We start from the raw sequence: 92,230 nt of genomic DNA, 5'->3' as shown, positions 1-92,230 counted from the left end.
TCTCCGCTTATTTCTGCTTATTTTGATTCTTTTTATGGAATAGGCGGAATTTTTCCGCTTATTTGATCCAAAACAATGATTTTTATCAAATTTAGAGCTGTTAAGCGGAATTTCTCCGCTTATTTCTGCTTATTTTGATTCTTTTTATGGAATAGGCGGAATTTTTCCGCTTATTTGATCCAAAACAATGATTTTTATCAAATTTAGTGGTGTTAAGCGGAATTTCTCCGCTTATTTCTGCTTATTTTGGTTCTTTTTATGGAATAGGCGGATAATTTCCGCTTATTTGATCCAAAACAATGATTTTTATCAAATCTAGAGCTGTTAAGCGGAATTTCTCCGCTTATTCCTCCTCATACATACATGAAAATCAACAGGAATTATTAACAGTGCCTTTACAAGGATAACTTATAAATGTTCATCACATCTTGATGATTTAATTTAGCAAAATTACCAAATTCACCATTCACCATTGCTTTATCTGCCATTTGTACAAGGCCACTTTCCTCAATATCATAATCCGCTAGTCTTTTTGGTGCGCCAATTCCAATCCAAAATTCGCGCAGCTTCTCGATGCCTTCTAAAGCTGTTTCTTCATCCGTTTTTCCAGTTGGATCAACACCAAACACTCTTACTGCAAGCTGTTTAAATCGTTCTGGCTTGACATGAAGATTGTGCTTCATCCAATTTGGGAACAAAATAGCTAGTCCACCGCCATGCGGGATGTCGTATACGGCTGAAACCGCATGCTCAATATTATGGGTCGCCCAATCTCCTCGATAGCCCATATTTAGGATGCCATTTAATGCCATTGTTCCTGCATAGAGAATCGTTGCACGATGTTCATAATTTTCAAGATCACTTAAAAGCTTTGGTGCAGTTTCCATAATGGTTACTAATAGAGATTCACACATTCGATCTTGAAAATCAGTCTGCTTTGCTAAATGGAAATAATGCTCAAGCACATGGGACATCATATCGACAATGCCATAAACGGTTTGATCTCTTGGAACAGAGATTGTATGTACAGGGTCTAAAATAGAGAATTTCGGAAAAACAGTTGGGCTTCCCCAGCCATATTTTTCATTTGTTTCCCAGTTTGTGATCACCGATCCTGAATTCATCTCAGAACCAGTCGCCGCCAACGTTAAAACCGTACCAAATGGCAATGCTTCGGTTGCAAATGATTTTTTGACTACTAAATCCCAAGCATCCCCGTCATATTTCGCTCCTGCAGCAATTGCCTTTGTACAGTCAATTACACTGCCGCCACCAACAGCTAATAGGAAATCCACACCGTTTTCCTTACAAATTTCAACACCCTTTCTCACAGTTGAAATTCGAGGATTTGGTTCAACGCCTGCAAGTTCAAAGATTTCTATATCCATTTGCTTCAATTGGCCAATGACATTCTCATACAAACCATTTCGCTTAATGCTCCCACCGCCATATACGAGTAAAACTTTGTTCCCGTATTGTGGGATTTCATTTTGTAATTGCTCTAACTGACCTTTTCCAAAAATTAATTTCGTTGGATTCCAAAATGTAAAGTTTTGCAAACGACATCTCTCCTTTTCATTATGAACGTCTATTTACGTTATTATAGCAGAGCTACCATATAAATCCTGTCAAAACGACTATTAAATAGAAAAATAGAGCCTATTATCTTTGAAAATAGACTCTACTCATTCTACTTATTCGGATGATCAATCACCTTGACCTCGTTCTGACCTGCAATAATAATTGTATCTGTCATATCAATAAATAAACCTGTTTCTACTACACCAAGCATTTGCTTTAATTCATGATGAAGCTTTTTCGGATCAGCAATCGTGTGAAAATGGCAATCCAAAATATAGTTGCCATTATTTGAAATAAAAATACTGTCCTCTCGTTCTCGTAATACAGGTTTTGCACCTAGTGCTTCGATTTTTTTCGCAGTAACCTCCCATCCGAATGGCAGAACCTCAACTGGTAAAGGAAATTCCCCTAATTGTGAGACCATTTTTGACTCATCTGCGACGATAATGAGCTTTTTCGAGTGGGCATCAACCATCTTCTCACGTACAAGTGAGCCACCTCCACCTTTTGTAAGATTAAAGTCTGGATCAATTTCATCGGCTCCATCAATAGCAATATCAAGGGTCTGAACCTCTGAAAAATCAGTTAGCGGAATCTTAAATTCCTTTGCCCAGCCTTCTGTTCTTAAAGAGGAAGGAATCCCTTTCACATTTAACCCTTCCTCGACTAGCTCCCCAAGCTTCTTTAGTGTCCAATAGACAGTTGATCCTGAACCTAGTCCAATAATCATCCCATCCTTTATGTATTCAACCGCTTTCTCCCCAGCCGCTTTTTTAAATAGATTCACTTGTTCACTCAAAAAAAACACCTCTTTCATTATTTCAAAGAAAAGCACAAACACCCTGTTCAGCCTTATATAGAGCAAAAAAGATGGCTGACTAGAAGAATTGCGCTAGATCATTCTTTCACTCAAACGTTATGTTTATAAAAAGACTCCGCATTTACGGAGTCTTTTTATAAAAGGTTTAGCTTAAGTATCCGACTACCTCTTCTAAAGCTTCTTCACAATCATCACCTACTGCACTAACTGTTACATGATCACCGTTCTTTAACTGTAATGTAATCAATCCAAGGAAGCTTTTTAAGTTAATGTCATGAAGCGTACCATTCACATTCTTTTTTAAGTAAATTTCTGAGTTGTACTTTTGTGTTGCTTTACTTACTTCAATAATCGTAACATTCTCAGAAATGTTTACTACAATCTGTTTACTGCTACACTTTTCCATTCCTTTTCCTCCTTTATTAGTCAGTTTAAGGGGCCATCCTTATTCTTTTTCTTTCAGATGCACTCTATCCTTTACTTCCTTATTTACAAGATAAGTTGGGTAATAACCAGAAAGGACATCGGCTACATTTTGTGCAGTTTTCCTTTTCAGTTCCACTTCTGCTTCAACTGAATAAAAAGCAGAATGCGGATTGATTAACACATTATCCATCTTCAATAATGGATTATTCAGGTCAATTGGTTCTACCTCTAATACATCAAGTCCTGCACCAGCAATTTTTTCTTCTTGAAGTGCCTGAATAAGTGCTTTTTCATCAATAATTGGGCCACGTGCTGTATTAATGATAAAGGCTTCCTTCTTCATTTTATTAAACTGTTCATGACTGATCATACCCTCAGTATGCTTATTCAGCGGAACATGAACAGATAGATAATCTGATCTTTCACAAAGCTCATCCAAGCTGACTAATTCCACGTTTTTTTCCTTTGCAACTTCTTCAGATACAAATGGATCATATGCAATGACATTTAAACCAAAGGCTTTTGCCTTCGTTGCCACTGTTTGTGGAATATTGCCAAAACCAACAAGACCTAGTGTACGTCCTCTCAATCTAAATACCGGAACAGCCACTTTGAAATCCCATGTCCCACTTTTTACTGCGTTATTCATTTTCGTAATTTTACGCACACTTGATAGCAAAAGGGCCATCGCATGATCAGACACTTCATCTAGACAATAATCTGTTACATTCCCAACAATGATGCCCTTTTCTGTTGCGGCTTCAACATCAATTGTATTAAAGCCAACTCCATAGCGGGAAATGACTTTACAATTATTTAAATTCTCGATTACCCGGCGAGTAAACGGAGCATATTGGCTAATGAGAGCATCTGCATCCTTGCATTTCTCAATGACATCATCTTCAGTCTTACACTGTTCAAATGTTAATTCAATTCCAAGCTTGTCCAATACTTCTTTCTCTGGGGCAAATGTATCATACTCATAATCTGTTACAATGACTTTAAATTGACTCATCTGTATCAACTCCTATTCTGTGATTTAATTACCACTCTGCTATCGAACCATCCTTATGGCGCCAAACAGGATTTTTCCAATTATGTCCTTCTTCTGCTTGTTTTCGAACAAACTCTTCATTAATAGAAATGCCTAAGCCTGGCTTTTTCAGCATATCGACATAGCCATCTTTGTATTCAAACACTTTCTGGTCATTTAAATAGTCTAATAAGTCACTGCCTTGATTATAGTGAATGCCTAAGCTTTGCTCTTGAATAAAGGCATTATGTGAAGTCGCATCTACTTGCAGGCATGAAGCTAATGCAATAGGACCTAACGGACAATGGGGAGCCACTGCCACATCATAGGCTTCTGCCATTGCAAAAATCTTTTTACACTCTGTAATGCCACCTGCATGTGATAAATCAGGCTGGATAATATCAACATAGCCGTCCTCAAGGACTTTTTTGAAATCCCATTTAGAAAACATTCTCTCCCCAGTAGCGATAGGAATATTTGTTACCCTTGCTATTTCACGAAGGGCTTCATTATTTTCGGGTAAGACAGGCTCTTCAATAAACATCGGTCTGAACTGCTCTAGCTCCTTCGCCAATATTTTCGCCATTGGCTTATGTACACGTCCATGGAAATCAATCCCAATTCCAACATAATCCCCCACTGCCTCACGAACAGCTGCAATTCTTGCAACAGCTTCATCAATCTTTTGATAGGAATCAATATATTGCAGCTCTTCTGTTCCATTCATTTTCACAGCAGTAAATCCTGCAGCAACCGCCTCTTTCGCTGCTTTCCCAACATCACTTGGTCTGTCTCCACCAATCCATGAATAGACGCGAATCGAATCTCGGCATGCGCCGCCCATTAATTCTGAGATAGGTGCATTGTAATACTTCCCTTTAATATCCCATAGCGCTTGGTCAATCCCAGCAATTGCACTCATTAAGATCGGACCACCCCGGTAAAAACCAGCTCGGTACATCGCCTGCCAATGGTCTTCTATTCGTAAAGGATCTTTGCCAACTAGATAGTCACTAAACTCCTCAACAGCAGCCTTTACAGTTGCTGCCCGTCCTTCTACAACAGGCTCTCCCCAGCCAATAATCCCTTCATCTGTTTCTATTTTTAAAAACAACCATCTTGGCGGGACTATGAATGTCTCAAGTTTTGTAATTTTCATGCTTCACCCTCCGATGTAATCGATTCTTCTATCCTCTTGCCTTCTGAATTTTCGCAATGAATGCTTTCGCCGTTTCCGTTAATGCTTCGTACCGTTCTTCAGCAATCGCCTGCTTGTCCATTAATGAACCGCCAGCTCCAACAGCTACTGCCCCATTTTTAATAAAAGTCTCTACATTATTTAAATCCACACCGCCAGTTGGCATCATTGGAATATGTCCTAATGGTCCTTGTAAATCCTTCAAATAATTCTCTCCAAGTGCAGAACCAGGGAACACTTTTAATAAGTCAGCACCAGCTGAATACGCTTGAACGATCTCAGTTGGTGTCATTACACCCGGAATCGAAATACGGCCATATCGATTGGTCACTTGAATCGTCTCAACATCAAAGCTTGGGGAGAAGATGAAATCTGCACCTGCATCAATCGCTGCTTTTGCAGAATACGCATCCAGTACAGTCCCAGCTCCGACTAAAACTTTATCCTTAAATGATGCCTTAAGGTCATTAATCATCGCTAATGCCCCAGGTGTATCCACCGTTATTTCTAAAGCTCCAACGCCGCCTTCAACAAGCGCCTCGGCAATCGAATGGATTTGCGCTTGCTTCGGCCTACGAATGACAGCTACAAGTCCTGATTCCTTTAAACGAATTAAATCTTCCCATTTTTTCATTTTAGATACTCCCCTTAGAATTTATCGCAATTTATCGGGCTTAAAAATCCGATGCATTCTTATCTTTTTACGTCCCTCGTGTTACTGTCCGGCGACATAAATCGTTCCACACTTTCAAAAGTGGGTAATCCTTCAATATCTCCACTCATGCCAACGACCATCGCACCAATTGCATTTGCACGTCGAACGACCTGTTCCATTGGCTCTTTACGCAAAATGCCACTTATAATCCCAGCAGCAAATCCATCTCCAGCACCTACTGGATCAACCACTCGCTGAACGGGGAAGCCCTCCACATAGCCATTCTCATTCTTCGTGTGATAATAAGCACCCTTCTCACCAAGCTTGATAATAATTGTTTTATCCTCATTGCCCATCAATGCTTCTGCAACTTCTTCCACATCAGTCAGTCCAGTCATAAATTGACCTTCATCAAGGCCTGGCAAAATCACATCGGCGTAAGCAGCAATTTCATTAAATACCTTTTTCGCCTTTTCGATCGACCATAGCTTCAAGCGGAGATTCGGATCAAACACAATCTTCATCTGATTTTTTTTCGCAATCGCAATCGCCTTCATAACCGCTTCATAGCATGAGTCACTTAAGGCAGGAGTGATTCCAGAAATATGAAGAATTTTTGCTTTCGAAATATACTCTTCCTTTAAATCGGCTGCTTCCATTAAACTCGCTGCTGAATTTTTCCGGTAATAATACACATTCATATCCTCAGGGGACAACTGTTCTTTAAAAATCAACCCTGTCGGTGCCTGATCTGTAAAAAGACAGGAAGATGTATCTACACCTTCCCCACGAACATATTTTTGAATGTATCGACCGAATGGATCATCGCCTAGTTTGCTAAACCACCCAACCGAGTGGCCTAGCCTAGTTAATCCAATAGCTACATTTGATTCAGCTCCCCCAATTCGCTTCGGGAACTGGTGTACATATTCAAGTGGGAGCATTTGTTCTGGTTGAAATAAAACCATCGTTTCGCCAAACGTAAATACATCATACATATTCATAATTAACAACCTCTTTATCTGTTTATAATCACTTTAACTAATTAAAGAAACATCAATGACAGCTGTGGAATAAATGTTACAAATAATAATGTAATCAGCATTGCAACTAAGAAAGGCAATACTGCTTTTGATAAAGTTTCCATTCGAACGCCAGAAATCCCTGATGCTACAAATAGGTTTACCCCTACTGGCGGCGTAAAGAATCCAATGGCCAAGTTAATGACCATTAATAATCCAAAATGAACAGGGTCATAGCCAATTTGAATGGCGATCGGCAATAGAATTGGTGTTAAAATAATAATTGCTGCAAGTGTATCCATGAACATCCCAACAATTAATAAAAGAACAGTAATAAGTAAAATAATTACAATTGGGTTCGTAGAAACGGATAATAAAGCATTGGCAATTTGAGTTGGTATTTGCTCAATTGTTAATAGACGACCAAATGCATTGGCAGTTCCAACAATAATCAAGACCGTTGCAGTTGTTAGTGCAGAATCTGTAATCACTTTCGGTAAATCTTTTATCTTAAGTTCACGATATAATACCATTGCAGCAAAAAGGCCATAAACAACAGCGACAACAGCAGCTTCTGTTGGTGTGAAAATACCGCCATAAATTCCGCCCAAAATAATAATTGGAATTAATAAAGCCCATTTTGCATCCCAAGTTGCTTTCAGAATTCGCTTAATGGATGTCGGCTCATCCAAGCCTTTATATCCTTTTTTCTTCGAGTAAATATAAGCCCATATAATCATTGCTAGTCCAACTAGAATTCCAGGAACAATCCCAGAAATAAATAAATCACCGATTGACACATTTCCAGTTACCCCGTAGATTACCATTGGAATACTTGGTGGAATAATAACCCCAATCGATCCAGCCGCTGCTACAACGGCTGCAGCAAACTTCTTATCATAGCCTTGACGAACCATTGCTGGGATCATAATTCCTCCAATAGCAGCTACTGTTGCAGGACCTGATCCAGAAATGGCAGCAAAGAACATACAGGTAATAATTGTTGCGATCGCAAATCCGCCCGTTTTATTTCCGACCATTGCATTGGCTACTTTAAATAATCGTTCAGAGATTCCACCCTTCCCCATAATTTCACCTGCAAGGATGAAGAATGGGACAGCCATTAGTGGAAAGGAGTCAACAGATGTGACTAATTCTTTTGCTAGAAACTCAACAGGAATCGTTCCCGAAACCATAATAGTAATTAATGTAGCCAATCCAATCGAAATACCGATTGGTACACTTAAAAATAATAAAACCGCAAAACTACCGAACAAGACAGCAGTTGTCATTTCGTCCCCTCCTTTTTAGGATTCCCCTAAATATTGTTCTGCCTCTGTGCCTTCTTTATAATCTCCCTTACCGAGCAGGGCTTTTATTAATTGCACTAAATTTTGAATTAATCTAATAAGCGTTAATCCCATGCCAATCGGTGTTGCCATATAAACCAATCCCATTGGAATTTGATTAGCTGGTGACTTTTGCCCGAAATTCAATAATTGATTTGCAATATCAAAACCATAACGGATGACAAAAAGTGCAAATGCAACAAAGAAAAGATTAGCAATAATAGTAATAACAAGTCTTCCTTTTTCTTTCAGAAGCAATAGAACTACATCTACTTTAATATGTCTCTGCTTTTTGACACCGTAACTAATCCCGATATACACAAGCCAGATAAAACAGTATCGCGCCAGTTCTTCTGACCATGAAAGTGAATTATCAAATTGTCTCATGACTACTTGTAAGAAAATAACAGCAACCATCACACTAGAAAAAACGACTAATAGGACTTCTTCAATATGTCGATCAAACCATCGAATGATTTTCATTTTGATCTCCTTCTTCAAAAAAATTTTTAAAGAAAAAAGACTTTGAGGACTACTCCTCCCCAAAGTCTTTTCTTATTGTTTACTTAGAAGCTTCTTCGATTGCATCGTAAACTTCTTGCACTTTTTCTTTACCGATTTTCTCAGCATATTTATCAAGTACTGGTTGAACAAGATCAATCATTTCTTGACGTGCTTCAGGTGTTACTTCTGTAAAAGTCATACCTGCTTCTTCAAGATCAGCTAAGTTTTGGTTATTTGCTTCACGGTTTAATTCACGCTCATACTTACCTGATTCAAGTGCAGCTTCTTTCACGATTGTTTGTTGCTCTTCAGTTAATCCATCATAGAAAGATTTGCTCATTAAGAAAACAAATGGGCTATAAATATGGTGTGTATTTGATACGTGATCTTGAACTTCATAGAACTTTTGCAAGTAAATTGTTGCATACGGATTTTCTTGTCCATCAACTGTCCCTTGCTGCATAGCAGTAAATAATTCAGCAAGTGCCATTGGTGTTGGGTTAGCTCCTAATGCACGGAATGCTTCTAAATGAAGTTCATTTTCCATTGTACGTAATTTTAACCCTTTGAAATCTGCTGCTGTTGCAATTGCACGCTTGCTGTTTGTTACATCACGGAATCCATTTTCCCAATAAGCAAGTCCAACAAGATTTTGACTTTCTAATTGATCAAGGAACTTTTGACCAACTTCACCATCTAATACTTTATCTGCCACCTCTTCACTAGGGAAAAGGAATGGGAAGTCAAAAATACTGAATTCAGGAACAAAGTTTGCTAATGGTGCAGTAGAAGGAATAACAACTTCTTGTGAACCAATTTGTAGTGCTTCAGTCATTGTACGGTCATCACCAAGCTGTCCGCTATGGTATGTTTCAACTTTAATTTGACCATTTGTTTTTTCTTCAACAATTTCTTTGAACTTTAATAAACCTTTGTATTGTGGATGTGCATCATTTAGACCGATTCCAGCGCGGATTGTTTTTACTTCCCCTTCTCCGCCCTTTTCTTTCTCACCAGAACCTTCATTATCTCCACCACATGCAGCTAGAATAAGAACTAGGAAAGCAATTAGTATTACGGATAAACGTTTTTTCATTCCAAAATCCCCCTTGAATTTTTATTTTTTTACTATTTCGTGTCCACCAAACTCATTACGCAGTGCCGCAACTACTTTTCCTGTAAACGTATCATCTTCCAATGATCGATATCTCATCAAAAGTGATAAAGTAATGACTGGAGCTGGAACTTGCAAATCTAATGCCGTTTCAACTGTCCATTTTCCTTCACCAGAAGAATTCATGATCCCTTTTATTCCTTCTAGCTTTGGATCCTTCGAAAAGGCATTCTCAGTTAATTCCATTAACCAAGAGCGAATAACAGAACCATGATTCCATACTTTCGCTACCCCTTCAAAGTCATAGTCAAATTCACTTTTCGTAAGAATATCGAATCCTTCTGCAATTGATTGCATCATCCCATATTCAATTCCATTGTGAATCATTTTCAAAAAGTGACCACTACCTAATTTACCAGAATAAAAGTATCCATTTTCAACTGAAGTATCTTTAATAATTGGTTCGATTGTTTTAAAGACTTCTGGATCCCCGCCAATCATCGTACAGATTCCATGTCTTGCACCATCTACTCCACCACTTGTACCACAATCAAAGAAATAAATTCCTTTTTCCAATAATTCATTTCCTAGGCGAATTGTATCTTTATAATTCGAATTTCCGCCTTCGATAATAATATCACCTTTATCCAACATTGGTACTAAGGTAGAGATAACGCTTTCAGTAATGTCACCAGCTGGCACCATTAACCAAATAATACGTGGGGTTTCTAGCTGTTGAACAACCTCTTCTAATGAATAGGCTGCAATTGCTCCTTCAGTAGAAATTTTCTCTATTTGAGCAGCATTTACATCATTGGCAACTACTTCATGCCCATGATCAATGAGGTTGAGTGCTAAGTTGTAGCCCATTTTCCCGAGGCCAATCATTGCTAACTTCATAATTATGTAACCCCTTTCAAACAATTTTGTGAAATTTTATTTCTTCTAATGTCATATTAGTATAAAATTATTTTTATTTCAAGAAAAATTTTTCAATAAAGCGCAAGCATTCAGAAAAATTTTTTTCATCACTTATTTTTGGTTAGAATAAAAATGATGAAATCGTTCTATTTTGATGTTAACTTTAACTTGAAGAATTGATTTTAAGGAGAAAAACAAATGAATGATTCTCAAGCACCACAATGTTTTACTCGAATTCGGGCAATATACTCACGTCTAAGTGAAAAAGAACAATCTGTCGCAAACCTTATTTTAAACCACCCTGAAAAGATTATTCACTCAACCATCAGTGAACTGGCAGAAGATCTTGGAATTGCAGATGCTACCGTATTCCGTTTTTGTAAGCGCATTGGGTTCAAAGGCTATCAAGCAATGAAAATTGCGATTGCATCGGAAATTTCATCGCCTATAAAGGACATTTACGAGGCAATCACCGTTGAGGATGATGAAAAGACGATTGCAACAAAAATTTTTAAATCAAATATTCGAACATTAGAGGACACACTTCAAGTGATTGACATGAACCAATTTAAATCAGCGGTAAGTGCTTTTGTATCAGCTGGAAAAATTTGTTTCTACGGGCTTGGAGGATCAGGTTCTATTGCCATGGACGCACACCACAAATTCATTCGAAGTGGAATGAATACAAATTGCTATACCGATTCACATCTGCAGATTATGAGTGCTTCACAGCTTACGGAGAACGATGTGGCGGTCGGCATTTCCCATTCGGGCAGGAGCAGAGATATAATCGAAGCTCTAGAAGTAGCCAAATCCAATGGGGCTACTACTATTGGAATTACTCATTATGCCACAACCCCGCTTAGCAAAATAGCTGATATTACTTTATTTACTGTATCTGAAGAAACAGAATTCCGCTCGGAGGCACTTGCTTCTCGACTAGCCCAGCTAAGTATTATTGATGCCTTGCATGTAAATGTGAATGTGAAGCTGAACAGTCAAATGAAAGATTCAATTCAAAAAATAAGAAATGTCATTAAAACAAAGCGAATGTAAATGATCTTCTATTTGAACCATGAGAGTCACATGTTCATCTAATTTCGTCATGCAAAAACATTCCTGAATAAGCTTCTAAATTGTATGGGAGGTATAGTTATGGACAAATCGATTGTCATTGGCCTTGATATTGGTACGACTAGTGTAAAGGCTGTAGCTTTTAATGTATCCGGAATCGTTTTAGCCGAACATGAAGTGGCGTACCCACTTCTTACCCCATTTCCAAGCTGGGCTGAACAAGATCCATTAGAAATAGAAAAGGCAGCAATTAACGTAATTCGCTGGTTAACTGAATGCAGCAACATTCAGTCAGATCGTATTTACGCGATTGGTTTATCTAGTGCGATGCATTCACTCATCTGTATGAACAGCAAGGGAGAGCCATTATCCCCATCCATTACATGGGCAGACGGGCGAGCAGCCGCAGAAGCTGCAAAATTAAAAGAACGTGAGCCTTCTATTTATGAAGCAACTGGAACACCCATTCATCCAATGTCTCCTTTAGTGAAACTAATGTGGATGAAGGAAAATAAATATGAACCTTATTTACAGGCAGATTCATTTGTTTCAATCAAGGAATTTCTCCTTTACCGCTGGTTTGGAGTAAAATATGTTGATTACTCTATTGCATCTGCTACAGGGTTGTTTGATGTTCATACACTTACTTGGAGTGAGAAAGCACTCCAAATAGCCGGTATAACTGAGGAAAAGCTCTTCCAGCCTGTCCCACCAACGACTGTACTAGAAGGATTAGATCAAGAGATTGCCAATCAAATGGGGATTACAATGAATCTTCCATTTGTGATTGGTGCTAGTGATGGCCCATTAGCAAACCTAGGAATTGGTGCGATTGATCCAGGAGAAGTAGCCATCACGATTGGAACGAGCGGGGCGATTAGACAATTAATTTCCACTCCCAAAATAGATGAGCAGCAGCAAACATTTTGCTACCGCTTTACTGATCAATTATCCCTTGTTGGTGGGCCAACAAATAATGGCGGCATCGTTCTACAATGGCTGAAAGATACATTCGGCAGCAATGAAGACTTTGACTCATTCATCGCATTAGCTGCAAAAGTACAGCCTGGTGCAGAAGAACTATTATTCCTTCCCTATTTAAATGGAGAAAGAGCACCGATGTGGAATTCAAAGGTTCGTGGGAATATTTTTGGTCTTTCTTTACGCCATAAAAAAGAACATATCGTTCGTGCTGGATTAGAAGGAGTCATCTATAGTATTTATCATGTCGGCCAAACATTAGAGAGACTTGCTGGACCACCTAAGAAAATTCTTGCAAGTGGTGGATTTGCCCGTTCTCCACTTTGGCTACAAATCCTAGCTGATATGTTCAATCAAGAAGTACAAGTACCTGTTAGTCATCAAAGTTCCTCATGGGGAGCTGCTTGGCTTGCTTTATATGGAATAGGCGTCACACAAGATCTCTCGATGATTAAAGAGCATATTCCGATGAAGGGACAATACATGCCAATAAAGGAAAACCATGAGATCTACATGGAAATGTTTGCTTTATACAAAGAACTTTCAGAAACGATCAATCGAATTCGATAGCTTAACAGAGGGAAATGAAAGGGGAAGCAGAATGAATAATCTTTTTAATGTGACAGATAAAATTATTTTAATTACTGGATCAACAAGAGGGATTGGATTAAGCTTAGCCAAGGGCTTTTTGAAAGCCGGAGCAAAAGTCATTATTAATGGACGTAATCATGATGCGACAGAGAAGGTAGCTGCAGAGCTTGGAGAAAAAGCATATGGCTATACATTTGATGTAAGCGACAAGGCAGCTGTCATTGAAAATGTAAAAGTCATCGAGGAAACCGTAGGGCCAATTGATGTCCTCATTAATAATGCTGGCATCCAGCGCCGTGCACCATTAGAAGAGTTAACAAATGAGGATTGGAATACAGTCATCAATGTGAACTTAAATTCTGCTTTCTATATGTCCCAAGCTGTTTTTACATATATGAAAAATAGACAAAAAGGAAAGATCATCAATATTACGTCTTTAAATGCAGAGAAGGCTCGCCCAAACATCGGAAATTACTGTTCAGCCAAGGGAGGATTAAAAATGCTCACAAAATCGATGGCTACTGAATGGGGGAAATACAACATTCAAACAAACGCGATTGGTCCTGGCTATTTCTTAACTGATTTAACAGAGCCGCTATCAAACGATCCTGCATTTGATCAATGGGTAAAAAGCGAAGTGCCGCTACAACGCTGGGGCAATCCCGAAGAATTGATCGGCACGGCGATTTATCTTGCATCAGCTGCGTCTAATTATGTGAATGGGCATACGGTATACGTTGACGGAGGCTGGCAAGCATCACTGTAAGATTGGATGTTTTTGCTCTTTTAATTGGATCGTTCACTAATATACGGACCAGTTCGCTTTTATATCAGCAAGTTTGCTAATATACTAATAGGTTCACTAATATATCGGTATCTTTCTCTACTATACGGACAGCTTCACCAATTAAAAATCCTTGCACATCGATTGTGCAAGGATTTTTTCTATTAACCTAATACTTTTTTAATACGCTCAATTGCCCAATCTAAGTCTTCTTCGCTAATAACTAAAGGTGGAGCAAAGCGAATAACTGTGTCATGTGTTTCTTTACATAATAAGCCTTCTTCTTTTAATGCTTCACAATATTTACGTGCAGGCTCAGTCAGTTCAACACCGATAAATAATCCACGTCCGCGAACCTCTTTAATAATTGGATTCGTGATTTCCTTTAATTTTGCCTTAAAGTAGTCACCAAGCTGAAGGGAACGTTCTGCAAGCTTTTCTTCAACAAGGACATCCATTGAGGCAATTGATACTGCGCAAGCCATCGGATTCCCACCAAATGTTGAACCGTGCGAACCAGGGTTGAAAACACCTAATACTTCATTATTCGCAACAACACAAGAAATTGGGAATACGCCCCCGCCTAATGCCTTGCCGAGAATGTACATATCAGGATCGACATCTTCCCATTCACAAGCAAACATTTTTCCAGAACGAGCAAGTCCTGCTTGAATTTCATCAGCAATGAATAACACATTATTCTCTTTACACGTTTCATATGCTTTCTTTAAGAAGCCTTCAGGTGGGATGACAATTCCGGCTTCTCCTTGAATCGGTTCAATCAAGAATGCTGCTGTATTTTCAGTGATTGCATTTTTCAATGCATCTAGATCACCGTAAGGGATTAATTTGATTCCTGGTAGCATTGGGCCAAATCCACGCTTGTACTCTTCCTCAGAAGAAAGGGAAACAGCTGTCATTGTCCGGCCATGGAAGTTTCCGATACAAGCTATGATTTCTGCTTGATTATCAGCCACTCCTTTTACATCATATGCCCAGCGTCGTGCTGCTTTTATTGCTGTTTCAACTGCCTCAGCACCTGTATTCATTGGAAGAGCCATTTCTTTATTCGTTAGCTTACAGATCATTTCATACCATGGGCCTAGCTGATCGTTATGGAAAGCACGTGAAGTTAATGTCACACGATCTGCTTGTTCCTTTAATGCGGCAATAATTTTCGGATGACGATGCCCTTGATTCACAGCAGAATAGGCACTTAACATATCCATATATTTATTTCCTTCTGGATCTTCCACCCATACACCCTCAGCCTTAGAAATAACGATTGGCAGTGGATGATAATTGTTTGCACCGTATTTTTCAGTTTGATCAATAATTACATTTGATTTTGTCATAATATGCTAATCCCCCATTTCCAATTTATACATTCTCATTGTAACTCATAGAATAAAAAAGAGTCATTTTTATTGCATAAAAAAATTCCTCTGCTTATTTTAAACAGAGGAATTGTTTTTACTCATTATGCTTGTGACTGATTAATCCATTCTTGAAGCTTATCTTTCAATGTATTAAAGCCTTGTGAAGAGTCTGTATCTACTTTAATCGGCGCAGCTTGACGCTTGCTCTTTGGTTTTTTTGCCTTTGCTTCAACAACTGGTGCTTCTTCTGTCGCACGGATTGATAAACCAATTTTTCCAGCTCCTTCGTCAATTGAAAGAACCTTCACGTTTACTTCGTCGCCCACTTTTAAAAATTCATTAATATCTTTTACAAAACCATGAGTAACCTCAGAAATATGAACAAGTCCTTGTGTATTTTCATCTAATGCTACAAACGCACCATATGGTTGAACACCCGTGACCTTTCCTGTAATTACACTTCCAACTTCGATTTTCTCAGACATGAAAACACTCCTAATGACATATTATTTTTCTCTTTTATTCGCAATTAAAAATTATACTATATAATTGACTTTTTATCAAAAATTATTAAATGTACGGTTGTTCTCTATTTTGTACGCAACTTATTGTAATTATGAATAAATTTTCTTTACAACATACGTATAAAATAATGAATGATGGCAATCCTTATCTTATAAAGCTTTCTAGTATTCCCCCTTTTTGAAGTGGACAACCTTTTGGTTGTCCCTTTTTTTTTATTGTAATTCTCCTTTTTTCTGAACATAATAAGAGGAAAAGTAAAAGTAGGGAATCTAGATGAGCCATCATACATTAACAATTAATGAGAATGAAATTTATTACGAATCATATATACAGGACCAAACAAGACAAACGATCATCTTACTGCATGGCTTCCTCTCTTCTACCTTTAGCTACAGACACTTGATCCCTCTTTTAAAAGATGAATTCAATGTGATCTCAATTGACCTGCCACCATTTGGCAGAAGCGGCACCTCTCATCGCTATGTTTACTCTTACATCAATCATGCCAACACCGTTATTCAGCTCTGTGAGCGGCTTCAATTAAAAAAAGTAACGTTAATTGGACATTCCATGGGCGGACAAATTGCCCTTAATATTGCATATTTGAAACCTGAACTTGTTGATGGCTGTGTGTTGCTTTGCAGTTCCGCCTACCTCCAAAAGTCCAATCGCTCACTGATTGCATCAAGCTATCTTCCTTTTTTTCATTTGTTTGTTAGGCGACATCTTGAGAAAACAGGAGGGGTTGAGAAAAATTTAAGAAATGTCGTTTATGATCATTCAAAAATCACCGCTGAAATGGAGAAAGGTTATTTAGAACCTTTTTTAGAGAATGGGATTTTCCATGCATTAAAACGTATGATTCGTGACCGTGAAGGCGACTTGCCGATTGAGAAATTGCATCAAATAAAAACGCCTTGCCTATTAATATGGGGCGAATATGATAAAGTTGTTCCATTATCAATTGGAAAACGGCTGCAAAAGGATTTAAAGAATGCGAAGCTAATTATTTTAAATGATACAGGTCATCTTGTGCCAGAAGAGCGTCCACATGAAGTGCTAACTCATATAAGGGCTTTTATCTCACATTGAGCGTTTTTACTGAGGTTTATATAGAAAAATCACCAGCATCTGGTGACTGTTTCTATAATCGGCAAGATCCGCTATTTTTAATTGTTAGTAGCTTAACTGCCGTATTCTTACAATTTTCCAATGGGATCATCTGCTCGAAGGAAAATTCATAAATGGCTTGAATTTTTCTACCAAGCATATTTTTATCCTCTGTATCATGAACAGCTTGTATTACATCGGCAATTTCTGTTTCGTATTGGCCAGCCCCTATTTGGAACGGGTCCCATTCATCTAAAACACTTATAAGCTGACGATTCATTTCTTGGATTTGCATGTAATCACCTTTTATTTTTACTTTTTGTTTCCATCCTTTATTATAGAAGGTGAGAATTGAATTGAAAAGGTGGGCTCTCTATGAAAAGGTATGATTTTGATCAAAGGATTAATCGGGAACATACTTCCTCTGTTAAGTGGGGATTAACAAAGAAAATCTTCGGAGTGAGTGATGTACTGCCAATGTGGGTTGCTGATATGGATTTTCTGCCGCCAACAGAGGTAACGGAAGCGCTTCAAGCTAGACTTGAACACGGCATCTACGGGTATACTTATATCTCCTCTTCCACAACCAACACTGTCAAGCAATGGATGAAACAAAGAAACAAGTGGGAAATCGATGAATCATGGGTGCTTTACAGTCCTGGCGTCGTTCCATCTATCGCGATTGCAATTGAAGCTTTCACTTCACCAGGCGATACAGTGATGCTGCAATCACCTGTCTACACCCCATTTTTTGAAATGATTGAAAAGAATGACAGAAAAGTCATGAACGCCCCACTACACTTAAAGAATGATCGATATGAAATTGATTTTGAAGCATTTGAGCGTCAATTACAAAAAGGTGTCCAGCTATTTCTTTTATGCAATCCTCATAACCCTAGTGGAAGAGTATGGACAAAAGAGGAATTAGAAAAAATCGGAGAGCTTTGCGCACAATATAACTGCCTTATTTTATCAGATGAAATTCATTCAGATTTAATTTTAAAGCCTCATGAACATACACCAATTGCCTCCTTAGACGAGAAGTATAGAGACATTACGATTACTTGTATCGCACCAACAAAAACCTTTAACCTAGCAGGATTACAAGCTTCATCTGTTATTATTCCGAATAAAAAGCTCCGACAAGCTTTCGAAAGTGTACAAGCGAAGCAAGGATTTTTCTCCTTATCGACCTTTGGCATCATTGGTATGGAGGCCGCCTATCGATACGGAGAAACTTGGCTAGAGGAATTTCTTGCCTATATCCAAGAAAATATCGAAACCGTAAAATCATACATTCATGAATCGATACCAGGCATTTCTGTTATTGAGCCTGAAGCTGGCTATTTAATATGGTTAGATTGCCGCAACCTTCAATTCAGTGATGAAGAGATCAAAGATCGTCTATTAAAGAAAGGAAAAGTAGCACTTGAGCCTGGACCAAAATACGGACCGGGTGGAGAAGGCTTTGTCCGCATGAATATCGGCTGTCCAAAGGACACTGTCCTAGAAGGATTAGCAAGACTTAGACAAGCATTCGAATAAAAATAGCCGACTAGGTTTCCATCTTCCTATAATAACAGGAAAACGGCACTAGTCGGCCTTATTTTTTATTTGTTGGCTGTGGATGCATCCAAAGCGAATCATTGAAACAAGTATGAATTATTTCTGATCATCCTGTGCCTTCTTTTGTCCCTTTTCATCTTTATCCTTAGAAATGGAACCACAGGCAATGCGTGCACCTGAATTACCTGCTGGCTGTGTCATACCGTCATCCATTGCTTCATGAATAATAATCGATGTTCCCTCTTTCGTAAACAAAGAGTTTTTATTTTCTTTTAATGTCACCTGTGGGGCCATAAACTCCGCATCTACCTTGCCATCATCTTCTACAATCAAATTCGGCAAATCCCCTGCATGTGCACCTTCTGGATGAAGCAACCCATGCTCCTTATCATCCGGATTAAAATGATTGCCCGCTGATTGAAAGTCTGGCGGTTCACACGCACCCTTTTCATGAAAATGGATCGCATGCTCCCCCGGTGGCAGCCCCTTTAAATCCATACTTACTTTTATTCCAGCTGCCTGTTCCTCCAATTTCACCTTCCCTAACGAATCACCCACTGCATTAAACATCTCAACATCCACATTCCTTATATTTTCTTCCGCGCATCCTGCTAGTAAAAAAATCGGAATCAATAGCCAAGCCTTTTTCATGATCTTAAATCCTCCATCAAACGATTTGTCCATAGTTTCTCCAAGATTTACAGATGGTAAACAAATAAGAGTTCTCGGTTTATGATCATATGACTTTGACATAAAAAATCGGGATAGCGTTCAAGGAGGCAATGATAAATATACTTAAGTTGCTTGTTCAAAAATGGGAATGTTTTATGGGGAAATTTGCTGTAAGTTTATTGAAGATATCTCATTGAGGGGGCCTATGAGACATCAGGTGCTTTAATTCTTACCGAGATGTCTCAGAGAAGAGTCCAATGAATTAAATTCCGCTTTTATCCAAAGAAACTGCCTGCCTATTAACTGTTCTCTCCTTTTTTTAAGCTCTTTTCTAATTCCTTTGCCTTTGCTTCTTCTTTTTTAGAAATTTTAATGAAAAATTTAAAGGTAAAAAAAGCAGCTAGGGCAAAAATAGCTAATGCAATGCCAGCTGGGATATATTCAGTCTTATCTTCAGGAAAGTATAAAAACAAAGAAAGTACAGTCCATTCTAACATGTAATCCGACCTTTCAATTAAACAATAGTTAATAGCTTATTATACCAGCATCAATCTTATCAGCCAACTCATCCGCCTTTTATTTGTTTTTAACAAAAAATACGTCATAATAAGAAACAAGTGCAATCATAGGTAGGAGGAGAATTCATGGAAGAGATTAAAGTTGGAGATAAGGTAAGAGCGCATTATAAATCAGGGACATATATTGGTGAAGTGACAGACATTCGCCCTCAGCATTATTTAGTGAGAGTTTTGGCTGTTGTTAAGCATCCGATGCAAGGAGATTTACATAGTCCAAAGGATGGGGATGCCCTGTTTTTCCATGAACGCAAAGCATTAGCATATCGTGAACAAACGAATGTTCCATTGAAAATGGTTAAGCACTTCGAAGAGGACATTCCTGACTATACGGATTCTTTGAAACTAGCGTTGAAAAATATGAAGCAGGAGCTTGAAGGAATTTCTTCTCCTTGGGCTGAACAAAGCTTAAAAAATATTGCTTCACTGGAAAAGGATTATTTTAAGTAATCGTATAAAAGCCAAATCGTCTGCTAGCGATTTGGCTTTTATGCGAATTTATTCAACAGCTTGGAAAAATCTATGCGATCACCAATTGTTGTTGGCTCATGCTTCTCTAAGTATCGTTTATCTTTTTCTACTAATCTAAAAATATTATATGTCGTCATTGCATCATCCAAAGCTCGATGATGTTTGCCTGTTCCTTCTTTCCCATACTCCTGTACAGCCTTCCATAAACCTGTCTGATTCTGATCACCAAAGAAGCGCTTGTATTCCATAGAGAGATCTACTTCCTTTCCACTAAACGGAAACACCAAGTCCGCTTTTTGACAATTAGTACGCAATACCCTCATATCCATATTTCCCCATGTAATAATCGTACAAGATTGATTATCACTTAGCTCCTTCAACTTTTTGACGAGTTCGAGAAAGGAAATTCCTTGATCCACCTGTTCCTGAGTTATATGTAGAAATGATTTACAGCGTTCGGACAGTTTCGGAAAGCGTATCGGTGAAATATAAGAAGAATATTGATCAATTATGCGATCATTTATAACAGCAACGACCCCAACCTCAATAATCTCAGGATAAAATCCTTTGAACCCCCTACCCTTATCAGGCATTGTAAATTCAAAATCAATGAATAGATAGCGGCGCTCGTCCTCCATTTTATCACCTACCTTCTGTACAGATTTAGCGTACAATATTTTGTTTATTATAACATGAAAATTTCTAACTTTTCTGTGTAATTTTCTAATTAAACAAATTTCCTTCCTTACATACCACAATAATGAATGACAAAGTTGTCTAATGAAATTATGAATAAAACCATTATTCTTTAATACTATTAAAATAGGTATACAAAAAATACTCAGAACGCATGAATGATCGCGTACAAACTGGATGAACTGCCCCTTTCGACAAAGAATATAGGACATGCTTGATGCATTCTCTTAAGAGAAGTACTGAAATTTGATAGGCACTTCTATTTATTATTGAATGCTGTACATGCTGCTCATATGTCCCTTGTGAGTCTAGCGCGATTACACTGATCTCCAGTACATAAAAAATAGCAAAGGACAGATTTCTACATGATTATTGGTTTGTCGATTATTTTAGCTCTTGTATTCTTTCTGCCATTCATGATTAAAAATGTCGAGCATAATTTAGAAGCCTTTTTATTTCTAATGGGTATTGCTGCTGCAACGATTAGCCATGCCATGGATGATGATTTAATGATAAAGGCACTAACGGATCCAATTCATATTACATTAGCTGTACTCCTTGCAGGATTTCTTGTTAGATGGTGTCAGCATTCGATTGAAAAGGGCATTCTAGGAATGAGCAGAGCTGTTCCTTTTCGATTATTTTCAGCACTCGTTGTCATAATACTTGGACTTATCTCCAGTATAATTACAGCAATTATTGCTGCAATTTTGCTTGTTGTTGTTGTTAGTGTCTTGCGTCTTAATCGGAAAGCTGAAATTCGCCTCGTTGTATTGGCCTGTTTCTCTATCGGTCTTGGTGCAGCATTAACACCTATAGGCGAACCACTAGCAACGATTACGATAAGTAAATTGGATGAGGATTTCTTTTATTTAATTAGCCTAATTGGCACGGAGATCATCCCAGCTGTGATTATTTTTGGTATTTTAGCTGCCATTTTAGTTAGTCCAAAACAAGTGAATAACAATCTGAATACTGGATTACAGAAGGAAAGCTACAAGGAAATTATTACTCGTTCACTGAAAATATATATTTTCATTATGGGACTAACTTTACTCGGTGCAGGTTTTGAACCATTTATTGAGAAATACTTGTTAGAACTAAGCCCGCTTAGCTTATATTGGATTAATATGATTTCTGCCGTATTGGATAATGCAACACTTGCTGCAGCTGAAGTCAGTCCAATGATGGATGCACCAACCATTCAAGCAATTTTGCTCGGTCTTATTATTAGTGGTGGCATGCTTATTCCAGGTAATATTCCGAATATCATTGCCGCTGGAAAACTCAAAATATCTAGTAGAGAATGGGCAAAATTTGGACTGCCTGTTGGATTCATTACAATGATTATCTATTTTTTAGTAATTATCAGTTTCGGGTGAAAAAAATCCTCCTAAAATAATGATTAAAATCCCTTATATCAACAAAAATAGACCTTCAAATTTCCATACAATTTGAAGGTCATTTTGCATTTTTAATGTTTGCGATAGTTAACGGAAGCCTCTAACCGTTCGTCCTCTTTTTATCGATTCGATTGAATTCTAACATATTCCCTTGCCCCAAATACTTTAACACGCTTGCTTTTAAAATTGTCCATACTTTCTAAGCTATCCATTTCCGAAACATTTTGTAGTGTTTGCATATTTACATTTAGCGGGATTATTTCAGCCACTTCTTCTACTCCAGGAATAAAGAATTCACGCTTTCCTTTTTGATCGATTATCCAAGCACTAGAAAATAAGAATGTAAAAATGAAGATGGATGCAGTAATTTTCTTTTTCATCACACACCTCCTAAGATTAGTGTGTGAATTTTATTCATCATTTATACAATTCCGCCTCGAAGGTATAATTTTATTTTCGATAAAATTTTTTCTCGATAATTTGACCTATTTCTACATATTTAATAAGCAGGTGCAAATCCTTTAGCTATAAATATGCAGTACATGCACAGACCATTATTTTAGGTTATAATTTACTGTGGAGTATTAATACGGATAAGCATAATGTATAGATTATACTTAGGGGAGGCTTCTTCCGTACATGAAATTAAGGGGGGTCATGATTTGTCACTGCTTCATTTGGCAATAATTTCACCATTTTTATTTGCCATTATCATACCAATTTTGTACAAGCTCTTTAGGCAAGTACATACGGGTTGGTTTGTCTTGCCATTGCCAATCCTATTGTTCAGTTATTTTATTTCTTTTATCTCCTCGACTTCTAATCAGGAGATAATAACTGAATCTGTCCCATGGATCCCTGCTCTTGGTGTTGATTTCATCGCCAAAGTAGATGGGTTAGGCCTATTATTTGCCTTGTTAATAACAGGCATCGGTTCATTAGTCGTATTATATTCGATCTACTATCTATCCAAGGATAAAGAAAAGTTAAATACATTTTATGTATATTTATTACTTTTCATGGGTGCAATGCTTGGCGTTGTCTTATCAGATAACTTAATCGTATTGTATACATTCTGGGAATTTACAAGCTTCTCATCCTTTTTATTAATTGGGTATTGGTATGATCGAGAGAAATCACGGTATGGTGCACAGAAATCAATGCTGATTACCGTATTAGGCGGATTATCTATGCTTGGTGGGATTATCCTTCTCTATATTATGACTGGTACGTTCAATATTTCAGAAATCATTGAACAGGCAGCGGCTATTTCCGTTGACCCATTATTCATTCCAGCACTCATCTGTATTTTATTAGGTGCTTTTACAAAGTCAGCACAATTTCCTTTTCACATCTGGCTTCCAGATGCGATGGAAGCGCCTACACCTGTTAGCGCATACTTGCACTCCGCTACAATGGTTAAGGCTGGGATTTATTTAGTTGCTCGAATGACACCCGTTTTTGCAAGTGAAGGATTATGGGTTTGGCTTATTGCTGGTTTTGGGATAGTCACTTTATTCTGGGGCTCATTTAATGCAGTGAAGCAGACAGACTTAAAGGCTATTCTTGCCTTTTCAACGATTAGTCAGCTTGGGATGATTATGTCGCTCTTAGGACTCGGAGCTGCCGCACTTCACTATGATGACATTGAAAGTAGTTTTTTCGGGGCAGCAACAACAGCAGCTGTCTTCCACTTATTTAACCATGCCACATTTAAAGGAAGTCTCTTCATGGTTGCCGGAATTGTCGATCATGAAACAGGGACAAGGGATATTCGAAAGCTCGGCGGTTTAATGAATTTCATGCCGATTACCTTTACTTTGGCGATCATCGGCACATTCTCAATGGCTGGTTTGCCGCCATTTAATGGATTCCTAAGTAAGGAAATGTTCTTTACGGGAATGGTTCGTGTATTAGAATTAAATATTTTCAACTTTGAAACATGGGGAATGCTCTTCCCTGTCATTGCCTGGATCGCAAGTGTATTCACATTCCTATATAGCATGATCCTTGTTTTCAAAACGTTTACTGGCAAATACAAACCAGAACAATTAGAGAAGAAGCCACATGAAGCACCAATTGGGATGTTAATTTCACCCATTATTCTAGCTTCACTTGTAATTATTATTGGGTTCTTCCCAAATATTCTATCGAATACGATTATTTCACCTGCTTTAGAGTCTATTCTGCCAAATAATACGATTGATGTTCATATTAGCTTTTGGCATGGGCCAACGCCTGAATTATTCATGACAATTGGTGTAATTGCCCTAGGTATTTTACTTTTCCTTACCTTGCCAAAATGGAGAAAAGTATATGATCTTTTCCCAACGAAATTAACATTAAATCGTTTGTATGATGGCGGCTTAGCATTTACACAAAAGGCTGCTAACAAAATAACAAAAACATATATGAATGGATCGATCCGTTCTTATCTCGTCTATATTTTTGCCTTTTTCATTGTGATTCTTGGAACAACACTTGCTGTAAAAAATGCGTTCAAATTGGATACAAGCAATGTTTCATCGATTGGCTTTTATGAAATCTTGCTCGCCTTAGCGATCATGATTGGCTCCATTAGCATTTTATTTGTCAAATCAAGAATGACAGCGATTATCCTGCTTGGTTCAGTTGGTTACACGGTTTCATTGTTCTATGTACTTTTCCGGGCTCCGGATCTAGCGCTAACGCAGCTTGTCATTGAAACGATTTCTGTTGCGTTATTCCTTTTGTGCTTCTATCACCTGCCGAAGGAATTGAACAAAGAGAGAATGTCATTCAAACTGACAAATGCGATCATTTCTATTGGTGTTGGTGCAATGGTGACATTAATTGCTCTTTCTGCACACAGCAATAAATTATTCGATTCCATTGCTGAATATTATATTGAAAACACATACACAGAAGCAGCTGGTAAAAACATGGTCAACGTCATTCTTGTTGATTTCCGTGGATTTGATACATTGTTTGAAATTACCGTTCTCACGATCGCTGCATTAGGAATTTTTGCAATGATAAAATTGCGGATGGGGGGAGGAAAGAAAAATGAAAACAAATGATCTCATCCTACAAACAACAACAAAAGTCGTCTTGTTCATCATTATTCTTTTCTCCGTTTATATCTTTTTTGCAGGTCATTATACACCGGGAGGCGGCTTTGTCGGTGGATTGCTTACATCAGGGGCCATAATTTTGCTCACTTTGGCCTTTGATATGAAGACAGTGAAACAAATATTGCCATTTAATTATATTTATATGGCAGCAACAGGCTTACTGTTTGCAGGTGGCACAGCAGCAGGATCTTTATTATTTAATGTGCCATTCCTTACTCATGCTTTCGGAGATGTAAATATTCCCATATTAGGTGAGACTGCCCTTCATACGGCTACATTATTTGATCTTGGGGTTTTCTTAGTTGTTGTTGGTGTAACAATGACCATTATTCAAACGATTGGGGTGGATGAATAATGGAAATCGTAATGGCTATTGTGATCGGTGTATTATTCATGTCAGCCACTTATTTAATGCTTTCAAAAAGTTTATTGAGGATCATTATTGGAACAGGGTTATTAAGTCATGGTGCTCATCTTCTAATATTGACAATGGGTGGCTTGAAGAGAGGGACGGTCCCGCTCCTTGGTGAAGAAGCAAGTGCATACACAGACCCTATTCCACAAGCCTTAATATTGACTGCAATTGTTATTAGCTTTGGTGTCACAGCTTTCTTCTTAGTACTAGCCTACCGGGCATTTAAAGAACTTGGCACGGATAATACTGAAAGATTGAGAGGAAATGAAGGAAATGATTAACTTTTTGATATTGCCGTTGCTGATCCCATTTCTTACAGCCATCCTTTTAATCTTCTGTTCAAAAAACGTTGTCTTACAGCGGTGGGTGGCTGGAATTTCGGCCTTTATAAATGTGGCTGTTGCGTTTCTACTTGTACAGAAAGTAAGAAATAATGGAATCCAAACATTAAATCTTTCAAGCTGGGAAGCACCTTTCGGAATTACACTTGTATCAGATATGCTTTCTGCTTTACTTGTACTAACAACAACCATCATTGCTTTTGCATGTGTAATTTATTCCTTCAAATCCATTGGAATCGAGCGGGAGAAGTATTTTTATTATCCTGCATTGAATTTCATGATTGTAGGGGTGATTGGCGCATTCTCAACAGGTGATATTTTCAACCTGTTTGTATTCTTTGAAGTATTACTTATGTCCTCCTATGTATTGCTTGTGCTTGGTGGGACGAAAATTCAATTGCGTGAAACAATTAAGTATATATTAGTCAATGTCATTTCATCTGCCTTATTTGTTATTGCCGTTGCTTATTTATATTCAGTTGTTGGCACATTGAATATGGCCCATATTTCAGTACGGTTAAGTGAACTTGGCCAATCTGGAATTATTACTGTTATTGCTGTCCTGTTTCTAATCATTTTTGGATTGAAAGGCGGTATTTTCCCGTTATACTTCTGGCTACCTGGTTCGTACTATGCTCCACCAGCACCAGTGATGGCTTTATTCGGCGCATTGCTGACAAAGGTCGGAGTATATGCCATTATGAGGACATACACATTGTTTTTCATCCATGATACAGGATACACACACCAGCTTCTAATGATTCTTTCGATTATTACCATTATCGTTGGGGTGGTTGGTGCAATTGCTTTCTCTGATATTAAAAAAATTATTATTTACAATATTATTGTTGCTATTGGGGTTATCCTTTTTGGAGTATCAGTAATGACACCTGATTCCCTAGCTGGTTCAATCTTCTACTTGATCCACGATATGATTATTAAATCAGGATTGTTCTTATTAATTGGCATTATCATTGCCATTACAGGAACTAGTCATTTGCGAAAGTTTAGCGGATTGATCAAACGCTATCCTGGACTTGGGTGGACGTTCTTTATCGCTGCACTCGTTCTTGCGGGAATTCCTCCATTTAGCGGATTTGTGGGGAAAGTCCTTATTGTTAAGGGAGGATTCGAATCTGAACATTATTGGGGTGGAGCCATCATCTTAGGCTCAAGCCTTCTTGTGCTCTTTTCAGTGATGAAAATCTTTATTAATGGATTTTGGGGAACTCCACAAAATTTCGCTGGCGAAAGCAAAGTACCCGTTAGAAAGCTATTAATTGCACCCATTATTCTTGTAACGATATCCGTCTTATATGGAGCTGGTTCCGAATTTATCTTCCCTTATATCTTACAGGCTGCAGAAACACTTGCTAATCCAAGTATTTATATCGATGCAGTCTTAAAGGAGTGGTGAGTATGGCATTTCAAATCTTATTAAATGTGTTTCTCGGTTTTTTATGGATGTTTTTCACACTGTCATACGAGCCAGTTGCTTTTATAAAAGGGTATTTACTAGGGATGCTCATTCTCTTTTCATTTAGAAGATTTTTCGGCACACGATTTTATCTTGGGAGAGTCATTGCGATCATTTCTCTCTTGCTCCTTTTTATAAAAGAGTTGATTCTATCAAATTTAAGCGTTCTAAAGCTTGTATTAAAGCCAAAGCTCGATATTAAACCCGGCATCTTTGCACTGCCAACTGTGTTAGAAAAGGATTGGGAGATTACCATTCTTGCCAACTTGATTACATTAACACCAGGAACACTTGTCGTAGATTTATCAGATGATAATAAAATTCTTTATATCCATACCATTGATATGGATGATGCACAGGAAGCGATAGATTCCATTAAAAATACATTCGAAAAAGCGATCATGGAGGTGAGCCGATAATGATTCTATTAGCAGTTAAGATTGCTATCCTATGCATGTCGGTCGCCATTCTCGGTTTATTATATCGAGTGCTTAAAGGGCCTTCAGTCCCTGATCGAATTGTTGCGTTAGATGCGATTGGAATTAATCTTGTAGCTATTGTAGCGCTTACAGCCATTTTCTTAAATACGAGTGCGTTTCTAGAGGTTATTTTGCTCATAGGGATTCTTTCTTTCATTGGGACAGTAGCCTTCTCCAAATATTTGGAAAAAGGGGTTGTTCTTGAACGTGATCGAGATTATTAGAATTCTTATCGTCCTATTCATCCTTATTGGCGGATTCCTCAGCCTTGTTGCTGCATTCGGCGTCCTTCGTCTACCTGACGTATATACAAGGAATCATGCCGCATCAAAAGCTGCAACATTAGGTGTCCTATCTGTTTTACTCGGTACCTTCCTCTATTTTTATGTGGAAGAAGGCCATTTTAACTCTCGTGTCATTCTCGGTATTGTCTTTATCTTTGTTACCTCACCAGTAGCTGGTCACTTGATTAGTCGTGCAGCATACAACTCAGGTGTCAAGCTTTGGAGCAATAGTGTACAGGATGACTTGAAGAGAAAGAAAAGCAAGCAGAAATAAACAGAAAGGACTGATCACGATGGATCAGTCCTTTTCTTTATTTCCTCTTAATTACCGCCATCGTACATCTTGACACACAAATCAGCTTATCTTGTTCATCAACAAGCTTAATATCCCATACCATCGTTGTTCTTCCTTGATGAAGCACTGTACCTATTGCAGTCACCACTCCATCTTTCTTCGCCCTTATATGATTCGCATTAATTTCTAAGCCTACTACGACTTCAGTCGCTTGATCAACTAGCTCAAATGCACCGATACTAGCGACCGTTTCTGCTAATGCAACAGATGCCCCTCCATGAAGCAAGCCAAAGGGCTGCCTTGTCCGTTCATCAACAGGCATTGTTGCAACAACCTTTCCCTTCTCAAGCGTAATAATTTCAATCCCCAGTGCTTGGATAAGCGTATTTTCAATATTCATGTTCAAGCATAAATCCCCTTTTCTATTGTATTTCCTTTAACTATAACAGAATATTCTTTATAATTTGAAGAGAAAAGTGTTAAAAATACAAAACGAACGTACTTATCGATTGAGAGGAGCTATATCGTTGGATATCCGACTTGCAAAAGAAAAAGATATAAAACAATTAATTCAAATGAGATGGGATTTTACAATCGAGTATGATAAATCTGGAAAAATCGAGAAAACTTCATTTGCTGCTTTTGAAAAGGAATGCCAATCCTTTTTATTGAATGCAATGAATAATGGGCAATGGTTTATATGGGTTGCAGAGAAGAATGGAGAAATAATAGCTAATATCTATATCGAATTAATTCAAAAGGTTCCACGTCCTGGGAGAACGACCTATCCATTTGCTTATATGACAAATGTATATACCGTTAAACCATACAGGAATAAGGGAATCGGAAGTAAGTTGCTCGCAACAATTAATGAGTGGGCAAAAGAAGAGAAGTATGAATTTATTATTGTTTGGCCAAGCGAGGATAGCGTTCCATATTATCAGAGAAATGGATATGTACATAGTACAGAGCCTCTGGAATATTTCCCCTCTTAATTTTAGAAATAGCAATAAGAAAGAAACGACCCGCTTAACCGAGTCGTTATAGCTTACTCATCGAATTGTATTTATTAAGCTTCATGATCCATTTTTTTCACTACATAGTTCTTAAAAAACAGGGTATCCAAAACCATAGCCATATGGCGGGAATGGTCCGTAGAATGGCCCTGGTCCATAGAACGGTCTTGGTGGTCCGTAAAATGGACGGGGTCTTGCAATTGCCGCACCAGCAAAGCCACCTATTAAGCCCCCAAATAACCCACCGACTAAAGGACCAGCAAAAAAGAATCGTGAATCCCCTGGATATGGACTCCTTCTCATATTGTACATACGGGTAACCTCCTAATTTTTATGCCTACACTATTTCATATGCAAATTTAACGAATATGGAGTGGGCGTTTGTCCTTTGCGTTAAGAGGTTATTTACGGACGAATCTATTCTTATGTAGAAGACAGGCTTCTCCTAATCTTGTGGAGGAGAAATACAACACCGAAGGCACTAGAGCTAAATAATTTCTAACGATAAAATTCATAATAAAAAACCCCTTTGATCAATGTCAAAGGGGTGAAAATTTAACTTAATTTAATGCAGCTGCATTATCAAATGCTAGTTCGACTGTTACATAGTCGTAACCAAGATCTCTTGCTACTGCTTCATATGTAATGCTTCCGTTCACTACATTCACACCAAGCTTTAATGCAGGGTTTTCATCAATTGCACGCTTAACCCCTTTGTTTGCAATTTGTAATGCATAAGGGATTGTTACATTTGTTAAAGCAATCGTTGATGTTCTTGGCACTGCACCAGGCATGTTTGCAACAGCATAGTGTACAACTCCATGCTTTTCATATGTTGGATTATCATGTGTAGTAATATGATCAACCGTTTCAAAAATACCACCTTGGTCAACTGCAACATCAATAACAACTGATCCTGGGGACATCGTCTTAACCATTTCTTCAGATACAAGCTTTGGTGCCTTTGCTCCAGGAATAAGCACTGCCCCAACAACAAGATCACTATCTTTTACCGCTTCAGCAATATTAAATGGATTCGACATTAATGTTTGAATGCTATTTCCAAATATATCATCAAGCTGGCGAAGACGCTCAGGGCTTAAGTCAATAATTGTCACTTGAGCACCTAATCCAATAGCCATTTTTGCTGCATTAATTCCGACTACTCCACCGCCAACAATCGTTACTTTTCCGCGAGAAACGCCAGGAACACCAGCAAGCAGAATGCCTTTTCCACCATTTGTTTTTTGTAGGAACTGTGCACCAATTTGAGTTGCCATACGTCCCGCAACTTCACTCATAGGTGTTAATAAAGGCAATGTGCGGTTGACTTCAACTGTTTCATAAGCAATCGCGATAACGCCTTTCTCGATTAGTGCCTTCGCTAATTCTGGCTCAGCAGCTAAGTGTAGGTATGTAAATAATATTAGCCCTTCTCGGAAATATGTATATTCAGATGCTAATGGCTCTTTCACCTTCATAACCATTTCTGCTGCCCATGCATCTTTTGCAGAAGTAACAATTTCTGCTCCCACTTCTTTATAGTCTTCATTTGTGAAACCGCTTCCAAGACCTGCATTTGTTTCAACTAAAACCTGATGACCAGCTTTTACTAAAGTATAGACACTAGCAGGTGTTGCTGCCACACGATTCTCATTGTTTTTTATTTCCTTAGGTACTCCGATAATCATTGCTATTCCCCTTTCCTACTCACCATTTTTATATCAAAAACTAACTTAAGTATAATAAGTAGATTTGAAATAATCAACTTAATTTCCCCTTTATAAAAAATAGCAAAATAGATTGACAATCCTTACAGGCAAACGATTCATTTTTTGCACCCTTTCCTTAGAGCTTGTCTATAATATACAGAAGTTATTTATGATCACAAGGGGGGATAATCATTGGATATAAAGGAACTATTTAGCTTAAAAAACAAAACAGCGATCATAACTGGGGGAGGCAAAGGCCTCGGTGCGCAAATGGCCATCGCACTTGCTGAAGCAGGAGCAAATATTGTCGTGTGCTCTAGAAATCTTGAAGCATGCGAAACTTTTTGTAAGCAGCTAAACGAAAATGGGGTAAAGGCAATGGCCATACGATGTGATGTAACGAATCAAGAGGATATTCAACAAGTCATTGATAAAACTGTTCAGCAATTTGGCACAATCGATATCCTTATCAATAATAGTGGAACCTCTTGGATTGCTCCTACATTGGACTTGCCAGAAGATAAATGGGATAAGGTAATGAACGTAAATCTAAAAGGCATGTTCTTATTTTCACAGGCTGCTGGAAAAATCATGGCAAAGCAAGGCAGCGGAAAGATCATTAATATTTCTTCAGTAACAGGTATAAAAGGCACAAATCCAGCATTTTTAGACGCCATTGCCTATAACACTAGCAAAGGTGCTGTTAATTCATTAACAAAAGATCTTGCAATTAAGCTTGCTGCACACCATATACAAGTAAATGCAATCGCTCCTGGCTTCTTTCCTAGTAAAATAACAACAGCCTTCGAGCGCACGAATCAGATCATCTTGAGTAGAATTCCTGCTGGCCGCTTTGGAACGGATGACGACCTAAAAGGCGCAGCCCTATTCCTTGCCTCAAGAGCATCTGACTATATGACAGGACAAGTACTCATTATTGATGGTGGATTAATTTCATCGATTTAATTTAGAAAGGAGAGTGTACAATATGATGACAAATCACACAGAAGGAATTCTGAATGTAGTTAAAAATTTAGGTACGAAAGTAGAATACGAATTAAATGAATCGATTTTAGGATTGATGAATCAACCTAGAGTCCTGAGATCTGTAAATAACCAATCACAAATTTTCGCTTCCACAATTAAGAGACTACAGCAAACAGTTGAATCCCTATCCATTCCCTTCAATTTCCCAACAAAAAACGATGTCACTAATACAACGAAACGATTTATCCAGGCAGAAGAAAAACTTGATTTATTAGAAGAACGAGTCATCCATTTAAATCATTCGATTGATGATTTAAAAGACACAATAACGGCCTCTTCATATAGAACTGGAGAAAATTAAAATGAATAAATGGACTGGCTTTCTAAAGGCAATTACTACTACCGAGGATCCTATGGTTGGAATGACACCTCGTAATCCAGTATGGAAGAAAAACAAGGCAACCTTATGGCATTATCCTCCAAAGGAAAAGAAATACAATATCCCGATCTTTATGATTTATTCACTCATTAATCAGCCATTTATTCTTGATCTCGGTCCAAAATATAGCCTAATTGAAGCATTAACCAATAGTGGCTATGATGTATACCTTCTAGACTTTGGAATTCCAAGCTATGAAGACAAAGATCTAACGATGGATGATTATATCCTACGTTATATAAAAAAAGGGGTACAAAGAGCTTTGCTCCATTCTAAAGCAGAGGAAATCTCACTCCTTGGCTTTTGTATGGGGGGCACCTTTGCAGCTATCTACGCATCCATTGCAGAAGAGCCAATAAAGAATCTCATCCTTTCCGTTGCACCTGTTGACTTTTCTACATTCTCTGTATTGGAGAATGGAATCGATCTCCTCCGGGAAGGTGAAATCCATCTTGAACCATTACTTGATGCATGGGGCCTCATACCCGCTCGCTCGATGAAGAGCGGAATTCGTCTAGTATCTGCTCCCATTTACTATTCTCATTATTTATCATTATTAAGTCATGCAGACGATGAGGAAAAAAACTTGAAATGGCGACGCTACAACCATTGGGCGAAGAGCCATATTCCATTCCCTGCGGCAACCTTGAAGCAAATGATGAATGACCTCGGAAAAGATAATAAACTAATCAAAGGGCAATTAATCATTGGAAACAAACAAGCAAAACTGGATAATATTCATGCCAATTTACTAGCTGTAGGTGCTACCTATGATCGTCTAGTCCCTAAGGAACAAATCCTTCCTATAACCGATCATGTTTCAAGCATTGATAAAACCTTCCATATGCTTAAAGGTGGGCATGGCAGCCTAGCAAAAGACGGCAAGGCTCCTAGCTATCTTACTAATTGGCTTTCCATCCGCTCCAATCCGATTTTATAGAATGACGATAATGGTTGACTTTTCTTTCCCCTACTGAAATTACATGGATCAGATGGGGAAAGCATTTTTTTTGAGAAAGGAGAGAATCGGGATGTTTTACTTATACAATCCAATGATGCCCATTACAACAAATATCACTATTCATAGTTATCTCGGATTTGCAACCATCGTATTTAAAGACTTCTTCCATTTTGAATAAGAAAAGCGGAGGCGACTGTTTTGACCCGACAAGCACAAGACGAGCTGGATAGAAGGTTGCCCTTTAACCTTCTAGCCAGATTGGCTTGTGACCTCGAGGGGCAAGGAGCCGGAGCTAGACAATAGAAAAGCGGAGGCGACTGTTCTGACCCGACAAGCACTGACTGAATTAGCTATACACTCAGAACTTTGTTGGAAATTCACTTTCTTTGCCGAATCAAAACTTCTTTTGTCAGACAGGAAGGAATCCTTAATTCCAGGGAGAATCCAATCATTAAATAAGCTAGCTAAGGGTGTTATACACTCTTAGCTTTTAATTAAGGAGGATTCAGGATGAATACAAGTGCAGTAGCCAAGTTACTAGGCGTTTCATCAAGCACAATCCAACGTTGGGTGAAGCTGCTGGAGCTCCATATGGAACGGAATGAGCTTGGACATTATTCATTTACAGATGAGGATATCCAATTGCTTAAAGAAGTAAAAGAACAACTAAACACAGGGGTCCTGCTACAGGATGTAACGGTAGAAAAGAGAAAAATCCGCAAAGGAGCAGCAAAGATAGCTGCGAATGATCAGCTCACAGCCAGACTAATGGAAAAAATAAATCATATTGAACTAAGATTAAATCAGAAGGCTGATGACGTTGTATCCTATCAGCTTTTACAGCATCGGAGGGAAATTGAAGAGATTCAACAAGAAATCAAAAACTTACACGCCCATATAAACCAACTAGAAGAGGGACAGAAAGGATTGAATCAAAACATCCCTACAGAGAACTTACATTTTATTGATCAAGAAACACCAAAAAAGAAAATGAAAAGAAAAAATCTCATTGCTTCCTTATTCAGTTTTTAAGCATTTCTACACATACTGAAGTACTTCTCGAACCCTACTAAAAAAAAGCAGCTCCTATGAAAAGTAGCTGCTCATCTATTTATAAAATCATTGCGGCCAGCCATCCAAATAGGATGAGTGGAATATTGTAATGTATAAATGTTGGGACACATGTATCCCAAATATGATTATGCTGGCCGTCCACATTGAGACCTGCTGTTGGCCCTAACGTACTATCAGAAGCTGGAGAACCTGCATCGCCAAGTGCGGCTGCCGTTCCTACAAGTGAAATGGTTGCAAGTGGGCTAAAGCCAAGCTCAAGGCATAGTGGAACAAATATCGTTGCAATGATTGGAATCGTTGAAAAGGAAGAACCAATTCCCATCGTAACTAAAAGGCCAACAACAAGCATAAGGAATGCGGCAAGTGCTTTATTTCCACCAATAATTAATGCCGCTTGCTCCACAAGTGCTTCTACATCACCTGTTTCCTTTAATACATCTGAGAAACCGAAAGCTGCCAGCATTACGAACCCGATGAATGCCATCATTTTCATCCCATCTGTCAAAAGCTGATCTGCTTCTTTCCATTTTACAGTGCCACTTGCATAAATAACGAAGATCCCTGCTATTGCACCAAAAATCATTGAATCCAGCTTAATTTGAACGATAAGTGCAGCTACAATGGCAATGAATGCAAAGAGTACACCAACTTTCGTGTATTGACCCTTTTCCATTTCAATACGCTCATTTCGCTGATAGCTTCTCTTTTTTCGATAAGAAATAAAAATCGCAATAGCTAACCCAACGACAAGCCCAGCTGTTGGAATCAGCATAGCCCTTGGAATATCACTCGCATCAACAACTAATCCACTACTTGTCATATTATCTGCTAGAATCCCGTGGAATATTTTACCGAAGCCAACTGGAAGTAAAATATATGGAGCAGTTAAGCCAAATGTGAGAACGGAAGCAATCAATCGCCTGTCCATTTCGAGCTCATTCATGACGATAAGCAGCGGTGGAATGAGAATGGGAATAAATGCGATATGAATGGGAATCAGATTTTGTGAGAAACAAGCCATAATTAGAATAAATAGGATAATTAGTGCTTTAGAGAGTGTCTTCCCCTTCGATTCTCCATTTTTTGCAACCTTATTTAGAATCCATTCAACAAGTAAATTAGGTAGCCCAGTTTTGGAAATAGCAATGGCAAATCCACCTAATAAAGCGTAACTTAATGCCACTTCCGCACTGCCTCCCAGCCCATTAGAAAAAACCTCGATTGTTCGATTCATCCCTAATCCGCCAGTTAAGCCGCCTACCATCGCACCAACAATCAATGAAATGACAACATTAACACGAAGAAGACTTAATATAAGCATAATGAGAACTGCTAATAAAACTGCATTCATGATGGATATCCTCTCTTTCCTTTTCCTTTATCTCGCTAAATTGGTAGAGAACTAAAATATGAATATAAAACTATCATAAATTACATTCCTCTGTCAATTCATTTTTAGTAAAAAAATATCTTAAGAGGATTTAGATTGCTAGCACTCCTATTTTTGTACAGAACAATAGCGCAGGCGCCTAAGGCCTCGCCGTACAAACTGGATAACTGCCCCTTTCGATAAAGGAAACACGGTGAGCGTGAGCGAAACGATGTTGACGCAATCGTTGCGGAGCAGTACTGAAGCTTGATAGGCGATAGGCGCTGGAGCTGGTCGTAGACTAAAACTACTCATAATGTTATACACAACGTGCGATTTTATAGTACGATAGACAGTAAAAAAGCTCCAGAACATGTCTGGAGCTTCTCTATTATTTCGATTCTAGTTCAAATCTTTCAACAAGGAGGGCAAGTGTACGAACCATTACACCTGTTGCACCTGAAGGGCCAAGGTCGTGTTCCTTGCGTGTAGTAGATGTCCCTGCGATATCCAAGTGTACCCAAGGAGTATCTTCGGCAAATTCACCAACAAAGGCCCCACCCATAATTGCATGGCCTTCGCGTCCTGGAGAATTATTTAAATCAGCAATTTTGCTGTTTCTCACTCGTTGTTTGTCTTTTTCAAATAATGGAAGACGCCAGATTGGTTCACCAGCCTCATAAGATGCCTCAAGGACTTGTTCCCAAAGCGCTTCATTATTCGTTAATGCCCCTGTTGTTTCCATGCCAAGTGCAACGATTACACCGCCAGTTAATGTGGCAACATCCACTAAGTAGTTCGCGCCATGATGCTTTGCATATGTAACTGCATCCGCGAGCACAAGACGACCCTCTGCATCTGTATTCAATACTTCAATTGTTTTGCCGCTCATTGACGTAATGACATCATCTGGTTTAAATGCATTTCCACTAATCATATTATCAGTTGATGGAATAACAGCAACGACATTTTGTTCAGGTCTTAATTCACCGATCACCTCCATTGCCCCTAGAACAGCTGCTGCTCCGCCCATATCTGATTTCATGCCAACAAGGCCGTCTTTTGTTTTAATCGAATAGCCGCCAGTATCAAAGGTAATTCCTTTACCTACTAGACCAATGACATCTTTCCATTCATCTTTGCCTTGATATTTCAGCACAATCATTTTGGGAGGTTCAGTTGACCCTTGGTTGACTGCAAGCAAAGCACCCATGCCAAGCTTGAGCATGTCCTCTTTTTCAAGAACTTCCACTTCAAAATCATATTTTGCGGCTAGTTCCTTCGCATAATTAGCCATATCTGTAGCTGTCAGCATGTTTCCTGGCAGATTCACAAGTGTACGAGCTGCGTTTGTTCCTTTTCCGTGTGTATAGCCAACTGTTAATGATGCTTTAATTTCTTCTCCATCCTCAGCACTACTATATACAGTCATGCTTTCAATTGCTTTGATCGGCTCATTTCTCTTTTGCTTATAGCCATCAAATCGATAGGTAGATAAAGTAAATGCTTCACTAATCGCATGTGCCACATCAAGTGCATCCATATCTTCTTGAAGGAATGAATCAAGAAAGATCCCTGCTTCCGTTAACTTTGCAGCAATCGCTACTTTGAAAGTTTTTCCTAATGCTTCACGCAACCCTTCAAAGCTGTAATCCTTTTCACGGCCAAGACCAACAACCAATAATCTTTTTGCACCAATTCGACTAAATGTATGTACTTTTGAGACTGCCTTTTTCTTAGCAGAGATATCTCCACTTTTCACAAGCTCTGTCAATTGTCCTTCAAACTGCTTATCCAAATCTGCAAGAACACCTTCAAATTTATTCGGCTTATCAAATAAGCCAATTACAAGACATTCATGTTCAGTCGCATAATTCATTTCACTTTTTACTGTAAACATCGCTTCACCCCCGTTAATATTGTTTTCATTATATCTGAAATTGTTCACTATTTCGACTATCCAATCATTTTCATCAGCATGAATCATGATTTTTTTTATAAAAACAATTGCACTCTCACAAAATGTTGATTATCATCTTAACAATAGGTCTTTTTCAGCACTTATTATGAATAAGTCATTTACGCAATTTGCTCCACCACGGGTGTATTGCGATCTATAATAAAGGTGGTTTCTGAATGGAATTATTTATGAATTTCCCCCTATGGTCGGCATTATTTGCCATCTTCTTTGCCCAATTTGTTAAAGTGCCCATTTACTTTATTGCCTCTCGGAAACTTGATTGGTCACTCATTACAAGTACAGGAGGCATGCCAAGCTCCCATTCAGCCGCTGTCACCGCTCTATCAACAGGTGTTGCATTGGAAACTGGTCTAAATTCACCTATTTTTGCCGTATCCGCTATTTTTGCAATTATTACGATGTTTGATGCGACTGGCGTGCGCAGACAGGCTGGCGAACAAGCGATTGTCCTCAATCAGTTAGTATCAGAATTTAATCGATTTGTTGAGGAAGCAAAGCATTGGCAGAAAAAGCCTGAACAAGAAAAACGCAGGGAATTAAAGGAATTGCTTGGCCATAAGCCAATTGAAGTCTTCTTCGGTGGATTAACAGGTGTTCTTTTAACACTTGTACTTCATTACTTTTTACACTAGTTAAGAACAATTTATACTACTTCATAAAAGAAACAGGCAATTTCTCATAAAGAAATTGCCTGTTTTCCTATCATCTATTTTTCTTCTGACTTTGTATATTGCTGACGAAATACTTGCATCGATTCATTTTCATTCAATGTATGAAGATCTTCTTCTGTCAGTGATCCATCCCCTATTTCAACGATGTACACATCAAGTGTCTTTTTCCCCCATTTATTGTATACATCTTCAACCGTCTCATAATATAGATCCACCTTATTCCCTTTAATTGCCCCACCTTTATCCGCTACAACGCCATACCCATAACCGGGAATAAATAAGATGGTGCCAATAGGAAATACATTCAAGTCTGCTGCGACAGTCGAATATAAATCTCTTTTCACCTTTACACCAGAATATGTAATGCCAAATCCAGGGTGGTTAGGATGTTTACCTGTTGATTCATAATAGGCTGTATAACCTGTTGCGACTACTTTCTTTGCTGGATACTTCGTCCAATCAATGGCTTCCTCCAATGTTGGGGGCTCTCCAGAAACAGCTTTGCTTGAAGATATTTGCAAATCACCGCTAACTAGCCTTTTAAGAAATTTAAAAGCAACTCCTACCTTCTTAAATGTATGCTTTTGTTCTGTATGTTCATCCGCTCCTGCTACATCATTCACAAAATAAGGGACTAGTGTTCTTGCCTCTACACCAGAAATTGATTGAAAGGTCGTTAAAATTGCAGCAATAAATAAAGTTAACATGATTATTCGCCTTGTCCAGCTTTTTATTCTACTCATATATTATTTCACTCCTCCCAAGAATATTCATTTCCCAACTTTCAAAGAAATATTCATGAGAGAAATAAAAAGAAAGATAAAATCAGCCAAAAACCCTTTATTTCCAACAGTTCAGCACTATTTAAAGAATTTTTAAAAAATACATATAAAAAGACCCTGCATTATGCAGAGCCCTCTCATTAAAACATTTGATATCCCTTTTTCCGAAGAACTTTCATCGTTACACCAGCAATAATTGCACCAGCTAAACCGCTTGATAGAATAAGTACATCAGCAGTTGCCAACTGAGATAATTCATTTCCTAAACTTATAAATGAATCCTTCGTATTTGTAAAATATTCAATAAACCGAACTTTATCAATGATAAATAAGGCAATAATTGGATAAACAATAGCCATAATCCATGACATTCTTAAAAGCATATTTAAAATAAAACCGATTCCAAAAAATAATACTAAAAAAAGCAGCATTGAAATAGGCAATACGAAAATTGTCATTTCCATCTTTTTTTGTTCCTCCCTTTACACATCCTTATTTAGTTTACTGAATGTATAAAAGGGAGTCAATAAGAAAGGTACAAGTGCCTAAGGTCTCTCCGTACAAACTAAGAAGGCGTCTCCTCCTTGCGATAAAGGAAACACCATAGCGAACACAAACCGATGTTGACGCAATTGCTGCAGCGGGGACTGGAAGTTAAGATAGGCGTTAGGTGCCCGTCTATAAGAAGAACGCTTATACTTGTGCGAAGTGCGCTTCTTGGCTACCGATTTTCACTGAGGTTCCTTGTTACGGGCGACATGAACGCTTCTTAGCTACCGATTTTCACTGAAATTTCTTGTTGCGGGTGACATAAGCACTTCTTGGCTACCGTTTTTTTCTATTGATCCTTACGCTGAGGAAGTCTGTCTTATGGAGCTAAACCATTTATTATTGAATAAAAAACTCCGCTGACTTAGCGGAGTTTAACTGAGGTTATTCCTTTTTCTTGCCTGTTCCACTGCAGCAGGAACAGGTTTCTGAACCACCAAGTAATAACTGAAAATATCCTTTTCCTGAACAGTACGTACATCCATTAAATTCATATTTCTTTGTTGTCATTTTAGCCCTCTCCTTTTGTAACTGAATTTTCTGATAATATATCAAGAATTGTTTAAAAAGAAAAGGCTGAAATTCGGTGAAAAAGTAGGACTGGAAACGCATACAATCACTTCTTCCTTTTATTATCTCCCTCGTTCTCATACTTTCAGAAAAATCAATAAATATTAAAGCGCATTTCCACTTCTCAAGCGTGGAGCGATGAGTTTTATCCGAGGATCAACAGAATGATTGATGAGCATTCGAATGATATAACAAGTTTTATTCTTGTAATGATTCATAAAAATTGAAAAAATGATAATGTTGGTGCCTGCTATATTGGCTTAGATTTTGGGTTTCTAGCAGCTTTGGATAATTTATTGGCTACTTCTCTGATTTTATCGGTCAATAGTAAAAGACTGCCCGCTTTTCGGACAGTCAGTTTTCAAACTAAAATTATAAGATGTTGAATTTACCTTTTTTCATAACAAGTGATGGCCCACCAATCATATATAAGGCACGGTTATCAATCATTTTCTTCATAAATGATGCCTTTGAACCAACCATTTTCTTGCCGAAAGCGACCCCAATTGCATCATCTTCACCAAGTGAACATACTGTTCCTTTAATATCTGGCTTGAATTGCTCTAGTTCATTCTTTCCACGAACTAATGCAGCAAGATTTCTAGCACATGTTTCTCCTTGCTGCATCGCAATTTGAGCAGTAGGTGGGTATGGACGATTTATTTCTTCATTAATCATTAATGAAGAATCCCCAATAATGAATACATTTTCATGTCCTGGTGCTCTCAAGTCTAATTGAACTTTCACACGACCACGCATCGCTTCAAATCCTGATTTCTCAATGATTGAATTTCCACGAATCCCTGCTGCCCATACGACTGTTCCTGCTTTAATTTCTTCTGTTTCATCTTCACCTTTACCGACGATGATTCCTTCAGGTGTTGCTTCTTTAATCGCCGTACCAATACGGAACTCAACACCTTTTTTCTCCAAATGAGCCACTGCATAATTGACAAGCTCTGGATCAAATCCTGGTAATACCATTGGTGCAGCCTCTACACAAATAATTCTTACCTTCTCATAATCCACATCATATTCCTTACATAACTCTGGAATTCGATTGCCTAACTCACCAAGGAATTCAATGCCTGTAAATCCAGCACCACCAACAACAATCGTTAAACGCTCATCTTTTTTCTCAATTTCTGTATTGTATGTTGCGAATTGATATTCAATATGCTCACGAATTTGGCGAGCGGAATTAACATTCACAATTGAAAAGGCATGTTCCTTTAAGCCTTTAATTCCAAATGTTTCTGATTCTCCACCTAGTGCGATGACTAAGTAGTCGTATTCAAGTTCTCCATTTTCAAGGATTACCTTTTTCTCTTCTGTCTTTATTTCTACAGCTGTATCTTGAACAAACTGAACTTTATTCGTATCGATTACGTTTTTCACATCATATCTAACTCGATCATGATGTAAGGTACCTGCTGATGCTTCATGTAACCAAGTCGTTTCATAATGGTAGCTATTCTTATTGACTAATACGATTTCTGCTTCATTCACTCCGACTGCCTTTTGTAATCGAGTGGCTGTCATTAATCCACCATAGCCTGCACCTAAAATAACGATTTTTACCTTTCTCAATGTGTATCTTCCACCTTTTTGTATATTTTCTATCGTATTTTGTAACCGCTGTCTTTTTAAAGGCTGTTTTCACTTAGATAAAGTTAGTAAAGGTTGATTTCGCCAAAGGATGCTGCAATCAACCGATCCAGTTGGTAAACCCTATTTATTTAAACAGTTAGTTTAAGCACAACAATCTTTTAGAAAAGAGCCTTTTTAAAATAAGAGTTTGTGATTCTATTCACTAAAGTTGTCAAAAAAAAGTTGGTAATTTGTCACAAAATCTTAACATTATATTTATATTATATATTATTCGTTTTACTACTGTTTTTCAACCAAAAAATCATAAAAAGCTTAATATTGGATTTCAGTTTAGCAAAATTCCTCTTTATTTACTAACATTTACTATATGTTTAGATTATTTAACCTTTTCGCAATATTTTTTCCAAAGAGTGAGCTTTAGATTATTTTATGTTATTATATATGATGGTAGTTGCACAAATATTTTGGGGGGATACGGTGTGAAAGAAGATCAAAAAGTATATGATATAACGATTATTGGCGGAGGACCAATTGGCTTATTCACTGCTTTCTATGGCGGCATGAGACAAGCCTCAGTCAAAATTATTGAGAGCTTGCCACAGCTTGGCGGTCAATTATCGGCCCTTTATCCTGAAAAATACATATATGATGTTGCAGGTTTTCCTAAAGTGCGGGCACAAGAATTAATCGATAATTTAAAAGAGCAAATGGCAAAATTTGAGCCAGCCACTGCGCTTGAACAATCTGTTGAAAAGTTGGAAAAGCAAGAGGATGGCATCTTTAAATTAACGACGAATAAAGAAATTCATTACACAAAATCAGTCATCATTACTGCTGGAAATGGCGCATTCCAACCACGCCGCCTAGAGCTGGATAGTGCTGCTCAATATGAAGGCAAGAACCTTCACTACTTTATTGATGATTTAAATCATTTTGCAGGTAAAAAAGTAGTCGTATTCGGCGGGGGAGACTCTGCAGTGGATTGGGCTTTAATGCTTGAACCGATTGCAGAACAAGTAACCATTATTCACAGACGTGATAAATTCCGTGCGCATGAGCATAGTGTGGAGAATCTGAATAATTCAAAAGTAGATATTAAAACACCATATGTACCTGTTGAATTAATCGGTGATGACAATGGCATTAGCCAGGTAGTACTTGAAGGCGTAACTGACAAGGAAAAAGTTACATTAGATGTAGATGCAGTTATCTGTAACTATGGATTCGTTTCTTCCCTTGGCCCAATTAAAGAGTGGGGCTTAGAAATTGAGAAGAATTCCATCGTTGTTAATTCGAAAATGGAAACAAATATTGCCGGCATTTATGCAGCAGGAGATATTTGCACATATGATGGCAAAGTGAAGCTTATTGCTTGTGGTTTTGGTGAAGCACCAACGGCAGTGAACAATGCAAAGGCTTACATTGATCCAAAAGCAAAAATCCAGCCGATGCACAGCTCTTCGATGTTTAATTAATAAAAAAGGGAATCCAATGTTTGGTAGTTCGGTTGTGAAGTTAATACCAAGCTAAATCATATTGCTGAGTAAACGCAATGGCTTTACATCTAGCAAAAGAAAAATAAGCGGAGATTTTCCGCTTAATCAAAGAAAAATCACCCATTATTGGACCTTTTGAGTAAATAGGCGGAATTTTTCCGCTTATTTACTCTTTTTTCATTAAAAATTTTGAAATAAGCGGATTTTTCCCGTCTATTTATCAGTTCTGCTGCTCAAGCCACCCCCTTTTTTAGAATCCACTTAATCGTGATAAGGGAACAGTAATTGTCCATTTGTTGCTATTTTCAACAGTAAAAACTAACAAAAAAAAGCAAGCGAGAATATTTGCTGACTCGCTTGCTGAAATATTTGTTTTTTATTTTTCTACCTTTGCATCGAAGCACTTATCTTGATGTTCGGTTCCTTTTCCATGTTTAACCAATTAACATTCCTCAGGTGTTCCTGTTGCTGTTGCTGTACGGAAAGATGAACCACATCCACATGAGGCAATCGCATTTGGATTATCAATGGTGAAGCCTCCACCCATTAATGATTGTTTATAATCGATTTTCGTTCCTTGCAGAATCGGAGCATCCTCCTTGTTAACAAGAATTTGAATGCCATATTGTTCAAGCTTCGTATCCATTTCCTCTATTTCATGAGCAAATCCCATGCCATAGGATAGCCCACTGCAGCCTCCACCTTTTACGGAAACACGTAAAAAGGCATTCTCTTCCTCACTCGACTTCATCATTTCCTTAATTTGCAGAGATGCAGCTTCTGTTAATATAACTACTTCATTCATCTTCTTATCCTCCTTCCCTTTTTCTGAAAAGCATTTATCCAAATTGATAATTTCACCTTACTAATAGTATATACACTAACACGCCAGTCCTCAACTAATCTGAATGCATCATTTTTCACTAAGTCCATATTGGTTTTTAGTGCTTTTATCATGAAATAGAGTATAATATTAGTAATAATGATTAGATATTCCTATAAAGGAAAATACACCATTATACCTAAGGAGGCGATCTCTATGACACAAATTGACCCCATCTATGATAAGCAGTGTACATGTAAAATATGTAATAATGCTTTCACTACAAAAAAGCTCCGTTCTAAATTTATCAAAGTAAAGAGCTATGATACTGATTTTTGTCCGATCTACTCTTCAGAGGAGCTAAACCCAATTTTATACAATGTAAATGTCTGCCCTCATTGTGGATTTTCTTCTACAGATGATTGTGCTCCGTATTTTCCACCTGGAGCAATAGATGAAATTCAAGAAAAAGTATGCGCACAGTGGGCTTTACATGATTATGGAGAAAAACGAACCATTCAAGATGCGATTAAAACATATAAATTAGCTGTTTACTGTTGTTTATTGAAGAAGGAAAAGCATATTATTGTTGCTGGTTTCTATGTGAGACTTGCTTGGTTATATCGAATCTTAGAAAATGTTGAACAAGAACAGCGTTTTATGAATCTGGCTATGAATGACTATTTAAATTCCTATATGGCAGATGATTTTAAAGGTACACAAATGTCAGAAGTAAAGATTCTTTATTTAATCGGAGAACTTGCAAGAAGAACACATAAAAGAGACCAAGCTGTTAAGTACTTCTCAAAAGTGATTGAACAGCAAAACCGTTCAGTGGAATCAGGCATTATCGATATGGCCAGGGAGCGCTGGCATGACATTCGCGCCGATAAGCACACCGAAAATGTCACAACCACTTGAGAACATAAACTCCCCCACTCCTTAAGGCCATGCTAGTGGAGGAATACATGTTGAAGCAGCTATCAAAAAAAGACTACACTTTTCTATCCGGTGTAGTCTTTTATCATTTTAAAACATTGGATTTTCTTCTAAAAATTGATAAATATTTTCTACTAGTTCTTCAGGTGTTTCCCCTGTAACTGCTTCTCCGTTCACAAGTGCGAAATGCGTGCCTGCACATTTCCCGCAATAACCGAGGCAGCCATATTCAATTACATCCAAATCATAATCCTTTTCGAGTATTTCAAACGCTTTTTGAGATCCACTCGCAAGATTACTAAAACAAAATTCAATAATTGGCTTTATCACTTGATCACCTCATACTCTTTAATGCTACCTTTTTTTATGTTCCACCGCAATCAATTTTGTTTAGTAAAAACTGCTTACTTTTACTATTTACAGCTTAATTTGTCAAGTTTCATCTGCTAACTGTTGTAGTTTTGACACAATTTCGTTATAATTTCTATGGAATCAAGCTGTTTGATAATTTTTATTTTAATAAATACTTTTAACTTTATACGAAATAATGACTACTTTAGAGCTGACTAAAAGGGGAATTCAAAATGAAAAATCTAGTTATCCTTGGAGGGGGATATGGCGGTATGAGGGTGCTTGCCCGTCTATTGCCAAATCAACTACCAGAAGATGTATCGATTACTTTAATTGACCGAACGCCTTACCATTGTTTAAAAACAGAATATTATGCATTAGCTGCAGGCACAATTTCTGATCAACATGTGAGAGTTGCTTTTCCAGAACACCCAAGATTAACCGTCAAATATGGTGAAATTACTTGTGTAGACATTGAGAAAAAACAAGTACGCTTACATGGAGAAACACCCATTTCATATGATGATTTAATCATTGGTCTCGGATGTGAGGATAAATTCCATAACGTCCCTGGTGCTGATGTTTATACGTATAGCATCCAAACAATTGAAAAATCACGTGCAACGTATCAAGCGTTAAATAATTTAATTCCAGGCTCTGTTGTAGCCATTGTTGGAGCGGGGCTAAGTGGAGTTGAAATTGCCTCTGAGCTTCACGAAAGCCGGCCTGATTTAAACATTAAATTATTTGATCGAGGCAGCCATATTCTCTCTGCATTCCCAGAAAGACTCAGCACATATGTGGAACAATGGTTTGATAGCCATGAAGTGGATATTGTCAGCCATTCGAATATTACACGAGTGGAAGAAAATATTCTTTATAATCATGATGAACCGATTCCTTGTGATGCCATCGTTTGGACAGCTGGCATTCAACCTAATAAAATTGTACGTGACATGGATGTAGAAAAGGACACACAGGGTAGAGTGATACTTACAATGCATCACAACCTTCCAACGGATGAGCATGTCTATGTAGTTGGCGACTGTGCAAGCCTGCCTCAAGCACCAAGTGCCCAGCTTGCAGAAGGACAAGCTGAACAAATTGTACAGATCCTTTTGAAACGCTGGAAGGGTGAATCTTTACCTGAAGAAATGCCAACCATCAAACTAAAAGGGGTACTCGGCTCGCTTGGCAAGAAACATGGCTTCGGTGTAGTTGCCGAAAGACCAATCACTGGCCGTGTAGCTCGTATGATTAAATCAGGAATTTTATGGATGTATAAAAATCATCGTGGCTAAATATCATCCCACTCCATTTATTACAAAAGTACTGCCATTTAGGAGACTGCTTAAAAGAAACACATTTTGAAAACAATGGAAGTTTCCATCCATATACACTCCACAAAAGAAGCTAACATCCTCTATGAAGTAGGTCGTTAGCTTCTTTTTCTGCATAAAAAGACTTTTACAGCGCCCTCCTAACTTGGTTATAGGTACCTTCACTGATTATTCTTGATAATCACTTAATTTTTTATTATAATTACAACCACGACGTTATAGTTTGGGGGTGTTTCTTTTGGGACAGAGAAATTAAAAATAGGTGAATTAGCTGAGAAAACAAAGCTTACTAAGCGTACGATTGATTATTATACAAAGCTTGGATTATTAAAAGCTGAACGTTCCTCTTCAAACTATCGTTATTACGACGACTCTTCCATAGATCGAATTCACTTCATTGAGAAGAGAAAGCAAGAAGGGGTCTCTCTAGAACATATTAAGCATGAAATCATTGAAAAATATTCAGAAGAGATCGATGTTCTTGACTTAAGGCTAAAAATGCAAACTTTAGAAAAAGAGGTAACTGAAGCTCTCGCTCACTTGGAAAGAACAGATCAAAAGAAATTCGAACGAATAAAAAAGGAAATTTCCCATGAAAGCCTTACTTTAATTCAAACATTGCTATTACTGCTTAATTAAACAATTTCCACCAAATAGAATGTTCATTTCTAGCATGTCTGATTTCACTCTGGGCAAAATGAGAAGTGACTAGCAAACACATATAATTAAAATATTGGGAGGTGTATGCCTTACTTGTAAGGCTACCTATTGACGACGATAAATTTAATTTTGATTATCCTATTAATCGCATTAACAGCCTTTTTCGTGGCAACTGAATTTGCCATAGTTAAAGTGCGAAGTTCTAGAATTGATCAACTCATTTTAGAAGGAAAAAAAGGGGCCCTTTCTGCCAAAAAGGTTGTCACACATTTAGATGAATACTTGTCTGCCTGCCAGCTAGGGATCACAGTTACAGCATTAGGTCTTGGTTGGTTAGGGGAGCCGACCGTAGAAAAGCTTCTCCACCCCCTTTTTATTAGATTAGACCTAAATGAATCTATTACACATCTCTTATCCTTTGGAATTGCATTTGCTTTAGTTACATTCTTGCATGTTGTCGTAGGGGAACTAGCGCCAAAGACGGTTGCGATTCAAAAGGCTGAAGCAGTTACTCTTGCATGTGCCGTACCGATCATCTGGTTTTATAAAATAATGTACCCCTTTATTTGGGTTTTAAATGGATCAGCACGTATTCTAGTTGGTCTTTTCGGTTTAAAACCAGCATCCGAACATGAAGTCGCTCACTCCGAAGAAGAACTGCGGATATTATTGTCCGAAAGTTATAAGAGTGGGGAAATTAACATGAATGAATTAAAGTATATGAATAATATCTTCGAATTTGATGAAAGAATTGCGAAGGAAATTATGGTACCACGAACAGAAATGGTCACTATTTCAATGGACGATACATATACAGAAATTCTCCATATCATTACTTCGGAAAATTATACCCGCTACCCAGTAGTCGATGGGGACAAGGACAATGTACGTGGTTTTATTAATGTAAAGGAATTTTTAACAGCCTATCTCAAAATTGAGCAAAAAGATGAAGCTTCATTAAAATTAGAGGCATTCATTAATCCAGTGATTCGTGTAATTGAAACGATTCCCATCCACGATTTATTAGTTAAAATGCAAAAGGAACGGGTTCATATTGCTATACTAATGGATGAATATGGCGGTACTTCAGGGTTAGTAACTGTTGAAGATATACTGGAAGAAATCGTTGGTGAAATTAGAGATGAATTTGATATAGATGAAGTGCCTGATATACGTAAACTTAATGACAATCACTATATATTAAATTCAAGATTACTAATTGAAGATGTGAACAATTTATTAGGAATTGATTTGCCACATGAAGATATTGACACACTTGGTGGCTGGTTCTTAAGTCAAAATATTGAAGCTGACATTAATTCAGAGATTGACTTTGGTGGGTATACATTCAAAATTAATAATATCGATGGACATCAAATTCATTATATTGAAGTAGAAAAAATCTAATCTCGGTCATTTTATAAAAGAAAAGAGAGCTTGTGTTCATTCTGATTAGTTCCATAAGCTCTCTTTTTTCCTATTTATTTATGCTTGATAACCGTATTTCTCCATTTCCGCATAAATGGTTTTAAGCCTTGGATTGCCTTCTCCTACGATTTGATCTTCAATTAAAACAACTGGATAAAACATGTCTTCATCAATCACTCTTTGAGCAAATTTCCTCTTTTCCTCATCTACTGGTGGATGATGAATATCAACATATGTTACCTTAAATGGCTGTGTTCCATATTTTCTGTCTAAAGCCGCTTGCAGCCATTCATATGTTTCTTTTGAAGAAGGTAGATTCACACAGCTTGGGCATAATTGCTCGGCTCCATAGACAGTTAATTCGATTTCATGCATTCCATTCATTCCTCCCCTGATTAAAAAGTATCCTTCCTTCTATTTTACAATATAATAAGAGTAGAAATCTCAGGAAATTGCTCATTTAAGTGGAAATCCGTTTGTTTAAATAGATTTTTGCACTGAGAATGATTATAATAATTAATAAGAAAGGGGTAGATACAAATGGCAGAACAAACATCCTTGATGAATCAAGTTCAAGAAGTATTAGATAAATTACGTCCATTCCTTCTACGTGACGGAGGAGACTGTGAATTAGTGGATGTGGAAGATGGGATCGTTAAGCTTCGTCTTCTAGGTGCTTGCGGCACATGCCCTAGCTCAACCATCACATTAAAAGCAGGAATCGAACGTGCACTGTTAGAAGAAGTACCTGGTATCACAGAGGTTGAACAAGTATTTTAATGAACAAATGCGGAGGTGCCTAAGGTCTCGCCGTACAGACTGGAAGGACTGCGACTGAGATAAAGGAAACACGGTGAGCGATAGCGAACCGATGTTGACGCAATCGTTGTGGAGCAGTACTGAAGTTTGATAGGCGATAGGCGCTGGAGCTGGACGTAAAACAATCGATTTATATTTTATACACAACGCGCGATTATATATTTAGTAGACATTAAAAAAGCGATGTTCCGACATCGCTTTTTTTTATGTTCATCTGTTAGGCAATTCCACTTTCAGATACAGAATATACAACACTTCCATTTTGATCGATAGTCAAGCATTTGCACGCCATATTTGGCAATTGTCGAGCCAGTCCTTCAGCTACCATTCTCCCCATTCCCTTTTCTGCTAAACAAAGAACAGTCGGTCCAGCCCCACTTAATGCTACACCAAAGGCACCTAGCTTAGGAGCCAATTCTTCAATATCAGTCAAATGAGGCACCATTGCTTTTCGATACGGGTGATGATAACGGTCTGCCTTCATCATTTTGCCTGCCAATTCATAGTTTCCTTTTAACAATGCGGCAATTAAAACATTGCCAACTGCACCAGCTTGAACTGCCTCACTATACACAAGACTGTCTGGCAGCACTCCTCTCGAATCTTTTGTTAATAATTCCTCATTTGGAACGACAGCAACGAGGTCAAATGTCAGATCGTGAAAGGCTTCCATTCTTACCTCCCCATCTAATTGACAGCCTATAACTAAACCACCGAATAGACTTGCACCTACATTATCAGGATGTCCTTCAAATTTTGTTGCTAGTTCTAGTTTTTCCTCTCTAGTTAGGTGAAGCTGACAAAAGGAATCAGCCAATTCGATCCCTGCAATAATAGCAGCTGCACTTGAGCCAAGTCCTCTTGCAAGTGGAATATCTGTTTTTACTCTTATACGGCAAGGAGGCAGCTCCCTTTGATAATTTCTTGCTGTATGAAGTGCGATTTGTATGAGAAAATTTCTTTCATCCTTTGGAAACATCTCCAATTCGCTAGAAAGAGGAACAACCTCCCACTTTTCAGCTTTCTCCGCTTCTACCGTTAAATACAGATTTACGGCTAACCCGATCGAATCAAAGCCTGGACCTAGATTGGCTGAACTGCCAGGTACTTTAATGATGAGCATCTCCCCATCATTCATATAGGAACAACTCCCTTAATATATGCAGCAACTGCCTGTTCATCATTTGGCAAGATAACAGGTGTAATCGGACTTGCTTCCATCGCTATTAGGGGATCCTTCAAGCCACTTCCAGTTAAAATCGCAACCACTCTTGATTGATGGGGAATCTCTCCATTACGAAGCTGCTTATAAATACCTGCAAGAGACGCACAAGAAGCAGGTTCAGCAAAAATCCCTTCTGTTGAAGCTAACTTTCTATACATATGCAGAATTTGTTCATCACTCACCTCATCCACTGCCCCATTCGATTCCCTTACTGCATCTATTGCTAGCTGCCAGCTTGCTGGGTTGCCAATACGAATCGCTGTTGCGACGGTCTCAGGCTGTTCAAAAATTCGATTATGCACGATAGCTGCAGCACCTTCTGCCTCAAATCCATGCATTCGTGGCAAGCCGGTTTTCTTTTTCAGATGATATTCCTTAAACCCCTTCCAATAGGCACTAATATTCCCTGCATTCCCAACTGGTAGGGCAAGAATATCTGGCGCATTCCCTAATGCATCACAAATCTCAAAGGCAGCCGTTTTTTGCCCTTCTAATCGATAAGGATTTACTGAATTCACTAGAGTAATAGATTCTGTTTCGCTAATTTTTCGAACGAGAGCCAAAGCATCATCAAAGTTCCCCTCAATAGAAATAATTTCTGCTCCATACATAGCTGCCTGTGCAAGCTTCCCCATCGAAATTTTCCCATCTGGAATGACGACGATGCACTTCAAGCCCGCTCTTGCAGCATAGGCAGCAGCAGCAGCAGATGTATTCCCTGTAGATGCACATATAATCGTATCACTGCCGTTCTCTTTTGCCTTTGCGACAGCCATCACCATGCCTCGATCTTTAAATGAGCCGGTTGGATTGGCTCCTTCTACTTTTACATAAAGATCCACCCCCCATTCATCAGAAAGCTTATTTAGACGAATCAACGGTGTATTTCCCTCATTCAATGTAATCAATGGTGTGTGATCATTAATTGGCAAATACTCTTTATACTCATTCAATAGCCCTAACCATCTCATCTATTGGCACTCCCTTCTACCCGATAGGAGCTTTCGATTGATTGAACGGCCTGCAAATCTCTTACTTTCACTAAACTATCCTCGTAATTTTGCAAGGAGGCTTGATGTGTCACTAGTACAACTTCGGCAAGCCCTTTATCTTTCAATGGCAGCTGGAGGATTTTTTCAAAACTAATATGCTGCTCAGAAAAGATCGATGTAATCTCTGCAAATACACCTACTTCATCCTTCACATGCAAGCGAAGAAAATACTTTGAAAACATTTCACTTGGTTCCTTAATTTGCTTTTTGAATTGCGGAGTGACAGCGCTTTTTCCGGTAACACCTAGCCTCATATTTTTCATTACCCCAACAAGATCGGACACTACCGCTGTTGCTGTTGGCATACTTCCAGCACCTGGTCCATAGAACATCGTTTCTCCCACCGCTTCTCCGTACACATAGACAGCATTAAATTCATCTTGTACTGATGCAAGAGGATGTGTCTCCGCCATTAATGTTGGCTGTACACTAATTTCAACCTTTTCCCCTTCACGGTGAGCCATCCCAATGAGTTTCATTATATAGCCAAGCTGCTTCCCATACGTAAGATCACTTTTTGTCACACCTGTAATACCCTTGACTAACACATCATCCAAATCAATTTTCATTGAAAAACCAAGTGTTGAAAGGATTGTCATCTTTCTAGCCGCATCTAGTCCTTCAACATCTGCTGTCGGATCTGCTTCTGCATAGCCAAGTGACTGTGCTTCCTTCAAGACTTCCTCATAATCACTGCCATACTTCGTCATTTTTGTGAGAATAAAATTAGTTGTTCCATTTACAATCCCCATCATTTTCGTAATTCGATCAGAGGCAAGTCCATCGACAAGACTTCGTAAAATAGGAATTCCCCCTGCTACACTAGCCTCATAAAAAAGATCACAGCTATTTTCTGAGGCAATCGTCAAAAGCTCCGCCCCGTGTAAGGCCATTAAATCTTTGTTTGCGGTAACGATATTTTTCCTATTAAGTAATGCTTGTTTTAAATATATTTTTGTTTCCTCAATTCCACCCATCACTTCAATAATGATATCAATATCCGGATCATCTAGTATCTCAGCAGGATTAGTAGTGAGTAAAGTACGCTCGACATGAACCAGCCGCTCTTTATTTAAGTCCTTTACAAGAATACGTTTGATTTTGACAGGACAACCAATTTGGTGAATGAGCTTATCCTGATGGTTTTCAATAATTTTTACAACACCCGATCCAACCGTTCCTAAGCCTAATAACCCAATTGAAATTTCCTCCATATATTTATCCCCCTTACTGTTCACTCTATATGTACATTTGTTTTTATATAGTAGACATTATAGAACTAATCAATTATTTTTACAAGGATTTTTCTAATAATTCAAATTTTAAACAGGATTAGCACTTGGTCATTATTTAACCTCCAGAAGAAAAGTTGGCTGGAATTCCCCATCTAGCACAGCTTGACTTATTCTTTTGTATTGTATTGGAGTTCAATAATTGAAAAATCAAAAGCCTGTAGGGAATGAACTCCGCCCCACAGGCTTTGTATCTTATTATTTCTTTAACCAGTCTACTAAAGGGATATTCATTTTTAAAACGGGGACTTCAGCAAAGTCAAAAAACCTTCCTAGAAAACGCTCATGATCATCTGATTGCTGTAAAAATTTATTTAGTCTTTCTTCAAGAAGAATTTTCTCTTGTTCTGATTGCGTTCCATAGTATGTTTCAATACAAGTAAAATAGTGTAGGGGAAAAAGGATACGCGCATAATACAGACGCCAAGAAAAAGACGATAATGGCGTAACACTTTGATAGTCAGCTAAGAACTTCTTTAAATCTGGCTCGTATGTCTTGATATTATGGAAATATTTCTCCCTTGTCCACTCAGCCAAATCTCTAGATGAATGATCGAATACCCAATCAAAAGGATTTTTAATATAGTAAGAATTTCCCCATGTATGATCTGTAAATCGAATATGACTGATCGTCCCGCTATCCATCATGGTAGGATCATCATCAAGTTCTGCATCTACTAAATATTGAATCGCATTTTCGGCTATTCCCATATAATATGGAAAGGACTCCAGAAACATTCGTTCAAATTCATTATCAGGCTGTGTAAACAACAGTTCATTCCAAACCTTCTCCATTTGATCCAGCCGCGCTTCCCATAATTGCTTCCATTGGCCAATCCGGCTTAGCTTATTCACAGAAAAGGCGACTGATCTTCCCCGATAATGAAATTTTGCTAGCTTTCTCCCAAATCGGCTGATTTTACGATTTTGGACGTACTCATTTTTTAATACACAATATTTTCGGTTTTCCCATTCGCTCATTTGCTGTCCGTCCTTCGTTTTGAGAAAGGTACTGCTATATTTTTCCCCATTTCTCGCTAAATGATCGGCAAGCATTTCTAATTCAAGCAGTTCATCTTCAGCAAATCCATCGACTGGTACGAATAAGTAAATTTGCCCTTGTGTCCGACAAGCATGATAAGGGCCCACACGAAGTTCCTCATCCATTTGGATTCCATATTGTTTTTCAAGGAGATTATTCAGCATGATCACACCTCTTTGTTTTTGGCTGTTTTCACAAACACTGTTGCTATTTTACACTTCATTGGTAAAGGTTGATTTCCGCGTACGTGTGCTCCCTTTCCGCGGGGTAGTCCGCTTGAGCCTCCTCGTCGCTCACGCTCCTGCTTAGGTCTCAGCTGTCCTACGCATCCCGCAGGACATTGAATAAACATCCTGAATGACACCGCACGAAGGAAATGTGATAGCATTTTCGAGGAGTGTCGCACCTTCCGCTCCAATCAACCGACCTATTTGGTAAACCCAATCATCCAAATATTTGATATAAAACAACAAGCTTTTCGAAAAGAGCCTTGTTTTTCCAGAGCTTTAGAACATATATATGAAGGAATCTTGCAAAACTTGTTTTTTTCCTTCGCTTGATTAATTAAGAATAGCTAGGATAAGATAAAGGGTAGATATTTCCAACTATCAGACATGGCATAAATTCTTGCCTGTCGGTATATATTTAAGGAAAAATAACAAGAAATAGGTGGAGCCGATGAACGAAGAAAAATCAGTTGATAAAATTGAACAAACTGCACGAAAATGGCTGCATGAACGAGGGGTTAAAATTCAAGATATTGCCGATTTAGTGTTCTTTCTGCAAGAAAAATACCATCCAGATTTACAAATGGACGTATGCATTGAGAATGTGGAACGTGTACTGTCTAAACGGGAGGTACAAAATGCTGTTTTAACAGGCATTCAGCTTGATAGACTTGCAGAAGAAAAGAAGCTCCAAGAGCCACTGCAAGGTGTAATCGAAAGTGATGAAGGCCTTTATGGAGTCGATGAAGTTTTAGCGTTATCGATTGTAAATGTATATGGTTCCATTGGGTTAACAAACTTCGGTTATATTGATAAATTGAAGCCTGGCATCTTGCATGACTTAAATGATAAGAATTCAGGTAAATGCCATACTTTCTTAGATGACATTGTTGGAGCAATTGCAGCCGCTGCTTCTAGCCGCCTAGCACACCGGGCAAGTGGAGCAAAATAGATAAGCGCAAGCCCGAGGTTATTGTCGTACAAATTTTGAAGGAACCTAACTAAGATATAGGAAACATATCAAGAGGCACAGGAGCTAGATAGTTTACTGTCCTCTTTCATATTTTTTTGAAAACAAAAAACCGCTTAGATTTTTATGCTCTGCTCCTTTTAATTAAATGAGGTGGAGACAGCCAAATCAAAGCGGTTTTACCTTTTTAGTGACTTAATTATATTATCCAATCCTTTAGTGTATGAACAACATATGTAGGTTTTTTTTCGTAGCCTGCAAGCAATTGCTCTGTTGTCACACCTGTGTGGACGAGGAGAGTATCCACTCCTGCATTCATTCCGGCTAATATATCTGTATCGTAATTATCCCCAACCATCAGCGTTTCGGATTTTTTCGTGCCCAGTACTTGCAGTGCTTGTTCCATGATGATTGGTTCAGGCTTCCCGATAAAAAGTGGCTTCGTTTGTGTCGATACTGCAATAACAGAAGTTAATGAACCATTCCCAGGCAATAGACCTCGTTCTGTCGGTATTGCGATGTCCCCGTTTGTTGAGATGAAAATAGCTCCATTGCGAACAGCTAAGCATGCTGATGCGAGCTTTTCATAGGTGATCGATCGATCAATGCCAACAACTACAAAATCAGCCTCTTCTTCCGCGATGCGAAATCCCTTATTTACTAGCGCTTCACGAATCCCTTCTTCACCAATTACAAATACGGAAGCATCCTTTTTTAAATCATATAGGTAATTAGCTGTTGCTAAACTCGTTGTAAAAACTTGCTCCGCTACTGCTGGAATCGAAAATGAACGAAGCTTTTCAGCCACTTGAGCTGGTGTTCTTGATGAGTTATTTGTGACAAATAAATAAGGCAAATCCTTCTTAATTAGATGATTGACAAAATCGGCTGCTTCTTTAATGAGCTCGTTTCCTCGATACATCGTTCCATCAAGGTCAATTAAATATCCTTTGTAATTCTTCATTCCTATCACCTCTATGCAAACTTTACTTATAATTAATGAAAGAGCGAGCATATTTTTATTAAAGGCTGTTTACTTAAAGATAGTTGTTTTTAAATCAAATGTTAGAATGAATGTTTTACCAAATAGGTCGGTTGATTGGAGTGGAAGGTGCGAGACTCCTGCGGGATGCGTTGGACAGATGAGACCCCGCAGGAGCGAAAGCGACGAGGAGGCTCATCGCCAACCCCGCGGAAAGGGAGCAACCTGGAGCGGAAATCAACCTTTACCAACTATATCTTAATATACAACATTGTTTGCGAAAACAGCCTTCTCAAAAAATAAAAAGGCCGGAGCGAATCCGACCTACTCTTATTTTTTCTAGTTGCGAAATGCTGAAACTGGTCCTAACTCATTTAACAAGTATTCCCTTACTCTTGAAGGAAAATGCTTGATTACAGGAAGATGTTTCGTAAACATAACTGCTACTTCTTCATGATTGATGTCTAAATACGATTGAACTAACATCTTTCGGTATTTAATGATTTGTTTACAGCTGACACTTAGTTCATCATGAATCACTTTTTCATCATCCAAAATATCAACAATATCTTCATAGCTTCCAGGATCCCTCATGATGAATCCATCAATCATTGCATTTCCAACATCGAGGATGGCTTCAATAATCATATGTGTAGCCCGCTCCATTGCTGTTCTTTCAATGATAGATTCCCAATTATTCACTTGCTCGAATAAAGAAATTTGCTCTTCTAAATAGATAAGCGTTTTTTCGATCTTTTCTCTGTCAACAAAATACATGATTCTCACCCTTCTGCAATTAAGATGATTTAAGCCCCTTCTCTAAAGCCCGCGGCCGAGAGTAGAAATACCCTTGTGCTAAATCAACCTTATTTCTTGAAAGAACTAATGCTTCATCTTTATTTTCAATGCCTTCAGCAACTACTAAAGAACCAGCCTCTCTTGCAATTAATAGCAGTCCCTGAAGCATCGACTCTTTCACAGAGTTTTTATCAATATCCTGAATAACCGAACGATCAATTTTTATAATATCCGGCATAATTTCACTAATGGAATGTAAGCTTGCATATCCAGCCCCTGTATCATCTACCGCAATCTTGAATCCCCATGTTCGCAATACCTTTATATTATATAAAAGGTTGTCCATTCCCTCGATCGAATCCCGTTCTGTTACTTCAAGGGTAAGCTGACTAGGAAGAATGTTTTTATGTTTTGCGAGCATTTTCTTTATATCCCTAACGAACCGTTCATTTCCAATTGTAAGCGGGGTGAAATTAATAAAAATATCTTGCCTGCATCCTGTTGCTTTAATTTGTTCGATTATTTTTTCGAAAACAATCATTTCCAAATCGTAGAGCAGTCCCGTTTGTTTAGCAACAGAGAATAACTGTAAAGGACTTTCTAATCCCGTTCCTTTTGGTCCGCGCGTCAGCATTTCCCATGCCTTTACTTCTCCTGTGGCTACATTAATAATTGGCTGTGCAAGCATTCGAATATCCTTTTTAGCAATAATTTTATTTAATGCGTACAGCATTTCATTAAATTCAGATTGCACACGCTTTTCTGCCATTGCCAATGCTTGCTGATGAGCTTTCATAATCGCTTCTTGAATAGAGTAATGCTTCTTTTCAATAAACATGTATCCCATATCAAAAACTGGGCTTGCCGCAGGCATCTCTGTATAAAGGTTTTTTTCTGCTTCACGCAAAATTTTCTTCATTTTTTTATCAATTTCTGTGACACAATATTGACTATGATCAATTGATAATAATAATGTAAGTCCATCACTGGAATAATCATGAAGAGCAATAACTTCCTCTGAATCTATTTCTTGTTTAACGACCTCTTGAAAGACTTTCTTAAGACAGGCAATAAATTTTGTATATCCCTGCTGGCCAAGCTGGTCAGGAAGTTCACGTAAATTTTTTATATTAAAAACGACAATTGCTACTTCATTTCCACTATTAAAAGCTTTCCATACCCCTTTTGTAATCGGGTCACGAACAAGAAACTGAGGTGGAAAAAATCGCATCTTTTGTAATGGCAGAAAGAGTTTCATCCATTTGCCAAAACTTGATCGTATCTTGCGTTGATGGACCATTTGCTTCATTCCTCTCAGGTGCGACTAACTTCATGTCCATATTTTATCACATTTCCAGCTAAAATTTCCCTTAGTAGAATGAAATATGGAAATAATATTTATACAAAGTGAGAAAAATACATAATTCTGTTAAGATAGAAAGTAAGCATTTTATAATTGCGGCAAAAGGAGAACAAACTATGACCGAACGTTTCTTTTTATATGACGACCTTGTAGATACAAGAACTCGATTTGTTAGCTTTGTATGTGAAAACCAGCGTTTTGATTTAGCCATCATTCAATCTGACCGATACTATGGGAAACAAATCGTACTCGATATTCAAAGCAATCGCTTTGCCATTATCGGAGAAGATGATTTAAATGAAGAAGGGTATTTAGAATATGCCTTTAACCTTTCTGAAGAAGATGCAGAGGAATTACGCTCCTTTCTCATGGAGCTTGTTTAATAATCCTTTTAACACAAATACTAAGGGAGAGCCTTTTCTTATGAGGGTTCTCCTTTTTTCATTTAAAAGAAACAGAAAGGGGATTAAAATGGCAAGGAAGGATGAAGAAGTATACGCAGATTTTTCAAATGTTATCGCACAGAGGAATAATCTAACTGCTGAGGAATTGCCTGAAGGCGCCTACGGTTCCCCCTTTAATAATGAAGAACCTGTAGAAAATAAAAGTACCCCTTGGCGTGCTGGCCAACGAAAATATAGTGCCTTTACTTTCACAAATAAAGACTTGCATGAAGGGTTGCCGAGGCAAATGGATGGGGCTCACCCTCCTCATGATGACCCGGAAGAAAGCACACAATCCCCTTATTAGGATTTGCACAAACAGACGACAAAAAGGGCAATCAGTATTTTTCTGATCGCCCTTTTGTTACTTGCCTATTTTCTTTGCTACAAAATAGGCACAGCCAAAATTACAGTACTCATATAAATATTCTGTTAATGTACTGATTTTCGTATCAAATGTTGCTTTCTGATTTTGATCATCGAAAAACCCTCTTAATCTTAGCTGGCCATAGCCCCAGTCTCCGACAATATAATCATATCTCGTCAAAATTTCACTATACCTACCACGAAAAGCTTCTTCATTAAATCCATCACGTTTTTCTTCAATGATCTCATAGCAAATATTGTTAATACAAATCAAGATTCTCACCCTCTACTCCAACCGCTAACTTTAATTAAAGGCTGTTCTTTCGCAAACATTGTTGCTAATTTAGATAAAGTTGGTAAAGGTTGATTTCCGCGTACGTGTGCTCCCTTTCCGCGGGGTGGGCGCTGAGCCTCCTCGGCGCACTTGCGCCTGCGGGGTCTCAGCTGTCCCACGCATCCCGCAGGAGTCTCGCACCTTCCGCTCCAATCAACCGACCTAGTTGGTCGAACATACTTTCACATTTGATTCAAAATCAACAACTTTTAGAAATGACCCTAATTAAATTATAACTGATTCTCCATCAATTACTAAGAGAAAAAAATAAATGCTTGGTCATTCTATAAATGAGGAGGTGTTTCAAATAAATAAATCATTCATTATTTTTAGTATTTGTGGACTCGCAGCTTTAACTGCCTGTCAAAATAATAGCAATACGGCACATGATCAATTGTATGAGGAAAGTGGGCAAACGATTAATGTCAATGACCAGCGTGCAGATATATACAATCGAAACAATGGTTCGACTAATAAAAGTGAAGATTTCGGTTATGTACGTCATCAAAGAAGTCCAATCGCTGGTGAAAATGTTTCTTATAATCACTATGCTGCCATTGATCGAGAAAAAATTGCAGATATCATCGGAAAATACTGCACAGAAGTCCCACATGTGGACGATGTTTCTACACTCGTGACCGACCGAGAAGTGATCATTATTTATGCAACAGATACTGATAATGACAAACAAACAGCAGACCAAGTGAAGAAAATGGCACAATCGGTTGTCCCAAGCTGGTATCACATTTATGTAAGCGACAACACCGCTTTACGAAAAAATGTCGAAAGCTTCGCTACATTAGATGCTGACAGCCGAAACGCACATTTCGCAATCGACAAACTGATTAATGAAATCAAGCAACCCTCTTCACAAGGAAAATAAATCTTTAGAAAAAGAGTTCAGCTTATCTCGCTGAACTCCTTTTGAGTTTTTTAATTGAATCTTACGTATAAGTAAGTTATGCCTCTTGTGCTTCCTTCTCACCTAATGCTTGTTTTCTTTGTGCCGCAGCATTTACTTGTTCGTCTGCATGGTAAGAAGAGCGTACAAGCGGCCCAGCTTCACAATGATTAAAGCCCTTGCTTAATGCAATTTCCTTTAATTCCTTAAATTCATCTGGGTGATAATATTTTTCTACCTTTAAATGATTTTTAGATGGCTGCAAATATTGACCAATTGTCATAATGTCCACATGGTTTGCTCGTAATGCATCCATCGTCTCAATAATTTCTTCCTTTGTTTCACCAATTCCAATCATCAAGCTTGATTTAGTTGGAATATTTGGCTGCAGCTCTTTTGCCCGACGTAATAATTCTAATGAACGATGATATTTTGCACGTGCACGCACTCTTGGAGTTAATCGTTCAACCGTTTCGATATTATGGTTTAAAATATCTGGACGGGCATCCATTAGCATCTTCAAATTCTCAAGTACTCCACCCATATCTGAAGGCAACACTTCAATGCTTGTGAAAGGGCTCTTCCTTCTAATCGCTCGAACCGTTTCAGCAAAAACAGCTGCACCGCCATCTTTTAAATCGTCCCTCGCTACCGCAGTCACAACCGCATGCTTTAAATTCATAAGGGCAACAGAATCAGCTACTCTTTCCGGTTCCTGTAAATCCAATTCAGTAGGCAAGCCCGTTTTCACCGCACAAAAGCGGCAAGCCCTTGTACATGTATCACCAAGAATCATGAAAGTCGCTGTACGTCTCTCTGCCCAGCATTCATGAATATTCGGACACTTCGCTTCCTCACATACTGTATTTAACCCTTTTTCCCGCATCATTTTCTTTAAGCCAGTGTAATTATCATTTGTATTTAACTTTATTTTAAGCCAATCTGGTTTACGTAAATATTCTTCCTTTTTACTCAAAATATCCACACCTCATCCAAAACTTTTTAATCCATCACTGATGTCACTTTATCATATGGAAATTATAAGAACAAGTCGAAGAGAAGAGATTTCCAATAATTGATGGAGTTGAAAACTTTGAAATCTCACAAACTAAATAGCAAGACAAACTTAGAAGGGAGGATTTTTGTGCGATTCATTTTTCCCGTTATTTTAACCATGTTTTTTTCATTCATTTGTTATTCTACTGGACAGGCTGCTGAAACAAACGAAACATCGATTTATGATCAGCGAATGGAATTATACAAAAGAGTTGAACTCGTTACAAATATCCCCTGGTATTATCTTGCGGGAATCGATCAATATGAACGAAATGTCAGGCAGTCAAGAAGGGATTTGCCAAAAGCAGAAGGAATCACAGGGATCTATTTCAAGCCGGAAATATGGGCTGGTCCTTTAAATCCTGATTATCAAGATGAAAACCCATTATCGATACGATTTTTCAATGGAATGGGTATGGATGGAAATGGAGATGGACTTGCTTCATCTACTAGTGATGAAGATGTCCTGTTTGCTTTTGCCAACTATTTGCTTTCCTATGGGACCGAACATGATCATATTAAGATGGGGTTATGGGATTATTATAAAAGGGATAAAACAGTCGGAATCATTGTCGGAAAGGCACAAATTTATAAACATTTCGGGCGGCTAAACCTTGATGACCACGCATTCCCTGTTCCTCTAAGAAGCAATTACAGTTATAAAAATACTTGGGGAGCAGCTAGGGGCTGGGGTGGCAGAAGAATACATGAAGGAACCGATATTTTTGCGGATTATGGTGTGCCTGTCCGATCTACAGCTTACGGGATTATCGAAATGAAAGGCTGGAATCGGTTTGGTGGCTGGCGTATCGGCATTCGTGATATTAATAATAACTATCATTACTTTGCCCATTTAAGCGGTTTTGCGAAAGATTTAAAGCTTGGCCAAATTGTCGAGCCTGGCATGCTCATTGGTGGTGTCGGCAGCTCCGGATACGGCCCCCCAGGCACATCAGGGAAATTCCCTCCACATCTCCACTATGGCATCTATAAAGACAATGGCTATACTGAATGGTCCTTTGACCCTTATCCGCATTTAAGGTTATGGGAAAGGCAGGAGCGTCAAAAAAAGTAAAATATACATGAAGTAGCAAGCCACACTTTTTGATCTAAATCCATATTAAAAGGGCTTCCACAAAAGGAAGCCCTTCATCTTATTTATTTTGCCTTTTTTGACTTCGCTACAGCATTTACAATACTCGCAGCAAGCCCACCCCAAATAATTAGCATCCCAACGACCATCATTGTAATTGCTCCACCAGACATTATTGAGATACCTCCTTGTTTTCTGGAATTTCAAGCGTTTGCGACTTATTCCATTTAATCGCCATAAAGACAAATCCTAATATAATCGCAAGTACTGCTACTCCCCATCCCATATACAATAGGAAACTTGTAGGGTAGCCCTCATAGTTCTCTTTAATATTTGTAACGATATTTTGAACCATCATATACCCTAAAACTACTGGTGTAATAATTCCTAAACAGATTTTCCACCAGCTACCTAGACGAATATCAGACATGCTGTTTGCATGGCTTTGAAGATTTTTTAGTTCTCTTAATACCCATGCAACGATAATTACTTCAACTAGACCAGCAAGTGCAACTCCGAAATTATTTATGAAGTAATCTGCCGCATCAAGGAAGTAAAGTCCGCCATTTGTTGAAAATAAGATAGAAACAATTGCAGCTAATCCACCACCAAATAGAACAGCTTTTGTACGTGATAGCTTAAATTTATCCTCTATTCCAGCAACAAATGTCTCGACTATAGAAATTAATGATGATAGCCCAGCTAAAACTAAACAGATAAAGAATATAGATCCGAATATGCCATTTAATGCTGGCATTTCACTAATAATTTGCGGGAATACGACAAATGCTAAACCTACACCACCAGCAACAACTTCACTTACTGGAACTCCAGCTTGAGAAGCCATGAATCCTAGTGCTGCAAATACGCCGATTCCAGCCAGTAATTCTACACCAGAGTTGGCAAATCCAGTGATAAATGCATTATTTGTGATATCAGTCTTTTTTGGTAAATAACTTGCATAAGTAACCATAATGGCAAATGCAATAGATAAACTAAAGAAAATTTGCCCATAGGCTGCTACCCAAACTTTAGGGTTCGCAATTTGGCCCCAGTCTGGTTTAAAGAATGCCTCTAAACCTGCTGCAGCTCCTTCAAGAGTAACAGAACGAACAACAATAATTAAGAATAAGATTAGAAGTGCAGGAATAAAGATTTTATTTGCAATTTCAATTCCTTTTTTAATCCCTTTAAATAAAATACCTAAAGTGATAATCCAAACAACGACTAAAGGAATAAATACCCCTGGTACGATGCCTCCAACATCTCCTGGATTATCTGCTAATTTCAAAAAGCTTCCAAATAAGAAACCTTCTGGGTCATCTCCCCATTTAAGACTAAATGAGAAACCGGCAAATCTAATTGCCCATGCAATGATAACTGCATAATAAGTAGCGATTACGAATGAAATCGCAACTTGCCACCAGCCTAACCATTCATACTTTTTATTCATCCTTGCGTAAGACAATGGTGCTGATCCACGATATTTTTGACCGATCGTAAATTCCAAAATTAAGAGTGGGATACCAGCTGTTAATAAGGCAAATAAATATGGAAGAAAGAATGCACCTCCACCATTTTCATAAGCGACTGCTGGGAATCTCCAAATATTCCCCAGGCCAACAGCTGAACCTATTGCAGCTAGCACAAACCCTGCTCTCGTTCCCCATTGAGGACGATTCTCCATTTCTTTTCAACCCCCTAATCATTTTTATTTCCGCTCGAAAGAATCGGAAGCTTTTGTATTTTCAGATTATTCGATATAATCTACAGCTAGTATAATGTTTTTTGATTAATCTGTCAAAACAATATTTTCTGAAAAATAGTCATATTTTCATGTTGGGGAATTTCTCGAAGATATTATATTACTATCACTTAACCTCATAGAAGCATCTTTTACGTGACATATGAATCAAATGGTGCAATAGGAGATTCGAAGGATAAAAAGAGGATATGAACTAGTCATAACTGCATTTCCTGTAAATACTTTATTATGAGAAAGGAGCTTCCATATGGAAAGCTCCTTCTTGCGTTTCTACACTTCTTTCGTTCGACGGCTTGTAATTATAACAAATAGAATCAATAGAACCACAATGGTTAGCAAAGCTAAAGTCGTACTCCCGGTGAATCCAATAACTAGAAACCCGAAGCAAGCAATTAACGCTGAAATAACCGCATACGGCAGCTGAGTCATTACATGATCAATCAAATTACAACCTGCACCTGTAGCAGAAAGAATTGTTGTATCTGATATCGGTGAACAATGATCACCAAATACCGCACCAGCCAATACAGCAGCTAGAGCTGGCAATAGCAGACTTATATCTGTTGCAGCAGCAATATCTCCTGCAATTGGCAGTAGAATGCCGAATGATCCCCATGAAGTACCTGTACTAAATGCCATCACACAGGCGATAACAAACAGGATCAAAGGGAGAAAAGAATGATTTAAATTAATTATCTCTACAACACCAGCCAAATATTTGCCTGTTTCCAAACGCCCAATTAGATCGGCAATTGTCCAAGCAAATAATAGAATATACACAGCTGGGAGCATTGATTTCGTGCCAGCCCATACCCCTTTTTTGAAAACTGATTTGTCTACACTTTTATATACAAGGACTTGACGGATAAAAAATCCAATAGTTACAGCTAATCCTAATAACCCGCCAATAATCAATGATGTATTCACATCGGTATTTTCAAAAACAGCTAGCAGCGATACATTTCCTTCAGAGCCCACAATACCAGTCCAAAACATGGTGCCGACAACTCCGACAATCAGAGCAATAATCGGCCAAACAAGATCACCGACAGACCCTTTCTTGCTTGTTGGCAAATCTTCTTGTAATTTATCAACGGCTGGCTTATTCGGATCAGAAACAAGCCCTTCTTTTACTGCACGCCTCTCATGGATCTTCATTGGACCAATTTCGATATTTCTTAGTGCCACAATGAATACCATCGCCAATGTAGCCCACACATACAAATTCATTGGGACGATTTGTATAAAGGCTGAGAATGCAGAGTACTCCGTTATATTATGTGTCGCCAAGATCGTTCCAATTAAAGCAATAATCGATGCCCCCCAGCTGGACACTGGTGAAACAACACATATCGGTGCAGACGTTGAATCAATTAAATAGGCAAGCTTTGCCCTTGAAACCTTTTGACGGTCTGTGATGGGCCGAGAGATTTGTCCAACGGCAAGTGCATTAAAATAATCATCAATAAAAATAATAATTCCGAGAAATATAGTTACAATTTGTGCGCCTACTCGTGATTTCACTCGTGTAATCGCCCATTCACCAAATGCACGGCTCCCACCAGAAATAGTAATAAATGATGTAATGATGCCAAGTATGATTAAGAATAACAGGATATATATATTCGAAGTATTCAAACTGCCCTCTGATACAAAGATGCCTTTCACCGCATCATAAATGATGCTGACAGTTCCTGTTAGGCTGAAATTTGCTAGTAATAGTGATGCTGATACGATACCCACACCTAGTGATAACAAAACCCTTCTTGTTAATACCACCATGATGATTGCTAAAAATGGGGGGATCAGCGAAAAAATGGTATTTTCCATTCCTATTCCTCCTCTGTATTATTATCGGAAAGCTAGAAAAGCTTATCCCTTTATTTAGAGGGGATTGGATAATGATAGAAAAATGCACAAAAAAAGAGTAACGATAGAGATTATCCATCATTACTCTTTAATAAGCAATAAGATTCTCCATCACGACCTGTAGCTCCCCAGTATGAAGGTTGATTCAAACATTCCTTCATAATGACAGTGTTACTCTTATTCAAAGTAACCCCAGCAAATCAATCGCTGACACAATTCATTCACTTCGGCAAAGCTCCCTTTAGGCTGTGATCTACGTTGTCATCCTCACACAGCTTACTCTTGAACTCTGCACCTCTACCCCATCGGATATGATAAGGTTATTTAATTATCTATTACTATAGCAGAATAACAGAATGCAGACAATGGTTATTTTTAGATGAACGGGATATATAATGAAGAAGGTGAAAGAAATTATTTACTACTGTGCAGAGATGACTAATAGGGAGATAATCGAAGGCAAGCGGGGGACAGGAGGACATGGCATATATGCATACATGGTCCAACCATCAATCAAAGGAAAATCCTCCTGATTGATGGTTACTTCTTAATCATTGGCTGTTTCCGCAAACATTGTTGCCTTATTAAGATAAAGTTGGTAAAGGTTGATTTCCGCATACGTATGCTCCAATCAACCGACTTATTTCGTCAAACATTTAATTCAAAAGCAACAATCTTTCAGAAAAGAGCTTAATCATTAAAAGCCGTAACACAGCTTGTAATAACTACATTTAGCTCATTCTTCATATCCAATTTATATGGATTTACTTGTTCGCCATTTTCCTCCACTATTCGGATAACAGGACGATCACCAAGACCTGTATTTTGATGAGTGACAATTCCTTTCCTGCCATCACTTATTTCAACAGTAATTCCAACTGGATAAATAGCAACAGCTAATCGGAAGGCCTCAACAATTTCCTTTTCAAACAAAGTACCAGATCCTGCATAAAGAATCTCTAATCCTTCATGAGGCAGCATCGCTTTTCGATAGACTCGATTCGATGTAACCGCATCGAAGACATCGGCTACAGCAATGATTTTACCGAAATAATGAATGTCTTTTCCCATTAATCCTCTTGGATAGCCAGAACCATTAATCCGTTCATGATGCTGGTATGCACAATGAGCAACAATTAATGAAATGGTTTGTACCTTTCGCAATAATTGGAACCCTGCTTCCGCATGTTCTTTAATCGCAATAAATTCATCCTCCGATAATCTGCCAGGCTTTAATAAAACATCTAAAGGGACCTTGAGCTTGCCAATATCATGGAAAATTGCACCTAAACCAAGTGTTTCTAGCTCCTTTGGTGAAAGCTTCAACTCCATTCCTATCGCTAAGGAGTACATTGTCACATTTAATGAATGAGAAAATATATAATTGTCATAGACAAAAGCATCTGAGAGCAAGTTTAATAACTCTTTATTCCCATCAAGCTCTGTCATTAGAAAACGGATTAATTCTGATAAACGCCTTGAAGCTTTTTCAACAACAAATGAATTCGATAATTGAATATCCTTCTGAATTTCCTGAAACGTTTGGTTGATTGTATAGATTGCTTTTTTACGAACAGGATCGGAAAGTGTGCTTTTGTATTCAATATCTTCTGTTTGCTTATCTTTTATAAATATGTAGGTGATTCCTAATGTTTCCAGCCTCTGAATCATCTCTGCTTTTAGTTCTACACCTTCACTTAATAATACACTGCCTTTTTCGTTGTATATCGATTTGGCAAGGATCGCACCAGCCTCTACCGATGTGGTTGTCACTAGTCTCATAACGTACTCCTATAATTGTTCCTCAGTATTTTCCTTATATGTATATAATACCAAATCACGAATGAATTCACCCGAATTTTGTCGAATTTTTAAAAATTAATCGTGACAGGCAGATGAATATCGGTTCTTACAGGCAGTAACAAGCTGAGTTATTTCATTAATAAAACAAGTCAAGCCCCCAAAAAGTAGAGGTGCTTTTTAGAGGCTTGACTTCGTCATGGAGAAATTATCTCCAACTAAAACGCTATATATAGTTAAACCATTTTAAGTAGCGCTTCTTTTCCAATCATCCCTTTATGAATACCTAATGATTCCGCTTCATACGTAACCGATTCCAGCGGTGCATCGAGCAGCTGTTCAATTGTTTTTACACCAACAGCTCTGCCTGCAATTACTTTGCGATCCTTCAGCTTTTCATTCAATAACGCAACATCAAGCGCTCCACACATTATATATCCCTTGTCATTCGAAACAACAAGCAAATTTGTTTTTGGCAAGACAACCGAGACACACAGGAATGTATGGCCCTTTATATCAATCGGTGCTAATTCAACCATTAATCTTACACTCCTTTCCTTCCCACTATAAACTATGCACGCAGGTGGAAAAGCGTGTAGAATGAGCAAGCCATTCCTAAAACTGTTTTAAATGATTAGTGAACGTTTCATATGTAGTTATGTAACAGTTGATTTTAAATGAGTTGTTATTTCCTATTTTGAGTATGCTGTATACAAAATTGTAATACTTTCTGTAATTAACAGGACATACGTTCCGCTATTTGCAAAGATTATTATGCCTTTACACTTTTATCGGACATACGTTCCGTTATTTAGCTAATAAGGTGTTATTTCCACCTAATTATCAGCAAATAACGTACTCAGTGTCCGTAAACTCTTCAAAATGGCCTGATTTATGATAATAACGTTCCCACAGTCCGCACAAAAAGTTGAAAGTAAAAAAAAGAAACGCCTGGATTTTCACATAGAATCCAGGCATTTTTATTTACGATTCTATTGCCTTTTTGCTGTAATGTACATGATCTGAACGACTAAAGGCTCTTTACTGACTTTCTTGGCACACTTATATTTCTTCAACGACTATCTAGCCAAAATAACAGAGAAGACGAACTTTACAAGTTCGCCTTCTCTGTAGCAAAGAAAATCTGAATCGGCATAACCGATTCAGATTACTTGTTTGTATGATGTTACCCGATGCTGCCTTCCATTTCGAACTTAATCAAACGGTTCATTTCAACCGCGTATTCCATTGGAAGTTCTTTTGTGAATGGCTCGATGAAGCCCATTACGATCATTTCTGTTGCTTCTTGCTCAGAAATTCCGCGGCTCATGAGGTAGAATAGTTGTTCTTCAGATACTTTAGATACTTTTGCTTCATGCTCTAATGAAATATTGTCATTCATAATTTCATTATAAGGGATTGTATCTGAAGTGGATTGGTTATCCATGATTAATGTATCACATTCGATGTTTGCACGAGCGCCATCCGCTTTACGTCCGAATTGAACAATTCCACGGTAAGATACTTTTCCGCCATGCTTAGAGATCGATTTAGATACGATTGTTGAAGACGTGTTTGGTGCAAGGTGAATCATTTTTGCTCCTGCATCCTGGTGCTGCCCTTTACCAGCAATCGCAATGGAAAGGGTCATTCCGCGCGCGCCTTCTCCTTTTAAAATAACAGCTGGATACTTCATCGTTAATTTTGAACCGATATTGCCGTCAATCCATTCCATTGTTGCGTTTTCTTCACAAACGGCACGCTTTGTCACTAGGTTATACACGTTGTTTGCCCAGTTTTGGATCGTCGTATAGCGGCAATAAGCATCCTTTTTAATGATGATTTCCACAACTGCACTGTGAAGAGAGTTTGTTGTGTAAACTGGTGCTGTACATCCTTCAACATAGTGAACATGTGCACCTTCGTCAACAATGATTAATGTACGCTCGAATTGCCCCATGTTCTCAGAGTTGATACGGAAGTATGCTTGTAACGGTGTTTCCACTTTAATTCCTTTTGGAACATAAATGAATGAGCCACCAGACCAAACAGCAGAGTTTAATGCAGAAAATTTATTATCCGTCGGTGGAATCACCTTTGCCCAATGCTCACGGAAAAGATCTTCATTTTCACGGAGTGCTGAGTCTGTATCTTTAAAGATAATTCCTTGTGCTTCAAGATCTTCCTGCATATTATGATAAACAACCTCTGACTCATATTGAGCTGAAACCCCAGCTAAATACTTTTGTTCTGCTTCAGGAATTCCAAGCTTGTCAAATGTTTGTTTAATTTCTTCAGGTACTTCATCCCATGATTTTTCCGTCTTCTCAGATGGTTTTACATAATACGTAATCTCATCGAAATTTAATGACGCTAAATCTCCACCCCATTGCGGCATTGGCATGTTGTAGAAATGCTCTAATGATTTTAAACGGAAGTCAAGCATCCACTGTGGCTCTTGCTTCATTTTCGAAATTTCTTCTACAATTTCTTTCGTCAAACCGCGTTTTGATCGGAAAATGGAAACGTCTTTATCGGCGAAACCATATTTATAATCGCCAATCTCAGGCATCTTTTTTGCCATCGTCGTGTTCCTCCTTTAATCCTTTTTCCATAGCCTTCCATGCTAAGGTCGCACATTTAATTCTTGCCGGGAACTTGGCAACACCTTGCAATGCCTCAATATCCCCAAGGTCGATATCATCTTCATACTCTTTTCCCTGCATAATGAGAGAGAAAACCTCTGATAGCTTTAGTGCATCCTCAAGCGTTCTCCCTTTAATTGCTTGGGTCATCATAGAAGCAGAAGACATGGAAATTGAACAGCCTTCCCCTTCGAATTTCGCATCTACTACATTGTTGTCTTCAAGCTTTAATGTCAATTGAATGCGATCCCCGCAAGTAGGGTTATTCATATTGATCGTTAAACTATCATTTTCTAAAACCCCTTTGTTACGAGGGTTTTTATAATGGTCCATAATCACTTGTCGATAGAGCGTATCTAGATTATTAAAAGACATCGCTGAAATACTCCTTTGTTGTGAGAAGCCCACTCACAAGCTTATCAATATCCTCTTCTGTATTGTACAGATAGAAGCTAGCTCGTGCAGTTGCAGATTGCTTCAGCCATTTCATTAACGGTTGAGCACAATGATGACCTGCACGTACGGCAATACCTTCTGCATCCAATACAGTTGCCACATCATGTGGATGGACATCATTTAAATTAAATGTGACTAGACCAGTTCGCTTAGAAGCTTCCTTTGGTCCAAAAATCGTGATTCCTTCAAGGGCAGACATCTTATCCAAAGCATAAGCAGCAAGCTTATGTTCATGAGCTTCAATATTGTCTAAGCCAACCTCTTCAAGAAAATCAATGGCAGCGCCTAATCCGATTGCACCAGCAATAATTGGTGTGCCTCCTTCAAACTTCCAAGGAAGCTCCTTCCACGTAGATTCATATAATCCGACGAAATCAATCATTTCTCCGCCAAATTCAATCGGCTCCATATTTTCTAAAAATTGCTTCTTGCCATATAATACGCCAATCCCTGTCGGCCCGCACATCTTATGACCAGAAAAAGCAAAGAAATCACAGTCCAAATCTTGTACATCTATTTTCAAGTGCGGTGTGCTTTGTGCCCCATCAACAACCATAATTGCTCCATGGTCATGCGCAATTTTCGCAATCTCTTTAATAGGGTTTACCACACCAAGTACGTTTGATACTTGCATAATGGAAACAATTTTCGTACGAGGAGTGACTGTTTCTCTGACATCTTCAAGAGAAATAGTCCCATCCTCCTGAAGTGGCAAATACTTCAGTACAGCTCCCGTTTGTTTGGCTACCTGCTGCCAAGGGATAATATTGCTATGATGCTCCATATGAGAAATGACAATTTCGTCCCCCTCATGGAGATTTGCCCGGCCGAAGCTAGCTGCAACTGTATTTAATGCCGTTGTTGTACCTCTTGTAAAAATAATTTCTTCTGTCGATTTCGCATGAATGAACTTGCGAACCTTTTCTCTTGCCCCTTCATATCCATCTGTCGCTCTCGTTCCAAGTGTATGAACGCCTCGATGAACATTTGAGTTACTCTCACGATAATATTGATTAATAGCCTCAATCACCTGAACTGGCTTTTGGGATGTCGCTGCACTGTCAAGGTAAACAAGTGGCTTCCCATTGACTTCCTGATCTAAAATCGGAAACAGTTGACGAATATCATGGGCATTCATTATCTTACTTTCCTTTCAATTACGGAAGTAAGCTGTTTTTTAACTCCTTCAATTTGAAGTGCATTAACTACCGGAGCAAGGAATCCATGAATCACTAATCTTTCTGCTTCCTTCTTAGGAATACCACGACTCATTAAATAATATAATTGAAGTGGGTCAACGCGTCCTACTGACGCCGCGTGTCCTGCCGTTACATCATCTTCATCAATTAATAAAATTGGGTTTGCATCCCCACGCGCTTTCTCACTAAGCATAAGCACACGTGATTCCTGTACAGCATTTGACTTAGACGCGCCATGCTCAATTTTGCCAATTCCGTTAAAAATAGAAGTAGCGGCATCTTTCATCACACCATGCTTAAGAATAAAGCCTTCCGTATTCTTACCGAAATGGACAATGCTCGTTGTAAAGTTTTGTGTTTGCTCCCCGCGTCCGACAACAACTGTTTTCGTATCAGCAAATGAGCCATCACCAATAAGATTTGTTACATTCTCATAGATCGTATTGCTATCATTCATTAAGCCAAGAGCCCATTCGATTTTCGCATCACGATCTGTTACACCACGACGATTCACATAGCCAGTGAGTCCTTTTGCAAGCGTATCTACTGCTGCAAATTTCACTTGTGCATTCGCTTTTACAATAACTTCTGCAACAATATTAAATACACCATTAGCAGAATCCATTGTAGACACATAGTTTTCTACATACGTAACCGAACTATTATCCTCCGCTACAACAATCACATGATTGAAAAGAGTCGCCTCTTCATGATCATGAACATAGATCGCTTGGATTGGTTCAGTTACTTCCACATTTTTCGGCACATAAAGGAATGTTCCGCCATTCACAAATGCAGCATGCAGTGCAGTTAAGCGATGCTCATCTACCTTTACGCCTTCTTGCATGAAGAATTTCTGCAGCAAGTCACCATGTTCCTTTGCAGCAGTAAAGATATCAGTAAAAATAACCCCATTATCCTTAAGCTCTTTAGAAAGAGAAATATAGGCTGGTTTGTTATTGCGTTGGATATATAAATTTTGATCAGCAGCTTCAAGATCGAATAAAGATTTCACTTCTTCAGGTAGTTCATCTAATGAAGTGTAATTCTCACTGCTAACCATATGTTTTTCAAATTGTGTAAGGTTCCACTTATCAATTTTCGTTTTATCAGGCTTAGGCATTGGCAAGTTTTCTGTAGCTGCTAGCGCATTTAAACGAAACTCTGTTAGCCAAGCCGGTTCTCCCATTTCCTTTGAGAAGGAGCTTACATATTCCTTATCAAATGGTAATATAGTATTTGTTGACATAATGATCCTCCTAACAAATTACGCTTCTTGACCAACTGTTTCGTCTTCGATACCTAGCTCTTTTTTAATCCAGTCATATCCTTCTGACTCTAGACGTTGTGCAAGTTCAGGTCCGCCTGACTTCACAATACGTCCTTGCATCATCACGTGAACATGGTCAGGAGTGATGTAGTTTAATAGGCGTTGATAGTGAGTAATGATTAAGCATCCAAACTCTTCTCCACGCATTTCGTTGATTCCTTTAGAAACAACCTTCAATGCATCGATATCAAGTCCTGAGTCAATTTCATCGAGAATAGCAATTTTCGGCTCGATCATCATTAACTGAAGAATTTCGTTACGTTTCTTTTCTCCGCCTGAGAAGCCTTCGTTTAAGTAACGTTGTGCCATATCTTGATCCATTTCAAGGAAATCCATTTTTTCATCCATTTGACGGATAAATTTCATTAATGAAATTTCTTTGCCTTCTTCTAGACGGCTATTGATTGCTGAGCGTAAGAAATCCGCATTTGTTACACCAGTAATTTCACTTGGGTATTGCATTGCAAGGAATAGACCAGCTTGTGCACGCTCATCTACTTCCATTTCAAGTACATCTTCCCCATCTAAAGAGATGCTTCCGCTTGTTACTTCATATTTCGGGTGACCCATGATTGCAGAAGAAAGGGTTGATTTCCCTGTACCATTCGGTCCCATAATTGCGTGAATTTCTCCACCCTTTATTTCTAGGTTTACACCTTTTAATATTTCTTTGTCTTCAATTGAAACATGAAGATCTTTAATTGTTAATTTAGAACCTGCCATTTCAATACCTCCATCAATAAAAGAAGATTTTATCTTACGATTAAGTATCGCAATCCTCTATTCTCATTTTATTCTCATTACAATCTTATATCAAATAAAATTTGTTCGCAACTCTTTCAAACCAATAACTAAATTATAACTGATTTGTCCGATAAATACCTAAAAAAGATATGTAATTAGTCTAATTTATCCTTGTCTCCCCTATTTGTTGCTCACTTATTTATTCTTCCCATTAATTAGATAAGCATTCCATAATTGAGAATGAACTTCACAAAAAGACTAATATAAGCAGTTTCCACATGTTCTTTGAAATAGAACAAGTACTGTATATATAAATGATAAAAGTAGTTGGCTTTTGCTTGCGTGTGCCCGCTTTTTCGCTGAGTAGCTCGCTTGAGCCTCCGAGGCAATCGCTCTTGCTTAAGTTTCAGCTTTCCTACGCATCTAAGCAGGATATTAAATAGGCTTACCAAACGAAGGAATTACGACAGGATTTTCTAGGAGCCTTACACCTTTCGCAACAATCAAGCGACCTGTTTAGTAAACCATTCATTCAAACTTTTGAAATAAACACCAATCTTTAGAAAGAGGACTTAAAAAGAAAAAAGGGAAATTAGCTATATTCACGCTGATTTCCCTTTTCCTTCATTAATATATCGTTTTCGAATTAAGAATGAATTTTCTTTTCTAAATTAGCAACCATTTGTTGGCATTTCATATGCTCTTCTTGTCGCTTTTTTTCAACTTTCATTCGTACTTCATGCTTTCTGCTGTACGTTTCATAGCCTACGCCATGAGCTCCGTGCATTGCCTTTTCCATATCGCTCGTATAGTTCAACTGTAGCTGGTTAATAAAAAACCAATCCCTTCGTCAGTGCGATTTATTAATACGTTCAAATTTTACCACCAACAGAATGTTGCAGACAATGACGAAATTAGCAGAAATAAATAGCAGAAAATTGACTGAACTCGTTTAAAGCGCTTTCATTCACCTCTTACTTAAAATACATCCAAATTTCTCTTTTATGTAAATATAAAGCTTGAAGTACAGGCTCAAAGACTATTTTTTTAAAAGGCTCTTTTCTAAAAGATTGTTGTTTTTATAACACTTGTTAGAATGAATGGTTTACCAAATAGGTTGGTTGATTGGAGCGGAAGGTGCGTGATCCTCGAAAATGCATTCGTATTTCCTTCGTGTGGTGTGAAAATCTAAGAAGCCAATTCAATGTCCTGCTTAGATGCGTAGAACAGCTGAGACCCCGCAGGAGCGATTGCTCCGAGGAGGCTCAAGCGGACTACCCCCGGAAAGGGAGCAACCTGTAGCGGAAATCAGCCTTTACCAAAATTATGTGTAAAATAGCAACAATGTTTACGAAAACAGCCTTTTAAAAAGAGCAGACGATTTCCTAAGCATTTCCGTTCAGAGGTAGAGAAATAAAAAGGACAAGTGTTATAGAAGCGAAATTAGCCTATAAAGATTGCTAAAAGATGGGAAGCTAATAATTCTCTAATCTAGAAGGTCCCCACTTCTCGATTAGGGGATTAGGCTTAGCATCTAATCTGATAAATAGACGGAAAATTTCCGCCTATTTCATAATTATTAATAAAAAAAGCAGAATTAAGCGGAGAAAATCCGCCTAATGTCTCGAGAAATTCAAAAATGGAGGATTTTGCATCAAATAAGCGGATAAATTCCGCTTATTTCACCAAAAAAGAGCTTTATTCTACATTTAACCGGAAAATCTCCGCTTATTTTCCTGTTACTCGATTTAGGACAACTTAGTTAATTCATTTATTTGCTTCATCAACTAAAATTGCGTTAGTTGATGAACATATCATTAGATGATAAAAAACGCAGAGGATGTTAGAGACCTCTGCGTTTTACCGTAATCTATAAGTATGCGATGAGCTTCGTTCACTTCATAGCTGAACTACTTGTTGTACGATTATACCTAACTCTTTTCACTTCTTATTTTGCTGATGAAATGACAGCACCTTGGTATTTTTCTTCAATGAATGCTTGGATTTCCTCTGATTGAAGAACTTCTACTAATTTTTTAAGCTCCTCTTTATCCTTATCTTCTGATCGAACAACGACTAAGTTTGCAGGCACAACATCACTGCCTTCGAATGCAATGCCATCATCCTTAATATTGATATTTCCTTCTAATGCATAGTTCGTATTAATCGCAACAGCGTCCCCTTCACCACTTGTAAAAGAAGAAGCTAATAATTTTGCTTCGATTAATGTTGTAAAGTCTAAATTCTTTGGATTCTCAATAATATCCTCGACTCTCGCGTTTGCACCAACGCCTTCTTTAAGCTTGATTACTCCTTCTTTTTCAAAAATCGGTAAAATACGGCCATGGTCACTAAACGAGTCACTCATAATAATTTTTGCTCCATCTGGTAAATCACTTAAGCTATCATATTCCTTTGAATAAATTCCAATCGGCTCTTGATGGATATCACCGATGCTCACGAAATCAAAATCTTTGTTTTCTTCCATTTGTAAAGCAAGATAACCTGGTGTTTGAAAATAGTTTGCATCTAATTCTTTATCTTTTAACGTAATATTCGGCAGTACATAATCTGTAAATACTTTAATTTCTAAATCAATGCCTTGATCAGCAAGAAGTTTTTTAGCTTCTTCAAGTACTTCTGCATGCGGAACAGCAGACGCACCAACAACTATTTTTTTATTGCCATCCTCTGAACCGTTACTTGTTGAATCACTTTCTTCCCCACTGCCACATGCAGCAAGTGTCAATGATAGTAAAGCAATAATAAATATCCCTAGAATTTTTTTCATTTTTCCTATTCTCCTTTATTATCGTTTATCTGTTTTCTTTGTAAAATAATCACCAATAAATTGGATGATAAATACTAAAATTAGAATAGCAATTGTTGCAACTAATGTAATCACTGAATTATTGCGCTGGAACCCTTCCAGATAGGCAAAATGCCCTAATCCACCTGCACCGATTACACCTGCCATCGCGGTAAATCCTACTAATGAGATAGCTGTAACCGTTATTCCTGAAATTAAAGCAGGTAATGACTCAGGAATTAACACCTTATAAATAATTTGAAAATTGCTTGTTCCCATTGATTGTGATGCTTCGATGACGCCTTTATCAATTTCGCGAAGGGCAATTTCTACCATTCGCGCATAAAACGGAGCAGCCCCGATAATGAGTGATGGCAATGCCGCATTTGCTCCAAGCATCGTCCCTACTAAAAACTTTGTAAATGGAATGAGTAGAACAATTAAGATAATAAACGGGATCGAACGGAATACATTCACAATAATCGAAATAACCGAGTTGATCGCCTTATTTTCCCACATACTTCCCTTAGCCGTTAAAAATAACAGCAAACCTAGAATGAGGCCAATAATAAAAGTAGCAAGCACAGAAATGGAAGTCATATAGATCGTTTCATTTGTTGCTTCCAATAATTTCTCCCATTTAATCGTTTCGAGGAAGTTATCCATTTGCGATCACCTCCACACCTACCTGCTGCTTATTGATAAATTCGATCGCTTTCTCCACTTCTTCTTTTGATCCGTTAAGATGGATAAATAGCGTACCGTATGAACCATTTTGCGTATGCGAGATTTTCCCTTGTAAAATATTCACGGTAATCTCATACCCGCGAATTAAATCCGTGATTAACGGCTGATCCGTTGTTTCGCCAACAAATGTTAATTGGACAACCTTTCCATCTGGGTATTTTTCAAGAAGATGCTTTGTTGTTTCTTTCGTTTCCTCCGGCTCAGTCACCTGTTGGACGAAGCGCTTCGTAATGACTTCCTGTGGATTTTTGAATACATCCAGGACAGGTCCCATTTCAACAACTTTTCCATTCTCCATCACCGCAACCCTGTGGCAAATCTTTCGAATGACATGCATTTCATGTGTAATCAAAACAATGGTTAATCCTAAGCGAGCATTAATATCAACTAGTAGATCAAGGATAGAATCTGTTGTTTGTGGATCAAGGGCTGATGTTGCCTCATCACATAATAATACTTTCGGATTATTTGCCAGTGCTCTGGCAATGCCTACTCGCTGCTTCTGCCCACCGCTTAGTTGAGATGGATACGCATTTTCTCTGCCTTCTAGGCCCACTAGCTTAATTAATTCATCTACTCGTTTTAACCTTTCCTTTTTTGAAACACCAGCAATTTCAAGTGGAAAAGCAATATTATCTCTAACAGTTCTTGACCAGAGCAAATTGAAATGCTGGAAGATCATACTAATTTCCTGGCGAGCCTTTCTTAGCTGGCTGCCTTTTATTTTCGAGACTTCATTATTTGCGACAACGACTTTCCCTTGTGTTGGTAGTTCAAGGCCATTTAACATCCGAATTAACGTACTTTTTCCAGCCCCACTATAACCAATCACACCAAAGATTTCTCCGTCACTAATTTCAAGATTCACATCATCTACTGCCTTCACTTGACCTTGTTTTGAAGGATAGATCTTTTGAACATTTTTTATTGAGATCATTTTCTTGTTGCACCCTCTTTAAATCCAATTTTCCATATCACTTTAGAAGACTTAAATACTATCTGTTGTTTACTTAGTATTCTTATTTTGAATACTGTGCATTCTGAAAAGAATAAATGCGCAAGCGCCTAAGGTCTCGCCGTACAAACTGGATGACTAACCATGGTGAGCGATAGCGATACTATACTGCCGAAGCATTCCTTGTGGAGCTGGACTTGAACAATCGAATCACAATTTCCAACATAGCATGCGATTATTATTGTCTAAAAATAAAAAATGCCTTTCTGACATGAGCAGAAAGGCATAAATAAATATTGTCCTTTCTCTCATCTCCCAAAGCAAATCTGCTTTGTGTGAATTGGCACCATTTCATTTTCATGACGGTTGCCGGGTTTCATAGGGCACTTCCCTCCACCTCTCTTGATAAGAGCGTAACATCTATATTCAATTAATACGTTAAATCAGTTAAGTACAACTTATGAGTGATATCGTAACATGTAAATATTGAGGGTGTCAATACTATTTTCCTATTTTTATATTTTAAAAACTTTAAGCAGATAAATTAGGCATTAGCCGTTAATGAAGTGATTCCAGTGGCCGCCTCTATCGCTTGTTCAAGATCATTGATTAAATCATCCACATGTTCAATGCCTACAGATATTCGAATAAGATCCTCTGACACACCAGCTGACTGCAGTCCTTCCTCATCAAGCTGTTGATGTGTCGTACTTGCAGGATGAATAATTAAACTTTTTGCATCTCCTACATTTGCTACATGTGCCCAAAGGTTGAGGTTATTAATTAATTTTGCTCCTGCTTCTCTTCCACCTGCAATCCCAAAGACAACGACCGAACCTGCTCCTTTTGGTAAATATTTATCTGCAAGTGCCTTATCTGGATGATTCTCATTCCCTGGATAAAGAATCCAATTAATTGCTGGATGGGCTTCTAGATAGGCAATAATACTTTTCGTATTGGCAATATGCTCCTTCATTCTTACATGCAGTGTCTCCAATCCAAGTGTAAATTGGAATGCATTTTGCGGACTCAACGCTGGGCCCAAATCTCTTAGAAGCTGAACTCTAGCTTTCATAATATATGCTACTGGCCCTAGAGCCTCACTGTAAATGAGGTCATGATAACTAGAATCAGGTTCTGTAAATCCAGGGAATTTAGGTGAATTCCAATCAAATTTTCCACCATCAACAATAATTCCACCCATCGTTGTGCCATTACCTAACAGCCACTTTGTTGCAGAGTGAATGACGATATCTGCCCCATGTTCAATTGGTCTACATAAATACGGGGTAGCAAAAGTATTATCGATCAGAAGTGGTATACCGTTCTCATGTGCAATATTTGCTACTTTTTCGATATCGAGCACTTTCAGGCTTGGATTACCGATTGTCTCAGCGAATATTGCTTTTGTTCGATCAGAAATGGCGGCACGAAATGCTTCTGGGTCGTCTGGATTGACGAATGTCACATCGATTCCATATTTAGGTAGGGTCACTGCAAATAGATTATATGTGCCGCCATACAAATTAGATGCGGCAACAATTTCATCACCTGCCTGAGCAAGATTTAAAATCGCTAATGTAATTGCAGACATCCCGCTAGCAGTCGCTAGTGCACCAACACCACCTTCAAGCAAGGCCACCCTTTCCTCAAATACTGTCACAGTTGGGTTATGAATTCTTGTGTAAATATAGCCTGCTTCCTTTAAACCAAACAGATTGGCCGCATGCTCTGTATCCTTGAATTGATAGGCATTGTTTTGATAGATTGGCACTGCTCTTGCACCCGTTACAGGATCTGCTTGAAGGCCTCCATGAACACTAAGTGTTTCAAACCGATAGTTTGCTTGCTTTTTACTCATTTTCTCTCTCTCCTTTATATTGTTTGTTAAGTTAGTCCTCATCCCTATACACTTATTAGAAAAGTCACTAACTGCAATCAACCATTTTATTTAAAAGAAGAGTTCAAAAAACCCTCTTCATAAGAAGAGGGTTATATCATCTCTCCTTATCTTCCAGAGCAAATCGCTCTGCTGGAATTAGCACCGTGTAAATTACCGGTTGCCGGGTTTCGTAGGGCCAGTCCCTCCACCTCTCTTGATAAGAATATTAAGTTTTTTCTGCAAATAATTAATTTTGATATTATCATATAAAAAGAAAAGAAGTCAATACATATTTTAAGTGTTTGAAAGAATAAATAACGACTCTAGAAAAAGGATTTTTCTAAATGTGGATTGGACTTTCACTCTACGCGTATTCATAGCACTCCTTAATCTTTCTTTTCCCATTAATACGCTGCGAATATTCTCTTTAGAACCAGCAAGAAGGACATCCACACAATTGTTTGAAAAGGCAGGATATACAGTTAGTCCCCCATTTTGAAAAAGAAGATGAATCTCCTCATCGTCTGATCGAATACATAAGGAAAAAGACGCCTCACTTAAAAGAGAACCGATATGACTTTTTGTTTCCAATTCATTAATGAATGCATCAGCTATTTCTTGCAATCCCTCACCCCTAAACCATCCCGAACAATGATTTTGATTTCCATATTCTATACTATTTCTGCAAATCATTGATGAATCCTTTATGAATCGTTCGACATGATATTAGTGGTTATTTCCTAAGAAATATGTCGGTTTAAACACTTTTAGCAGTAATTGGGGCAGAGTTTGTCTTATTATAGTTTTTAAATACAAGATAGAAATAAATGGAGCCAATTAAATATAATGAGGCGGTAATCGTAAATACAAGTGCATATCCCCAATATGCTCCATACTTAATGACTATGCCCGTAGAGACAGGTCCCATGAATGCCCATCCTAAGTTAAATACCATCTGATTAACAGAATTCGCCAGTCCTTTCATCGAGTCGCCAACCTTTGACATCATTAGCGACATTTGAATAGGGTTTCCAGCATTCATGAGTGCTTGTCGAAATAAAAAACCAATTGCGGCAAGCCATAGATTTTCTGTGTAAGCAGTTAATAAAAGAAATGGCAAGGATGAAAGCTGAAGAATCACAACAGCCTTTACTTCTCCAAACCTTCGTACAACGACAGGGCCAATAACCATCGCAACCGCAGTTGCAGCTTGCCCCATTGAAATAATCAACCCAATCGCTGAGTTGGATGCATAAAATCGATCAGCAAAATACAAATTGAGGTAAGGAATGACTAATCCTGCGCCAACCCCAATTAAAAGCTGCGCAAAAGCAAAAAGGAAGATGATTTTCATGTTCTTATTTTTCACAAAAAATGACTTTAGGTTTATAGCTCTTTTTTCTCGTTTTACTTCTCTTTTACTCGGTTTCTCTTTAAATCGGGTGACTGGAACAAAGCCGATTAAAAAAATGATGCTCCCAATCAGCAGCGTGAACCGAATACTATTTAACTCCGATGTAAAAAGTGAAAAAAGATCGGTTAAGATACCCCCGCCTAAGTTGCCAATGACATTTGCTCCAGTCATCACGGCAAAGTGAATACTGAATAAATGCACCCTTTGCTCTGCTTTAGAATTTTCTGCTAGCCAGGGAATCCCCGACACTTGAAATAATGCTGTTGCTAATCCGGTTGCAAATGCTGCAATAAGGAGTAAGGATTGAGCTTCGACTACTCCTCTTAAAATCAACACACCCCCTGTAGCAATTACCCCATAAAGCATTGCTTTCTTTCTGCCTAGCCGGTCACTAAAGATGCCTGCAGGAACAAGAGCAATGGCTGTCGCGAGGGATGTCATCGAAATAACTTGTCCATTGATCTGTTCATTAAATCCTAACTCTCGAATATAAAAATTATAAATAACCATAAATATCCCAAATCCAATTTGGGTGAAAATATTCGCAAGGATTGCTAATCGAATATTCTGATTATATCCTTTGATTTCCGTTACCCATTCTTTATATAACGCCATTTTCTCCACCAGCTCTTCTTGAATATTTCGTATCCCTAAATATCATAATCGCTGAAGGAAGAGTTTGTAAATAGGTTTTGATAGAGAATTGTGAAAGTTCACAAAACAGATGCCGTTTGGACATCCTTTTTTACACCATAAAAAAGAGCAAGATGTCACTATCTCGCTCTCTACCCATATGATTTAATTTTATCAAGTAAATAAGGGACGGAATGAAAAGCATAGAGCTTCTCTTCTAAATTCCCTTTTTTGAAAATGAGCAGACAGGGGACACTTTCCACTCCCCACTTTTCTGCAATATCTGGCATGTAATTTAAATCCGCTTTTCCAATGTGCATATCAGGAGTGAGCGCTGTAATTACAGACAGCATCTTCCCTGCGACCTGACATGTTCCACATAACGGAGTAAACAAATAGAGATAGGATATTTCCTCTGCTTGTGCATTCTCTATTCTTTCCCGTGTCCATTCTTCCACTTCATCTCATCCTCTATCTAAATACTCCATATTCACATCAATATTAGCTGATAGGAGTACACTTGCTAAGTGATACTCAGGTGCGGTTGCCACCTCACGATACATCCGATCAATATATAGATGCTCCGCCTCAGGAAACTCCCGTTTGAATTGTTTTCTAAGCTTTTCTCCAGCATCATCCGCATCCACTAATATAAATACATCCTTATCAAACAGTTTTTCGATTAACTCATCAAGCTTCGTAAGACTGATCGTTCCATTCGTGCAAATAATCTTGACAGGTTCACTTACGATTGCCATCACTTTTCTTTTATCTGAAGTACCCTCGACAATAATTACCTTCTCTGGTATTGCCTCATCCATATTCATCACCTGAACTTATGTTGAGTTTTGGGTTAGCCTGCTAAAAGAAATGCACAAACACCTTATTCACCCCCGATAAGCACGAGACAGGCCTCGTTGAAAGGTATTCTTTACCGCTCTTTAGAGAAACGGCTAGTGACCTCAAGGGTAGGCGCTGAAGCTAGACAATTCTCTAACTCCAATATTTACATTCTTATCTTATTGGAAAGTTATCCAATTGCTTGTGTATCACTTTATCATACCATATTCAGTATTCGATAAGATGGTGTTGAACTCCTTCTCGTTTATTGATCAACATACCGCTACTTATAACTTTTCCTAATAAAAATTGCTTATCCAAATGGGTCTCTTAATATACTCGTACGATGGATAAGCTGATGTAGAGCTGACACTCTTTTAGGAAAGAAAAGAGAGTTACCTTTTATTTGGCAACTCTCTTTTTTATTGACAATGAAGGACAGAACAACTTGAAATTAGTCTTCTTTCACCATTTCTTCGTATTGTTCTGCAGTCATTAGGTTATCCAATTCACCTTGATTAGTTGGCTCAACAACAATCATCCATGCTTTTTCGTATGGAGACTCATTAACAAATTCAGGATTATCACTTAAATCTTCATTAATAGCAACAACTTTACCGCTGATTGGCGCATAAAGCTCAGATACTGTTTTAACAGATTCTACACTTCCGAAAGGCTCGTCTGCAGTAATTTCATCGCCCACTTCTGGAAGTTCAACGAAAACGATATCCCCTAGTTCAGATTGAGCAAAGTCAGAAATACCAATACGAACTTGCTCTCCTTCTGTTTTTACCCACTCATGCTCTTCAGAATAACGTAATTCCTTTGGTGTATTCATTCCTAATCCCTCCATTTTTTAATCAATCTATGTATTTAACTGCCATGGCTAGGATTAAAAGCTAGATTACGAAAGCCATGTATTTTCGTAGTCCTCTTCCTTAAAACCGACTGTTACCTTTTCACCATCCGATAAAATTGGGCGTTTGATTAGCATGCCATCAGTTGCCAACAAATCAAGCAATTCATCAGTTGATAAAGTTTTGACTTTATCCTTTAATCCAAGCTCCCGATATTTTTGACCACTTGTATTAAAAAACTTCTTCAATTCTAAGCCGCTTTTTTCATACAGGGCTGCTAGTTCGGTTGCTGAAGGCGGATTTTCTGCAATATGTACAGCTTCATAAGCGATATTATGATCATCTAGCCATTTCTTGGCCTTTCTACATGTCCCGCATTTTGGGTACCAATAAAAAGTTCGCAACGCTTTTTCACCACCTAGATTATCATGTCCCATTTAAAAAATAAAGTAACTCTAGCTAAATAAATACTACCATATTTATTTTATTTTTCAAACGAATGCCCTACAGTGAAAATTCGACAAACTTCCTATTTTTCCTGCTATTTACGAAATATTTTTACGACAAAAAAGATGAATGAATGCCAATTATCGAGGAATTTCTAGGATGAAAGAAGTTGCTTTGAATTATTTTTGCGAATTCAGCTCTTTTTTTGCGATTTTACTAATTTATTTGCGAACTACGCTCTTTTTTTGCGATCTTACTAATTTATTTGCGAACCTCGCTCTTTCTTTGCGACTTTACTATTTTATTTGCGAACCCAGCTCTTTTTTTGCGACTTTACTAATTTATTTGCGAATCCTGCTCTTTTTTTGCGATTTTACTATTTTATTTGCGAATCCTGCTCTTTTTTTGCGATCTTACTAATTTATTTGCGAACCTCGCTCTTTCTTTGCGACTTTACTATTTTATTTGCGAATCCTGCTCTTTTTTTGCGATCTTACTAATTTATTTGCGAACTACGCTCTTTTTTTGCGATCTTACTAATTTATTTGCGAACTACGCTCTTTTTTTGCGATCTTACTAATTTATTTGCGAATCTCGCTCTTTCTTTGCGATTTTTCTAATTTATTTGCGAACTCCTCTCTTTTTTTGCGATTTTACTTATTTATTTGCGAATCTCGCTCTTTCTTTGCGACTTTTACTAGTTTATTTGCGAACTCCTCTCTTTTTTTGCGATTTTACTTATTTATTTGCAAACCTCGCTCTTTTTTTGCGACTTTACTAATTTATTTGCGAACCCTACTCTTTTTTGCGACTTTGCAATCTTATTTGCAAGTCTAATTCATTCCAATAAAAAGCCCCCTCCATTATTGAAGGGAGCTCCAGTACTGATGAATTATAGAACAAATTTCTCAGCATCAATTAATTTTTCTGATGCTTCACGTTTCTTCGCAATCACATTAATTGGTGTGTGGCGAGTGAATTTGCGTAATGATGAAAGCATCATGCGAAGCGTATCGCCTGTTTCAACGGCAACAAGTGTTTCTTTCGCATCCTGTTCAATCTTATTGAATGCTTCCTGACAGAAAATTTGTGTATAAAGCAATTTTTGCTTGCACTTTTCTGCACCGGCTTTTTCGATTGCTTTTTCAGTACGAAGAACAACTGATTCCATTGCGTATGCATTAGAAACGATATCTGCAATGTTCACTAATACTTCTTGCTCCTGATCCAATGCTTTGCCATATTTTTGCGCAGCTAAGCCGGCAGCAAGCAAGCCGATTTTCTTCGCATTCTTTACTAAATACTTCTCTTGAGCAAGCGGTGCATCACCTGGCTCTTCTGGCATCATCATCATTAGCTCTTCTTGAAGCGCCATTGCTTTTTCGAATAATGGAAGCTCCCCTTTAAATGCTTTACGCATGAATGTACCTGGCACTAATAATCGGTTAATTTCATTTGTTCCTTCAAAAATACGGTTAATACGAGAATCACGGTAGGCACGCGCAATCTCATATTCTTCCATGAAGCCATACCCGCCATGTAATTGAACGCCTTCGTCAACAACATAATCAAGTACTTCTGTGTTGAAGAATTTACCTAAAGAACATTCGATTGCATACTCTGCAATTGATTGAGCAATTGCTTTACCCGTTTTTGCTTCCTCATCAGAAAGCTTGCTCATCCGATCCTCGAATAAACCAACTGTACGGTAGATGGAGCTTTCAGCTGCATAAATTTTTGAAGCCATTGTTGCTAATTTTTCCTTTGTTAAGTTAAAGGAAGAAATGGGTGTCTTGAACTGCTGACGTTGGTTTGTATAAGGAATCGTAATTTCTAATGCACGCTTTGATGCCCCTAGCGCACCTACTCCTAATTTATAACGGCCAATATTTAAGATATTGAAGGCAATAATATGGCCACGGCCGATTTCTCCTAATAAGTTTTCCACAGGAACTTCTGCATCCTCAAGGATTAATGTACGAGTAGAAGAACTCTTAATGCCCATTTTTTCTTCTTCAGCACCTGTAGAAACACCAGGGAAATCCTTTTCCACGATGAATGCAGTAAATTGATCGCCATTAATTTTTGCATAGACGACAAAAACATCTGCGAATCCAGCATTTGTGATCCATTGCTTTTCTCCATTTAATACATAATGTGTTCCTGCCTCATTTAATTTCGCAACTGTTTTTGCACCTAATGCATCTGAACCCGAGCTTGGCTCTGTTAGTGCATAAGCAGCAATTTTTTCGCCTGTTGCTAAAACAGGAAGGTATTTTTCCTTTTGTTCTTCATTACCGAAAAGAACAATCGGAAGAGAACCAATTCCAACATGCGCGCCATGTGTAATCGAGAATCCACCTGCAATAGACATTTTTTCTGCGATTAATGCAGAGCTTACTTTATCTAAGCCAAGGCCACCATACTCTTCAGGAACATCTACTCCTAGAAGACCAAGTTCGCCTGCTTGATGCAATAATTTTACTGAACGATCAAATTCATGCTTTTCTAAATAAGGGACTTCTGGCAAAACCTCATTAATAACATAATCCTCAGTTGTTTTCGCAATCATTTTATGCTCATCTGTATAATCCTCTGGTGTAAATACTTGCGTGTAGGATACATCTTCAATTAAAAAGCTTCCACCTTTAATCATGCTTTCCGTATTGTTCGTCATTTTCATTTCCTCCATTCTATTATTAAGGGTATTTTTATTAACATTGTTTCAAATTAAAATATAGTTGGTAAAGGTTGATTTCCGCTCCAGGTTGCTCCCTTTCCGCGGGGTTGGCGATGAGCCTCCTCGTCGCTTTCGCTCCTGCGGGGTCTCAGCTGTCCAACACATCCCGCAGGACATTGAGTCGGCTTCTTGGAATTTACACCGCACGAAGGAAATGAGACAGCATTTTCGAGGATCTCGCACCTTCCGCTCCAATCAACCGACCTATTTCGTAATCCATTCAATCTAACATTGGATTTAAAAACAATACTCTTATATAAAAGGGCGTTAAAAGTTATTACTATAATAATTCAAATACCCCAGCAGCACCCATTCCGCCGCCAATACACATTGTTACGACACCAAATTGTTGATTCCGGCGCTTCATTTCGTGGATGAGGGATAGAGTTAGCTTCGCTCCTGTACATCCTAGTGGATGCCCTAGTGCGATTGCTCCACCATTCACATTTACCTTTTCTTCATCCAGCCCTAGCTCACGAATAATTTGAATTGATTGGGAAGCAAAAGCTTCATTTAGTTCAAATAATCCAATATCTGAAAGCTCTAATCCAGCAAGCTTCAGTGCTTTTGGAATGGCTACAATCGGACCAATTCCCATCACTTCTGGCGGCACACCACCAACTGCGAACGATCGGAATTTTACTAATGGCTTTAACCCTGTCGATTCAGCCTTTTCACGATCCATAACCATTACTGCTGCTGCCCCATCACTTGTTTGTGAAGAGTTTCCAGCTGTTACTGAACCTGTCACAGAAAATGCTGGACGAAGCTTTGCAAGTGCCTCTACCGTTGAATTCGCTCGGACTCCTTCATCTTGACTGAACTTGATTGCTTTCTCTACTATTTTATTGTCATTGCCAACTGATCGTAAAATAACATCCACTGGGACGATTTCATCGGCAAATTTTCCTTCTGCAATCGCTTTTGCTGCTTTTTGGTGGCTGCGAACAGCAAAGGCATCTTGATCCTCACGAGAAATTCCATACTTTTTCGCTACTTCTTCTGCTGTATGCCCCATGCCCATATAATATTCTGGAGCAGATTCAGCTAGTTTGGCATTTGGTCTTGTCACATGACCCATCATTGGTACGAGACTCATCGATTCAGCCCCACCTGCAAGAATCGTATCCGCGTGACCAATCATAATTTTCTCTGCTGCATAGGCAATGGCATTTAATCCAGACGAGCAATATCGATTAATTGTAATTGCTGGCACTGTATGTGGCAGACCAGCTAATGCACCAATATTACGCGCCATATTTAGCCCCTGCTCAGCTTCAGGCATCGCACAACCGATAATTAAATCATCAATATTGCCTTCATAATTTCCTGCACGCTTTAACGTTTCTTTAACTACTAAAGCACCTAAATCATCCGGCCTTACATTTGCTAACGTGCCTTTTTTTGCTTTACCGACCGGCGTACGGGCACCAGCAACGATTACCGCTTCTCTCATTTTATTCCCTCTCTTTCTACTGCGTTTCTTCGTTCATTCTTGAAATCTATCATTCTATTAATTACGCAATGGTTTCCCTTTTAATAACATATGCTGCATACGTTGTTGTGACTTTGGATCTGCAACAAGGCTTAAGAAAGCTTCTCTCTCTAAATCGAGTAAATATTGTTCATCTACTTTTGTTCCGTATGGGACTTTTCCACCTGCAATCACATAGGCAAGCTTCTTAGCAATTTTCAGATCATGCTCAGAGATATATCCTGAGTACATCATTGCTTGAGCACCTAGAAGCAAAGTTGCATAACCTGTTTCTCCAACAACTGGAATCTTCTTGCGTGCAGGAGACACATAGCCTTTATCATATAAAGTAATGACTGCTTGCTTCGCATCATAAAGCTGATGATCGCCGTTCACGCTCACGCCATCTGCAAAATTTAAGAAGTTATTATCGCGTGCCTCTTCACCAGAAGTAGAAACCTTCGCCATCGCAATCGATTCAAATACTTTATTGGCTACTTTTTGAAGATCGAATTCGACACCATTTGGCATGCTTTCAAGATGCTTAATATAAAGCTCCTTGTTTCCGCCGCCACCAGGGATGAGTCCTACACCCGCTTCTACAAGTCCCATATATGTTTCACTTGATGCCTGAATATGAGCAGTTGGGAGACATACTTCAGAGCCTCCGCCAAGCGTCATTCCGAATGGAGCGGCAACAACTGGCTTTGAGCTGTATTTAATCTTCATCATCGCTTGCTGGAAGTGACGAACGACCATATCAAGTTCAAAAATATTATCATCCTGTGCTTCCATCAAAATCATGGCAAGGTTTGCACCTACACTAAAATTTTTGCCTTGATTTCCAATTACAAGCCCTTTAAAGTTCTTTTCTACTTCATCAATCGCAAAATTGATCATTTGAAGAATATCAAGACCGATCGCATTGCTCTTTGAATGGAATTCAAGCAATGCAACTCCATCACCAAGATCAAGCAAACTTGCACCGCTATTCTTTTTTATCACGCCGTTTTTCTTTTTCAGACGCTTTAAATTAATTACTTTTGGATTTTCTTCGATTAATTTGTATTCCCCATTATGATAGAAATACAAATCTCCCTCTTCTTCCTTATAGAAAGATGTGAAGCCTTTTTCCAACATGTCCTTTACCCATGCAGGTACTTCAATGCCCGATTCTTCCATTCTTTTAATTGATCTTTCCACACCGATCGCATCCCATGATTCGAACGGACCAAGCTCCCAGCCGAATCCCCACTTCATTGCACGGTCGATCGCAACGATATCATCGGCTATATCGCCAAGTAATTGGGAAGAATAGACAAGTGCTGGATTTAAGATGTTCCATAATAATTGGCCAGCACGGTCGTCAGCATAAACAAGCGCTTTCATTTTATTTGCTGTGCCTTTTTCCTGCTTGCTTAATTCAGTTGCAGCTGTTTTTAACTTTTTACGTGGACCATATTCTAAGCTTTGTGGGTCCAGCTCCAGTATTTCTTTGCCTTTTTTCAAAAAGAAGCCCTGACCTGATTTGCTTCCAAGCCAGCCTTTATCAAGCATCTCGTTCATGAATGCAGGTACTTCAAAAACTTCCTTTTCTTTTCCTTCAACTTGGTCGTAGACGTTTTTAGCTACGTGTGCAAATGTATCAAGGCCAACTACATCTAATGTTCTGAAGGTTGCACTCTTCGGACGGCCAATCATCGGACCTGTAATGGAATCGACCTCTCCTACACTGTAGCCGCCTTTAAGCATTTCTTGCACAGTAACAAGAAGACCATATGTCCCGATCCGGTTTGCAATAAAGTTAGGTGTGTCCTTCGCTTCAACCACACCTTTGCCAAGTACATCTTCCCCAAATTGTTTCACGAAAGCGACAATGGATGGATCAGTATGTTTCGTTGGAATGATTTCTAACAGCTTTAGATAACGTGGCGGATTAAAGAAATGCGTTCCAAGAAAATGCTTCCGGAAATCCTCTGATCGACCTTCAGCCATTGCTTCAACCGAAATCCCTGATGTATTAGAGCTGATTATGCTGCCAGGTTTGC

General features: G+C 38.3%; 94 protein-coding genes and 3 riboswitches (1 of these 97 running past the window's edge). Of the genes, 31 read left to right on the top strand and 63 right to left on the bottom strand.

Features of this window, described 5'->3' with window-relative positions:
- Window positions 1-395 precede the first annotated feature (395 nt).
- The 11 genes from J2Z40_RS05210 to gnd all read right to left on the bottom strand — a co-directional run bounded on the left by J2Z40_RS05210 (window position 396) and on the right by gnd (window position 10,602).
- Window positions 396-1,559, bottom strand: coding sequence for an iron-containing alcohol dehydrogenase (locus J2Z40_RS05210; RefSeq protein ID WP_066397195.1), 1,164 nt, complete (start codon window positions 1,557-1,559; stop codon window positions 396-398).
- Window positions 1,560-1,690: 131 nt separating this feature from the next.
- Window positions 1,691-2,380 carry a ribose-5-phosphate isomerase RpiA gene (gene rpiA / locus J2Z40_RS05205; protein ID WP_281064445.1) on the bottom strand — a complete coding sequence of 230 codons (690 nt, stop codon included), beginning with the start codon at window positions 2,378-2,380 and terminating at the stop codon, window positions 1,691-1,693.
- 166 nt (window positions 2,381-2,546) lie between these two features.
- Entirely contained in the window at window positions 2,547-2,807 is a 261-nt protein-coding gene (locus J2Z40_RS05200) for an HPr family phosphocarrier protein (RefSeq protein WP_066397197.1), read from the bottom strand.
- Window positions 2,808-2,846: 39 nt separating this feature from the next.
- Window positions 2,847-3,842: a C-terminal binding protein gene (locus J2Z40_RS05195; protein WP_066397204.1), complete on the bottom strand. Its 996-nt coding sequence runs from the start codon at window positions 3,840-3,842 to the stop codon at window positions 2,847-2,849.
- Window positions 3,843-3,870: 28 nt separating this feature from the next.
- A complete protein-coding gene (gene dgoD, locus J2Z40_RS05190) occupies window positions 3,871-5,019 on the bottom strand; it encodes a galactonate dehydratase (RefSeq protein ID WP_066397207.1) in 1,149 nt (382 codons plus the stop codon).
- A gap of 28 nt (window positions 5,020-5,047) precedes the next feature.
- Window positions 5,048-5,692, bottom strand: a complete 645-nt coding sequence (locus J2Z40_RS05185) for a bifunctional 4-hydroxy-2-oxoglutarate aldolase/2-dehydro-3-deoxy-phosphogluconate aldolase (RefSeq protein ID WP_066397210.1) — start codon at window positions 5,690-5,692, stop codon at window positions 5,048-5,050.
- Between the two features lie 59 nt (window positions 5,693-5,751).
- Window positions 5,752-6,717, bottom strand: a complete 966-nt coding sequence (locus J2Z40_RS05180) for a sugar kinase (protein WP_066397213.1) — start codon at window positions 6,715-6,717, stop codon at window positions 5,752-5,754.
- Window positions 6,718-6,758: 41 nt separating this feature from the next.
- Complete coding sequence (locus tag J2Z40_RS05175; RefSeq protein WP_066397219.1) at window positions 6,759-8,027, bottom strand: TRAP transporter large permease; 1,269 nt, start codon at window positions 8,025-8,027, stop codon at window positions 6,759-6,761.
- 15 nt (window positions 8,028-8,042) lie between these two features.
- Entirely contained in the window at window positions 8,043-8,567 is a 525-nt protein-coding gene (locus tag J2Z40_RS05170) for a TRAP transporter small permease (RefSeq protein ID WP_066397222.1), read from the bottom strand.
- A 79-nt stretch (window positions 8,568-8,646) separates the two neighbouring features.
- Entirely contained in the window at window positions 8,647-9,684 is a 1,038-nt protein-coding gene (locus J2Z40_RS05165) for a TRAP transporter substrate-binding protein (RefSeq protein WP_066397225.1), read from the bottom strand.
- A gap of 21 nt (window positions 9,685-9,705) precedes the next feature.
- Window positions 9,706-10,602, bottom strand: a complete 897-nt coding sequence (gene gnd / locus J2Z40_RS05160; protein ID WP_066397226.1) for a phosphogluconate dehydrogenase (NAD(+)-dependent, decarboxylating) — start codon at window positions 10,600-10,602, stop codon at window positions 9,706-9,708.
- Between the two features lie 219 nt (window positions 10,603-10,821).
- Between gnd and J2Z40_RS05155 the strand changes: the two genes are divergently transcribed.
- From J2Z40_RS05155 to J2Z40_RS05145, 3 genes are all read left to right on the top strand, one after another.
- Window positions 10,822-11,679: a MurR/RpiR family transcriptional regulator gene (locus J2Z40_RS05155; RefSeq protein ID WP_066397227.1), complete on the top strand. Its 858-nt coding sequence runs from the start codon at window positions 10,822-10,824 to the stop codon at window positions 11,677-11,679.
- A 99-nt stretch (window positions 11,680-11,778) separates the two neighbouring features.
- Complete coding sequence (locus tag J2Z40_RS05150; RefSeq protein ID WP_066397230.1) at window positions 11,779-13,248, top strand: gluconokinase; 1,470 nt, start codon at window positions 11,779-11,781, stop codon at window positions 13,246-13,248.
- Window positions 13,249-13,279: 31 nt separating this feature from the next.
- Window positions 13,280-14,035 carry a glucose 1-dehydrogenase gene (locus tag J2Z40_RS05145; RefSeq protein ID WP_066397234.1) on the top strand — a complete coding sequence of 252 codons (756 nt, stop codon included), beginning with the start codon at window positions 13,280-13,282 and terminating at the stop codon, window positions 14,033-14,035.
- A gap of 182 nt (window positions 14,036-14,217) precedes the next feature.
- On the opposite strand, the gene J2Z40_RS05140 is transcribed toward J2Z40_RS05145, so the two are convergent.
- A complete protein-coding gene (locus J2Z40_RS05140; RefSeq protein ID WP_066397236.1) occupies window positions 14,218-15,408 on the bottom strand; it encodes an ornithine--oxo-acid transaminase in 1,191 nt (396 codons plus the stop codon).
- A gap of 125 nt (window positions 15,409-15,533) precedes the next feature.
- Window positions 15,534-15,917, bottom strand: a complete 384-nt coding sequence (gene yugI, locus J2Z40_RS05135; RefSeq protein ID WP_066397239.1) for a S1 domain-containing post-transcriptional regulator GSP13 — start codon at window positions 15,915-15,917, stop codon at window positions 15,534-15,536.
- A 313-nt stretch (window positions 15,918-16,230) separates the two neighbouring features.
- Here yugI and J2Z40_RS05130 point away from each other — a divergent pair, with 313 nt between their 5' ends.
- Entirely contained in the window at window positions 16,231-17,049 is an 819-nt protein-coding gene (locus J2Z40_RS05130; RefSeq protein ID WP_066397241.1) for an alpha/beta fold hydrolase, read from the top strand.
- Between the two features lie 52 nt (window positions 17,050-17,101).
- Here J2Z40_RS05130 and J2Z40_RS05125 read toward each other — a convergent pair whose 3' ends face one another.
- On the bottom strand, window positions 17,102-17,362 hold the full coding sequence (locus J2Z40_RS05125) for a DUF1871 family protein (protein WP_066397243.1): 261 nt from the start codon (window positions 17,360-17,362) through the stop codon (window positions 17,102-17,104).
- An 80-nt stretch (window positions 17,363-17,442) separates the two neighbouring features.
- Here J2Z40_RS05125 and J2Z40_RS05120 point away from each other — a divergent pair, with 80 nt between their 5' ends.
- The gene (locus tag J2Z40_RS05120; RefSeq protein WP_066397244.1) at window positions 17,443-18,612 is read left to right on the top strand and encodes a MalY/PatB family protein; all 1,170 of its coding nucleotides are present in this window, start codon (window positions 17,443-17,445) and stop codon (window positions 18,610-18,612) included.
- Window positions 18,613-18,729: 117 nt separating this feature from the next.
- Here the strand turns inward: J2Z40_RS05120 and J2Z40_RS05115 are convergent, their stop codons facing one another.
- Window positions 18,730-19,284: a superoxide dismutase family protein gene (locus tag J2Z40_RS05115; protein ID WP_066397246.1), complete on the bottom strand. Its 555-nt coding sequence runs from the start codon at window positions 19,282-19,284 to the stop codon at window positions 18,730-18,732.
- 320 nt (window positions 19,285-19,604) lie between these two features.
- Window positions 19,605-19,802, bottom strand: a complete 198-nt coding sequence (locus J2Z40_RS05110) for a hypothetical protein (protein ID WP_066397248.1) — start codon at window positions 19,800-19,802, stop codon at window positions 19,605-19,607.
- A 147-nt stretch (window positions 19,803-19,949) separates the two neighbouring features.
- On the opposite strand from J2Z40_RS05110, the gene kapB reads away from it, so the two are divergent.
- Complete coding sequence (kapB, locus tag J2Z40_RS05105; protein WP_066397250.1) at window positions 19,950-20,330, top strand: kinase-associated lipoprotein KapB; 381 nt, start codon at window positions 19,950-19,952, stop codon at window positions 20,328-20,330.
- A 38-nt stretch (window positions 20,331-20,368) separates the two neighbouring features.
- Here the strand turns inward: kapB and kapD are convergent, their stop codons facing one another.
- A complete protein-coding gene (gene kapD / locus J2Z40_RS05100; RefSeq protein ID WP_066397252.1) occupies window positions 20,369-20,989 on the bottom strand; it encodes a 3'-5' exonuclease KapD in 621 nt (206 codons plus the stop codon).
- Between the two features lie 423 nt (window positions 20,990-21,412).
- Here kapD and J2Z40_RS05095 point away from each other — a divergent pair, with 423 nt between their 5' ends.
- Window positions 21,413-22,429, top strand: a complete 1,017-nt coding sequence (locus J2Z40_RS05095) for a DUF1646 family protein (RefSeq protein ID WP_066397254.1) — start codon at window positions 21,413-21,415, stop codon at window positions 22,427-22,429.
- A gap of 140 nt (window positions 22,430-22,569) precedes the next feature.
- Here the strand turns inward: J2Z40_RS05095 and J2Z40_RS05090 are convergent, their stop codons facing one another.
- Window positions 22,570-22,830: a hypothetical protein gene (locus J2Z40_RS05090; RefSeq protein WP_245349986.1), complete on the bottom strand. Its 261-nt coding sequence runs from the start codon at window positions 22,828-22,830 to the stop codon at window positions 22,570-22,572.
- A gap of 282 nt (window positions 22,831-23,112) precedes the next feature.
- Here J2Z40_RS05090 and J2Z40_RS05085 point away from each other — a divergent pair, with 282 nt between their 5' ends.
- Genes J2Z40_RS05085 through mnhG form a run of 7 tightly spaced genes read left to right on the top strand, consistent with a single transcriptional unit; the run spans window position 23,113 to window position 28,833 of the window.
- On the top strand, window positions 23,113-25,509 hold the full coding sequence (locus J2Z40_RS05085; RefSeq protein WP_066397262.1) for a Na+/H+ antiporter subunit A: 2,397 nt from the start codon (window positions 23,113-23,115) through the stop codon (window positions 25,507-25,509).
- Window positions 25,496-25,918, top strand: a complete 423-nt coding sequence (locus tag J2Z40_RS05080) for a Na(+)/H(+) antiporter subunit B (RefSeq protein WP_066397265.1) — start codon at window positions 25,496-25,498, stop codon at window positions 25,916-25,918. The genes J2Z40_RS05085 and J2Z40_RS05080 overlap by 14 nt, the downstream gene beginning before the upstream one ends.
- Complete coding sequence (locus tag J2Z40_RS05075) at window positions 25,918-26,259, top strand: Na(+)/H(+) antiporter subunit C (protein WP_066397266.1); 342 nt, start codon at window positions 25,918-25,920, stop codon at window positions 26,257-26,259. Before J2Z40_RS05080 ends, J2Z40_RS05075 begins: the two co-directional genes overlap by 1 nt.
- Window positions 26,252-27,736: a Na+/H+ antiporter subunit D gene (locus J2Z40_RS05070; RefSeq protein WP_066397267.1), complete on the top strand. Its 1,485-nt coding sequence runs from the start codon at window positions 26,252-26,254 to the stop codon at window positions 27,734-27,736. Before J2Z40_RS05075 ends, J2Z40_RS05070 begins: the two co-directional genes overlap by 8 nt.
- A 2-nt stretch (window positions 27,737-27,738) precedes the next feature.
- Entirely contained in the window at window positions 27,739-28,215 is a 477-nt protein-coding gene (locus J2Z40_RS05065) for a Na+/H+ antiporter subunit E (RefSeq protein WP_066397273.1), read from the top strand.
- Window positions 28,215-28,499: a Na(+)/H(+) antiporter subunit F1 gene (locus tag J2Z40_RS05060; RefSeq protein ID WP_066397275.1), complete on the top strand. Its 285-nt coding sequence runs from the start codon at window positions 28,215-28,217 to the stop codon at window positions 28,497-28,499. The genes J2Z40_RS05065 and J2Z40_RS05060 overlap by 1 nt, the downstream gene beginning before the upstream one ends.
- The gene (gene mnhG / locus J2Z40_RS05055; protein WP_066397277.1) at window positions 28,483-28,833 is read left to right on the top strand and encodes a monovalent cation/H(+) antiporter subunit G; all 351 of its coding nucleotides are present in this window, start codon (window positions 28,483-28,485) and stop codon (window positions 28,831-28,833) included. Before J2Z40_RS05060 ends, mnhG begins: the two co-directional genes overlap by 17 nt.
- A 37-nt stretch (window positions 28,834-28,870) precedes the next feature.
- Here the strand turns inward: mnhG and J2Z40_RS05050 are convergent, their stop codons facing one another.
- Window positions 28,871-29,254 (bottom strand): hotdog fold thioesterase, encoded by a 384-nt coding sequence (locus tag J2Z40_RS05050; RefSeq protein ID WP_066399489.1) that lies wholly within the window; start codon window positions 29,252-29,254, stop codon window positions 28,871-28,873.
- Window positions 29,255-29,381: 127 nt separating this feature from the next.
- On the opposite strand from J2Z40_RS05050, the gene J2Z40_RS05045 reads away from it, so the two are divergent.
- Window positions 29,382-29,849, top strand: a complete 468-nt coding sequence (locus J2Z40_RS05045) for a GNAT family N-acetyltransferase (RefSeq protein ID WP_083953954.1) — start codon at window positions 29,382-29,384, stop codon at window positions 29,847-29,849.
- 111 nt (window positions 29,850-29,960) lie between these two features.
- On the opposite strand, the gene J2Z40_RS05040 is transcribed toward J2Z40_RS05045, so the two are convergent.
- Both J2Z40_RS05040 and ald read right to left on the bottom strand, forming a co-directional pair.
- A complete protein-coding gene (locus J2Z40_RS05040) occupies window positions 29,961-30,182 on the bottom strand; it encodes a hypothetical protein (RefSeq protein WP_066397279.1) in 222 nt (73 codons plus the stop codon).
- A gap of 248 nt (window positions 30,183-30,430) precedes the next feature.
- Entirely contained in the window at window positions 30,431-31,561 is a 1,131-nt protein-coding gene (gene ald / locus J2Z40_RS05035) for an alanine dehydrogenase (RefSeq protein ID WP_066397281.1), read from the bottom strand.
- A 213-nt stretch (window positions 31,562-31,774) separates the two neighbouring features.
- Between ald and J2Z40_RS05030 the strand changes: the two genes are divergently transcribed.
- The 4 genes from J2Z40_RS05030 to J2Z40_RS05015 all read left to right on the top strand — a co-directional run bounded on the left by J2Z40_RS05030 (window position 31,775) and on the right by J2Z40_RS05015 (window position 35,001).
- Entirely contained in the window at window positions 31,775-32,548 is a 774-nt protein-coding gene (locus J2Z40_RS05030; protein WP_066397283.1) for an SDR family oxidoreductase, read from the top strand.
- Window positions 32,549-32,570: 22 nt separating this feature from the next.
- Entirely contained in the window at window positions 32,571-32,930 is a 360-nt protein-coding gene (locus tag J2Z40_RS05025; RefSeq protein WP_066397285.1) for a hypothetical protein, read from the top strand.
- Window position 32,931: 1 nt separating this feature from the next.
- Window positions 32,932-33,948 (top strand): alpha/beta fold hydrolase, encoded by a 1,017-nt coding sequence (locus J2Z40_RS05020; protein WP_066397288.1) that lies wholly within the window; start codon window positions 32,932-32,934, stop codon window positions 33,946-33,948.
- Between the two features lie 531 nt (window positions 33,949-34,479).
- Window positions 34,480-35,001: a MerR family transcriptional regulator gene (locus tag J2Z40_RS05015; RefSeq protein WP_066397290.1), complete on the top strand. Its 522-nt coding sequence runs from the start codon at window positions 34,480-34,482 to the stop codon at window positions 34,999-35,001.
- A gap of 79 nt (window positions 35,002-35,080) precedes the next feature.
- Here J2Z40_RS05015 and J2Z40_RS05010 read toward each other — a convergent pair whose 3' ends face one another.
- Together J2Z40_RS05010 and J2Z40_RS05005 are read right to left on the bottom strand one after the other, a co-directional pair.
- Complete coding sequence (locus J2Z40_RS05010) at window positions 35,081-36,394, bottom strand: Na+/H+ antiporter family protein (RefSeq protein WP_066397292.1); 1,314 nt, start codon at window positions 36,392-36,394, stop codon at window positions 35,081-35,083.
- 409 nt (window positions 36,395-36,803) lie between these two features.
- Window positions 36,804-38,312 carry a leucyl aminopeptidase gene (locus J2Z40_RS05005; RefSeq protein WP_066397294.1) on the bottom strand — a complete coding sequence of 503 codons (1,509 nt, stop codon included), beginning with the start codon at window positions 38,310-38,312 and terminating at the stop codon, window positions 36,804-36,806.
- 236 nt (window positions 38,313-38,548) lie between these two features.
- Here J2Z40_RS05005 and J2Z40_RS05000 point away from each other — a divergent pair, with 236 nt between their 5' ends.
- The gene (locus tag J2Z40_RS05000) at window positions 38,549-39,025 is read left to right on the top strand and encodes a divergent PAP2 family protein (protein WP_066397296.1); all 477 of its coding nucleotides are present in this window, start codon (window positions 38,549-38,551) and stop codon (window positions 39,023-39,025) included.
- A gap of 74 nt (window positions 39,026-39,099) precedes the next feature.
- Here the strand turns inward: J2Z40_RS05000 and J2Z40_RS04995 are convergent, their stop codons facing one another.
- From J2Z40_RS04995 to J2Z40_RS04980, 4 genes are all read right to left on the bottom strand, one after another.
- Window positions 39,100-39,807: a 3D domain-containing protein gene (locus J2Z40_RS04995; RefSeq protein WP_066397298.1), complete on the bottom strand. Its 708-nt coding sequence runs from the start codon at window positions 39,805-39,807 to the stop codon at window positions 39,100-39,102.
- A gap of 179 nt (window positions 39,808-39,986) precedes the next feature.
- Window positions 39,987-40,310, bottom strand: coding sequence for a YuiB family protein (locus J2Z40_RS04990; protein ID WP_066397299.1), 324 nt, complete (start codon window positions 40,308-40,310; stop codon window positions 39,987-39,989).
- Window positions 40,311-40,779: 469 nt separating this feature from the next.
- Window positions 40,780-40,905 (bottom strand): YuiA family protein, encoded by a 126-nt coding sequence (locus tag J2Z40_RS04985; protein ID WP_162840501.1) that lies wholly within the window; start codon window positions 40,903-40,905, stop codon window positions 40,780-40,782.
- Between the two features lie 432 nt (window positions 40,906-41,337).
- Window positions 41,338-42,555, bottom strand: coding sequence for an NAD(P)/FAD-dependent oxidoreductase (locus J2Z40_RS04980; protein WP_066397305.1), 1,218 nt, complete (start codon window positions 42,553-42,555; stop codon window positions 41,338-41,340).
- Between the two features lie 500 nt (window positions 42,556-43,055).
- Between J2Z40_RS04980 and J2Z40_RS04975 the strand changes: the two genes are divergently transcribed.
- Window positions 43,056-44,051 (top strand): FAD-dependent oxidoreductase, encoded by a 996-nt coding sequence (locus tag J2Z40_RS04975; protein WP_066397307.1) that lies wholly within the window; start codon window positions 43,056-43,058, stop codon window positions 44,049-44,051.
- Between the two features lie 463 nt (window positions 44,052-44,514).
- Here J2Z40_RS04975 and J2Z40_RS04970 read toward each other — a convergent pair whose 3' ends face one another.
- Window positions 44,515-44,877: a HesB/IscA family protein gene (locus J2Z40_RS04970; RefSeq protein ID WP_066397310.1), complete on the bottom strand. Its 363-nt coding sequence runs from the start codon at window positions 44,875-44,877 to the stop codon at window positions 44,515-44,517.
- 234 nt (window positions 44,878-45,111) lie between these two features.
- Between J2Z40_RS04970 and J2Z40_RS04965 the strand changes: the two genes are divergently transcribed.
- Window positions 45,112-45,816, top strand: coding sequence for a DUF2225 domain-containing protein (locus J2Z40_RS04965; RefSeq protein ID WP_066397312.1), 705 nt, complete (start codon window positions 45,112-45,114; stop codon window positions 45,814-45,816).
- Between the two features lie 108 nt (window positions 45,817-45,924).
- On the opposite strand, the gene J2Z40_RS04960 is transcribed toward J2Z40_RS04965, so the two are convergent.
- The gene (locus J2Z40_RS04960) at window positions 45,925-46,164 is read right to left on the bottom strand and encodes a DUF1450 domain-containing protein (protein ID WP_066397314.1); all 240 of its coding nucleotides are present in this window, start codon (window positions 46,162-46,164) and stop codon (window positions 45,925-45,927) included.
- A 254-nt stretch (window positions 46,165-46,418) separates the two neighbouring features.
- On the opposite strand from J2Z40_RS04960, the gene J2Z40_RS04955 reads away from it, so the two are divergent.
- The 3 genes from J2Z40_RS04955 to J2Z40_RS04945 all read left to right on the top strand — a co-directional run bounded on the left by J2Z40_RS04955 (window position 46,419) and on the right by J2Z40_RS04945 (window position 49,592).
- Window positions 46,419-47,486, top strand: a complete 1,068-nt coding sequence (locus J2Z40_RS04955; RefSeq protein WP_066397316.1) for an NAD(P)/FAD-dependent oxidoreductase — start codon at window positions 46,419-46,421, stop codon at window positions 47,484-47,486.
- A 297-nt stretch (window positions 47,487-47,783) separates the two neighbouring features.
- Window positions 47,784-48,164 (top strand): MerR family transcriptional regulator, encoded by a 381-nt coding sequence (locus J2Z40_RS04950; protein WP_066397318.1) that lies wholly within the window; start codon window positions 47,784-47,786, stop codon window positions 48,162-48,164.
- Window positions 48,165-48,293: 129 nt separating this feature from the next.
- Window positions 48,294-49,592 (top strand): hemolysin family protein, encoded by a 1,299-nt coding sequence (locus J2Z40_RS04945; protein ID WP_066397321.1) that lies wholly within the window; start codon window positions 48,294-48,296, stop codon window positions 49,590-49,592.
- A 78-nt stretch (window positions 49,593-49,670) separates the two neighbouring features.
- On the opposite strand, the gene J2Z40_RS04940 is transcribed toward J2Z40_RS04945, so the two are convergent.
- Window positions 49,671-49,997, bottom strand: coding sequence for a YuzD family protein (locus J2Z40_RS04940; RefSeq protein WP_425351360.1), 327 nt, complete (start codon window positions 49,995-49,997; stop codon window positions 49,671-49,673).
- 156 nt (window positions 49,998-50,153) lie between these two features.
- On the opposite strand from J2Z40_RS04940, the gene J2Z40_RS04935 reads away from it, so the two are divergent.
- Window positions 50,154-50,393, top strand: coding sequence for a NifU family protein (locus J2Z40_RS04935; protein ID WP_066397326.1), 240 nt, complete (start codon window positions 50,154-50,156; stop codon window positions 50,391-50,393).
- Between the two features lie 256 nt (window positions 50,394-50,649).
- On the opposite strand, the gene thrB is transcribed toward J2Z40_RS04935, so the two are convergent.
- From thrB to yutH, 4 genes are all read right to left on the bottom strand, one after another.
- The gene (gene thrB, locus J2Z40_RS04930; RefSeq protein WP_066397328.1) at window positions 50,650-51,570 is read right to left on the bottom strand and encodes a homoserine kinase; all 921 of its coding nucleotides are present in this window, start codon (window positions 51,568-51,570) and stop codon (window positions 50,650-50,652) included.
- Complete coding sequence (thrC, locus tag J2Z40_RS04925) at window positions 51,567-52,628, bottom strand: threonine synthase (protein WP_066397330.1); 1,062 nt, start codon at window positions 52,626-52,628, stop codon at window positions 51,567-51,569. Before thrC ends, thrB begins: the two co-directional genes overlap by 4 nt.
- Entirely contained in the window at window positions 52,625-53,923 is a 1,299-nt protein-coding gene (locus tag J2Z40_RS04920) for a homoserine dehydrogenase (RefSeq protein WP_066397333.1), read from the bottom strand. Before J2Z40_RS04920 ends, thrC begins: the two co-directional genes overlap by 4 nt.
- A 276-nt stretch (window positions 53,924-54,199) precedes the next feature.
- Window positions 54,200-55,207 carry a spore coat putative kinase YutH gene (gene yutH / locus J2Z40_RS04915; protein ID WP_066397335.1) on the bottom strand — a complete coding sequence of 336 codons (1,008 nt, stop codon included), beginning with the start codon at window positions 55,205-55,207 and terminating at the stop codon, window positions 54,200-54,202.
- A 514-nt stretch (window positions 55,208-55,721) separates the two neighbouring features.
- Here yutH and J2Z40_RS04910 point away from each other — a divergent pair.
- Window positions 55,722-56,222, top strand: a complete 501-nt coding sequence (locus tag J2Z40_RS04910; protein WP_066397340.1) for a phosphatidylglycerophosphatase A family protein — start codon at window positions 55,722-55,724, stop codon at window positions 56,220-56,222.
- 217 nt (window positions 56,223-56,439) lie between these two features.
- On the opposite strand, the gene J2Z40_RS04905 is transcribed toward J2Z40_RS04910, so the two are convergent.
- The 3 genes from J2Z40_RS04905 to J2Z40_RS04895 all read right to left on the bottom strand — a co-directional run bounded on the left by J2Z40_RS04905 (window position 56,440) and on the right by J2Z40_RS04895 (window position 59,320).
- Entirely contained in the window at window positions 56,440-57,204 is a 765-nt protein-coding gene (locus J2Z40_RS04905) for a TIGR01457 family HAD-type hydrolase (RefSeq protein ID WP_066397342.1), read from the bottom strand.
- Between the two features lie 357 nt (window positions 57,205-57,561).
- A complete protein-coding gene (gene hepT / locus J2Z40_RS04900; protein WP_066397343.1) occupies window positions 57,562-57,999 on the bottom strand; it encodes a type VII toxin-antitoxin system HepT family RNase toxin in 438 nt (145 codons plus the stop codon).
- Window positions 58,000-58,018: 19 nt separating this feature from the next.
- Window positions 58,019-59,320 carry an EAL domain-containing protein gene (locus J2Z40_RS04895; RefSeq protein ID WP_066397346.1) on the bottom strand — a complete coding sequence of 434 codons (1,302 nt, stop codon included), beginning with the start codon at window positions 59,318-59,320 and terminating at the stop codon, window positions 58,019-58,021.
- A 179-nt stretch (window positions 59,321-59,499) separates the two neighbouring features.
- On the opposite strand from J2Z40_RS04895, the gene J2Z40_RS04890 reads away from it, so the two are divergent.
- Together J2Z40_RS04890 and J2Z40_RS04885 are read left to right on the top strand one after the other, a co-directional pair.
- Window positions 59,500-59,766 (top strand): DUF3055 domain-containing protein, encoded by a 267-nt coding sequence (locus J2Z40_RS04890; protein ID WP_066397347.1) that lies wholly within the window; start codon window positions 59,500-59,502, stop codon window positions 59,764-59,766.
- Window positions 59,767-59,854: 88 nt separating this feature from the next.
- Window positions 59,855-60,133 carry a cytosolic protein gene (locus J2Z40_RS04885; protein ID WP_066397350.1) on the top strand — a complete coding sequence of 93 codons (279 nt, stop codon included), beginning with the start codon at window positions 59,855-59,857 and terminating at the stop codon, window positions 60,131-60,133.
- A gap of 57 nt (window positions 60,134-60,190) precedes the next feature.
- On the opposite strand, the gene J2Z40_RS04880 is transcribed toward J2Z40_RS04885, so the two are convergent.
- Window positions 60,191-60,466, bottom strand: a complete 276-nt coding sequence (locus tag J2Z40_RS04880) for a YutD family protein (protein WP_066397353.1) — start codon at window positions 60,464-60,466, stop codon at window positions 60,191-60,193.
- A 331-nt stretch (window positions 60,467-60,797) separates the two neighbouring features.
- Here J2Z40_RS04880 and J2Z40_RS04875 point away from each other — a divergent pair, with 331 nt between their 5' ends.
- Complete coding sequence (locus J2Z40_RS04875; RefSeq protein ID WP_245349983.1) at window positions 60,798-61,409, top strand: YhcN/YlaJ family sporulation lipoprotein; 612 nt, start codon at window positions 60,798-60,800, stop codon at window positions 61,407-61,409.
- A gap of 76 nt (window positions 61,410-61,485) precedes the next feature.
- On the opposite strand, the gene lipA is transcribed toward J2Z40_RS04875, so the two are convergent.
- Window positions 61,486-62,403: a lipoyl synthase gene (lipA, locus tag J2Z40_RS04870; RefSeq protein WP_066397355.1), complete on the bottom strand. Its 918-nt coding sequence runs from the start codon at window positions 62,401-62,403 to the stop codon at window positions 61,486-61,488.
- A gap of 198 nt (window positions 62,404-62,601) precedes the next feature.
- Here lipA and J2Z40_RS04865 point away from each other — a divergent pair, with 198 nt between their 5' ends.
- A complete protein-coding gene (locus J2Z40_RS04865) occupies window positions 62,602-63,558 on the top strand; it encodes a M23 family metallopeptidase (RefSeq protein WP_066399515.1) in 957 nt (318 codons plus the stop codon).
- Between the two features lie 83 nt (window positions 63,559-63,641).
- Here J2Z40_RS04865 and J2Z40_RS04860 read toward each other — a convergent pair whose 3' ends face one another.
- From J2Z40_RS04860 to J2Z40_RS04745, 24 genes are all read right to left on the bottom strand, one after another.
- Entirely contained in the window at window positions 63,642-63,749 is a 108-nt protein-coding gene (locus J2Z40_RS04860; RefSeq protein WP_157087842.1) for a methionine/alanine import family NSS transporter small subunit, read from the bottom strand.
- On the bottom strand, window positions 63,749-65,263 hold the full coding sequence (locus J2Z40_RS04855; RefSeq protein WP_066397357.1) for a sodium-dependent transporter: 1,515 nt from the start codon (window positions 65,261-65,263) through the stop codon (window positions 63,749-63,751). Before J2Z40_RS04855 ends, J2Z40_RS04860 begins: the two co-directional genes overlap by 1 nt.
- Window positions 65,264-65,611: 348 nt before the next feature.
- A complete protein-coding gene (locus J2Z40_RS04850; RefSeq protein WP_066397359.1) occupies window positions 65,612-67,171 on the bottom strand; it encodes a Na+/H+ antiporter NhaC family protein in 1,560 nt (519 codons plus the stop codon).
- Window positions 67,172-67,323: 152 nt separating this feature from the next.
- A riboswitch (Lysine riboswitch) is annotated at window positions 67,324-67,518 on the bottom strand.
- 382 nt (window positions 67,519-67,900) lie between these two features.
- On the bottom strand, window positions 67,901-68,992 hold the full coding sequence (locus J2Z40_RS04845; protein WP_066397362.1) for an HD-GYP domain-containing protein: 1,092 nt from the start codon (window positions 68,990-68,992) through the stop codon (window positions 67,901-67,903).
- A 254-nt stretch (window positions 68,993-69,246) separates the two neighbouring features.
- On the bottom strand, window positions 69,247-69,549 hold the full coding sequence (locus tag J2Z40_RS04840) for a YunC family protein (protein WP_066397364.1): 303 nt from the start codon (window positions 69,547-69,549) through the stop codon (window positions 69,247-69,249).
- Between the two features lie 647 nt (window positions 69,550-70,196).
- The gene (sufB, locus tag J2Z40_RS04835) at window positions 70,197-71,594 is read right to left on the bottom strand and encodes a Fe-S cluster assembly protein SufB (protein ID WP_066397366.1); all 1,398 of its coding nucleotides are present in this window, start codon (window positions 71,592-71,594) and stop codon (window positions 70,197-70,199) included.
- Window positions 71,575-72,030 carry a Fe-S cluster assembly sulfur transfer protein SufU gene (gene sufU / locus J2Z40_RS04830; RefSeq protein ID WP_066397368.1) on the bottom strand — a complete coding sequence of 152 codons (456 nt, stop codon included), beginning with the start codon at window positions 72,028-72,030 and terminating at the stop codon, window positions 71,575-71,577. Before sufU ends, sufB begins: the two co-directional genes overlap by 20 nt.
- Entirely contained in the window at window positions 72,020-73,249 is a 1,230-nt protein-coding gene (locus J2Z40_RS04825) for a cysteine desulfurase (protein WP_066397370.1), read from the bottom strand. The genes sufU and J2Z40_RS04825 overlap by 11 nt, the downstream gene beginning before the upstream one ends.
- Window positions 73,249-74,559 (bottom strand): Fe-S cluster assembly protein SufD, encoded by a 1,311-nt coding sequence (gene sufD, locus J2Z40_RS04820; RefSeq protein ID WP_066397372.1) that lies wholly within the window; start codon window positions 74,557-74,559, stop codon window positions 73,249-73,251. Before sufD ends, J2Z40_RS04825 begins: the two co-directional genes overlap by 1 nt.
- An 18-nt stretch (window positions 74,560-74,577) precedes the next feature.
- Window positions 74,578-75,363 carry a Fe-S cluster assembly ATPase SufC gene (sufC, locus tag J2Z40_RS04815; protein WP_066397373.1) on the bottom strand — a complete coding sequence of 262 codons (786 nt, stop codon included), beginning with the start codon at window positions 75,361-75,363 and terminating at the stop codon, window positions 74,578-74,580.
- Between the two features lie 667 nt (window positions 75,364-76,030).
- On the bottom strand, window positions 76,031-76,171 hold the full coding sequence (locus J2Z40_RS04810) for a YuzK family famiily protein (RefSeq protein ID WP_162840467.1): 141 nt from the start codon (window positions 76,169-76,171) through the stop codon (window positions 76,031-76,033).
- Window positions 76,172-77,332: 1,161 nt separating this feature from the next.
- Window positions 77,333-78,175 (bottom strand): MetQ/NlpA family ABC transporter substrate-binding protein, encoded by an 843-nt coding sequence (locus tag J2Z40_RS04805; RefSeq protein WP_066397375.1) that lies wholly within the window; start codon window positions 78,173-78,175, stop codon window positions 77,333-77,335.
- 18 nt (window positions 78,176-78,193) lie between these two features.
- The gene (locus J2Z40_RS04800; RefSeq protein ID WP_066397378.1) at window positions 78,194-78,859 is read right to left on the bottom strand and encodes a methionine ABC transporter permease; all 666 of its coding nucleotides are present in this window, start codon (window positions 78,857-78,859) and stop codon (window positions 78,194-78,196) included.
- Window positions 78,852-79,877 (bottom strand): methionine ABC transporter ATP-binding protein, encoded by a 1,026-nt coding sequence (locus tag J2Z40_RS04795; protein WP_066397381.1) that lies wholly within the window; start codon window positions 79,875-79,877, stop codon window positions 78,852-78,854. The genes J2Z40_RS04800 and J2Z40_RS04795 overlap by 8 nt, the downstream gene beginning before the upstream one ends.
- 323 nt (window positions 79,878-80,200) lie before the next feature.
- Window positions 80,201-80,307, bottom strand: a riboswitch (SAM riboswitch).
- Between the two features lie 132 nt (window positions 80,308-80,439).
- Window positions 80,440-81,756: an O-acetylhomoserine aminocarboxypropyltransferase/cysteine synthase family protein gene (locus tag J2Z40_RS04790; protein WP_066397383.1), complete on the bottom strand. Its 1,317-nt coding sequence runs from the start codon at window positions 81,754-81,756 to the stop codon at window positions 80,440-80,442.
- Window positions 81,757-81,899: 143 nt separating this feature from the next.
- Window positions 81,900-82,001: riboswitch (SAM riboswitch) on the bottom strand.
- A gap of 70 nt (window positions 82,002-82,071) precedes the next feature.
- A complete protein-coding gene (locus J2Z40_RS04785; protein WP_066397395.1) occupies window positions 82,072-82,401 on the bottom strand; it encodes an SCP2 sterol-binding domain-containing protein in 330 nt (109 codons plus the stop codon).
- 133 nt (window positions 82,402-82,534) lie between these two features.
- On the bottom strand, window positions 82,535-83,806 hold the full coding sequence (locus J2Z40_RS04780; protein ID WP_066397398.1) for an MFS transporter: 1,272 nt from the start codon (window positions 83,804-83,806) through the stop codon (window positions 82,535-82,537).
- A 170-nt stretch (window positions 83,807-83,976) separates the two neighbouring features.
- The gene (locus J2Z40_RS04775) at window positions 83,977-84,282 is read right to left on the bottom strand and encodes a thioredoxin domain-containing protein (RefSeq protein ID WP_066397401.1); all 306 of its coding nucleotides are present in this window, start codon (window positions 84,280-84,282) and stop codon (window positions 83,977-83,979) included.
- 6 nt (window positions 84,283-84,288) lie between these two features.
- Complete coding sequence (locus J2Z40_RS04770) at window positions 84,289-84,645, bottom strand: toprim domain-containing protein (protein ID WP_066397404.1); 357 nt, start codon at window positions 84,643-84,645, stop codon at window positions 84,289-84,291.
- 473 nt (window positions 84,646-85,118) lie between these two features.
- Window positions 85,119-85,502: a glycine cleavage system protein GcvH gene (gene gcvH, locus J2Z40_RS04765; RefSeq protein WP_066397407.1), complete on the bottom strand. Its 384-nt coding sequence runs from the start codon at window positions 85,500-85,502 to the stop codon at window positions 85,119-85,121.
- Between the two features lie 66 nt (window positions 85,503-85,568).
- Window positions 85,569-85,925, bottom strand: a complete 357-nt coding sequence (locus J2Z40_RS04760) for an arsenate reductase family protein (protein WP_342590319.1) — start codon at window positions 85,923-85,925, stop codon at window positions 85,569-85,571.
- A gap of 935 nt (window positions 85,926-86,860) precedes the next feature.
- Window positions 86,861-88,645 carry an acyl-CoA dehydrogenase family protein gene (locus tag J2Z40_RS04755; protein ID WP_066397411.1) on the bottom strand — a complete coding sequence of 595 codons (1,785 nt, stop codon included), beginning with the start codon at window positions 88,643-88,645 and terminating at the stop codon, window positions 86,861-86,863.
- Between the two features lie 343 nt (window positions 88,646-88,988).
- Window positions 88,989-90,164, bottom strand: a complete 1,176-nt coding sequence (locus J2Z40_RS04750; RefSeq protein ID WP_066397413.1) for an acetyl-CoA C-acetyltransferase — start codon at window positions 90,162-90,164, stop codon at window positions 88,989-88,991.
- 57 nt (window positions 90,165-90,221) lie between these two features.
- Window positions 90,222-92,230: the 3' portion of a 3-hydroxyacyl-CoA dehydrogenase NAD-binding domain-containing protein gene (locus J2Z40_RS04745; RefSeq protein WP_066399524.1), read on the bottom strand. Its footprint extends 373 nt past the window's final position; only the last 2,009 of its 2,382 coding nucleotides appear in the window; the start codon falls outside the window, past its right edge; it ends in the stop codon at window positions 90,222-90,224.

Source organism: Cytobacillus eiseniae (assembly GCF_017874625.1).
In the GTDB taxonomy this organism is placed as follows: Bacteria; Bacillota; Bacilli; order Bacillales; family Cytobacillaceae; genus Cytobacillus; species Cytobacillus eiseniae.
The sequence above is the reverse complement of the archived record's forward strand: the minus strand, read 5'-3'. Positions and strand labels throughout refer to the sequence as shown.

What these genes read in the sequence shown, in the direction of transcription:
- J2Z40_RS04845 (WP_066397362.1), bottom strand. Translation starts at nt 68,992, where the DNA reads ATGAGACTAGTGACAACCACATCGGTAGAGGCTGGTGCGATCCTTGCC.
- J2Z40_RS05060 (WP_066397275.1), top strand. Translation starts at nt 28,215, where the DNA reads ATGATTCTATTAGCAGTTAAGATTGCTATCCTATGCATGTCGGTCGCC.
- J2Z40_RS05015 (WP_066397290.1), top strand. Translation starts at nt 34,480, where the DNA reads ATGAATACAAGTGCAGTAGCCAAGTTACTAGGCGTTTCATCAAGCACA.
- J2Z40_RS05050 (WP_066399489.1), bottom strand. Translation starts at nt 29,254, where the DNA reads ATGAATATTGAAAATACGCTTATCCAAGCACTGGGGATTGAAATTATT.
- sufD (WP_066397372.1), bottom strand. Translation starts at nt 74,559, where the DNA reads ATGTCAACAAATACTATATTACCATTTGATAAGGAATATGTAAGCTCC.
- thrB (WP_066397328.1), bottom strand. Translation starts at nt 51,570, where the DNA reads ATGAATGATGGGGAGATGCTCATCATTAAAGTACCTGGCAGTTCAGCC.
- J2Z40_RS04885 (WP_066397350.1), top strand. Translation starts at nt 59,855, where the DNA reads ATGGCAAGGAAGGATGAAGAAGTATACGCAGATTTTTCAAATGTTATC.
- J2Z40_RS05010 (WP_066397292.1), bottom strand. Translation starts at nt 36,394, where the DNA reads ATGAATGCAGTTTTATTAGCAGTTCTCATTATGCTTATATTAAGTCTT.
- J2Z40_RS05000 (WP_066397296.1), top strand. Translation starts at nt 38,549, where the DNA reads ATGGAATTATTTATGAATTTCCCCCTATGGTCGGCATTATTTGCCATC.
- J2Z40_RS04940 (WP_425351360.1), bottom strand. Translation starts at nt 49,997, where the DNA reads ATGAATGGAATGCATGAAATCGAATTAACTGTCTATGGAGCCGAGCAA.
- J2Z40_RS04895 (WP_066397346.1), bottom strand. Translation starts at nt 59,320, where the DNA reads ATGGTCCATCAACGCAAGATACGATCAAGTTTTGGCAAATGGATGAAA.
- sufU (WP_066397368.1), bottom strand. Translation starts at nt 72,030, where the DNA reads ATGTCTTTTAATAATCTAGATACGCTCTATCGACAAGTGATTATGGAC.
- J2Z40_RS04780 (WP_066397398.1), bottom strand. Translation starts at nt 83,806, where the DNA reads ATGGCGTTATATAAAGAATGGGTAACGGAAATCAAAGGATATAATCAG.
- J2Z40_RS04865 (WP_066399515.1), top strand. Translation starts at nt 62,602, where the DNA reads ATGTTTTTTTCATTCATTTGTTATTCTACTGGACAGGCTGCTGAAACA.
- J2Z40_RS04850 (WP_066397359.1), bottom strand. Translation starts at nt 67,171, where the DNA reads ATGGAAAATACCATTTTTTCGCTGATCCCCCCATTTTTAGCAATCATC.
- ald (WP_066397281.1), bottom strand. Translation starts at nt 31,561, where the DNA reads ATGATTATCGGAGTACCTAAGGAAATAAAAAACAATGAGAATCGTGTG.
- J2Z40_RS04810 (WP_162840467.1), bottom strand. Translation starts at nt 76,171, where the DNA reads ATGCACGGAGCTCATGGCGTAGGCTATGAAACGTACAGCAGAAAGCAT.
- J2Z40_RS05150 (WP_066397230.1), top strand. Translation starts at nt 11,779, where the DNA reads ATGGACAAATCGATTGTCATTGGCCTTGATATTGGTACGACTAGTGTA.
- thrC (WP_066397330.1), bottom strand. Translation starts at nt 52,628, where the DNA reads ATGAGATGGTTAGGGCTATTGAATGAGTATAAAGAGTATTTGCCAATT.
- J2Z40_RS05110 (WP_066397248.1), bottom strand. Translation starts at nt 19,802, where the DNA reads ATGTTAGAATGGACTGTACTTTCTTTGTTTTTATACTTTCCTGAAGAT.
- J2Z40_RS04800 (WP_066397378.1), bottom strand. Translation starts at nt 78,859, where the DNA reads ATGGATAACTTCCTCGAAACGATTAAATGGGAGAAATTATTGGAAGCA.
- J2Z40_RS04805 (WP_066397375.1), bottom strand. Translation starts at nt 78,175, where the DNA reads ATGAAAAAAATTCTAGGGATATTTATTATTGCTTTACTATCATTGACA.
- gnd (WP_066397226.1), bottom strand. Translation starts at nt 10,602, where the DNA reads ATGAAGTTAGCAATGATTGGCCTCGGGAAAATGGGCTACAACTTAGCA.
- J2Z40_RS04920 (WP_066397333.1), bottom strand. Translation starts at nt 53,923, where the DNA reads ATGGAGGAAATTTCAATTGGGTTATTAGGCTTAGGAACGGTTGGATCG.
- J2Z40_RS04890 (WP_066397347.1), top strand. Translation starts at nt 59,500, where the DNA reads ATGACCGAACGTTTCTTTTTATATGACGACCTTGTAGATACAAGAACT.
- J2Z40_RS04825 (WP_066397370.1), bottom strand. Translation starts at nt 73,249, where the DNA reads ATGAATGCCCATGATATTCGTCAACTGTTTCCGATTTTAGATCAGGAA.
- J2Z40_RS05165 (WP_066397225.1), bottom strand. Translation starts at nt 9,684, where the DNA reads ATGAAAAAACGTTTATCCGTAATACTAATTGCTTTCCTAGTTCTTATT.
- J2Z40_RS05180 (WP_066397213.1), bottom strand. Translation starts at nt 6,717, where the DNA reads ATGAATATGTATGATGTATTTACGTTTGGCGAAACGATGGTTTTATTT.
- J2Z40_RS04875 (WP_245349983.1), top strand. Translation starts at nt 60,798, where the DNA reads ATGCTTGGTCATTCTATAAATGAGGAGGTGTTTCAAATAAATAAATCA.
- sufC (WP_066397373.1), bottom strand. Translation starts at nt 75,363, where the DNA reads ATGGCAGGTTCTAAATTAACAATTAAAGATCTTCATGTTTCAATTGAA.
- J2Z40_RS04910 (WP_066397340.1), top strand. Translation starts at nt 55,722, where the DNA reads ATGAACGAAGAAAAATCAGTTGATAAAATTGAACAAACTGCACGAAAA.
- J2Z40_RS05120 (WP_066397244.1), top strand. Translation starts at nt 17,443, where the DNA reads ATGAAAAGGTATGATTTTGATCAAAGGATTAATCGGGAACATACTTCC.
- J2Z40_RS04995 (WP_066397298.1), bottom strand. Translation starts at nt 39,807, where the DNA reads ATGAGTAGAATAAAAAGCTGGACAAGGCGAATAATCATGTTAACTTTA.
- yutH (WP_066397335.1), bottom strand. Translation starts at nt 55,207, where the DNA reads ATGCTGAATAATCTCCTTGAAAAACAATATGGAATCCAAATGGATGAG.
- J2Z40_RS05115 (WP_066397246.1), bottom strand. Translation starts at nt 19,284, where the DNA reads ATGAAAAAGGCTTGGCTATTGATTCCGATTTTTTTACTAGCAGGATGC.
- J2Z40_RS04970 (WP_066397310.1), bottom strand. Translation starts at nt 44,877, where the DNA reads ATGAATGAAGTAGTTATATTAACAGAAGCTGCATCTCTGCAAATTAAG.
- J2Z40_RS05025 (WP_066397285.1), top strand. Translation starts at nt 32,571, where the DNA reads ATGATGACAAATCACACAGAAGGAATTCTGAATGTAGTTAAAAATTTA.
- dgoD (WP_066397207.1), bottom strand. Translation starts at nt 5,019, where the DNA reads ATGAAAATTACAAAACTTGAGACATTCATAGTCCCGCCAAGATGGTTG.
- J2Z40_RS04755 (WP_066397411.1), bottom strand. Translation starts at nt 88,645, where the DNA reads ATGACGAACAATACGGAAAGCATGATTAAAGGTGGAAGCTTTTTAATT.
- J2Z40_RS05125 (WP_066397243.1), bottom strand. Translation starts at nt 17,362, where the DNA reads ATGCAAATCCAAGAAATGAATCGTCAGCTTATAAGTGTTTTAGATGAA.
- J2Z40_RS05075 (WP_066397266.1), top strand. Translation starts at nt 25,918, where the DNA reads ATGGAAATCGTAATGGCTATTGTGATCGGTGTATTATTCATGTCAGCC.
- J2Z40_RS05145 (WP_066397234.1), top strand. Translation starts at nt 13,280, where the DNA reads ATGAATAATCTTTTTAATGTGACAGATAAAATTATTTTAATTACTGGA.
- J2Z40_RS04905 (WP_066397342.1), bottom strand. Translation starts at nt 57,204, where the DNA reads ATGAAGAATTACAAAGGATATTTAATTGACCTTGATGGAACGATGTAT.
- yugI (WP_066397239.1), bottom strand. Translation starts at nt 15,917, where the DNA reads ATGTCTGAGAAAATCGAAGTTGGAAGTGTAATTACAGGAAAGGTCACG.
- gcvH (WP_066397407.1), bottom strand. Translation starts at nt 85,502, where the DNA reads ATGAATACACCAAAGGAATTACGTTATTCTGAAGAGCATGAGTGGGTA.
- J2Z40_RS04750 (WP_066397413.1), bottom strand. Translation starts at nt 90,164, where the DNA reads ATGAGAGAAGCGGTAATCGTTGCTGGTGCCCGTACGCCGGTCGGTAAA.
- J2Z40_RS05185 (WP_066397210.1), bottom strand. Translation starts at nt 5,692, where the DNA reads ATGAAAAAATGGGAAGATTTAATTCGTTTAAAGGAATCAGGACTTGTA.
- kapD (WP_066397252.1), bottom strand. Translation starts at nt 20,989, where the DNA reads ATGGAGGACGAGCGCCGCTATCTATTCATTGATTTTGAATTTACAATG.
- J2Z40_RS05005 (WP_066397294.1), bottom strand. Translation starts at nt 38,312, where the DNA reads ATGTTTACAGTAAAAAGTGAAATGAATTATGCGACTGAACATGAATGT.
- J2Z40_RS05155 (WP_066397227.1), top strand. Translation starts at nt 10,822, where the DNA reads ATGAATGATTCTCAAGCACCACAATGTTTTACTCGAATTCGGGCAATA.
- sufB (WP_066397366.1), bottom strand. Translation starts at nt 71,594, where the DNA reads ATGGCAAAAAAGATGCCTGAGATTGGCGATTATAAATATGGTTTCGCC.
- J2Z40_RS05090 (WP_245349986.1), bottom strand. Translation starts at nt 22,830, where the DNA reads ATGAAAAAGAAAATTACTGCATCCATCTTCATTTTTACATTCTTATTT.
- J2Z40_RS05130 (WP_066397241.1), top strand. Translation starts at nt 16,231, where the DNA reads ATGAGCCATCATACATTAACAATTAATGAGAATGAAATTTATTACGAA.
- J2Z40_RS04860 (WP_157087842.1), bottom strand. Translation starts at nt 63,749, where the DNA reads ATGTCTGGTGGAGCAATTACAATGATGGTCGTTGGGATGCTAATTATT.
- J2Z40_RS04985 (WP_162840501.1), bottom strand. Translation starts at nt 40,905, where the DNA reads ATGACAACAAAGAAATATGAATTTAATGGATGTACGTACTGTTCAGGA.
- J2Z40_RS04990 (WP_066397299.1), bottom strand. Translation starts at nt 40,310, where the DNA reads ATGGAAATGACAATTTTCGTATTGCCTATTTCAATGCTGCTTTTTTTA.
- J2Z40_RS05020 (WP_066397288.1), top strand. Translation starts at nt 32,932, where the DNA reads ATGAATAAATGGACTGGCTTTCTAAAGGCAATTACTACTACCGAGGAT.
- J2Z40_RS04770 (WP_066397404.1), bottom strand. Translation starts at nt 84,645, where the DNA reads ATGGATGAGGCAATACCAGAGAAGGTAATTATTGTCGAGGGTACTTCA.
- J2Z40_RS05140 (WP_066397236.1), bottom strand. Translation starts at nt 15,408, where the DNA reads ATGACAAAATCAAATGTAATTATTGATCAAACTGAAAAATACGGTGCA.
- J2Z40_RS05200 (WP_066397197.1), bottom strand. Translation starts at nt 2,807, where the DNA reads ATGGAAAAGTGTAGCAGTAAACAGATTGTAGTAAACATTTCTGAGAAT.
- kapB (WP_066397250.1), top strand. Translation starts at nt 19,950, where the DNA reads ATGGAAGAGATTAAAGTTGGAGATAAGGTAAGAGCGCATTATAAATCA.
- J2Z40_RS04965 (WP_066397312.1), top strand. Translation starts at nt 45,112, where the DNA reads ATGACACAAATTGACCCCATCTATGATAAGCAGTGTACATGTAAAATA.
- J2Z40_RS04955 (WP_066397316.1), top strand. Translation starts at nt 46,419, where the DNA reads ATGAAAAATCTAGTTATCCTTGGAGGGGGATATGGCGGTATGAGGGTG.
- J2Z40_RS05175 (WP_066397219.1), bottom strand. Translation starts at nt 8,027, where the DNA reads ATGACAACTGCTGTCTTGTTCGGTAGTTTTGCGGTTTTATTATTTTTA.
- J2Z40_RS05170 (WP_066397222.1), bottom strand. Translation starts at nt 8,567, where the DNA reads ATGAAAATCATTCGATGGTTTGATCGACATATTGAAGAAGTCCTATTA.
- J2Z40_RS05095 (WP_066397254.1), top strand. Translation starts at nt 21,413, where the DNA reads ATGATTATTGGTTTGTCGATTATTTTAGCTCTTGTATTCTTTCTGCCA.
- hepT (WP_066397343.1), bottom strand. Translation starts at nt 57,999, where the DNA reads ATGTATTTTGTTGACAGAGAAAAGATCGAAAAAACGCTTATCTATTTA.
- J2Z40_RS04935 (WP_066397326.1), top strand. Translation starts at nt 50,154, where the DNA reads ATGGCAGAACAAACATCCTTGATGAATCAAGTTCAAGAAGTATTAGAT.
- J2Z40_RS05070 (WP_066397267.1), top strand. Translation starts at nt 26,252, where the DNA reads ATGATTAACTTTTTGATATTGCCGTTGCTGATCCCATTTCTTACAGCC.
- J2Z40_RS05040 (WP_066397279.1), bottom strand. Translation starts at nt 30,182, where the DNA reads ATGTACAATATGAGAAGGAGTCCATATCCAGGGGATTCACGATTCTTT.
- J2Z40_RS04840 (WP_066397364.1), bottom strand. Translation starts at nt 69,549, where the DNA reads ATGGTTGAATTAGCACCGATTGATATAAAGGGCCATACATTCCTGTGT.
- J2Z40_RS04795 (WP_066397381.1), bottom strand. Translation starts at nt 79,877, where the DNA reads ATGATCTCAATAAAAAATGTTCAAAAGATCTATCCTTCAAAACAAGGT.
- J2Z40_RS05195 (WP_066397204.1), bottom strand. Translation starts at nt 3,842, where the DNA reads ATGAGTCAATTTAAAGTCATTGTAACAGATTATGAGTATGATACATTT.
- J2Z40_RS04855 (WP_066397357.1), bottom strand. Translation starts at nt 65,263, where the DNA reads ATGGAGAATCGTCCTCAATGGGGAACGAGAGCAGGGTTTGTGCTAGCT.
- J2Z40_RS04790 (WP_066397383.1), bottom strand. Translation starts at nt 81,756, where the DNA reads ATGAGTAAAAAGCAAGCAAACTATCGGTTTGAAACACTTAGTGTTCAT.
- J2Z40_RS05080 (WP_066397265.1), top strand. Translation starts at nt 25,496, where the DNA reads ATGAAAACAAATGATCTCATCCTACAAACAACAACAAAAGTCGTCTTG.
- J2Z40_RS05065 (WP_066397273.1), top strand. Translation starts at nt 27,739, where the DNA reads ATGGCATTTCAAATCTTATTAAATGTGTTTCTCGGTTTTTTATGGATG.